Raw genomic sequence first — 113,609 nt, forward strand, 5'->3', positions numbered from 1 at the left:
GCCTCAGGTGTATCTGGGGAACTCCGCCGACCCGGTTTCTCAAGCGGCGGATGGGCGAGTCGCCCTGCCGGTTCACGCCCGGGGGGTGCGGTCGGCGGGGCTCGTGGCGGATCCCTTCTTGGGCTTGGCCGGCCAGATCGTGTAGGTGATCGGCCACAGCGACCAGATCGCCAGGACGACGCCGAGGCGGGTGAGCCAGCCGCTGAGCTGCTCGGTGCGGTCCGCGTCGCCGACGATGGCGATCATCAGCAGGAGGATGCCGCAGGACAGGGCCGTCGCGACGACCGCCTTGACGAACTCGCGCCACTCGTAGGCGGCCCGCGCCCGGCCGTGTTTGGGCTTCTCCCCAGGCGGGGGTCCGCCGGCGAAGCGGTGCGCGAACCGCTCGTCCGCCCAGCGGATCATGCTGTGGCCGAACGCGACCGAGTAGCCGACGTAGGCGGCGGACAGGCCGTGGCCGAAGCCCGCGGTCGCTCCGCCGCGCAGGTCGACCACCGTGACGGTCAGCAGGACGACGTCCACCAGCGGGACGCACATCAGGAGCGCCGCGCCGGTGCGGCGCAGGCGCAGCGGGTACCGGGCGACGAGCCCGGCGGCGAGGACGACCCAGAAGCCGATCTCGCAACCGGCGATGACCGCGATGAGCATGCCTCCATGGTCGGGCGGGCGGGACGCCCCGCGCCTCCTCTGGGCTGAGGTTTCCCGGGTCGTCCGAAGGATGTACGGCGGCCGTCACCAGGTCGGACGCGGGCACCCGGGCGGAGGTGCTGAGATGGGGGTGTGCCCCCGCTCCGCAGACTCACCACCCGCCAGGACGTGCTCATCGCGCTCGCGGGGCTGGCGGGCGGCCTCCTCATGATCGGGGTGCACGGTTACACGACGTGGGAGCAGGACTGGAACCCGGCGCGCGAGTGGCGGTTCCTCCCGCTCCTCGGGTTGTTCCCGGCGCTGCTGCTGCGGCGGCGCGCGCCGCTGACGGCGCTGGCGCTCGCCACGCCGTTCAACTTCGCCGACGTGCTGATGGGCCCGAGCTTCGCCACGGCGGTGATCTACGGGGACGTGCTGTACGCGGCGAGCCTGTACGGGCGGCGGCGGACGGCGGAGTGGCTGCTCGCGACGACGTGCGCGGCGACGCTGGTGGTCGCGGTCGGGTCCGGGATCGCGCTCGGCCAGGTGTCGCTCGGGGTGCTGGGCGGCGCGCTCGCCGGGGTGACGTGGATGGCGCCGGTGCTGACCGCGATGGCCGTCCGCGAGCACCGGTTCAAGGCCGAGGCCGAGCGGGAGCGCGCCGAGCAGGTGGCGCGGCTGGCGGAGCTGGACCGGCGGGCCGCGGTCGGCGCCGAGCGGGCCCGGATGGCGCGGGAGCTGCACGACGTGATCGCCAACCATCTGAGCGCCGTCGCGCTGCACTCCTCGGCGGTGCTGAAGGTGCGCGACCTCGACCGGGACGGCATCGACCGGGCGATGGAGGTCATCCGGGAGAACAGCGTCCAGGGGCTCGCGGAGATGCGCCGGATGATCGGGCTGCTGCGCGACGGCGGCGACGAGGAGGACCCGCCCGCCGCACCCCGGCTCGCCGAGCTCGGGCCCCTCGTCGCGCGGACGGCGCGTCCGGACCTGTCGGCCCGGCTGGAGGTGGCGGGGGAGGCGCCGGAGCTGCCCGCGGCGGTCGAGCTGGCCGCCTACCGGATCGTCCAGGAGTCGCTGACCAACGCGCTCAAGCACGCGGGCCCCGGGCGGGCCGACGTCCGGGTCGAGTACGGGCGGCGGCGCGTGGTGATCGACGTGGTGAGCCCGCTCGGGCGGGACGGGTCGCGCCTGCCGGGCTCGGGCAGCGGGCTGATCGGGATGCGGGAGCGGGCCGCGATGCTGGCCGGGGAGTTCGCCGCCGGGCCCGACGCGGGCCGCTGGCGGGTCCACGCCGAGCTGCCGCTTGACCAGGAGAGGACGACATGATCGAGGTGCTGGTCGCCGACGACCAGGCGGCGGTGCGGGCGGGCCTGGTCCTCATCCTCGGCGCGGCGCCCGACCTGCGGGTCGTCGGCGAGGCCGCCGACGGGCGCCGCGCGGTCGAGCTGGCCCGCGAGCTGCGCCCCGACGTGGTGCTCATGGACGTCCGGATGCCCGTCCTGGACGGGATCGGCGCGACCCGGGAGATCGCCGGGATCGCGGACGTGCTGGTGCTGACCACCTTCGACCTGGACGAGTACGTCTTCGGCGCGCTGCGGGCAGGCGCCGCCGGGTTCCTGCTGAAGGACGTCGACGCCGACCGGCTGGTGGAGGCGGTGCGGACCGTCGCGGCCGGGGAGGGGATCATCGCGCCGAAGGTGACCCGCAGGCTGATCGGGGCGTTCGCGGCGCGCCCGGCGGCGCCGCCCGGGGCGCCCGGCCTCGACGGCCTCACCCCGCGCGAGTGGGAGGTGTTCCGCTGCCTCGGCGAGGGGCTGTCGAACGGGGAGATCGCGCGGCGGCTCGACATGGCGGAGACCACCACCAAGACCCACGTCAGCCGCATCCTGGGCAAGCTGGGGCTGCGCAGCCGGGTCCAGGCGGCCATCCTCGCGCAGGAGACGGCCGCCGCGGGCCGCGCCCGCCCGGGCGGCGCTCCCATCCCGCCCGGGCTCCTGTGACGCCTCCTCGTCGATCTCAGCGATCTTCAGGGCCGCCGGGCGTCACGGGGACAGGCCGCGGATCAGGTCGGCGACGCGGACGATGCCGAGGCAGCGCCCGACCTCGTCCACCACGACGAGGTCGTCGTAGACCCGCTCGTCCTCCCGCCCGGCCGCGCGCAGCGCCGCCACCGCCGGGACCGTGCGCGGCACCGGACGCGGCGGATCGGCCAGCCGCGCGGCGGGCCGGTGGGCGTGCAGGGCGTGCCCGTAGGCGCCCGACAGCCGCAGCAGGAACCGCGTCCGGTCGACCGTGGACCGGGGCCGCTGCCGCTCGTCCACCAGGACGACGCTGGTGATGCCGGTCTCGGCGTTCAGCGCGGTCAGCACCTCCTGGGCGGTCGCGGTGTGCGGCAGCGTCACCGCCGGGAGCGTGAACTCCGAGACGCGCGGCCCGAGCCCGAGGCCCGGGTCGGGCGGCGCCGGGTCCTCGCGGGCCGCGACGGGGACCGTGATCGGCATCCCCGGCCGCCACTCCGGCGGGGCCAGCGCGGGCCCCTGGACGAGCCGGACCCCCAGCTCGCGCAGGTGCACCACCTGGTCCTGCGTCGCGAGGCCGGGCGCGAGGACGTGCGTGCCGAGCCGGTGCGCCAGCTCGACGAGGCTCGCCACCAGCGCCGAGCGCCGGGGTTCGGTCAGCGATCTGCGGGCCAGCTCCGGATCGAGCTTGAGCAGGTAGGACGCGCCGTCCACGAGCAGGTCGAGCGGCGCGTGCCCGGCGCCGAGGCCCGCCAGGCCGACGAGGTAGCCGGCCCGCCGCAGCCCGGTCAGGGCGGCGGCGACCGTCGGACGCTGCGCCGGCGGGAAACCGCCCGCGACGCAGATGATGAACTCCTGGGGACGCCGTCCCGTCTCCCCGAGCCCGTGGTGCAGCTCGCCGAGGAATGCGTCTCCGTGGGTCAGGGTCTCGGCCCGCAGGCCGATCTGCAGCGGAAGGGGGGTGCCCAGGTCCGCTGTCGCTCGGGCCGCCTCCACCGCGCGCCGCACGTCCTCCGCGGCGGGGTCGACCCGCGGCGGAGGACCGGACGCGGCGGGCGGACCCGCATGCGTTTCCACGGCGACGACGGTGCCGGTGCCGAGATCGACCACCGGATGGAACACCGCGCGCGCCGGGAGCAGGACATCAACGGCTGACACAGCCGCATCATGTCGCCCTCACCACGCCGAATCGGCGGTTGTCAGGAGAAGTTAACGCATAATTCGCCGGACATCATCGCAGGTCGTGGCATGGATCACCGGCGGGAACCGGGTCGTGTCCGGCCGTGTGCGCCATGTGGCGGCCCTCGATGGCGTGCGCGCCCCGGAGAATGTGCTATAGGAGCGTTCCAAGCGGCGCGTGCGAGGGGCGGTGCGAGGGGCGGTGCGACGGACGGGCGACGGACGGGCGACGCACGGCCGACGGACGGCTGGCGCACGCCCGGCGCACGGCGCCCGCCCGGCTACAGCCCGCGCCCGCCCGCGAGGGCCGACAGCAGGTAGGTGCCGCCCGCGAGCGCGGCGAGCCAGGCGTAGGGGGCGATGTCGGCGCCGCGCAGCGCCTGGACGACCAGCGCCGCCACCACCGCGACCGTCACCACGTCGCCGGTCATCGCGGCGGCGCGCAGGTGGGCGCGGGCCCGGTGGCCCGAGCCGAAGCCCTCGCCGAGCGGCAGCGCGGGCTCGTTGCGGCGGTAGGCGAGGTAGCCCGCGTACCCGGTGAGCGCGGCGAGCGCGGTCAGGGCCGTCCCGCTCCGCCCGTCGGCGGCCAGCACGGCTCCGACCACCACCCCCGCTGCCAGGACGAGCCCGGGTACGGCCCACCGGCTGAGGCTGCGGCGTTCGGGAGCGATCCACATGGTGACCATCCTCCCCGAAACGCCGCCGACGCGGACCGGCAACGCGCCGGTGCGCGCGGCCCCGGTGCCGGTATGTTCTCCGTCCGTGGCGCACTTTCGAATGAACGGCTCGAAAATGCTCGCCGTCGACCTCGCCGGGGAGACGGTCCGGGCACTGAACGGCTCCATGGTCGCCTACGAGGGCCAGATGGCCTTCAAACGGCAGGGCATGACGGGCGGCGAGGGCCTGCGCGGGGCCCTCAAGCGGAAGATCGCGGGCGAGGGCATGACGCTCATGGAGATCACCGGGCAGGGGACGGTGTACCTGGCGAGCGAGGCGACCGAGGTCACGCTCGTCCAGCTCACGGGCGACACGCTGTTCGTCGAGTCCGAGAGCCTGCTGGCCCTGGACGGGGGCCTGAAGACCGGCGTCCAGTTCATCGGGCTGCGGGGGATGGGCACCGGGCAGGGCCTCGCCACCACCAAGGTCGAGGGGCACGGCACGGTCGCGGTGCTGTCGGACGGCCCGGCGATCGCGCTGGAGGTGACGCCGCAGACGCCGCTGTGCGTCGACCCGCACGCCTACGTCGCCCACCACGGCCAGCTCCAGCAGGACGTCGTCACCGACGTCAACTGGCGGACGGTGATCGGCCAGGGATCGGGGGAGAGCGTGCAGTTCCGCTACCAGGGCCACGGCCTGGTCTACGTCCAGCCCGCCGAGCGCGGCGGAATCTTGGAGATCTGATGCCGGGATACCAGTCGATCAACTCCAAGATGCTCCAGGTGCCGATCGGCCCGGGGCAGGAGGTCTACAGCAGGCGCGGCGCGATGCTCGCCTACACCGGGCCGGTGGCGTTCGCGCCGTCCACCACGGCGGGGCAGGGCATCGGCGGCACGCTCGGCCGCGCCGTCGCCGGCGAGCGGACCGCGATGATGCACGTCACCGGGCAGGGCAGCGTCATGTTCGGGCACGGCGGCCTGCACGTCGCGGTCGTCGAGCTGAACGGCGCCGACACCCTCTACGTCGAGGCCGACCGGCTGCTGGTGCACGACGCGTCCCTCCAGGTGGGGACGATGTTCATGGGCGAGCAGGGCGGCGTGCGCGGCGTGATCCGGGGCGCGGTCACCGGGCAGGGGCTGTTCACCACGACGCTCACCGGGCACGGCGCGTGCGGGCTGCTGTCGCACGGCGGCGTGATGGAGCTGCCGATCACTCCGCAGCGGCCCGTCCACGTCGACCCGCAGGCGTACGTGGCGCACCGCGGCCAGGTGCAGAACAAGCTCACCACGGCGGTCGGGCTGCGCGACCTGATCGGACGCGGCTCCGGCGAGGGCTTCCAGCTGGAGCTGAGCGGCTCCGGCGTCGTCTACGTCCAGGCCAGCGAGAGGAAGATCTGACCGTGAGCACGTTCGGCACGCAGACCTGGAACCCCGGGACGCTCCCGGTCAACGACAACGTCAACCCCTACGCCTTCAGCGTCGACCTCAACGGGCAGTGGTTCGCGCAGAAGGGCAAGATGATCGCCTACTACGGGCAGATCAGGTTCGAGGCGCTGTCGGCGGGGCCGCTGGACTCCCTGGTCGCCCACACCTTCAACTCCCCGCTGTACGCGCAGGACTGGATCGTCGCGCAGGGGCAGGGCAAGCTCCTCCTGGCCGACCGGGGGTTCGACGTGAACTCCTTCGACCTCGACAACGGGAACCTCACCGTCCGCGCGGGCAACCTGCTGGCGTTCGAGCCGGGCCTGGAGCTCAAGCAGTCGATCATCCCGGGCTTCCTCACCCTCATCGGGACGGGGCGGTTCGTCGCGGCCTCCAACGGGCCCGTCCACTTCGTCGAGCCGCCGATCCGCGTCGACCCGCAGGCGCTGCTCGGCTGGGCGGACTGCCCGTCCCCCTGCCACCACTACGACCACTCCTACATGCGCGGGGCTTTCGGCGCCGCACGGATGATCTTCGGGGTGGGCGGGTCGTCGGGCGAGGAGCACCAGTTCGACTTCACCGGCGAGGGCACGGTGCTGATGCAGTCCTCGGAGGCCGTGATGAACGAGGACGTGCTGCTGCGCGACCTGGAGGGCCAGATCGGCCTGGTCGGCACGTCCGGGCTCCAGCGGCTCCAGCACACGATCACCCAGCGGCTCTCGTCCGAGCGCCAGGGCTGACCCCGCCGCCGGAACCGGCCACCGCGCCGCAACTGGCCGGAGCCGGTCACCTCCCCGCGACGGCCCCCGCGCAGGCAGCCGTACCGGCCGCCGTGTACGTGGCGCCCGCCCGCTCACGAGCCGTCACCCGCGAAGCGGGCGTGGCCGGGCGTCCCAGGGCGTCGCGTACACTGGGCGGATGGTTTCGCTCCCGAGCTGACAGGCCGTCGAGGCGCGCCCCGGTCACCCCGACCGCGGCGCGCCGTTTCGTGCGCCTGTCCATCGAGCCGTCCGTCAGGGGAGCCCTGTCACTGTGATCATCGCGAACGACATCGAGCTGCGCGCCGGATCCCGGCTGCTGATCGAGGCCGCCACCTTCCGGGTCAACCCCGGCGACCGGGTGGGCTTCGTCGGCCGCAACGGCGCCGGCAAGACCACCCTCACCAAGGTGCTGGCGGGGGAGGCGCTGCCCGCGCAGGGCGGCGTGACGTCCTCGGGCACCATCGGCTACCTCCCGCAGGACCCGCGCGGCGTCGACCTGGAGGAGATGGCCCGCGACCGCATCCTGTCCGCCCGCGGCCTGGACGAGGTGATCCGCGACCTGCGGGCCGCCGAGGAGGCGATGGCCACCGCCTCCGACGCCGGGCGTGACCGCGCCGTCCGCCGGTACGGGCGGCTGGAGGAGCGGCTGCACGTCCTCGGCGGCTACGCGGCCGAGGCCGAGGCCGCCTCGATCGCCTCCAGCCTGGGCCTGCCCGACCGGGTCATGACCCAGCCGCTCGGGACGCTGTCGGGCGGCCAGCGGCGCCGCGTCGAGCTGGCCCGCATCCTGTTCTCCGGCGCCGACACCCTCCTGCTGGACGAGCCGACCAACCACCTGGACGCCGACTCGATCGTGTGGCTGCGCGACTTCCTGAAGTCCCACCAGGGCGGCCTGGTCGTCATCAGCCACGACGTGGACCTGCTGGACGCCGTCGTCAACCGGGTCTTCCACCTGGACGCCAACCGCAGCGTGATCGACATCTACAACGTCGGCTGGAAGAAGTACCTCGACCAGCGCGAGACCGACGAGCGGCGCCGCAAGCGCGAGACGGCCAACGCCCAGCGGCAGGCGTCCGCGCTGCTCTCGCAGGCCGACAAGATGCGCGCCAAGGCCACCAAGGCCAAGGCGGCCCAGCAGATGGACCGGCGCGCGAGGCAGCTCCTCGCGGGCGTGGAGGGCGAGCGGCAGGCCGACAAGGTCGCCAAGATCCGCTTTCCGGATCCGGCGCCGTGCGGCCGGACTCCGCTCACCGCGGAGGGTTTGTCGAAATCGTACGGATCTTTGGAGATTTTCACCGACGTGGACCTGGCCATCGACCGGGGCAGCCGCGTCGTCGTGCTGGGCCTGAACGGCGCGGGCAAGACGACCCTGCTGCGCATGCTGGCCGGGGTCGACAAGCCCGACACCGGCGCGGTCGTGGCCGGGCACGGGCTGCGCATCGGCTACTACGCACAGGAGCACGAGACGCTGGAGGTCGAGCGCTCGGTGCTGGAGAACATGCAGTCGGCCGCGCCCGGGATGGCGCCGGTCGAGGTCCGCAAGATCCTCGGCTCGTTCCTGTTCTCCGGCGACGACGTGGACAAGCCCGCGGGCGTGCTGTCGGGCGGCGAGAAGACCCGGCTGGCACTGGCGATGCTGGTGGTCTCCAGCGCGAACGTCCTGCTGCTGGACGAGCCCACCAACAACCTCGATCCGGCCAGCCGCGCGGAGATCCTGGCGGCGCTGCGGACCTTCGCCGGAGCGATCGTACTGGTGACCCACGACGAGGGCGCCGTCGACGCGCTGCGGCCGGAAAGAGTGATTTTGCTGCCGGATGGTGTCGAAGACATCTGGAGTGACGAGTTTGCTGATCTGGTGGCACTTGCGTGACCTGCGGACGCCCTTCAGCAGATCTTTTCTGGCCGAGTGGGTAGCCGAACGCGCGGGAATGACTGATCATGGCGGGGGATAACGCAGCGGTCACCACATCACTACGGGAGGTACTCGTGGCCGAGACCCTCAAGAAGGGCACCCGCGTGACCGGTGCCGAGCGCGACAAGCTGGCGGCGGACCTCAAGAAGAGGTACGACTCCGGCGAGAGCATCCGCGCCCTGGCAGCCGCCACCGGCCGCTCGTATGGGTTCATCCACCGGATTCTGACCGAGTCCGGAGTCAACCTGCGCGGTCGCGGCGGTGCGACCCGGGGCAAGAAGTCCTGAACGGACACCGACCCCCGGATGAGCGCACCGCCTGACCCGCCGCCGCGGCCGGCCGAGTAGGGTTCGGCCGCGGCGTAGGACAGGTTCGGGCCCGCCCCACTGGACGGCGGGGTGGGCCCGACGCGCCTCCCTGCGCCGTGATCGCGGGCCTCGTGCCCGCGTCGTCACAGGTCACAGCGGAGGGAGCGCGATGACGGACGCGAGCGCGCAGCCAGGACCGGAACCGGCCAACGCACCGGGACCGGGCCTGCGCGAGCCCGGTTCGGACGAGCCCAGCCTCGACGGGGCCGGACTCGGCGGGACCCCTCCGAGCGGGGCGGCTCTCGCCGAGGCCGGCCTTCGGCTGGAGGTCGACGGCGCCGTCGCGACCGTCACGCTGAACCGCCCCGAGCGGCGCAACGCGATGACCTTCGCGATGTGGCGGGGCCTGGCCGCCATCGGCCGGTCGCTGCCGGACGCGGTGCGCGTGGTCGTGCTGAAGGGTGCGGGGCCCTCGTTCTCCGCGGGCATCGACCTCACCCAGTTCTCCGAGCACGGCTTCCCCGACGGCGCCGACGCCGAGGCCACCGACCGGTTCATCGCGGAGCTTCAGGACGCCTACACCTGGCCGCGGCGGCCCGAGATCGTCACGATCGCCGCCGTGCACGGCCACGCGATCGGCGGCGGCTTCCAGCTCGCCCTGGCCTGCGACCTGCGCGTGATCGCCGACGACACCGCCTTCTGCATGAAGGAGCCCGCGCTCGGGCTCGTCCCCGACCTGACCGGCACCAAGCCGCTCGTCGAGGCCGTCGGCCTGCCCCGCGCGCTCGAACTGTGCCTGACCGCCCGCACCGTCCACGCCGAGGAGGCCGCGCGGCTCGGCCTGGCCGAGACGCTCGTCCCGCGCGGCGCGCTCGACGGGGCCGTCGCCGACCTGGTCGCCGCCCTGCTCGCGGTGGACGCGGGCGCCGCCGTCGCCACCAAGCGCCTGCTCCGGCAGGCGCCCGCGAACACCCTCGAACAGCAGTGCGCCGCCGAGCGCCGGGAGCAGATCGGCCGCTTCCGCGCCCTGTTCGCCGCCCGCTGACGCGCGGCGGCCCGTGAGCCAGGCGGGCCGGTGCCGTCGCGAACACGACGGCACCGGCCCGCAGGCGCTGGGACGGGTCTACTGGAGGGACTCGCGGCCTCCCCGCGCGAGCGGCAGCAGGACCTTGCTGGTGCCCGGGGTGAGCGTGACCTTGGTGCCCGCCGGGTAGCGCAGCGTGTAGTCGTAGTCGGTGGACAGGACGATCACGCCGAGGCGGTGGCCCGCCTTGACGACGTAGTCGGTCGGCTGGAAGTCCCAGCGGAAGTCGTAGGCCTTGCCGGGCGTGATCGGCTCGGTGCGGCTCGGGCTGTGCCGGTTCCGCGCGTCCAGCCAGCCCCGAGTGATGATCTTGTAGGGGGCGGTCTCGGTGTACAGCTTCTGCCGGGTGGTGCAGCCGTCGTCGCCCGCGACGCCCTGGCCGAAGCAGACGCGCTCACCGGTGTCGAGGCGGCCGCCGGTCGGCCGGGCGTCGGTGCCGTAGTCGACCAGCAGCGCCGTCAGGTACGGCGACCTCCCGTCCAGCGAGGCGCGGACCGACATCTCGGGGGTCCCGTTGACGCGCAGCGGCGCCGTGAGCGCCGGGGTCAGGTAGGCGAGCCGGTTCGGGTCGGCCTTGTCCTCGTTGACCAGCAGCTCCTCGGCGGTCCTGGTCCTGCCCGCGTCCACCAGCGACTGGTCGGCGCCCTGCCGGGGGCGCAGCGCGAGCGTGCCCGGCTGCCCCGCGTCGCCCGCGTTGAGGCTCAGCGGGACGGTGCGGGTGCCGGGGACGGGCCAGTCCTTGGCCGTCTCCCACTGCCCGGGGGCGCGCTCGACGTCGACGCGCGGCTCCTTGTCGATGCCGTTGCGGATGCCGTAGAGGTACCGGTCGAACCAGTGGTGCGTCTGGCGCAGCCACTCCTCCAGGCGCCAGCGGAACGGCGTCGCGTGGTTGGCCTGGTGCAGCCAGAGCTTGCGCGGCACCCCCGCCTGCTTCAGCGCGTTCCACCACTGGACGGAGTTCTTGACCTTGACGTTCCAGTCGTTCAGCCCGTGCACGACCATGACGGCCGCGCGGACCTTCCTGGCCTGCCCGACGTAGTCGCGCTCGGCCCAGACCTTGCCGTAGTCGCCGGTCTCGCGGTCCTGCTTCGCCTCGATGTCGTCGATGATCTTCGCGCAGACCTCGGGGTTCTGCCGGGTCAGCACCGCCTTGGCGAGGACGTCGAGGTCCTCGCCCTGGTAGCCGCCGGGCGCGAGCACGCCGCCGTTGGCGCGGTAGTAGTCGTACCAGCTGGAGATGCCCGCGATCGGCACGATCGCCTTCAGGCCCTGCACGCCGGTCGCCGCCGCCATGTTCGGCAGCGTCCCGTTGTAGGACTGGCCGATCATGCCGACGTTCCCGGTCGACCAGCCGGCCTTCACCGGCGTGCCGTCGGGCGCGAAGCCCTTGGCGCGGCCGTTCAGCCAGTCCACCGCCGCCTTGGCGCCCGCCTGCTCGCTGCGGTCGCCGGAGGTCGGGCAGCCGGTGGAGCCGCCCGTCCCGATGCTGTCGAGGTTCGCGATGGCGTAGCCGCGCGGCAGGAAGTAGTTGTCGTAGATGCCGGGGAAGATGCCGGCGAGGTCGCGCCGGCTCGGCGCCAGCGCCCTGCCCTGCGCGTCGCCGATGTCGACCGGGTGGTTGTCGACGTTGTGGGTGCCGGCCCAGTACGGGCTGGCCTCCAGGATCGTCGGGACCTTCAGCCCGGCGGTGTCGGTCTCCTTCGGCCGCATGATCCGCATCTGGACGCGGTCGCGGACGCCGTCCTCGTCGCTGTCGACGGTCGTCTCGATGTTGACGGTCTGGGTGACCGCGTCCGCGCGGGAGAAGACCGGCTGGGTCTCGCCGCCGCTCACCGTCAGGCGAGGGACGGTCTCGGGGGCGCGCGCCGGCCTCGTGGGCGCGGCGGCGCCCGCCGGGAGCGCGGTGGTGGCGAGCAGCGCGGCGGTGAGGGTGATCACGCCGGCGCCGCCTCGCGGGAAGCGTCGTCTCACTGGTGGGCTCCTGGGGGGATGTGAGCCTGAAAAGTTGTCGATCACATCTACTACCGGACCGGCGGGAAGTCCATAAGATCGCCCGTTATTGGACGTTGTGGACGCGCCCGGTCAGGGGATGGTTACGCCGTGAGCGGAGCCGGGAAGCGCCGTGGGGCACGGCGTGTTGTGCACAGCGGACACTGAGATGCTTACTTGATTACGTACTTGTTCCGCCCACGGGTCCACAGCGGGCGGGCAGCGACCCCTCGGAGGCGCATGTGGGGATGCCGGGAACGCCGGGCAACGGCTGGCAGGTGATGGCCTCGTTCCGCCGGGACGGCTCGGTCACCCAGCAGAAGCTCAAGCCCGGGACCGTCAGGCGGATCGCGGGCTACGCGCGCCCGTACGTCCGCGAGCTGGTGCTGTTCCTCGCGCTGAACACGGTCGCCGCGGTGATCGTCGTCGCCAACCCGCTGCTGCTCAAGTCGATCATCGACCGCGGCATCATCCCGGGCGACGACGACGTGGTGGTGTGGCTCGCCCTCGCGGTCGGCGGACTCGCGCTGCTGGAGGCGGTGCTCGGGCTGGCGCAGCGCTGGTACTCGGCGCGCATCGGCGAGGGCCTGATCTACGACCTGCGCACGCAGGTGTTCGGGCACGTCCAGCGCCAGCCCGTCGCGTTCTTCATGCGCGCCCAGACCGGCTCGCTGGTCAGCCGCCTCAACAACGACGTCATCGGCGCGCAGCGGGCCCTCACCACGACGCTGTCGTCGGTGGTGTCGAACGTGATCAGCCTGATCCTCGTCCTCGTGACGATGCTGATCCTGTCCTGGCAGGTGACACTGATCGCGCTGCTGCTGCTCCCGGTCTTCGTGCTGCCCGCCAAGTGGGTCGGGCGGCGGCTGTCGCGGATCAGCCGCGAGCAGATGGTGCTGGACGCCGAGATGAGCTCGCTGATGACCGAGCGGTTCAACGTGGCGGGCGCGATGCTCGCCAAGCTGTACGGGCGCCCGGTCGAGGAGGAGGAGAACTTCTCCCAGCGGGCCGCGCGGGTCCGCGACATCGGGATCGTCGCGGCGATGTACGGCCGCGTGTTCTTCACCGCGCTGACGCTGGTCGCCGCGCTCGCCACCGCGATGGTCTACGGCGTCGGCGGCGTGCTCGTCGTGGACGGCGGCTTCGAACTCGGCACGCTGGTCGCCCTCGCCACGCTGCTGACCCGCATGTACGGCCCGCTGACCGCGCTGTCCAACGTCCACGTGGACGTGATGACCGCCCTCGTCAGCTTCGACCGGGTGTTCGAGGTGCTCGACCTCAAGCCGCTGATCCGCGACCGCGAGGACGCCCGCGCGCTGGAGGCGTCCCGAGGGCCCGCGACGACCGGGAAGGCGGCCGCCCCGGCCGCCCCGGCCGCCCCGGCGATCGAGTTCGACCACGTCCGGTTCGCCTACCCCTCGGCCGAGGAGGTGTCGCTGGCCTCGCTGGAGTCGATCGCGCGGACCGACACCGCGCCCGCCCGCGAGGTCCTGCACGACGTGCACTTCACGGCCGCCCCCGGGCAGCTCGTCGCGCTGGTCGGCCCGTCGGGCGCGGGCAAGTCGACGATCACGCACCTGGTCTCGCGGCTGTACGACGTCTCGGACGGCGCCGTCCGGATCGGCGGCGCCGACGTGCGCGACGTCACGCTCGACTCGCTGCGCGCGGAGATCGGCGTGGTCAGCCAGGACGCGCACCTGTTCCACGACACGATCCGCGAGAACATGCGCTACGCCCGGCCGGAGGCCACCGACGAGGAGATCCTCGCCGCGCTCGGGTCGGCGCAGATCGGTGGCCTCGTCACCGCGATGCCCGAGGGCCTGGACACGGTCGTCGGCGACCGCGGCTACCGCCTGTCGGGCGGGGAGAAGCAGCGGCTGGCGATCGCGCGGCTGCTGCTGAAGGCGCCGTCGGTGGTCGTGCTGGACGAGGCGACCGCGCACCTGGACTCCGAGTCCGAGGCGGCCGTCCAGCGGGCGCTGAAGACGGCCCTCGCCGGGCGCACGTCGCTGGTGATCGCGCACCGGCTGTCCACGATCCGCGAGGCCGACCAGATCCTCGTGATCGACGACGGGCGGGTCGCCGAGCGCGGGCGGCACGAGGAGCTGCTGCTGCGCGGCGGCCTGTACGCCGAGCTGTACCGCACGCAGTTCGCCCGCCAGCGCGACGGCGAGGGCCTGGACGCCCCCTCCGGCGACGGCGAGGCGAGCGGCACTCAGACGTCGGCGGTGAGCCGGTAGCCGAGCCTGCGCAGCTCCGTCCCGGCGACCTTCTCGACCTGGGCGAGCTGCCGGGGCGACAGCCGCTCCCGCCACGACCCGACGCCGTGCTCGTCCACGCCGCGCGCGTCCCTCGCCCCGGCCCGCACGAGGCCGGTCAGGACCGTCCTGGAGATCGCCGTGTCCAGGTACTCCGACAGGTCGGCGGCGACGCGGCGCGGCCGGGCGACCAGCTCCTCGTACCGGACGGTGTGCAGCTGCTCCTCCGGGACCTGCTGCCGCAGCCGTGCGCTGAGCCGCACCGAGCCGCGCCAGCGCAGCGCGCACTTGACGGCCGGCGCCGCGCTCGGCCAGCGGCGGCGCTCGGTGTGGTCCTCCACGCCGAGGAACGGGTTGGGGAACACCGCGTCGAGGTTGGCCAGGCCCGGCTTGAACCAGGCGAGGCAGCGCTCGTCGCCGAGCATGTCGGCGACCGCGTCCCGGCCGTCCCGGATCACCTGCACGAGCTGGGCGTCGGGGAAGGCGTCCAGCAGCACGTCGGCGCTGTAGATCAGGTCGGGGGAGGCGTCGGCGAACCGCGCGATGCCGGCCGCGGCCACGCACGGCTCGGAAGCCTCCCCGTCGGGGACGCGCGGCGGCAGCCCCGCCAGCTCACGGCACTCGGCCGAGCACTCCGCGCAGGCCCGCGCGGACACCTGCCACGCCTCGGCGTAGGCGTCGCGGAGCACCCGCGCCGCTCCCTGGCCACGCTCCGTCGCGATCGCCGGCCGCCGCGCGAAGGCGTAGGTGACCCGCAGGACCCCGGGGCGGCCCGTGGTCAGGTGGAACCCGGCGGACCGTTTCACCGCACGGGCCAGCAGGTCCGCACCGCAATGGGGTGCGCCCAGGACGAAGACCGGGCGGCGGACCTTGGTGCCGTTGATCACAAGGATGTGCGGCGTCGACCTCATACCCGAACAAGTTTGGCATCTTTCGGCGGCGGTCGGACCGTGACGCTCCGTGCGACCTGTCCGAATCCCGGGTCGCGGAAGGCCCCCGGAACGCGAGATGATCTGTTGGCGGGTCGTGACCGGCCGCCCCTTCCGCTGGCGTCCGGATCCTGACAAGCTCTATCCGTCGCGGTGCGAGGAGGGATCGGGTTGATGAGCGGGGGCGCCCGCGCTGAGGCGGCCGACGGGTCGTCCGGCGAGCCCGCCGCCGGGTTGCCCGGCGGCCGGTCGAGCGCGTCCGACCTCCGCCGGTACAGGGGGTTGCGGCCCGGTGACCGGATCGCGGTCGTCGCGCCGAGCGGTCCCGCGGACCCGGCGCGGCTGGAGGCGGGCTGCGCCGTCCTGCGCGACCTCGGCCTTGACGTCGTGGTCGGCAAGCACGCCCTCGACCGAGTCAACCTCGGCGCGCCCGGCCCCCTCCGCGACGACTGGCACCGGCTCGCGGGCGGCGACGCCGACCGCGCCGCCGACCTGGAGGCCGCCTGGTGCGACCCGCGCGTCCGCGCGGTGGTCTGCGCGCGCGGCGGGTACGGCGCCACCCGCGTCCTCGACCACCTCGACTGGCACGCGCTGGCGGCCGCCGCGCGCGAGGCCGAGCGCGCCGGGACGGGGCCCAAGATCCTGCACGGCTCCAGCGACATCACCGCGCTGCACGTCGCGTTCGGCGCGCGCCTCGGCGTCACGACCTCCTTCGGCCCCATGCCCGCCGGCCGCGTCGCCGACCTCGCCGCCGCGTCCCACCTCGCCGACGCCCCCCGACCCGCCGACGCGAACCGAACCGATCCCGCGGCCCCGACCAGGGACGCGAGCCATCCGAGGGACGCGGGCCAGTCCAGGGACGCGGGCCAGTCCAGGGACGCGGGCCAGTCCAGGGACGCGGACCAGCCCAGGGACGCGGACCAGCCCAGGAACGCGGACCAGCCCAGGAACGCGGACCAGCCCAGGAACGCGGACCAGCCCAGGAACGCGGACCAGCCCAGGAACGCGGACCAGCCCAGGAACGCGGACCAGCCCAGGAACGCGGACCAGCCCAGGAACGCGGGCCGCACCGACCACCCGGCTCAGGCCGGGGACGCGGGTCGGGCCGGTAGCGCGAGCGGGGCCGAGGGCGCGGAGCGCACACCGGGGGCGGACGCCGCCGATGTCGAGACGTTCGAGGGGCTGCGCGCCGCGCTGTTCCGCGAGGACCAGAGCCCGCTGACCGGCACCCACGCGCTGTGCGAGGGGTTCGCCGAGGGGCCGCTGACAGGAGGCACGCTCACGCTGCTCACCGCGCTGCTCGGCACGCCCTACGCCCCGCCCCCGGCGGCGGGGCGCGTCGTCCTGCTGGAGGACGTCTCCGAGGCGCCCTACCGGATCGACCGGATGCTCGTCCAACTGCTCCAGGCGGGCTGGTTCGACGGCGCGGCGGGGGTGGTCCTCGGCTCGTGGGAACGGTCCGGCGACCCCGCCGAGCTGGACGCCGTGTTCGCCGCCAGGCTCGGCCCGCTCGGCGTGCCGGTGCTCGCCGGGGCGCCGGTCGGGCACGGCCCGCGCCAGCGCACGCTGGAGCTCGGCGCCCCCGTCCGGCTGGACGCCGGCGCGTTGACCCTGCGAGCGCCCGGAGGTGCGCGATGAGCGGCCGGCACGCCCGCCCGGACCCCTGGGACGACGGGACCCTCGAATCGCTGGTGGTGCTGGTCGGCGAGAGCCTCGGCTACGCCTGCCGCCGCGCGCCCGGCGACGTCATGCTGCTCCAGGGCGCCTACCAGCTCCCGGTCCGCATGCGCGACCTGCGGCAGCTCGCGCGGCTGGTGCCCCGCGACGACTGGCCCGCGCTGGTGTCCGACCAGGTCACCACCATCGTCACCGCGATGGAGGAGCCGCTCGACCTGTCCGACTTCGACCTCGCCCAGCACCTGCTGCGCACCCGCATCTACCCGGCCGAGGACGACAACGGCCAGCTCGCCTCCCGCCCGTTCGCGCCCGGCCTGATCGAGGCCGTGGTCGTCGACACCCCGACCAGCGTGCGGACGCTGTCCGCGCACGAGATGCACGGCTGGCCGGTCTCCGGCGACGCGCTGTTCATGCTCGGCCGCGACAACGTGCGCGGCGACGGGGCGCTCCAGCACGACGAGCAGGACCTCGGCGGCATCCGCGTGTCGGTCCTGCATGGCTGGACTTTCTACACCGCGACCCACCTGGCGTGGCTGGAGGAGTACCTGCCGATCGGGCCGTCGGGCGCGCTGGTCATCGCCCCGAACCGGGGCCTGATCGTGGCGCACCCGCTGCGGATCGCCGAGCCCTCGCCCCGGGCCCGCTACCGCGCCGCCGCGGCCGCCGCGCGCGAGCTCCAGGCGCAGGCCCACCGCGCCTACGAGGAGGGCCCCGGCTCGATCAGCCCGAACCTGTACTGGTGGCGGGCGGGCGCGCTGCGGCCGCTGGAGACCCGGTACGAGGGCGGCGCGCTGGTGCTGCCCGAGGAGCTGACCTCCGTCCTCGCCGCCCACACCGCCGAACGCTGACCGCCGATGCGGGTGGTCGTCGCGCCTGACTCCTTCAAGGGCAGCCTGACCGCCCGGGACGCCTGCGCCGCGATCGCGGCGGGCGTCCGCCGGGCCGCGCCCGCCGCGCGGGTCCGCGCGGTGCCGATGGCCGACGGCGGTGAGGGCACGCTCGACTGCTTCCTCGGCGCGCGCGGCGGCAGGCGGGTCGAGGTCGCGGCGACCGACCCGCTCGGCCGTCCGGTCACGGCCCGCTACGGGCTGTCGGGCGACGGGACGTCGGCGGTCGTGGAACTGGCCGCCGCGTCCGGGCTGCCGCTGGTCGAGGACGTCCCGCCCGACCCGCTGGGCGCCGCGACCACCGGCACCGGCGCGCTGGTCGCCGACGCGGTCCGGCGCGGCGCCCGCGAGGTGCTCGTGTGCGTCGGCGGCAGCGCCAGCACCGACGGCGGCGCCGGGCTGCTGAGCGCGCTCGGCTTCCGCTTCCTGGACGCCTCGGGCGCCGAGCTCCCGCCGGGCGGCGCGGCGCTGGCCCGGCTGGCCGCGATCGACGACGCGGACGTGCCCGCCGAGGTCCGCGCCACCCGCTTCCGTGTGGCCTGCGACGTCACGAACCCGCTGACCGGGCCGTCCGGCGCCGCCGCCGTGTTCGGCCCGCAGAAGGGCGCGGCGCCCGCGCAGGTCCGCGAACTGGACGCGGCGCTCACCCGGTTCGCCGACGTCCTCGCGGACCGCTACGGCGTCCGCGTCCACGACCTGCCCGGCGCGGGCGCGGCCGGCGGCGCCTGCGGCGGCCTGGCGGGGGCCCTGGGCGCCGAGCCCGCACCCGGCGCGGCGCTGGTCGCCGCGGCCGTCGGGCTGCCCGCCGCGCTCGCCGGCGCCGATCTGGTGATCACCGGTGAGGGGCGGGTGGACGGGCAGTCCGCGTCCGGCAAGGTCGTCTCCGCCGTCGCCGCGCTCGCCCGGGAGCGCGGCGTGCGGGCCGTCGCGCTGGCCGGGGGAGTCGCGGGCCCGCTCGATGGGCTGCACGCCCTCGGCCTCACCGCCGCCTTCAGCCTCGCCGACGGCCCCCGCGCGCTGGACGAGCTGAGGTCGGAGGCCGCGCCGCTGCTATCCGCCCTGGCGGACCAGGTGGTCCGCCTCGTCCTCTAGCCCGCTCGGTTCCGGCTCGGGCCCGGTGACGGTCAGCGCCGGCAGGAAGACGTGGGCGAGCGGGCCGATCGTGACCGCGTACAGGACCGTTCCGAGGCCGACCGTGCCGCCCAGCAGCCATCCCGCCGCCAGCACGCTCACCTCGATGCCGGTGCGGACCACGCGGATGGAGTGGCCCCGCGCCGCGATGCCGGTCATCAGGCCGTCGCGCGGGCCGGGCCCGAGGCCCGCGCCGATGTAGCAGCCGGTGGCGAACCCGCCCGCGAGGACGGCGGCCACCAGGTACGTCCAGCGCGCGGCGAGCGCGCTCGGATCGGGCAGCAGCCACAGGAACAGGTCGGCGAAGACGCCGACGAGGACGGCGTTGCTGACCGTGCCGAGGCCGGGGCGCTGCCGCAGCGGGATCCAGGCGAGCATCACCAGCGCGCCCGCGATGACGATCCACGCGCCCATCGAGAGCCCGACGCGCCGGGACAGGCCCTGGTGCAGGACGTCCCACGGGGCGTTGCCGAGGTCTGACCTCACCTGGAGGGCGATCCCGAGCCCGTACAAGGCCAATCCAGCGTAGAGCTGGACCAACCTGCGTGCCATCAAGGCCATTGTCGCGCTCCAGAGTCATGTTTGGCTGAGGTTTGACCATCATCGCCTACAGTGGCCTGGAAGTTCCAGGGCCATTATGCGAATGTGGTTCATATGAGGTGGTTCGTATGAGCACGCGTTACGTGAGCGGACCGCACCTGGCCCGGCTCCTCGGCGACGTCCCGCGCGAGCGGCCCGTCTACGCGGCGCTCGCGGGCGCGGTCCGCGGCCTGATCCAGGACGGGCGGCTCGCGCCCCGCACGCGCCTGCCCGCCGAACGCGACCTGGCCGCCGCGCTCGGCGTCAGCCGCACCACCGTCACCGCCGCCTACGACCGGCTCCGCGACGAGGGCCACGTCGCGAGCCGGCAGGGCGCGGGGAGCTGGACGGCGCTGCCCCCGGTCCGGTGGTCGGCGCGTCCGACCGGGGAGGCGGCGCCCGCCGCGGGCAAGCGGTTCGGCCGGGCCTACCCCGTCCCGGAGACCGCCGGGTTCATCGACCTCGGCTGCGCCACCCCCGGGGCCCCGGCGATCTTCGAGGAGGCCGTCGCCGCCGCCGTCGCCGAGCTGCCCCGCCACAGCGCGGGCCCCGGCTACGAGCCCGCCGGGCTCGCGAGCCTGCGCGAGGTCGTCGCCGCCGGGTACGCGGCGCGCGGCGTCCCCACCCGTCCCGACCAGATCGTCGTCACCACGGGCGCGCAGCACGCGTTCACGCTGCTCACGCACTCGCTGGCGGAGCCGGGCGACGCGGTGATGGTGGAGCGGCCGACCTACCCGCACGCGCTCGGCGCGCTGCGCGGGCGCGGCGTCCGGCTCGTCCCGGTCGGGGTGAACGAGGGCTGGGACATGGAGCTGGTCGCGGGCGGCATGCGGCAGGCCGCCGTCCGGATGGCCTACATGATCCCCGACTTCCAGAACCCGACCGGGCGCCTGATGCCGGCCGCCGAGCGGGAGGCGCTGGTCGGCGCCGCGCGCCGCGCCGACGCGTTCCTGGTGGCCGACGAGACCTTCGCCGACCTCGCGCTCGACCCGGACGCGCCGCGTGAGCCGCCGCTCGCCGCGTTCGACACCGGCGGCCGGGTGATCAGCGTCGGATCGGCGTCCAAGCTGCTGTGGGGCGGGCTGCGCATCGGCTGGATCCGCACGACCGCGCCGCTGGCGCGCCGCCTGACGCTCGCCCGCGAGCCGTTCGACATGGCGAGCCCCGTGCTCGACCAGTTGATCGTCCAAGAGCTGCTGCTGCGGCTGGAGGAGGTCCGCGCCGACCGCGCCGCGACCCTGCTGCCCAGCCGCGACGCCCTCGCGGAGGCGCTCCGCGCGACGCTGCCGGGCTGGGAGTTCCGGCTGCCGGACGGCGGCATGTGCCTGTGGGCGCGGCTCGGCGCCCCGGTCGCGACGCGGCTCGCCGAGGCGGCCGAGCGGGCGGGCGTGCGGGTGGCGCCCGGCCCGGTGTTCGGCGTGGACGGCGTGCTGGAGGACTACGTCCGGCTGCCCTACGTGCTGCCGCCGGGCACGCTGCGCCTCGCGGTCGAGCGGCTCGCGCACGCCTTCCAGGAGGTGCGGGAGGCCCCCGCCGCCCGCCCCGTCACCGCCTACGTCTGAGCCGCTCAAGGGGCACGGAAGGTCTCAACGACCTCAGCCACCGCGCGGGCGCGTTAGCTGAGCGGTGGGGCCGACGCCGGAGGCGAGGCCCCACCGCGAAGATCGCGAAGCGATTCCGCGCCCGCAAAGGCACGGTCACCGCCCGAGCCGCCAGGCGAGGGTGGTGGGCCGGGACTTCAAACTAAGGAGCGCGCTGGATGTAGTCGACCAGGTGCTCGCGCTCGCTCTGCAACTCGTCGATCGCGCTCTTGACGACGTCGCCGATGCTGACGATCCCGGCGAGCCGCCCGTCCACCACGACGGGCACGTGCCGGAACCGGTGCTCGGTCATCGTGCGGCGCAGGTCCTCGACCTTGTCGCCGGGGTCGCAGCTGCGGACCTCCGAGGTCATGATCTCGGTGACCGGGTGGTCGAGCAGCGCCGCGCCGCGGTCGTGCAGCCGCCGCACCACGTCGCGCTCGGAGACGATGCCGGTGATGGTCGTGCCGTCGGGCGAGACGACCGCCGCCCCGATGTTGTGCTCGGCCAGGACGGCGAGCAACTGCCGAACGGTGGCCTCGGGCCGCACCGTGGCCACCGTGTCTCCCTTCCGCCGCAGGATGTCGCGAATCCGCATGCCTCACGCTCCGCTGCCGGTCCGGACCCGTGGCGCGACGGCCGCCGGGGGCCGGTCGCCGGGCTTCCTCCTGCCAAGGTCGCATGTTCCGGCCGTGGGGAAAACCCCGCGGCGGTAAACCCTTCCGACCTGTTGACCCGGACTAAACCCCCATAGGGGGAGCTACTGGGGCATTTATCCAAACATCGGATCACGTGAGGAGTCGGCGGAGCCCCTCCAGACCGGGGGTGAGCAGGAGGCGCCCGGCGGGCCGGTCGTGGGCGAGGGCCGCGCGCGCCGCGTTGGCGCCGCACGCGCCGTGCACGCCGCCGCCCGGGTGCGCCGCCGCCGACGCCAGGAACAGGCCCGCGACCGGCGTCTCGGCGCGTCCGAGGCCGGGGACGGGGCGCAGGACGAACTGCTGGTGCGCCAGCCCCGTGCCCCCGTTGAGCGCGCCGTTCGGCAGGTTGGCGTCGTGCTCGGAGAACATCGGCGGCGCGATGATCCGCCGCGCGGTGACGCGGTCGCGGAATCCGGGCGCGAGGCGTTCGACCACCGACTCCAGCCGGTCGGCCATCGCCACCCGCTCCCGCTCGTCCCAGGCGCCGGTGATCCCGTCGGGGCCGGCGTCGCCGCCGACCTCGTGCGGGACGTGGGTGTAGGCCCACACCGACTCCGTCCCGGCGGGGGAGCGGGCGGGGTCGGCGGTCGTCATTTGGCCGAGCAGCGCGAACGGCTCGGACGGCACGTGCCCGCTCGCGAGCTGCGCGCTGTAGCCGGTCAGCGCGTCCATGCCGGGGGACAGGTGCACGGTGCCCGCGCGTGCCGTGCCGTCCGACGCCCAGGGGATCGGGCCGGACAGCGCCCAGTCGACCTTGAACGTCGCGTTGTCCCAGTGGAAGCGCCGCATGTCCTCGCGCAGCGGGCCGGGCAGGTCGGACCAGCCGACGAGCCCGCCGTAGAGCGCGGGCGCCGACACGTCCGCCAGCACCGCCCGCCTGGCCCGCACCGCCTCGCCGGAGGCCGTCCGGACACCGAGGGCGCGCCCGTTCCGCACGACGACCGAGGTGACCGGGGTGTCGCAGCGGAGCCGCCCGCCGCGCGACTCCAGCCGCCGGACGAGCGCGGCGGTCAGCTCGCCCGCGCCGCCCTCCGGCACCGGCCAGCCGTACCGCTGCCCGAGCATCGCCAGCAGCCACCCGTAGGCCGCGCCGCCCGTCGTCTCGGGGAAGGCGTCGGTGTGCAGCGCCGACCCGGCGAGCAGCAGCGGCCCGCCCGGACCGGCGAACTCCTGCTCGCCGAGCGTGCGCACCGGCGCCAGCAGCGTCCGCAGGACGCGCAGCCCGCCCGCCCGCCGCGCGGCGGCGGCCAGCGGCAGCGCCGCGCGGACCGGCGGGAACGGGCCGAACAGCGCCGCCAGCAGCTCCTCGCCGACCTTCTCCCACATCTCGTACAGGCGCAGCCACGCCGCGCCGTCGCCCGCGCCGAGCGCGTCCAGGCTCGCGGCGGTGGCCTGGGGGTCGCGCTCCAGGACGGCTGAGCGCCCGTCCGGCAGCGGGTGCGCGAGCACGGCGGGGGCGTGCCGCCACCGCAGGCCGTGCTCCTGGAGGCGCAGCGCCCGCATCACCGGGGACGCGACGCCGAGCGGGTAGAAGGCGCTGCACAGGTCGCTGACGTAGTCGGGGTGGACGCCCCGGTCGCTGCGCACCGCCCCGCCCGGGTCGGGTTGCGCCTCCAGCACCTCCACGTCCCAGCCCGCGTCGGCCAGGAGGTTCGCCGCGACCAGCCCGTTGGGCCCGGCTCCGATCACCACCGCGTCCGCCATGCCGATCACCCTAGGCGGTCGGGTGGCCGCGTTCAGCGGATGATGCGCTCGGCGCCCGAATAGACGTTCATCGTGTCGCCGCGCAGGAACCCGACGAGCGTCATGCCCGTGTCGGACGCCAGGTCCACCGCCAGCGACGACGGCGCCGACACGGCCGCCAGCACCGGGATCCCCGCCTGCGCCGCCTTCTGGGTCAGCTCGAAGGACGCCCGGCCGCTGACCATCAGCACGTGCCCGGTGAGCGGCAGCAGCCCCGCGCGCAGCGCCCACCCGACGACCTTGTCGACCGCGTTGTGCCGCCCGACGTCCTCCCGGACCGCCAGCAGCGTCCCGGCGGCGTCGAACAGGCCCGCCGCGTGCAGGCCGCCCGTCCGGTCGAACACGCGCTGCGCCTCGCGCAGCCGCTCCGGCAGCGCCGCCAGCACCCCCGGGGTCAGCCGCACCGGGTCGTCCGCCACCTCGTAGGGGCGGTCGGCGCGCAGCGCCTCGATGCTGGACTTCCCGCAGACCCCGCACGCGCTGGTCGTGGCGAACGCGCGCGTCATCGAGTCGTCGGGCGCGGGCACGTCCGGCGCCAGCGCCACGTCGAGGGTGTTCTGCTCCTCGGTGTCGGCGCAGTAGCGCATCGCGGTCAGGTCCGCCGCGTCCGCGATGACGCCCTCGGCCGCCAGGAACCCCGCGACGAGGTCGAAGTCGTGCCCGGGGGTCCGCATCGTGATCGTGAGCGGTTTGCCCGCCACACGGATCTCCAGAGGCTCCTCGACCGCGAGTGTGTCGGGCCGCCGCGCGCCCGTTCCTGTGGTGCTCAGCCTCAGCACGGGCCTGCGCACGGTGATCCGCCCCATGACCGTGACGTTACCCCCGGAACGGGAGAGTAACGAACAAGTCCCCTGGCCGGACGCGGAGGAGAGGCGGCCGCGGAGGGTCAGTCGGGGACGCCCCGGGGACGCGGCGTCCGCCACCCGTACCGAATCGCCAGCAGCCGCAGCCCGGTCGCCAGCACCGCCGCGCCCGCCGTGACGGCCCCGCCGTGCAGGTCCGCCGTGTACGCGACGGCCATCACCGCCGCCCCCAGCATCGCCGGGAGCGCGTAGAGCTGCCGGTCGTAGAGCACCGAGGGGATCTGCCCGCCCAGCATGTCCCGCAGGACGCCGCCACCGACCGCCGTGACCACGCCGAGCAGCACCGAGTGCAGCGGCGACAGCCCGTGCTCCAGCGCCTTCAGCGTCCCGGTGGCGCAGAACAGCCCGAGCCCCGCCGCGTCGAACAGCAGCACCGCCGGAAGCAGCCGGGTGACCTGCGGATGCCAGAAGAACACCAGCGCGGACGCGGCGAGCGGCACCAGCACGTACCCGAGGCTCGTGAACGCGGCGGGCGGCACCGCCCCGATCAGCAGGTCCCGCAGGATCCCGCCGCCGAGCGCGGTGATCTCCGCGAGCACCACCATGCCGACGACGTCCAGCCGCTGCCGCACGGCCGCGAGGCCCCCGGACACGGCGAACACGAAGATCCCCGCCAGGTCCAGGACCTCCGGTACCCCCGGACCCGCCATCAGGCCCCTCTCCGTGCCGTGCCGCTTCCGTACCGTGCCGCTTCCGTGCCGCCGCCGTGCCGGTGCCCCTCAGTCCCGCCGGTCGGTGCGGTCGATGTTCCAGTTGGCCACCACCGCCGCGAACGGCGGGATCACCATCGCCACGACCGACATCGCGACCGCCGCCCCGGGCGAGAACCGCCGGACGACCGCCCAGGCGAGGACGAACAGCGTGAGGCACACCGCCATCATGATCCCGTAGGCGATCCTGCGCCGTCTCATCCCCTCACGCTACGCCCGCGTGATGATCACCACGTATGATGATCCCGGCTGGTGGCGGAGGCGTACGGGAATCGAACCCGCCGTCCCGGGGTCCCCGGGACCATCGATTTTGAAGATCGTGAAGGCCACCAGGCGCTCTCCCGCCTCCGCGGGTGATCCTAGCCGCCATCAGGACCGGTCCCGGGGTGACGGCGCACGCACCGTCCGTTTCTTGATCATTTGAGATGATTGTGCGTTAAATTTCCGGGTGACCCGCATCGTCCCGCCCGCCCGCCTCACCCAGTACGCCCACGGCGGCGGTGGCGCCAGTACCATCCCCCCGGGCGAGCTGGAGCGCGTGGTGGCCGGGCTCACCGGCGGCGGGCCCGCGGCCGACCTGCTGGACGGCACGGGGGCCGACGACGCGGCCGTGCTCCGCGCCGGCGGGCGCGTGCTCGTGTCGTCCGCCTGCTTCTTCCCGCCCGTGCTCGACGACGCCTACGACTGGGGACGCGTCGCCGCCGCGAGCGCGCTCTCGGGCGTCTACGCGGTCGGCGGGGTCCCGCTGATGGCGCTGAACCTGCTCGGCTGGCCGCGCGACGCGCTCCCGATGGAGCTGGCCCGCGAGGCCGTGCGCGGCGGGCGCGACGTCGCGGAGCGCGCGGGCTGCCCGGTCGCGCCCGGGCACGGCATCGACGACCCCGAACCCAAGTACGGCCTGGCCGTGACCGGCACCGCCGACCCGGACCGCCCGCTGCGGCTCGACACGGGCCGCGCCGGGGTCCCGCTGTCGCTCACCAAGCCGCTCGGGCTCGGCGTGCTCGCCGCCCGGCACAAGGCGACCGGCGAGGTGTTCGCGCACGCGGTCGAGACGATGACCGAGCTGAACGCCGACGCGGCGCTGGCGGCGCTGGAGCGCGGCGTCCGCTGCGCCACCGGCGTCGCGGGGCACGGGCTGCTCGGCCACCTCTACAAGCTCGCGCGGGCCAGCGGCGTCACCGCGGTCGTCGACGCGAAGGCGGTGCGGTACCTGGACGGTGCGCGCGAAGCCGTCCGGGACGGGTTCGTGCCCGGCGGCACCCGCCGCAACCTGGCCTGGGTGACCCCGCACACCGACTTCGGCCGGATCGGCGAGGAGGAGCGGCTGCTGCTCGCCGACGCGCAGACCTCCGGCGGGCTGCTGGTCGCGGGCGAGGTGCCCGGCGCGCCGGTGATCGGGGAGCTGGTCGCGCAGGGCCGCCGCGCGCTCCGCGTCCGCTGACCCGCACGGGCGTTCCCGCAGGTCGTGTCGGTGATCGCGGAGCGGGTAGGGCTCGGACGGGGGAAGGAGCGGACATGACCATCGGGGGGAGCCTCGCCGCCGTCGTCCTGGGCGCGGCCGTGGGCGTGCTCGGACGGCTGATCGCGCCGGGGCGGCCGACGATGCCGGTCTGGCTCATGATCGCGGTCGGCGTCGTCGCGGCGTTCGCGGGGACGGGACTGTCCCACCTGGTCGGGCTGGAGAGCGGCGGCTGGGACTACTGGGAGACGCTCTTCCAGATCGCGCTCGCCGCCGTGGGCGTGTACCTGGTCGCGATGTTCTGGCCGACGTCCGGCACCCGCTGACCGGGCCCTCCGCACGCCCTCCCAGCGCCCTCCCCGCGCTACTCCCGGGCGTCGGAGGGGCGCAGGACGGCGCGCAGGCCCTCCAGCACGGCCGGGTCCTCGATCGTGGAGGGGACGCTCACCTCCTGCCCGTCGGCGAGGCCGCGCATCACCCCCCGCAGGATCTTGCCCGACCGCGTCTTCGGCAGCGCGGGCACGACCGCGACCTCCCGGAGCGCGGCGACGGGCCCGACCTGCTCGCGCACCATCCGCACCAGCTCGGCCGACAGCTCCCCGGGCTCGGCGAGCACGCCGCTCCTCAGCACGACCAGGCCGCGCGGCACCTGCCCCTTCAGCGCGTCCCGCACGCCGATCACCGCGCACTCGGCGACCGCCGGGTGCGCCGCGATGACCTCCTCCATCGTGCCGGTCGACAGCCGGTGCCCGGCCACGTTGATCACGTCGTCGGTGCGGCCCATGACCCACACGTAGCCGTCCTCGTCGACGTGGCCGCCGTCGCCGGTCAGGTAGTGGCCGGGGTGCCGGGTGAGGTAGGACTCGACGAAGCGCTCGTCGTCCTGCCACAGCGTCGGCAGCGTGCCGGGCGGCAGCGGCAGCCGCAGCGCGATGTCGCCGTCGACGCCGGGCGGGAGGGGCGTGCCGTCGTCGCCGAGGACGCGCACGTCGTAGCCGGGGACGGGCAGGGACGGCGACCCCGCCTTGATCGGCATCGGCTCCAGCCCGCGCGGGTTCGCCACGATCGGCCAGCCGGTCTCGGTCTGCCACCAGTGGTCGACGACGGGCCGGTCGAGCACGCGGGAGGCCCACCGGTAGGTGTCGGGGTCCAGGCGCTCCCCGGCGAGGAACAGGGTCTCCAGCGCCGACAGGTCGTGCCCGGCGAGCAGGGCGCCCTCCGGGTCCTCCTTCTTGATCGCGCGGATGGCGGTGGGCGCCGCGAACAGCGCCTTCACGCGGTGCTGCGCGGCGACGCGCCAGAACGCGCCGGCGTCGGGCGTGCCCACCGGCTTGCCCTCGTACAGGACGGTCGTGCAGCCCGTGAGCAGGGGCGCGTACACGATGTAGGAGTGGCCGACGACCCAGCCGACGTCGGACGCCGCCCAGAACACGTCGCCCGGCCCCATGCCGTAGACGTTCTCCATCGACCAGCGCAGCGCGACCGCGTGCCCGCCGTTGTCGCGGACCACGCCCTTCGGCCGCCCGGTCGTCCCGGAGGTGTAGAGGATGTAGAGCGGGTCGGTCGCGGCGACCGGGACGCACTCGGCGGGCTCGGCCTCGGCGACCGCCTCGTCCCACTCGACGTCGCGCGGGCGGACGAGGTCGGCGTGCAGCTGCTCGCGCTGGCGGATCACGCACCGTTCCACCTTGTGCTTGGCCAGCTCCAGGGCCTGGTCGAGCAGCGGCTTGTAGGCCACGACCCGGTCGCCCTCGATGCCGCAGGACGCCGACACGACCGCCTTCGGCCGGGCGTCGTCGATCCGGGCGGCCAGCTCGCGCGCCGCGAACCCGCCGAACACCACCGAGTGGACGGCGCCGAGCCGGGCGCAGGCCAGCATCGCCACGACCGCCTCGGGCACCATCGGCAGGTAGATGACGACGCGGTCGCCCCGGTCGACGCCCTGCTTGCGCAGCGCCCCGGCGAACCGGGCGACCAGGCCGGTCAGCTCCCGGAAGGTGTAGGAGCGGACCGTGCCGGTGACGGGGCTGTCGTAGATGAGGGCGGGCCGGTCGCCGCGCCCCTCCTCCACGTGCCGGTCCAGGGCGTTGTCGCAGGTGTTCAGCTCGCCGCCGGTGAACCAGCGGTAGAACGGGGGCGCGCCGTCGTCCAGTACGCGGTCGGGCGGGACGAGCCAGCGGACGTCCCGCGCGGCCAGCCCCCAGAAACGGGTCGGATCGGCGATGCTGCGTTCGTACGCGGCCGCGTAGGCGCCCATTTCGTCCTCCCGGTGCGGTCCCCTGGCCCCAATCCGCGTTTTCGGGGCGCACACCTATAGGGCATGGCGCGGGTGCCGTTCGTCAAGGCCCCGCGCCGCCACGATCCGTCGCGGCCCGGCCCCGGGCGAGGTCAGCCGCCCGTCCGGTGGGGGTGCCGCAGCCCGTGCGCGACGGCGACCAGCGCGGCCAGCGCGGCGCCCGCCGCGACGATCCAGAAGCACAGCTCGTAGGCGCCGAGCGTCGGCACGTCGGTGCCCGCGAGCACCCGCCCGGCCAGGATCGAGGCGGTGACCGCGCCCGCGACGCTGCCGCCGGTGGTGCGGACGAGCGAGTTGATCCCGCTGGCGATGCCGCTCTGGCTCATCGGGACGTGCTGGACGGCGAGCGTCCCGAGCGCCGCGTAGGCGATCCCGAACCCGACGCCCTGGATGGCGCTGAAGGCGAGCATGTCCCACGAGTGGGAGTTGGACAGCGCGAGCCACAGGTAGCTCAGCCCGGCGAACGCCGACCCGATCGCGAGCGTGTGGGCGGGGCCGATCCGCGCGGAGATCCGGCCGGCGAGGGCGGAGAAGACGAGCATGGTGACGGTGCTCGGCAGCATGTAGAGCCCGACGTCCAGCACCGACCCGTCCAGGCCGTACCCGGTTCTCGCGGACGGCGACTGCACGAACCCCGAGATCAGCGTGAACGCGGCGAACATCGAGAAGCCGAGCAGCGCCGAGGCGAGGTTGGCCGACAGCGACCGCGGCCCGACCAGCAGGCCCAGCCGGACGAGCGGGTCGCGCACCCGCAGCTCCACCGCCGTCCACACGGCGCACAGCGCGGCCGCCGCGCCGAACAGCCCGAGGACGCCCGCCGACGTCCAGCCCCAGGCGTTGCCCTGGCTGATCGCGAGCAGCAGGCAGACCAGCCACGCGGCGAGGAGGGCGGCGCCCGCGATGTCGGGCCGCCCGCCCGCGCGGGCCCCGACGTCGCGCGCGGTGGCCCCGATGAGCACCAGCGCGGCGGCGCCCAGCCCGGCCGCGATCCAGAACACCGGGTGGTGGTTCGACGTGCGGTCCGCGATGAGCCCGGTCACGATCATGCCGATGCTGCCGCCGACGCCCATCGTGGCGCTGACGATGCCGATCGCGGTGGTGATCCGCGCCACCGGGAAGGTGTCCCTGATCATGCCGATCGCGAGCGGGATCAGCGCGGACGAGACGCCCTGCAGCGCGCGCCCGGCGATGAGGACGGCCAGCGAGCCCGACAGCGCGCAGATCACCGAGCCCGCGACGAGCAGGGCGAGCGTGAGCAGCACCATCCGCTTCTTGCCGTACATGTCGCCGAACCGCGACAGCAGCGGGGTCGCGACCGCCCCGGCCAGCAGCGAGGCGGTGAACACCCACGTCACGTCGGTGACCGACGCGTCGAAGTGCCGCATGAGCTGGGGGAGCAGCGGGATCACCAGCGTCTGCTGCACCGAGACCACCATCCCGGCGACGGCCAGCGCCAGCAGCGTGAGGCCGGTGTGCGCGGGCCGGACGTCCTGGCCGGGCGGCGCGGCGGTCGTGGTGGGAACGCCGGTCATGGGGAACCTCCAAGCGGATCGGCGCGGGGTGCGGGTGGGCACGCGCCAACTATACTTACTTAAGTTAAGTAATCGCATCGTAGGATGAGTCACATGCCGTCATCGGTCCCCAGGGGCAGCGCGGGGGGCTCCGCGAGCGACTCCGCGAACGAATCCGCGAAGGACATCGTCGAGATCGAGCGGGCGCTCACCCGCGTCGCGCACATGCTCACCCGCACCCGCCAGCACGACCGCTTCGTCGCCGAGGCCGGGGTGCCGGTCGAGCGGGCCGCCGTCCCGCTGCTGCGGACGCTCGCCGAGGCGGACGCGCCGATGCGGCCGAGCGAGCTGGCGGCCCGGCTCGCCGTCGAGGCGCCGCACGTCACCCGACAGATCCAGCGGCTGGAGCGGGTGGGCTACGTGCGCCGGGTGCCCGACCCCGGCGACGGGCGCGCCTACCGCGTCGAGCTGAGCGACGCGGGGCTGGAGGCGTTCGAGTGCATCCGCGCGGCCGGGCGGCGGTGGGTGGCGGGCGCGCTCGCGGAGTGGTCGCCGGGCGAGCGCGAGCAGCTCGCCGGTCTCGTCCACCGGATGCTGGACGACTTCGAGGCCCACCGCGACCGGCTCGACGCGGCGGCGGCCCGCCGGACGGGCTGACCTGGGCGGTCGCCGGCGCCGCGCCCGGCCGCCCGCCGCACGGTGAGATGTGTCATCTCACCGTGCGGTCCCGATCCGCTTTCGCTACCGCCCCCGCCGTCCTTAGGGTTACCTTCCGTGGACCTTCCCGCGGACCCTCGTCCGCGCAATCCCCGCGCCGCCCTCCCGCCCCGTCCGGCACGGCGCCGATGCACCTAGCCGTCACCGCCGGGCACGCCGGGCACGGAAAGTCGGCTCTCGTGCGCGCGCTCACCGCCCGCGACCCCGCCGGGCCCGGCAGCGCCGGTGCCGGGCCGCCCGCGGGCGGCCGGATCGGGTTCATCGACGTCCCGGGCGGGGAACGGTCCGTCCCGGCCGTGATCGCCGGGGCCGCGACGGTGCCCGCCGTGCTGTTCGCCGTCGCCGCCGACGAGGGCTGGACGGCGCAGTCGGCCGAGCACCTGGCCGCGCTCGACGCGCTCGGCGTCCGGCACGGCGTGCTCGCCGTCACCCGCTCCGACCTGGCCGACCCGAGGCTCGTGCTGCGGCAGGCCCGCGAGCGCCTCGCCGGGACCGCGCTCGGCGGCGTCGAGGCCGTCGCGGTCAGCGCCGTCACCGGCGCCGGGCTGGACGAGCTGGCCGCCGCCCTCGACCGGCTCGCCGCGCGGCTGCCCGTCCCCGACCCGGACGCGCCGGTGCGGCTGTGGGCCGACCACGCCGACAGCGACGGCGGCCTGACCGTCGTCACCGGCACGCTCGGCGGCGGGACGGTCCGGCCCGGGGACGAGCTGGTCCTGCTGCCCTCCGGCGGCCGCGCCCGCGTCGAGGCGGTCGAGAGCGGCGGCGGGCCCCGCGCCCGGCCCTTCGCGCCCTCCGCGCGGGCGCGCGGGTTCGCCCGCGTCACGCTGTCCCTGCGCGGCGGCGCCCCGGGGCCCGCCGTGACCGCCGCCGTCGCCCCCGGCCGCTGGACCCTCACCGCCTGCGTCGACGTCCGCACCCGCTTCGGTGAGGCGTCCGGGCGGCTCGCCCGGCAGATGATCCTGCACCTCGGGTCGGCGGCCGTCCCGGTGCGGCTGCGGCCGCTCGGCCCCGACACCGCCCGCCTGACGCTGAACGCGCGCCTCGCGCTGCACGTCGGCGACACCGGGCTGCTGCGCGACCCCGCCCGCCGCACCGTCGCGGGGGTGAGCGTGCTGGACGTCCGCCCGCCGCCGCTCGTCCGGCGCGGGGACGCGGCGGCGCGGGCGCGGGAGCTGGCGTCCTGGCCGGACCGCCCCGGCGGCGCGGTGATTCTGGCCCGGCACGGCGTGCTCCGCCGGTCCGAGCTGGAGCCGATGGGCTGCGCGCCGCCGCCGGACGCCGTCGTGCCCGACGACGGCTGGCTCGCCGACCCCGGCCACTGGGCGTCGCTGCGCGAGCGCCTCGGCGAGGAGGTGGCCCGGCACGCCACCGAGCGGCCGCGGGCGCCGGGCGTGCCGCTGGAGACCGTCCGGCTGCGGCTGGGGCTGCCGTCCCGGCGGCTGGCCGCCGCGCTGGTCCGGCCGCCGCTGCGGCTGGAGGGCGGGCGCGTCCACGGCCCCGCCGCCCCGGCCCGGAGCGCCATGCCGCCCGGCATCGCTGCGGCCGTGGAGCGGCTGCGCGCCGAGCTGTCCCGGGCGCCGTTCGACGCGCCCGCCGCCGAGCGGCTCGCCGAGCTGGGCCTGACCGGCGGCGCGCTCGCCGCGGCCGAGCGGGCGGGCGCCGTGCTGCGCCTCGGGGACGGCGTCGTCCTGCTGCCGGGCGCCGACCGGGAGGCGCTGCGGATCCTGTCCGCGCTGCCGCAGCCGTTCACGCCCGGCCAGGCCGGGGACGCCCTGGCGACGAGCCGCCGTGTGGCGGTCGCGCTGCTGCGCCACCTCGACCACCTGGGGTTCACCGAGCGCCGGCGCTCCTGACCGCCGCCCCGCCGGACGCCTTTTTTCGAATGCCGAGGGTATTCAGCGGAAAAACCCTTTGAAACGCGCCCCTGATTTCTGGCCTTATATACCTCGGTTCGGTCACCCGTCAGAAGGAGAAGGCATGCCGTACCAGACTCTGAAGGGCGGCCGCGTTCCGATCCGGATGTGGACCGACCCCGGCACCGTCGAGGATCTCGCCCTCGACCAGCTCCGCAACGTCTCCGCCCTGCCCTGGGTGGAAGGGCTCGCGGTGATGCCCGACGTCCACTACGGAAAGGGCGCGACGGTCGGTTCCGTCATCGCCATGCGCGACGCGGTCTCCCCGGCGGCGGTCGGCGTCGACATCGGCTGCGGAATGACCGCCGCGAAGTCCTCGCTCACCGTCGAGGACATGCCGGACGACCTTTCGGGCCTCCGCCACCGCCTGGAGCGGGCGATCCCGGTCGGGCGCGGCTCGCACAAGCAGGCGGTGGACCCCTCGGGGCTGCCGAACCTGAAGGAGCGCGGCTGGTACGACTTCTGGAAGGCGTTCGAGGACCTGCACCCGGCGGTCCGCGCCCGCCTCGGCCGCGCCCGCCAGCAGATGGGCACGCTCGGCGGCGGCAACCACTTCCTGGAGCTGTGCGCGGACGACGACGGCGCGGTCTGGCTCGTCCTGCACTCGGGGTCCCGCAACATCGGCAACGAGCTGGCCGAGCACCACATCGAGGCCGCCCGCAAGCTCCCGCACAACCAGGACCTGCCGGACAACGACCTCGCGGTGTTCCTCACCGGCACCGCGAAGATGGACGCCTACCGGCACGACCTGTTCTGGGCGCAGGAGTACGCGCGCCGCAACCGCGCGGTCATGATGGCGCTCGCGCAGGGCGTCGTGACCCGCCGGTTCGGCGACAACCGCTGCAAGTGGGACGAGGTCATCTCCTGCCACCACAACTACGTGGCGGAGGAGACCTACGACGGCGCCGAGCTGCTCGTCACCCGCAAGGGCGCGATCCGCGCGGGCGCGGGGGACCTCGGCATCATCCCCGGCTCGATGGCGACCGGCACCTACATCGTGCGCGGCCTCGGCAACGAGACCGCCTACAACTCGGCCTCGCACGGCGCGGGCCGCCTGATGAGCCGCAACAAGGCCCGCAAGAACTTCACGGTGGAGGACGTGATCGAGCAGACGAAGGGCGTCGAGTGCCGCAAGGACGGCGGCGTCATCGACGAGATCCCGGGCGCCTACAAGGACCTGGAGACGGTGATGGCGGCGCAGTCCGACCTGGTCGAGGTCGTCGCCCACCTGCGCCAGCTGATCTGCGTGAAGGGCTGACCGTGCCCGGGGCGGGGAGGCGGCGGCAGCGGCCGGGGAACGCGGCCGCCGCCGCGGACGGGATGGAGCCGCACCGCCGGACGGTGCGGCTCGGCGGCGCCTGGGCCACGGACGCCTTCCCGACGGGCACGGCCGTCACACCCGCCCGCGCGGAGGCCCTGCGCGCCGAACCGGCCCGGAAGGCCGGCCCTGGCCCGCCCTGACCTGGCGCTAGGCGGGCGGGGGCCGCAGCACGTAGCCGACGCCCCGGACGGTGTGGATGAGCTTCGGCTCGCCCGCGTCGACCTTGCGGCGCAGGTAGCCGATGTAGGACTCGACGATGCTCGCGTCGCCGCCGAAGTCGTACTCCCACACCCGTCCGAGGATCTGCGGCTTGGACAGGACCCGCCCCGCGTTCTCCATCAGGTAGCGCAGCAGCCGGAACTCGGTGGGCGACAGCCGCACCGGCGCCCCGCCCCGCAGCACCTGGTGGGACGCCGGGTCCAGGCTCAGGTCGGCGACGGTGAGCAGCCCCTCGGGCCCGCCGCTGCGGCGCAGCACGGCGCGGATACGCGCGATCAGCTCCTCCAGGTCGAAGGGCTTGGTGACGTAGTCGTCGCCCCCGGCCGTGAGCCCCCTGACCTTGTCGGACGGGGCGTCCCGCGCGGTGAGGAACAGCACCGGCAGCGGGCCGCCCCGCTCGCGCAGCCGCGCGATGACCGAGAAGCCGTCGAGGTCGGGGAGCATCACGTCCAGCAGCACGAGGTCGGGCCGCTCGCGCGCCGCCGCGGCCACCGCCTCCTCGCCGGTGGCCGCGGAGGTCACGGCGAACCCCGCGAACCGCAGGCTCGCCGCCAGCAGCTCGCGGATGGTCGGCTCGTCGTCCACCACGAGAAGCCGCGCGCTCTCCTCCATGATCCTGAGACTAGGGCGTGTGCCGGCCCGCCGGGACCGGCGCCGGGCGGTCGGCGGGCGGCGCGTCGCCGTGGCCGGGCCACCAGGCGCGGTGCCCGATGAGCGCGGTCAGCCCCGGCGTGACGAACAGCGCCATGACGAACGCGGCGACCGCGATCCCGAACGAGATCGCGAAGCCGACCTCGACGAGGACCTGGTTGCCCGCGAGCATCAGCGCGGCGAACGACCCGGTGAGGATCAGCCCGGCGGCGCCGATCGTGGGCCCGGTGTGCCGGATCGCGGCGGCCAGCGCGGGCCGCGGCGCGGCGCCCTCCCTGGCCTCCTCCCGCAGCCGCGCCATGATCAGGATGTTGTAGTCGGTGCCGAGCGCGACGACGAACATGTACATGATCAGCGGCAGGTGGAACAGCAGGCCCGGTTTCCCTCCGACCTGCTGGAACAGCAGCGCCGACGCGCCGAGCGTCGCGCCGAAGCCGAGCCCGACGGAGGCGAGCAGGTACCAGGGCGCGACGAGGCTGCGCAGCAGCAGCGCCAGCACCACGAAGATCAGCGCGGCGGCGGCCGGGAACACGATCGAGTAGTCCCGGTTCATCGCGGAGCGGATGTCGACGAACACCGCCGTGCTGCCGCCGACCAGCGCGTCGGTCCCCTCGGGGGCGGCCTGGCGGGCGGTGCGGCGCAGCGGGCCCCGCACGGTGTCCAGCGCGCGGGCGGACTCGGGCGCCGAGGACAACACGACCGCGAACCCGGCCGTCCCGCCGTCTGGGCTGACCTGCGGCGGCGCGACCTCGCCGACGCCCTCCACGGCCTTCAGCCGGTCGCCGAACCGGGTGAGCGCCGCCCGGTCGAGCTTGCGGCCGGTCAGGTAGACGTGGGTCGGGTCGGTCGCCCCGGCGGGCAGGCCCTTCTGGAGGTCCTGGAGCGCGACCCGCGACTCCGCCGAGGACGGCAGCGCCCCGGCCGCGAGGTCGAAGTCGGGCCTGAACCCGAACGACCCCACGGCGAGGACGGCGAGGATCCCCCCGGCGACCGACGCGTACAGCGCGGGACGCCGCGCCAGCGACGCGCCGACCCGCGCGAACCGCGCGGCCTCCGGCTCCCGCCGCCACGCCTTGGAGGGCCAGAACACCTTCGTGCCCAGCAGGGAGACCACGGCAGGGACGAGCGTCAGGCCGCCCAGCAGCGTGACGGTGACGGCGATCGCCAGCGACGGCCCCCAGGAGCGGAACAGCGACAGCGTCGACAGCGTCATCGCCAGGAACGCGATGATCACCACCCCGGCGGCCGAGGTGATCGCCTCGCCGACCCGGGTGAGCGCGCCGACCATCGCGGTCTTCGGGTCGTCGCCCGCGCGCAGCCGCTCGCGGTAGCGGAACATCAGGAACAGGATGTAGTCGGTGCCGACGCCGAACAGCACCACGATGAGCAGCTGCGAGGCCGAGGAGTCCGCCCGCAGCCCGAGCGCCCGCACGGTCGCGGCGATCAGCCCGTTGGCGACCTGCGACAGCACGGCCAGCACGACGATCGGCAGCAGCGCGGTCACCGGGCTCCGGAAGATCGCCAGCAGCAGGACCAGGATCAGCACCAGCGTGGCGAGCATGACGAGCAGGTCGGCGTCGCCGCTGGACTCCCGGTCGTCCAGCGTGGCGGACGCGGCGCCGGTCGTCCGCGCCCGCAGCCCCGTGCCCGCGGTGAGCCGCTTCAGCTCGCCGCGCAGCGCGTGCGCCGCGTCCGCCGCCTCGGGGGTCTCGGTGCCGACGTCCGACGGCATCCGGACGGCGATCGTCTGCACGAGCCGGTTCGGCGACGGCGGCCCCGGCACCAGCTCGGCGACGTCCTTGAGGTGCGCGTCCCGCGCCGACCGCGCGATCCCGGCGACCCGCGCCGAGTCGGCGGCCGTCAGCGGGCGCCCGTCGGCGCGGCCGACGACCACGACCGCCGCCGGTGTGAAGGTGTCGGGGAACGCCGCGTCCTGCACCTTCTGCGCCCTGACCGACTCGTAGTGGCCGGGCAGGAAGTCGCTCTCGTCGTTGCTGGTCGGCAGGCCGGGGGACAGGGCGATCACGGCGACCGCCGCCACGACCCACACCGCGATCACGCGCCAGGGGTGCCCCACCACCATCCGGCCGAGCCTGGCGAACACGCGCGGGTCCGCCGATGTCGAGTCAGCACCCTCTCGGGGTCTCCTGGTGAATTTCACGCGGCCAGGCTGGCGCGGGGTTCCGGCAGGTCCCTGGGAGCGGCGGGGGCGGCGGCTGGGAGCCGGCCGGACCCGCGCGGCCCCGCCCGGACGCGGTGCGTGATCGGCGCCGGTCACGGCCGGGCCGAGGACGGGGAGCGCCCGGGGACTCCCAGGCGGCTCCCAGAGGATTCACGGGTTCCGCTCAGCCGCCCAGCACGCGGTCGATGAACGCGGTGACGTCCGCGAGGACCTCGTCGCGGTTGGTCTCGTTGAACACCTCGTGGCGGGCGCCCGGGTAAAGCCGCTCGGTGAGGCCCGGACCGCGGACGGCCTCCACGCCGACCCGGCTGTCCTCCGGGCGGACGAGCCGGTCCGCCTCCCCGTGCACGTACAGGACGGGGAGCGCGCCCAGCGAGCCGTGCTCGTTGACGCGGCGCAGCGCCGCGTCCAGCGCCTGGACGGTGCGCTTCCTGAACGGGCCGTGCCATACGAGCGGGTCCGCGGAGTAGGCCAGGCCGACCGCCGGGTCCCGCGAGAGCGTGGCGGTGTCGATCGGGTCGGTGGGCATCTCCTCCAGCGGCAGCAGCTCCTCCACCACGTGCCAGCGGCCCAGCACCGGCCCCGACAGCGCCAGCAGGGCCAGCCCCGCCCCGTGCAGCTGGGCGTACCGGGCGGCGACCAGGCCGCCCATCGAGTGGCCGATCATCACGACCGGCAGCCCGGGATGGTCGCCGCGCGCCGCCTCCACCACCGTGTGGACGTCGGCGACGACGTCCTCGTAGTCCTCGACCAGGACCCGCTCGCCCGCCGACAGCCCGTGCCCCATGTGGTCGGGCCCGCACACCGTGGCGCCGTGCCGCACCAGGACGTCGGCGACGTGCCCGTAGCGCCCGAGGTGCTCGCCGTAGCCGTGCACGAGGACGGCGACGTACCTCGGCTCCGGGGCCGCCCAGACGCGCGCCGTGACGGCGCCTCTCGTCCCCGCGAACTCCCATGTCGTCGGCGTGACCATCCGTGACCTCCCGTGTCCATCGCGTACCGGGTCGAAACCGTCTCCCGTGATGACGCGGATCGTCAACCGCCGCAATAGGCTGGAATGACCGACCACAATCGCCGGCGGCCCGCTGCCCGGGCCGTCCAGCAGCAGGAAAGGGGCGCCCGTGCTGGTCGACACCTTCGGCCGAACCGCGACGGACCTACGGGTCTCCCTCACCGACCGGTGCAACCTTCGGTGCTCGTACTGCATGCCGCCGGAGGGGCTGGACTGGCTGCCCAAGCCGGAGCTGCTCACCGACGAGGAGGTGCTGCGGCTCGTCCGGCTCGGCGTCACCGAACTCGGGATCACCGAGGTCCGCTACACCGGCGGGGAGCCGCTGCTGCGGCGCGGCCTCACCGAGATCGTGCGGCGGACGGCCGCGCTCGCGCCGCGCCCGCAGGTCTCGCTGACCACCAACGGCATCGGCCTGGACCGGCTGGCGGCGCCGCTCGCCGACGCCGGGCTCGACCGGGTGAACGTCTCGCTCGACACCCTCGACCCGGCGACGTTCAAGCGGCTCGCGCACCGCGACCGGCTCGGCGACGTCCTGGCCGGGCTCGCGGCGGCGCGCGCGGCCGGGCTCACGCCGGTGAAGATCAACGCGGTGCTGATGCGGGGGGTCAACGACCACGAGGCGGTCCCGCTGCTGCGGTTCTGCCTTGAGCACGGCTACCGGCTCCGCTTCATCGAGCAGATGCCGCTGGACGCCCAGCACGGCTGGACCCGCGAGAACATGATCACCGCGGAGGAGATCCTCGACCGGCTCTCCGCCGAGTTCGACCTCGTACCCGGGGACGCGCACGCGCGCGGCAGCGCCCCCGCCGAGGCGTTCACCGTCGACGGCGGGCCCGCGCAGGTGGGCGTGATCGGCTCGGTGACCCGCCCGTTCTGCGGCGCCTGCGACCGGGTCCGGCTCACCGCCGACGGGCAGGTCCGCAACTGCCTGTTCGCCACCGAGGAGTCCAACCTGCGCGACGCCATGCGCGGCGGCGCCACCGACGAGGAACTCCTGGAGCGCTGGCGCGCGGCGGTGCGCGCCAAGCGCGCCGGGCACGGCATCGACGACCCGTCCTTCCTCCAGCCGTCGCGTCCGATGTCGGCGATCGGCGGCTGAGCGGCCCCGCGGCCTTCCGAACGGAGCGTGACGATGGGCGAGGGGCCGGTGTTCGACGCGGTCGTGCTGGCCGGGGGCCGGGCGCGGCGGTTCGGCGGCGACAAACCGGGCGCGGCCGTCGGCGGGCGGGCGCTCATCGAGTGGGTGGCCGCCGCCGCGTCGGGCGCGTCCCGGCTGGTCGTGGTCGGCCCGCCGCGCGGCGTGCTGGCCGAGGCCGTCCACGTGCGGGAGGACCCGCCGGGCGCGGGGCCGGTCCCCGCGCTGCGGGCCGGGCTCGCCGAGGTCAGCGCGCCGTGGGTCGCGCTGCTGGCCGCCGACCTGCCGTTCCTGCGTCCCGCGCACCTCGCCGCGCTGCTGGACGCGGCGCGGGCCCGCCCCGGCGCCGTCCTCGTGGACGAGGACGGCCGCGAGCAGTGGCTCGCGGGCTGCTGGCGGACCGCCGCCCTCCGCGACGCCCTCGCCGGGTACACGGGCGCGTCCCTGCGCGGCGTCCTCGGGCCGTTGGAACCGGCCGGGGTCGCGCTGCCCGCCGGGGCCCGCCCGCCGTGGTACGACTGCGACACCCCGGAGCAACTCGCCCGCGCCGAGCGCCTCGCGCGGCGCGACGGGCGTTGACCGTGCGAGAGTGGGCACCGCGGAGGACGGCACCGCGAACGACGGCACCGCGAACGACGGACAGGGGGACGCATGTCGGTACTGGAGGAGTGGCTGGAGGCGGCCTGCGGGGAGCTCGGCCTGGAGCGCGGCGACATCGACCGTGACCTGGTGCTCGACCTGGCCCGCGACGTCGCCCACGGCGTGGCGCGGCCGGGCGCGCCGCTCACCGCCTACCTGCTGGGCCTCGCGGTCGGGCGCGGCGCCCCCGCCCGGGACGCCGCCGCCCGCCTCACCGAGCTCGCCGAGGGCTGGCAGAAGGCGGAACCGCCCCCGCCCGCCGATCCGGCCCCGCCCGCCGATCCGGCCTCCGCCGCCCCCGCTGCCGCCGCCGCCGTCCTCGACGAGACCTAGCCCTCGGGGAGGTTCCGGTCGGCGACCGGGACGACGTCGCGCAGGAAGTCGCGGCGGCCCAGGAACGCCGACAGGCTCTCGCGGTGCTCGTCGCAGGCCAGCCAGATCTTCCGCCGGTCCGGCGTGTGGATCTTCGGGTTGTTCCAGCGCAGCGCCCAGACGGCGTCGGCGCGGCAGCCCTTGGCGGAGCACTGGAGTTCGTCGGGGCCGGTCTCCGGCGCGGAATCGGTCATACCGCAACTCTGGCATGGCGACACCGCGCGTTTGACGGCGCGATCTTCGGAAAGGACGGGCTCGTGCGCACCGGGACCCCGGCCGCCGCCGGGGACGGCCCGGGCGCGCGGCGCCGCTGGCAGGCGCTGTCGGTGTGCCTGGTCGCCGCGTTCATGACCCTGCTGGACGTCAGCATCGTCAACGTCGCGCTGCCCTCGATCCGGGAGGGCCTGGACGCGTCCGAGGCGGGCCTCCAGTGGATCCTGTCGGGGTACGCGCTGACGTTCGGGCTCGTCCTCGTGCCCGCCGGGCGGCTCGGCGACGCGCGCAGCAGGCGCGCGGTGTTCATGTCGGGGCTGGCGCTGTTCACCGCCTCCAGCGCCCTCGCCGGGATCGCGCCCGGCATCGGCTGGCTGGTCGGCGCGCGGCTCGCCCAGGGCGTCGCGGGCGGCATCCTGAACCCGCAGGTCGCCGGGCTCATCCAGCAGCTGTTCCAGGGCGCCGAGCGGGGCAAGGCGTTCGGCGCGCTCGGCTCGGTCATCGGGATCGCGACCGCCACCGGCCCGCTGCTCGGCGGCGCGCTGATCGCGCTGGCCGGGGCCGACAACGGCTGGCGCTGGGTGTTCTACGTCAACGTCCCGGTCGGCCTGCTCGCGCTGCCGCTGGCGTGGCGGCTGCTGCCCGAGCCGATCTACGGGGAGCAGCGCGGGCTCGACCCGCCGGGGGTGCTGCTGCTGGGCTCGGGCGTGCTGTGCGTGCTGCTGCCGTTCGTCCAGAACCAGGAGTGGCACGGGCCCGCCAAGTGGCTGCTGCTGCCCGCCGCCGCCGCGCTGATCGCCGCGTTCGTGACGTGGGAGCGGCGGACGCGGACGCCGATGGTCGACCTCGGCATGTTCCGGCGCCGCTCCTACGCGCTCGGCGCCGCGATCGCGCTGCTGTACTTCGCCGGGTTCACCGCCGTGTTCTTCATCTTCACCCTGTACCTGCAGAACGGCCTGCACTACAGCGCGCTGGAGGCGGGCCTGGCGATCACGCCGTTCGCGGTGGGGTCGGGCGTCGCGGCCTCGGTCGGCGGACGGGTGGTGCACAGGTACGGACGGCCGCTCGTCGCCGCCGGGCTCGGCCTGGTCGCGGTCGGGCTGGTCGCCGCGTGGGTCGCGGTCGAGCTGGAGCCCGGACGCGGCGTCGCGCTCGCGACCGCGGTGCCGCTGCTGCTCGCGGGCACCGGGAGCGGGCTGGTGATCGCGCCCAACCAGACGATCACGCTGTCGGAGATCCCCTACACCGAGGGCGGCAGCGCCGCCGGGGTGCTCCAGACCGGCCAGCGCGTCGGCACCGCGACCGGGATCGCCGCCGTCGGTTCGGTGTTCTTCGCGTCGGTCTCCGGGAGCCGCGGCGACTGGGCAGCCGCGTTCCGGCAGGGCCTCATCGTCATCCTGGCGTTCGTCCTGGCGGCGCTGGCCGCCGCCGTCGCCGACCTCGTGATCTCCAGCCGGCGGGGACGTCCGGCGGAGGGCGGCGAGGCGGCCGGGGCCGTCAGCGGCGGCTCCGCCGGCGAAGGATCCGCAGGCTGAGCACGAGCGCCCCCGCGGCCCCGGCGGCGGACCCGGCGAGGACGCGGTTCTGCCGCCGGATGCGGGACGGGATCTCCGCGTAGGGCATGGTGGAGAACGACACCAGCTCGTACCGGGAGACGTAGCGGCCCGCGAGGCGCCGCTCCAGCGCGTGCGTCGCGGCCTGCTTGGCCCGGTAGACCGGCGAGGACACCCGGTCGCGCATCTCGACGAAGTTGTCCAGCGCCATCTCGGCGATCGCGTCGGTGTTGGCCTTGCGGCGCTCCTGGTAGAGCGACAGCGCGCGCGGCCAGTGCCCGTCGGTCTCGGTCAGGCACCGGTCGATCTCGATGCAGTCCTCGAACGCGCAGTTGGCGCCCTGCCCGAAGAACGGGACGATCGCGTGCGCCGCGTCCCCGAGCAGCGCGACGATCGCGCCGTCGCCGTAGCGCACCCACGGCCAGCACCGGACGGTGACGAGCGACCCGACGGGGTTGCGCCCGTAGTCCTCGACGAGCCCCGGCATCAGCTTCGCGACGTCCGGGTAGTGCTCGGCGAAGTACGCGGCGACCCGGTCGGGGGTGTCCAGGACGTCGAAGTCCGACTTCGGCCAGAACAGCGTGCAGGTGAAGGACCGGTCGAGGTTGGGCAGCGCGATCATCATGGACGTGCCGCGCGGCCAGATGTGCAGCGCGTCCGGGTCCAGCGCGAACCCGCCGTCGCGCGGCGGGACCGTCAGCTCCTTGTAGCCGTGCTCCAGGAAGTCGGTGTCGCCGTCGGGCCGCAGCGACGCGCGGACGGCGCTGTAGGCCCCGTCCCCGGCGAGGACGACGTCGGCGGGCTCGGTGCTGGAGCGGCCCGCCGGGTCCTCCAGGAGCAGCGCGCCCGCCTTGGTGTCCACGCCCGTGACGCGCCGGGAGAAGACGAGCCGGACGCCGGGCGTGGCCTCGGCGGTCTCCAGCAGCGACCGGTTCAGCTCGGCGCGGCCGATCGAGTTGATGGCGCGCCCGCCGTCGGCGCTGTAGGGCTGGAAGTTCGGCTCGCCGCCGCGCGGGTGCACCATGCGGCCGTGCATGGGCAGCGCCTGCTTCAGCGCGTGGTCGCGCAGCCCGACCTGCTCCAGCGCCGCCAGGCCGCGGGCCGAGATCGCGAGGTTGATGGAGCGGCCCTGCTCGGCGCCCGCGACGCGCGGGTCGGGGCGCCGCTCGTACACCGTCACCTCGATGCCGCGCCGGCCGAGCAGCACGGCGAGCAGGCAGCCCGCGAGGCCCGCGCCGACGACGGCGACCCGTCCGCCGCCCCCGGCGCCGCCGCCGGCGGCCTCGTCATCAGGCGCCATGGACGGGGACCTCCTCGGTCTGCGAGCGGACCTCCCACAGGTCGGGGAAGGCGGGCGCGAACAGGGTGGAGCGCAGGTAGTCGGCGCCCGCCGAGCCGCCGGTGCCGATCTTGGCGCCGATCGTCCGCTCGACCATCTTCAGGTGCCGGTACCGCCACTCCTGGATGCCCTCGTCCACGTCGACGAGCGCCTCGCACACCTCGGCCGCCGGTCCGCTCTCGTCGGCGTAGACCGCGAGCAGGATCTTCTGGACGCCCGCGTCCGGCTCCCACCCGCCCGAGACGTCCCGGTCGAGGGCCTCGGGCGGGACGGGATGGCCGCGACCGGCCAGGTAGCGCAGCAGCGAGTCGAACAGCGACGGGCGCGCGACCGCGGCCTGGAGGCGCTCGTCGTCGCGCAGGTCGGAGGCGGGGAAGGCGCGGCGCCCGAGGACGGCCTCCAGCTCGCGGAACTGCTCGCTCTGGAAGCCGCTGGAGGTCCCGAGCGCGTCGCGGAAGGACGCGAACTGCCGGGGCGTCATGGTCTCCAGCACGTCCAGCTGGCCGACGACGGTTTTGAGGATCTTGGCGATGCGGCGGGCGGTGTGCAGCGACCCGGCGCTGTTGCCCTCCTCCAGCCTGCGCTGGAGCAGGGCCGCCTCGTGCAGGATCTGCTTGAACCACAGCTCGTAGACCTGATGGATGATCACGAACAGCATCTCGTCGTGCGCGCCGGTCCTCGGCTCCTGGCATGACAGCAGCCGGTCGAGTCGCAGATAGCCGCCGTACGTCGTCGTCGGCGAATCCGCCATTGCCGCCTCCTCGCGCCTTCCGGGGTGTGATTCGCAGCATATTTGATCTACCGGTCATCCGGCCCGAGGGGCGGGCATGAGTCACAAATCCGGCATCTCGGGCGTCAGGGCTCCTCGACCTCGCCCGTGGCGGCGCGGACGGCGCGCAGCGCCGCGGTGATCTCGACGGCCCGCGCGGCGGGCAGCCCGGCGATGCCGAACCCGGACTCGTTGAGCGCGGCGGTGGCCTCCTCCGCCAGCTCGCGCCCGGCGCCGGTGATGGTGGCGAGGACGACGCGGCGGTCGGCGGGCGAGGGGCCGCGGCCGACCAGGCCGCGCTGCTCCAGGCGCCCGATCACGTTGGTCACCGACGCGGGGTGCACCATGAGCCGGTCGCCCATCTTGCCCATCGGGAGGGTGCCGGTGCGCGTGAAGGCGAGCAGGCGCAGCGCCTCGTAGGCGGCGAACGTGAGGCCGTAGGGCTTGAGGACGGCCTCGACGCGGCTCAGCAGCAGCTGCTGCGCGCGCATCACCGAGGTCACGGCGGCCATGTGGTCGGCGTGCTCGGGCCAGCGGAGGCTCCACTGGCGGTGGGCCTCGGCGATGGGATCGGGGGTGGCGGGCATCGCATGAGCGTATGTGTCCTTGACCTGATCGCGCACGGAAACTATTTTAACTTCCAAATATTGGATGTCCAAGGGTTGAGGTGGAGACGGTGACGGGGCAGCTCCACGTGCCGGAGCATCCGGTGCGGTTCGTGACGGCGGCGGCGCTGTTCGACGGGCACGACGCGGCGATCAACATCATGCGGCGGATCCTCCAGGCGCAGGGCGCCGAGGTCGTGCACCTCGGGCACGACCGCTCGGTGCGCGAGGTCGTCGACGCCGTCCTGGAGGAGGACGCGCAGGGCGTCGCGATCAGCTCCTACCAGGGCGGGCACGTCGAGTACTTCGAGTTCCTCGCGCGGAGCCTGAAGGAGGCCGGCGCCGGGCACGTGCGGGTGTTCGGCGGGGGCGGCGGCGTGATCGTGCACGAGGAGATCGCGCGGCTGTCGGCCGCCGGGGTGCGGATCTTCTCGCCCGAGGACGGCCAGCGCCTCGGCCTGCCCGGGATGATCAACGAGCTGGTCCGCGACTGCGACGTCGACCTGGCCGCCGAGCCCGCCGCCGCGGACGGGGTCGTCGCCGGGGACCGGCGCGCCCTCGCCCGCGCGATCACCTGCCTCCAGGCCGGGAAGCTGCCGGAGGCCGACCGGGCGCTGCTCGCCGAGGCCGCCGGGAAGCGGCGCGTGCCCGTGCTCGGCATCACCGGGACGGGCGGCTCCGGCAAGTCCTCGCTCACCGACGAGCTGGTGCGGCGGCTGCGCGTCGACCAGCAGGACAAGGTCCGCGTCGCGGTGCTCGCCGTCGACCCGACCCGGCGGCGCGGCGGCGGCGCGCTGCTCGGCGACCGCATCCGGATGAACTCCCTCGACGGCGACCACGTGTTCTTCCGCTCGCTCGCCACGCGCGGCGCGCGGGAGCTGCCCGGCGGCATCGAGGACATCGTCACCGCGTGCAAGGCCGCCGGGTACGACCTCGTGGTCCTGGAGACCCCCGGCATCGGGCAGGGCGACGCCGCGATCGTCCCGCTGGTGGACGTGTCGCTGTATGTGATGACGCCGGAGTTCGGCGCCGCGTCCCAGCTGGAGAAGATCGACATGCTCGACTTCGCCGACGTGGTCGCGATCAACAAGTTCGAGCGGCGCGGCGCGGCCGACGCGCTGCGGGACGTCTCGCGGCAGCTCGTCCGCAACCGGGAGGCGTTCGGGCAGCGGCCCGACGACATGCCGGTCTTCGGCACGAGCGCCGCCACGTTCAACGACGACGGCGTCACCGCGCTCTACCAGCACCTGGGCGGGCTCCTCGGCGAGCACGGGCTCCGCCTGGAGCCCGGGACGCTGCCCGAGGCGGAGACGAAGGTGTCCACCGGCGCCGCGACGATCATCCCGCCCGCGCGCGTCCGGTACCTGTCCGACATCGCCGAGACCGTGCACGGCTACCACGCGGCGACGCGTCGGCAGGTCGAGGCGGTCCGGCGCGTCCAGCGGCTGGACGAGGTGCGCGCGGAGCTGACCGACGCCACCGAGGTCGAGGCGCTGCTGGAGCGGGCCCGCGGGGACGTCGACCCCGCGAACGCCGAGCTGGTCGAGGGCTGGCCCGCCGTCGTGGAGTCCTACTCGGGCGAGGAGCAGGTCGTCCGGATCCGCGACCGGGAGCTGCGCACGCCGCTGGCCCGCGAGTCCCTGTCGGGCAGCCGGATCCCGCGCGTCGCGCTGCCCCGCTACACCGACCACGGCGAGCTGCTGCGGTTCCTGCGCTCGGAGAACCTGCCGGGGAGGTTCCCGTTCACCGCCGGGGTGTTCCCGTTCAAGCGCGACAACGAGGACCCGGCGCGGATGTTCGCGGGGGAGGGCGACCCGTTCCGCACCAACCGGCGCTTCAAGCTGCTGTCGGAGGGGCAGCCCGCGACCCGGCTGTCCACCGCGTTCGACTCGGTCACGCTGTACGGGCGCGACCCGGGCGAGCGCCCCGACGTGTACGGCAAGGTCGGCACGTCCGGGGTGTCGATCGCGACGCTGGACGACATGAAGGCGCTCTACGACGGGTTCGACCTGTCCTCGCCGACCACGTCGGTGTCGATGACGATCAACGGGCCCGCGCCGACGATCCTGGCGTTCTTCCTCAACACCGCCATCGACCAGGGCATGGACGCCTTCCGCGAGGAGCACGGCCGCGAGCCGTCCGAGGAGGAGGCGGCGGGGGTGCGCGCGCGGGTGCTGGCCACCGTGCGCGGTACCGTCCAGGCCGACATCCTCAAGGAGGACCAGGGGCAGAACACCTGCATCTTCTCCACCGAGTTCTCGCTGCGGATGATGGGCGACATCCAGGAGTGGTTCATCGCCAACTCCGTCCGCAACTTCTACTCGGTGTCCATCTCCGGCTACCACATCGCCGAGGCGGGCGCGAACCCCATCAGCCAGCTCGCGTTCACGCTGGCGAACGGGTTCACCTACGTCGAGTCCTACCTGGCGCGCGGCATGGACGTGAACGACTTCGCGCCGAACCTGTCGTTCTTCTTCTCCAACGGCATGGACCCCGAGTACAACGTCCTCGGACGCGTCGCCCGCCGCATCTGGGCCGTCGCCATGCGCGACCGGTACGGCGCCGACGAGCGCAGCCAGAAGCTCAAGTACCACGTGCAGACGTCGGGGCGGTCCCTGCACGCGCAGGAGATGCACTTCAACGACATCCGCACGACGCTCCAGGCGCTCATCGCGATCTACGACAACTGCAACAGCCTGCACACCAACGCCTACGACGAGGCCGTCACCACCCCGACCGCCGAGTCCGTCCGCCGGGCCCTGGCGATCCAGCTCATCATCAACCGCGAGTGGGGCCTCGCGATGAACGAGAACCCGCTCCAGGGGTCGTTCGTCATCGACGAGCTGACCGACCTCGTCGAGGAGGCGGTGCTCGCCGAGTTCGACCGGATCAGCGAGCGCGGCGGCGTGCTCGGCGCGATGGAGACCGGCTACCAGCGCGGCCGCATCCAGGACGAGTCGATGCTGTACGAGCAGCGCAAGCACGACGGCTCGCTGCCGATCGTCGGCGTCAACACCTTCCGCGGCCCGGACGCCGACTCCGGCACCCCGGTGTCGATCGAGCTGGCGCGCGCCACCGACGAGGAGAAGCGCTCGCAGCTCGACCGGGTCCGGGCCTACCAGGCCGCGCACCGCGAGGAGGCCGAGTCGGCGCTGGCCGCGCTCAAGGACGCGGCGCGCTCGGGCGGGAACGTGTTCGCGGTCCTGGTCGACGCGGCCCGGGTGTGCAGCCTCCAGCAGATCACCGACGCGTTCTTCGAGGTCGGCGGCCAGTACCGCCGCAACGTATGACGCGTTCCGGTGGGCCGGGCACCGACGACACCGGCGCGGCCGTTCCCCTGCCCGAGCGGGTGCGCCGGGTCGTCTCGCTCGTCCCGTCCCTGACCGAGACGGTCGCGGTGAGCGCGCCCGGCCTGCTCGCCGGGGCCACCGACTGGTGCACCCACCCGGCCGGCCTGGACGTGCCGCGCGTCGGCGGGACGAAGAGCCCCGACCTGGGGAAGGTCGCCGCGCTGCGGCCCGACGTCGTCCTCGGCAACACCGAGGAGAACCGGCCCGGCGACGTCGAGGCGCTGCGCGCGTCCGGCGTCCCCGTCTGGATGACCGAGATCCGCACCGTGGACGAGGCGCTCCCCTCCCTGCGCCGCATGCTGGCCGGGGCGTGCCGCGTCCCGGCGCCCGCGTGGCTGGAGGAGGCCGAGCGCGTCTGGGCGCGGGTCGCGCCCGGCGCGCCGCGCGCGGCGGTCGTTCCGGTGTGGCGGCGGCCGTGGATGGTCGTCGGCCGCGACACCTTCACCGGCGACGTCCTGTCCCGGCTGGGCGTCGCGAACGTCTACGCCGGGCACCCCGAGCGCTACCCGAAGGTCCCGCTGGAGGAGCTGAACGCGGCGGGCGCGGACCTGGTCGTCCTGCCCGACGAGCCCTACCGCTTCACCGCGGCCGACGGCCCGGAGTCCTTCCCCGGCCTGGACGCCGCGCTCGTCGACGGCCGCCACCTCACCTGGTACGGGCCCTCGCTGGTGGACGCGCCGTCCGTGCTGGCGCGGCAGCTGGCCGAGGCCCGCCGCTACTGATCCCCGGGTACTGATCCCCGGGTACTGATCCCCGGGCCGCTCAGACCTGGAGGTCCTTGGCGATGATCGTCTTGAGCACCTCGCTGGTGCCGCCGTAGATCCGCGAGACGCGGGCGTCGGCGTACAGCCGCGCGATCGGGTACTCCAGGATGTAGCCGTAGCCGCCGTGGAGCTGGAGGCACTTGTCGACCACGCGCGCCTGCACCTCGGTGCAGAACAGCTTGGCGACGGCCGCGTCGGCGGGGGTCAGCTCCCCGGCGTCCAGCGCCTCGATCGCGCGGTCCACCAGCGACCGCGCCGCCTCCACCTCGGTGGCGCACTCGGCGAGGACGAACCGGGTGTTCTGGAACGAGGAGACGGGCTTGCCGAAGACCGTCCGGTCCCGCACGTACGCGCGGGCGAAGCCCACCGCCGCGGCGGCGGAGGCGTAGGAGGTCGTGGCGATGCCGAGCCGCTCCTCCGCCAGGTTGTGGGTGAGGTACTCGAACCCGCGCCCCTCCTCGCCGAGCAGGTCCCCGGCGGGCACCCGCACGTCGGTGAACGACAGCTCCGCCGTGTCGGAGCTGCGGAGCCCGATCTTCTCCAGCTTGCGCCCGACCGCGTACCCCTCGCTGCGGGCGTCGACCGCGAGGATCGACAGGCCCGCGCGCCGGTCGCCGGCCGGGGCGGCGGAGGTGCGGGCCACCACCAGCACCCGGTCGGCCAGCACCCCGCCGGTGATGAAGGTCTTGGCGCCGTTCAGCACGTAGTGGTCGCCGTCGCGCCGCGCGGTGGTGCGCATCCCGGCGAGGTCGGAGCCGGTGCCGGGCTCGGTCATCGCGATGGCCGTCATCATCTCGCCGGCCGCGAACGGCGGCAGCCAGCGCTCCTTCTGCTCCCGCGTCGCGTACTTGAGCAGGTAGGGCAGCACCAGGTTGACGTGGACGACGTAGCCGCCGAAGCCCACCCCCGCGCGGGCGCACTCCTCGGCGACCACGGCCTGGTACTTGAAGCTGGTCTCGCCCGCGCCGCCGTACTCCTCGGGCACCTGGATGCCGAGGATCCCGAGCTCGCCGAGCCGGTTGTAGAACTCGCGCGGCGGGTGGCCCGCCTCCTCCCAGGAGCCGAACACCGGTGCGACCTCGGCGGCGACGAAGCCGCGGATCATCTTCCGGAACGCCTCGTGATCCTCGTTGAACAGGGTGCGGCGCACGCTGTGCCCCTTCCGGACGCCGACGGGCGGAACTCGCGAATCGCCAAGCTAGCTCGAATCCCGTTCTAGTAGCAACCGCCCAAGGCATGATGACGTGCGCGGATATGGCGGGGGATGTCCTGGAAGCGAACCCGGCGTCCGGTCCGGAGGTCGCGCGGCGACCCGCACGGCTCCCCGCCGGAAAAGTTCGACCGGGCGGATTTCGGCTCGTGGCCGAACCAGGCCAGCTTTGGGCCTGGGCAACGCGGCGAAAATGTGCTCACCGGCCGTGGCGTCCTTCAAGGGCGGCCCGCGCACCGGTCAAGGGGGAGCCCCCGGACATGAAAAGCGGCGCCGGGTGGATACGGGGGCAATCCACCCGGCGCCGCATCATCGGTGTTCCGACGGGGGCCCGGAACACCGGCACGGGCGCTCCGACGGGGGACCAGAGCGCCGGTACAAATCGTACACCGAAACCCCCCGCGGTTAGTCAAGAGAATGTCACGACCCGATTTCCGGTCGCTGTCCGGAAATCGGCTTCTGTGCGCGGCTCCCAGGGTCCTCCTGGGACTCTCCGGAGGGCTCCTCGAAGTGCGGGGAGGCGGTCGGCTCCCGGCCGCCGTTCGCCACGATCACGCTGACGTAGGGCAGGAACAGGGCTCCGGCCACGAGGATCCCGACAGCCCACAGCGGGGCGCCGGCCATCGCCGCGACGACCGCGCCGACGAAGCAGCTCGTCCGGATGCCCATGGACACGAGGTAGCGCCGCTGCCGGTGCCCGATGTCCTCCGACATGGGGCGCGGCGCGTCGGTCACCGTGTAGACCTCGGGCCTACGGCGGGGGTTCACCTTCACATTTCCACGGTAAGCCCAAGGAGTCCGCCGGGCGACAGCAGGTCGCCCCCGGCATTTCCCAGGGAACCGCTGATGTCTGGAGGCACGGGATGACCGACCGCACATACCGGGTGACCGAGATCGTGGGGACCTCGCCGGAGTCCGTCGAGGCCGCGATCCGCAACGGGATCAGGCGGGCCGCGCGCACGCTGCGGCACCTGGACTGGTTCGAGGTGACGCAGGTCCGGGGCCAGATCGAGGAGGGGGAGGTCGCCCACTACCAGGTCGGCCTGAAGGTCGGATTCCGCCTGGAGGACGACTGAGAATCCCCCGAAACGCTGACAGTGCGCCTGACAGGTCCAGGGGGCGCTGTCGAGGCCCCGGGCCCCCGCCCGGGGCGCCGGGCCGCCCACGGGCGAATCAGAGCGCCTCGGGGGCGGCCCGGGAGACGGCGCGGGGCCGCCCGGAGAGGGACTCCGGGCGGCCCCGGCCGCTCGTGATCGCCGGAGGCGCCCTCAGGACGCCTGGGAGACCGTCGACATGTTGAAGTCGCCGATCCGCACCGGCGGCATCGCGGCGCGGGTGAAGTAGTCCGACCACTCGCGGGGCAGCGTCGGCGCCGTGCGGCCGACCTCGGCCAGCCGCGACAGCAGGTCGACCGGGCTCTCGTTGAACCGGAAGTTGTTCACCGCCCCGACGACCTCGCCGCCCTCGACGAGGTACACGCCGTCGCGGGTGAGGCCGGTCAGCAGCAGCCGCTGCGGATCGACCTCGCGGATGTACCACAGGCAGGTCAGCAGCAGCCCGCGCTCGGTGCGGGCGATCATGTCCTCCAGCGCGGCGCCGCCCTCGGGCCCCGCCATCACGAGGTTGTCGATCGACGGCGTGAGCGGCAGCCCGGTCCGCCGGGCGGAGTGGCGGGTCTGGGCGAGCGAGGCGAGCTCGCCGTCCCGGATCCAGTCGGTGGCGGCCAGCGGCAGGCCGTTGTCGAACACCGACGACTCGCGGCTGGAGGCGTGCGCGACGACGAACGGCGCGCACTCCAGGCCCGGCGCCGCCGGGTCGCTGGACAGCGTCACCGGCAGGTTCGCCAGCCGCTCGCCGACGCGGGTGCCGCCGCCGGGGGCGCTGAACACCGTCCGGCCGTCCTCGGCGTCGTGCGCGCCCGCCGACCAGTACAGGTAGACCATCAGGTCGGCGACGGCGCTCGGCGGCAGGATCGTCTCGTACCGCCCGGCGGGCAGGTCCACGCGCCGCTCGCCCCAGCCGAGCCGCCGCGCGAGCCCCTCGGCCATGCCGGGGACGTCCACGTCGGTGAAGTCGCGCGTCGGGACCCCGGCCCAGGCCGAGCCGCCCGCGCCCTTGGCGTTCAGCTCCAGCAGCCCGGTCGGCTGGTCGTGGCGCAGCCGGAGCCCGGCCGAGCTGCCGACGAACGTCGAGGTCATGACGTGGTTGGCGAACCCGTACAGCCGCCGGTCGGCCGCCTGCGCCCGCGCGAACGCCTCGCCGAGCGCGGGCGCGACGCCCTCGAACACCCCGATGCCGGTTTCGGCGGGGGCCTCGTCCCAGTCCGCGCTCGCGCCGTCGGCGACCAGCGGCGCCGCGTCCTCGGCGGGCTCGTTGCCCGCGGCGTCGGCCTCGGCGGCGCGCACCAGGTCCTCGACGCCGTCGGGGCCGACGGCGGCGCGCGACACCACGCCCGCCGCGACCCCGCCGCCGGTGCTCCGCAGCGCGATCACCGTGAGGCGGCTGGAGCGCGTGACGCCGTTGGTCGTGAGGGTGTTGCCCGCCCACCGCAGATTGGCGGTGGCGGATTCGTCGGCGATCACCACGCAGTCGTCGGCGCGGGACAGCGCCAGGGCCCGTTCGACGGCCTCCTGCGGCCCCATCGTGCTCACTGGCCGGCCTCCTTCAGCGCGTTGAGGATGTTGACGCCGCGGAACAGCGCCGCGGGGCAGCCGTGGCTGACCGGCGCGACCTGCCCCGGCTGGCCCTTGCCGCAGTTGAACGCGCCGCCGAGCACATAGGTCTGCGGGCCGCCGACCGCCTCCATCGAGTTCCAGAAGTCGGTGGTGGTGGCCTGGTAGGCGACGTCGCGGAGCTGCCCCGCCAGGCGCCCGTTCTCGATCCGGTAGAAGCGCTGCCCGGTGAACTGGAAGTTGTACCGCTGCATGTCGATCGACCAGCTCTTGTCGCCGACGATGTAGACGCCCCGGTCCACACCGGAGATCAGCTCGTCGGTGGAGGGGCCGTCCTCGGCGGGCCGCAGCGACACGTTCGCCATCCGCTGGATCGGCATGCTGGACGCCGAGTCGGCGAACGCGCACCCGTTGGAGCGGTCGGCGCCGGTCAGCCGCGCGATGCGCCGGTCGGTCTGGTAGCCGGTGAACAGCCCGCCCGACACGATGTCGAACGCCTGCGTCTCCACGCCCTCGTCGTCGTAGCCGATCGTCGCGAGGCCGTGCTCGGCGGTGCGGTCGCCGGTGATGTTCATGACCTCCGACCCGTATTGCAGGCTGCCCAGCTTGTCGGGGGTCGCGAACGAGGTGCCCGCGTAGGCGGCCTCGTACCCGAGCGCGCGGTCCAGCTCGGTGGCGTGCCCGATCGACTCGTGGATCGTCAGCCACAGGTTGGACGGGTCGATCACGACGTCGTAGGCGCCCGCCTCGACCGACGGCGCCGCGAGCTTCTCCGCGAGCAGCTCCGGGATGCGCTCAAGCTCGCCGTCCCAGTCCCAGTGGGCGCCGGTCAGCCACTCCCACCCGTACCCGGCGGGCGGGGCGAGCGTCCGCATCGTGTCGAAGCGGCCCTCGGAGATCCCGACGGCGTTGACCACCGGGTGCAGCCGGACCCGCTGCTGGGTGGTCACGGTGCCCGCGAGGTCGGCGAAGAACTTGTTCTCCTTCACCTGGAGCAGCGTCGCGTCGACGTGGTCGACGCGGTCGTCGGACAGCAGCCGGCGGCTCCAGCCCGCCAGCAGCGCGACCTTGTCGGCGGTGGGGACCGCGAACGGGTCGGTCTCGTAGGAGGACACCCACGTCCGCTCCCCGTGGACGGGCTCGGGCGCCAGCTCGATGGGCTCGCGGTTGACGGCACGGGCGACGGCGGCGACCTCGACGGCCTGGGCCGCGACGCGGGCGGCCCCTTCGGGGGTGAGGTCGATGCCGGCGGCGAAGCCCCAGGTGCCGTCCTTGACGACCCGGACCGACAGCCCCACGTCGTCGGCGTCCAGCGCGGTCTCCAGGGCGGCGTCGGCGAGCCGGAGGGTCTGGCTGCGGATGCGCTCCAGCCGGAAGTCGGCGTGCTCGGCGCCGAGCTCGCGGGCCCGGCTCAGGGCCGCGTCGGCCAGCGCGCGCAGCGGCAGCGCGGTGAAGGCGGGATCGATGTCATGCACCCTCAGCAACCTACCCCGCCGGCCTCCGCGGCGGCTTCGCGGCGGCCTTCGCGGCGGCCCGAACAAAGCCGGGTCAGCGGATCTTGTCGGGTCGGCACATCCTCTTCCCCCCGGGGGCCCGCTAGTGTCCAGGCTGCCGCCCCGGGACAATCGGCTCGGGGTGGTCGCGGACGGCGGTCGAGACCGGCCGCGGGGCCGGGGCGGGGGCGCGCCGCTCCGGCCCGTCCCGTCCCCTCGCCGGGGAGTTCCACCACTGCGCAACGAGAGGGTCGTGATGAGTCGCTCTGTCCTCGTGACCGGCGGTAACCGGGGCATCGGCCTGGCCGTCGCCCGCGAGCTGGCCGCCGCGGGCGACGCGGTCGCCGTCACCTACCGGTCCGGCGAGCCTCCCGAGGGGCTGTTCGGCGTCCGCTGCGACGTCACCAGCGCCGAGGACGTGGACGCCGCGTTCGCCAAGGTCGAGGCGGAGCAGGGCCCGGTCGAGGTGCTCGTCGCCAACGCGGGGATCACCAAGGACACCCTCCTGGCCATCATGAGCGAGGAGTCGTTCACCTCGGTCCTGGACACCAATCTCACCGGCGCTTTCCGCGTCGCCAAGCGCGGCGTGAAGGGCATGATGCGCAAGCGCACCGGCCGGATCGTGCTGGTGTCGTCGGTGGTCGGGCTCATGGGCTCGCCGGGGCAGACGAACTACGCCGCCTCCAAGGCGGGCCTGGTCGGGTTCGCCCGGTCCCTGGCCCGCGAGATCGGCTCCCGCAACATCACGGTGAACGTGGTCGCGCCGGGGTTCGTCGACACCGACATGACGGCGGTGCTGACCGAGGACCAGCAGAAGGCGATCACGGCGTCGATCCCGCTCGGCCGCATCGCGCGGCCCGAGGAGGTCGCCAAGGCCGTGCGGTTCGTCGCGAGCGAGGACGCCGCCTACATCACCGGGGCCGTGATCCCGGTCGACGGCGGCCTGGGAATGGGGCACTAGAGGTCATGGGAATTCTCGAAGGCAAGCGGATCCTGGTCACGGGCGTCCTGACCGACAAGTCGATCGGCTTCCACATCGCGCGGGTCGCGCAGGAGCAGGGCGCCGAGGTGGCGCTCACCGCCTACCCGCGCCCGACCCTCACCCAGCGCACCGCCAAGCGGCTGCCGTCGGGCCCCGACGCGCCGCCGCCGGTGCTGGAGCTGGACGTGACCAGCGCCGAGCAGCTCGACGGCCTGGCCGACGGCCTGCGCGGGCACGGCTTCGAACACCTCGACGGCATCGTCCACGCGATCGCGTTCGCGCCGCAGAACGCGCTCGGCGGCAACTTCCTCGACACGCCGTGGGAGGACGTGGCGACCGCCGTCCACGCCTCGACGTACTCGCTGAAGTCGCTGACGATGGCGTGCCTGCCGCTGATGAAGGACGGCGGCTCTGTCGTCGGCCTGGACTTCGACGCCACCAAGGCGTGGCCGGTGTACGACTGGATGGGCGTCGCCAAGGCCGGGCTGGAGTCCTGCTCCCGCTACCTGGCCAAGTACCTCGGCCCGCAGGGCATCCGCGTCAACCTCGTCGCGGCCGGGCCGCTCGCCACGATGGCGGCCAAGAGCATCCCCGGGTTCGAGGGCATGACGGACATGTGGCCGAAGAACGCCCCGCTCGGCTGGGACGTCAAGGACAGCGAGCCCACCGCCCGCGCCTGCGTCGCGCTGCTGTCGGACTGGTTCCCGGCGACCACGGGCGAGATCGTCCATGTGGACGGCGGCATCCACGCCCTCGCCGCCGCGTCCCAGTAGCGTTCCCCGCTTCGAGCCGGGCCCCTTCGCGGGGGCCCGGCTCTCGAAGCCTGGCGCTCAGCCCATCATCAGGCGGGCCAGCCGGGTGCGCCGCGCGGGCGCCGCGACGTCCCGCACGGCGCGGGCGAGCGCGGGCCCGGCCGCCTGCACGACCGACAGGTGCCGCCGCGCCAGCCCGAACGCCGTGGCCACCACCGGACGCGACAGGCCCTCGCCCGACATCACCGCCACCACCGCCGGACGCGGCGTCCCGCGCCCGAGCGCGACCGGCACCGCCCAGCCGTGCCGCAGCCGCGCCGCCTCCGCCGGGGACAGCGTGGCCATGCCGCCGGGGAACTCCACGTCGAGCCCGTGCGCGCCGCCGCCGAGCACCACGCCCGTCTCGCCCACGGCCGCCTGGGGGAGCGGCGCGGCGACCACGACCCGGTCGCCGGGGTCCATCCCCGCGAACTTGCCCGGGCCCGGGTTCAGCCGGGCCTTCAGCGCCGCGTTGAGCGCGGTCGCGCCCGTCTCGCCGCCGGCGGCGGGCGTGACGACCTGGACGTCCTCCAGCGGGATGCCGAGCGCGCGCGGGATCGAGTCGGTCACGAGCTGGACGGCGCGGTGCACCGCCTCCCCGGGGTCGGCGGCGGGCACCACGACGACCTCGCGGCCCGGCGCGTCCACCGCGACCAGCTCACCGCCCCGCACGGCGGCGGTCAGCGCGCCGAGCGGGTCGCCGGGGGGCGGGGCGTCCAGCGTCACGACCGGGACGGCCTCGGACGCCTCCAGGTCCTCCAGCGGGCGGCCGGGACCGGCGGGCGGCGCGTCGCCCTCCCGCGCGCACAGGACCAGGTGGGTGCCGTCGGCGCACGCCTCGGCCAGCACCGCGCACAGCTCGACGTCGAGCCCGGCGGCGGCCGTGACGAGGACCAGGTCCAGGTCGAACGGATTCTGCTCGCCGCGCCCGTAGACGACCGCGCCCGGCGCGGCGGAGGCGTCCGCGCGCGGCTCCAGCAGCCGGTGCAGGCTCGTGACCGGCGGCCCGCCGCCCTCCCCGCCGGGGAGGTCGCGGGCCAGGTCGGCGGCGGCGCGGTCGGTGGGGGCGACGACGGCGGCGCGGACGCCCCGGGCCGCGGCGGCCGAGGCGATCTCCAGCGCGGCGCGCTCCAGCGCGCCGGGCGCCCCGCGCAGGATGCTGACTCCGGTGCGCAGCGCGGCGGTGAGCGCGAGCGAGCGGTCCTCGGGCAGGCCCGAGCGCAGCTCCCGGACGGCCGCGTCGTCCAGCAGCGGCGCCGCCGTGAGCGTCAGCCGCCGCAGCCCCTCGGCCGCCGCCTCCTCGGCGAGCGCCCACCGCGCCGGGCCGAGCGTCTCCTCCGGCTCGGGCGGGTCGGCCTCCTCGACGGAGTCCTCGTCGAACTCGGGCTCCTCGGTGAGCGCCAGCACCTCCGCCTCGTCCAGCGCGGCCTCGACCGCCGCGCGCGGTTCCGGGACGCCGATCCGCTGGAGCGCGGCCGCCACGTCCGCCGCCGGGGTGACCGTGTGCCCCTCGCGGGCCGCCTCGGTCAGCAGGTGCAGGACCAGCGCGCGGCCCCGCCTCGGGTCGTCCGGGCGCGCGCCCTCGCCCAGCAGCCGCCGGGCGAAGTGGTCGGCCTGCGCGGGCGCGACGCCGGGGACGCGCAGCAGCCGCCACGGGTCGGCGCGCAGCGCGGCGGCGGCGCCGGGCCCGAGCCGGGCGGCGGCGCGGCCCGCGAGCGGCGCGGGGGCGCCCGCCTCCGCGAACAGCTCGGCGAGCGCGGCGGCCCCCTCCTTCGCGTCCGGCGCGGCCTGGGCCGCGGTCGCGTCGGGCGGCGGCGCCGGGCGGGCCTTGGCCTGCGCCCCGGCGGCCTCCGCGGCGCGCAGCGCCTCGGCGGCGCGCGCGGCCCGCTCGGCGGGGGTGGGGGAGTGGTCGGTGTGGGGATCGGTCACGGGCTTCCCGTCGCGGCTTCTCGGGGTTGGCGATGGACGGTCCCGAGCGTGCCACGGACGTCCCGGATGGTCACGGGCACACTCCGTCCATCCGCGCCGCCGGTCACGCGGGCACCGTCACGAATGGGCGGGGGACATGTCGGAGACGTCGTCCAGGGCCCCGCGGATCTCGCCCGGGAGCGTGAGGTCCTCGCTCTCCAGGATCGCGCCGAGCTGCGCGGCGGTCCTGGCGCCCACGATCGGCGCGGCGACGCCGGGGCGGTCCCGGACCCAGGCGAGCGCCACGCTGAGCGGGGACACGCCGAGGCCCTCGGCGGCGGTCACCACCGACTCCACGATCCGGGCGCACTCCTCGTCGAGGTAGGGCTGGACGAACTCGAAGAAGTGCGGCGCGGCCGCCCGGGACCCGGCGGGGATGCCGGTGCGGTACTTGCCGGTGAGCACGCCCCGCCCGAGCGGCGAGTAGGGCAGCAGGCCCGCGCCCGCGTCCAGCACGGCGGGGACGACCTCCCGCTCGATGTCGCGGCGCAGCAGCGAGTACTCCAGCTGGGCCGACACCACGGGCGCGCGGCCGGGCCAGGCCCGCTGCCACGCGGCGGCCTTGGACACCTGCCAGCCCGCGTAGTTCGACACGCCGACGTAGCGGGCGCGGCCGGAGGCGACCGCCTCGTCCAGCGCCGACAGGGTCTCCTCCAGGGGCGTCGCGGGGTCGTACACGTGGAGCTGCCACAGGTCGACGTGCTCCAGGTCCATCCGGTCGAGCGAGGCGTCCAGCGCGCGGAGCAGGTGCCGGCGCGACCCGTCGTAGCGGCCGTTGGGCCTGATCGCGGCCTTGGTGGCGACGACGAGTCCGTCCCGGTCGACGAACTCGCGCAGCAGGTGGCCGAGGATCCGCTCGCTGTCGCCGTCGCTGTAGACGTCGGCGGTGTCGACGAACGTGCCGCCGGCGTCGACGAACGCGACGAGCTGCTCCGCCGCCTCGTCGGGCTCGGTGTCCTGCCCCCAGGTCATGGTGCCGAGGCCCAGCCGGGACACCAGCAGCCCGCTCCGCCCGAGGTGACGCTCCTTCATAGGCGGTCAATGTAGCGGTCATCGCGGACGTCCCTCCCGTCCGTCACCGGTCGTGATCGTCCGCACACGGCCACCCGGAGGGTGGCGGGAAGATGGCCGGGAAACATCCGGGAGCTGGCCCATAGGTGACGGGAGGCCGCGTCCGCGCAGGTGAGGGGGCTCATATAGGCGGGTTCGCCGTGGCTTGCCCATCCCTCCCGCCGACGCCCGCTACCCTTCCAGGGGGATCGGTCGCCGTGGCCCATCTCGCACTCTGGGAGGGACGCGCCGCCAGTGAACGTCGTGGAAGCGACCGTGCTCGGAATCGTCCAGGGGCTCACCGAGTTCCTGCCGATCTCCAGCTCCGGTCACCTGTTGATCGTGCCCAAGCTGATGCGCTGGGACGACCCGGGCGCGCCCTTCACGGCGGTCATCCAGCTCGGCACCATGGCCGCCGTCATCATCTACTTCTGGCGCGACCTCGTCCGCATCCTCACCACCTGGACCAAGAGCCTGTGGACCCCCGAGCTGCGCCCCCACCAGGACGCGCGGATGGGCTGGTACATCGGCCTCGGCACCATCCCCATCGCGGTGTGCGGCCTCGCGTTCAAGGACTTCATCGAGGGGCCCTCCCGCAACCTGTGGATCAACTCGACGTCGCTGATCCTGATGGGCCTGCTGCTGATGGTGTCGGAGTGGGCGGGCATCAAGAAGCGCGAGGTCGCCGACCTCAACATGCGCGACGGCCTGCTGATCGGCGCGTTCCAGTGCCTGTCGCTGATCCCCGGCTCCTCGCGCTCGGGCTCCACGATGACCGGCGCGCTGTTCCTCGGCTACACCCGTGAGGCCGCCGCCCGCTACTCCTTCCTGCTGTCGATCCCCGCCGTCGTCCTGTCGGGGCTGTTCGAGCTGCGCAAGGCCTTCGACGGATCGCTCCAGATCGTGCCGACGATCGTCGCCACCATCGTGTCGTTCGTCGTCGGGTACGCCTGCATCGCGTGGCTGCTGAAGTTCCTCACCCGCCACTCGATGATGGTGTTCGTCTACTACCGGGTGGCCCTCGGCGGCGCCCTGCTGGGCCTCCTGGCCGCCGGCACCATCACCGCGACCTGACCCGGCGCCGGCTCCGGCCGCTATCGCGGTGCCCGCGATGTGTTCGGGCGGGCGCACCGGGCCCGCGGAGGCACCGTCGCGGCATGGGACCCGGACGAGCCGCGCAGGCCCCGGATCACACCGACGCCCGCCGAAGCCGCGCCCCGACCGACGCCCCGGTTGAGCTTGGGACCGTCCGCCAGCGCCCGGTGGTGCCCCCCGGACTACCCGGATGTTCAACGGACAATGCCCGGTGTCCCGGGGTCGCGCCCCCGGGCTAGCTTGCCCGCATGTCCAAGGTTCAGGCCCTGGCTACGGCACTGATCAGGGCGGTGGCCACCGGCGCCCCGACCGCGCCCCCGCACGGGCCATCGTCGACGGCGAATCCTCGCCGCCACCAAAGGAGAGGGCAGGCATGAAACTGAAGAGGACGCTGACTGTCGGAGCGGTCGCGGCGGCATGCGCGGCAGGGACCACGGTCGGCACCACCGGCATCGCGAACGCCGACTGGCGCGACTGCCCCGACGGCTCCGTCTGTGTCTGGGAGCACTCCAACTACAACGGACGTTTCCTGTCCGGCGGGACCACGGTGTCCAACGTCGGATCCGCCATCAACGACAAGACGACTTCCCTCTGGAACCGCACTGGCACGGTCGTCTGCTTCTTCGAACACACGAACTCCAGTGGACGCGCCGTCTACGTGACCGGCCCCGGCGACTCGTCCCCCAACATCGGCAACAGCGCCAACGACAAGATCTCCTCGTGGGGACCCTGTAACTGAACCGGCAAGGCCACAGGGGCGGCTCCGCCCCTGTGGCCTCCACCGGCGGCCGCGGGGATGACCGGGGCCGGTCAGAACATGGCGTGAACGGGCCAGGGAAAGCGGCCCGCCTGGCCGGCCCCTCCCGGATCCGGATGTTCCGGTTGCTGGCCCTCAACCCAGGGCCCCAGGTCTCCACCGCCGCGCTCCCGGAATCGAAGGGCGGCGGCTGCTGGAACGGCTCGCCGAGGCGCACCCGATCGAGCCCGGCGACCCGTATGGCCGGTGGCGGATGCACGACCTGGTCGGCCAGTACGCCGCCACCCTGGGCGAACGGCACGCGGGCATCGACCAGCGCGACCAGGACCTGCGGCGACTCCTGCACTACATCGGCACCGCTCGGGCTGCGGACGCCCGTCTGGACCCCACGGTCACCGATCCGCTCCCCAACGGGCAGGGGGACGGGTTCGCCACCCGTGAGCAGTCGCCGGCTTGGCTCGACGCCGAGCTGCCCAACCTCATGGCGGCGGCACACACCGCCGCCGCCAACGGCCACCCCGCCATCGCCAACTCCCTGGCCCTCGTCCCGGCCAGGCTCCTGGGCCGGCGGCGGCTGTTCAACGACTGGCTCACCCTGGCCACCCTTGCCCGCGACACCGCGACCCGCGCCGCGGACCGAGCCTCTGAAGGCCAGGCGCTGGGCAATCTGGGGCTAGTGCTGTTGCAGGTGGGGCGGTTCGGTGATGCCATCGCATGCCGTGGCCGTGGCGCGTGATCGAGGTGGGTCAGAGCCAGCCGCTCTTGTGGAGGCGGCGGTACAAGAAGGCGCTGATGGAAACGATCACTAGGATGACCAGCGGATACCCGAAGGACCATTTGAGTTCGGGCATGTGGGTGAAGTTCATCCCGTAGATCCCCGCGATGGCCGTCGGCACCGCGATGATCGCCGCCCACGCCGAGATCTTGCGCATGTCCTCGTTCTGCTGCTTGCCGAGCAGCGCCAGATGCGCGGTGAGCACGCTGTTGAGCAGTTCGTTGTGCGCGTCGACCTGGCCGTCCACCATCAGCAGGTGGTCGAGGACGTCGCGGAAGTACTCGCGGGTGCTGCCGCACTCGCTGACGCGCCCCCGCACGATCTCCTGGAGGACGGGGATCAGCGGGTCCTCGGCGGTGCGGAACTCCAGCACCTCCCGCTTGAGCGAGTAGACGTCCTCGGTGACGTCCCGCGCGGACGGGTCGAACACCGCCTTCTCCAGCCCGATGATGTCGACCTCGACCTCGTGCACGACGAGGCCGTACCGGTCGACGACCTCGTCGCACACCGCGTACAGCACGGAGGCCGCGCCGTGCTTGAGCAGCTCGGGGGAGTCCTCCAGGTGCCTGCGGACCGGCCCCAGCGGGTTGCCCGCGCCGTGCCGGACCGTCACGACGACGTCCTTCTCCAGGAACACCATGATCTCGCCGACCTCGATGTCGGAGGTCTCGTCGATGTAGGAGAGGGTCTTCAGCACCACGAACAGCGTGTCGCCGTAGCGTTCCATCTTCGGCCGCTGGTGCGCCGTCACGGCGTCCTCGGCGGCGAGCGGGTGCAGATGGAGCTCCTCCTTGACGAGCTCGAACTCGGCCTCGTCCGGCTCGAAGAGGCCGATCCACACGAAGCACTCGCCCTGGCTGCGCGCGAGGTCGAAGGCGTCGCTGATGTCGCCGTCGATGTCGGTGCGCGTTCCGCCGGCGTAGATGGCCTTGTCCACGATCACGCGTCGCATTCTCCCGCATCCGCGCCGCACTCGGGAAACCCGGACGCGATCACCACGGGGCCCGGCATCTCCTAGAGTGCTGGATGTGACGACCCTTCTCCTGGTTAGACACGGCCTGACCACCATGACCGGGCCCCTGCTCGCCGGGTGGACCCCCGGCGTCCACCTCGACGAGCGCGGCCGCGCCCAGGTGGCGGCGCTCGCCGCGCGGCTGGAGCCCGTCCCGCTGGCCGCGGTCGTGTCCAGCCCGCTGGAGCGCTGCGTGGAGACCGCCGAGGCCGTCGCCGCCGGCCGGCCCGGCCCCGCCGGGAAGGTCGAGACGGACGAGCGGCTCGGCGAGGTCCGCTACGGCGACTGGACGGGCCGTCCCCTCAAGGAGCTGGCCGAGGAGCCGCTGTGGCGGGTCGTCCAGACCCACCCGAGCGCCGTGCGCTTCCCCGGCGAGGCGGGGGAGGCGATGGCGGACGCGCAGCACCGCGCCGTCGCCGCCGTCCGCGGGTGGAACGCGCGGATCGCCGCCGAGCACGGCGAGGACGCCGTCTACGCCATGTGCAGCCACGGCGACATCATCAAGGCGATCGTCGCCGACGCGCTCGGCCTCCACCTCGACCAGTTCCAGCGGATCCAGGCCGACCCCGCGTCCCTCACCGCGATCCGCTACACCGAGCTGAGGCCGTTCGTCGTCCGGGTCAACGACACCGGGGGCGACGTCGCCGCGCTGCTGCCCCCGCCGCCCGGTGAGGGCGCCGCGGGGTCGAGTGACGCGGCCGTCGGCGGCGGCGCGTAGGGTCGTTGCCATGCCCGTCATCTCCTACGACCCGCCGGACAGGTTCGTCGCCGGCGCCGTCGGCCGGCCTGGGGACCGCGCCTTCTACCTCCAGGCCCGCTCCGGCCGCCGCGTCACCAGCGTCGGCCTGGAGAAGTTCCAGGTGACGCTGCTCGCCGAGCGGCTGGAGGAGCTGCTCGACGAGGTGCTGCGCCGCAGCGGCGGGGACGCGCCCGTCCCGGCCGTCACCCCGTCGGAGCTGCGCGACGACGGCCCCCTCGACCAGCCCGTCGAGGAGGAGTTCAAGGTGGGCACGATGGCCCTCGCCTGGGACCCCGACGACGAGCAGGTCGTGATCGAGGCGCAGGAGGTCACCGAGGGCGAGGACGAGGACGCCGAGGTCGGCGACGACGACCCCGCGATCGCGGTGCTGCGCGTGCGGATCAGCGCCGCCCAGGCCCGCGCGTTCGCCGAACGCGCGCTGAAGGTCGTCGCGGCGGGGCGTCCCCCCTGCCCGCTGTGCGGGCTGCCGCTCGACACCGAGGGGCACGTCTGCCCGCGCCAGAACGGATACCTCGGCTGATATGGCGCCCTACCCGATCATGCGCTGGATCACGGACGCGCCGCCCGGGAGAATGAGCGCATGACACAGTCCTCCCGGGACCGGGCCCCCGCCGGCGACGGTCCCGCCGGGCAGCCGGTGTCCCCCCTGGACGTCCCCGCCGCCGAGAGCCTCCTGCTCGCCGGGCGCCTGTCGGTCGAGGGACGGCTCGTCCAGGCCTCCAACGCCACCCTCTACTGCTCCATCGAGCACGAGGGCCGCGCCGCCCACTGCGTCTACAAGCCCGTCGCGGGGGAGCGCCCGCTCTGGGACTTCCCCGACGGCACGCTCGCCGAGCGCGAGGTCGCGGCCTACGAGGTCTCCAAGGCGATGGGCTGGGGCACCGTCCCGCCGACCGTCCACCGCGACGGCCCCTACGGGCCCGGCATGGTCCAGCTGTGGGTCGAGCCCGACCCCGACATCGACCTCGTCGCGCTGTCGCGCACCGAGGACGACCCGGTCCGCCGCATGGCGGTGTTCGACGCCGTCGTCAACAACGCCGACCGCAAGATCGGCCACCTGCTGCCGCCCGGCGACGGCCGCGTCTACGGCTGCGACCACGGCGTGTGCTTCTCCGTCGAGTACAAACTCCGCACCGTCCTGTGGCAGTGGCGCGGCAAGCCGCTCACGCCCGAGGCGCTGGAGGCCCTCGGCCGCGTCGAGCGGGCGCTGCGCGACGGCCCGCTCACCGCGCGGCTGGCGGAGCTGCTCACCGCCGAGGAGGTCGACGCCACCCGGCGCCGCGTCGAGCTGATGCTCAAGCACCGCATCCACCCCTACCCCCCCGAGGACTGGCCCGCCATCCCCTGGCCGCCGCTGTAGCCCCCGCCGTGGGCGCACCCCGGGCGCGGGACGGAACGGGCTTGGTGCTCCAATGGGGGACATGTGCACGGCGGTCGTGAGTTTTGAGCCCTCCTCGCCCGTTCCCGTCCTGCTGGTGGGCGTGCGTGACGAGTTCGTTGCCCGCTCTTGGGAGCCGCCGGACCGGTACTGGGACGACCGACCCGGCCTCGTCGGCGGGCGCGACCTGCGCGCCGGGGGGACGTGGCTCGCGGTGGACCCGGATGCGCGGCGCGTCGCGACGGTCCTGAACGGGCGGGGCCGCATGGCGCCGCCCGACGGCCGTGCCACGCGCGGCGGGCTGCCGCTGCGGATGGCCGCCGACGGCAAGCTCGGCGAGCTCGACCTCCCGGCGTTCGACCCCTTCTACCTGGTGTGCGCCGAGACCGACCGGGTGCGGCTGTGGACCTGGAACGGCGAGACGCTGGTGGAACGTTCCCTCACGCCCGGCCTCCACATGATCGTCAACAGCGGGCTGGAGGGCGAGGGCCGGCTGGAGGGGCAGACCGAGGACGCCTACATGGAGGCCCGGCTCGCGCACTTCCGGCCCCGGTTCGCCGCCGCGCCGCGTCCCGTCCCGGGGGAGGGGCCGGTGGCGGAGGCGTGGGGCGCGTGGTTCGCGCTCGTCGCCGGGGACGGCGTCGCGCGCACGGACCGCAGGGCGCTGCTCCCGCTCCTGGACCTCGGCGACGGACGCGTGTGGGGGACCACCTCGGTCAGCCTCACGGCGCTGTCCGCGCGGGGCGTGCGGTACGACTTCTCCGCCGTGCCCGGCGACGCCGCGTCCTGGAACCGCGTGCTCTGACCCGTCGTCCGGCGCCTTCTCCGGCCTGTTCTGATACGTTCTGACGTGCGCTGATGCGTTCTGGAGCGCCCGGGGACACCGGCCGGTATCGGCGTTCGGGCACGCCCGCGTGACGGTCGGTGCTAGCTTGACTACCTATCGCGATCTTCGGTTGCGGGGGAGTCCGGGATGGCTTGGGGGCGCGCGGCGGCGGGTTCGGCGGCGGGCGCGGCGGTCGCCGTTCCGCACGGCGGGTCACGGCGGGTGCGGGGCCGGTCCCCGGCCCAGCTCGCGTGGGCGCGCTTCCGCCGCGACCGGGCCGCCGTCGCCGCGCTGGCCCTGATCGGGCTCATCACCCTGTTCGCGGTGCTGGCGCCGCTGTGGGCCCGCTGGAGCGGCCACCCCTACGGCGCGACGTTCCCGGAGACCGGACTGGACGCGAACGGGCAGCCGCGCGGGCCCGGCGCGGAGTTCTGGCTCGGCGCCGACCAGCTCGGCCGGGACGTGTTCGTCCGCGCCGCCTACGGCGCGCGGATCTCGCTGCTCGTCGGCGTCCTCGCGGCGCTGCTCGCCTCGGTGGCGGGGACGTTCGCGGGGATGCTCGCGGGCTATGTCGGCGGCGTCCTCGACACGCTGCTGGCGCGGCTGATGGACATGACGCTCGCGCTGCCCTACCTGCTGGTCGCGATCACGCTGGCGACGACGTTCCAGATCTCCTCGGTCGGCGCGAGCCTGACGATGACCGTGCTGGTGATCGCGTTCTTCTCGTTCGCGGCGTTCGGCCGGGTCATCCGGGGCCAGGTGCTGTCGCTGCGGCGCGCGGAGTTCATCGAGGCGGCCCGCTCGCTCGGCGCGTCCGACGCCCGGATCATGATCGTGGACGTGCTGCCGAACCTCGCCGCGCAGATCACGGTGCTGACCTCGCTGCTGGTCCCCGCCTCGATCGTGTTCGAGGCGACGCTGTCCTTCCTCGGCGTCGGGGTCCGGCCGCCGATGCCGAGCTGGGGGTCGATGCTCGGCGAGGGCGGCGAGGTGTTCCAGACCGCGTGGTGGCTGCTGGCGGTGCCCGGCGTCCTGCTGCTGCTGACCACGCTGTCGTTCAACCTGGTCGGCGAGGGCGTCCGCGACGCCCTCGACCCGCGCGCTGAGCGGTCCCCCGTCCGGCGGGGGGAGCTGCGGCGGTGACGCGGTTCCTCCTCCGCCGCCTGCTGTACGCGGTGATCGTGCTGTGGCTCGTCTCCACGCTGGTGTTCGTGTTCCTGCACGTGTCGCCGATCCCGGTGGAGCGGGTGATCGGCGGCCCGCGCGCGACCGCCGACACGCTGGCCCAGATCCGCCGCAACCTCGGGCTGGACCAGCCCGTCCTCGTCCAGTACTGGCGGTTCCTGCGGCGGCTGGCCGGGGGGGACCTCGGCGACTCCTACGTCAACGGCGTCCCGGTGGCGCGGCTGATCGGCGACCGGCTGCCGACGACGCTGTGGCTCGTGCTCGGCGCGGGGCTCCTGGCATGCGGGGGCGGCGTCGTCGCGGGCGTGCTCAGCGCGACCCGGGCGCGGAGCCTGTGGGACCGCGCGGCGACGGTGCTGGTGCTGCTCGGGCTGTCCACGCCGCCGTTCGTGATGGCGCTGGCGCTGCTGTACCTGTTCGCCGGCGGGATCGGCGGGGGCTCCGGCCCCTTCGAGGCGGGCCCGCCGCTCCAGGAGCACTTCCTGCGGCGGATGGTCCTGCCGTGGGTCGCGCTCGCGTTCCTGATGGTCGCCGCCTACACGCGCCTCACGCGCGGGGCGCTGCTGGACGTCCTCGGCGAGGACTACGTCCGCACGGCGAAGGCCAAGGGGCTGACGCGGCGGCGGGTGGTCTACCGGCACGGGCTGCGCGCGGCGCTGACGCCGGTCGTCACCCAGCTCGGCGTCGACCTCGGCGCGCTGGTCGGCTCCACGATCGTCACCGAGAAGGTGTTCGGCCTCCAGGGCGTCGGCCAGCTCGTCTACCAGTCGATCGCGCTCGGCGACACCCCGGTGATCATCGGGGTGACGCTGGTGGTGACGCTGTTCGTGACGCTCGCCAACCTCGCCGTGGACGTCGGGTACTCGCTCCTGGACCCGCGCGTCCGGTCGGGCTGACCCGTCGCGGCGCCCTGACCGGCGGGTCCGCCGATCGAGCGGACACACCGGGGCAGTAGGGGTGATCTCGGAGTAATCCCGTCGACCGCGCATGGATAAGCTTTCGGTATGCGATCGTGGCACGCCTCCGATGTCCCTCATCTCTCCGACGCGGGGCTGCCCGCCGCGACGCGGCCGCTGCGCCTGCACGACACGGGGACGGGTACGGCGCGCCCGGTGGAGCCCGGCGCCACCGCCCGCATGTACGTGTGCGGCATCACCCCCTACGACGCGACGCACATCGGCCACGCCAACACCTATCTCGCCTTCGACCTCGTGAACCGGGTGTGGCGCGACCTCGGCCACCGCGTCCACTACGTCCAGAACACGACGGACGTGGACGACCCGCTGCTGGAACGTGCCCAGCAGACCGGGGAGGACTGGCGGGCGCTCGCCGACCGGGAGATCGAGCTGTTCCGCGCCGACATGGCTGCGCTGCGCGTGCTGCCGCCCGACCAGTACATCGGCGCGGTCGAGGCGATCCCGATGATCGTCGAGATGATCGAGAAGCTGCGCGCCAAGGACGCCGCCTACGAGGTCGGCGGCGACATCTACTTCCCCGTCGGCGCCGACCCCGACTTCGGGGCGGTCAGCCGCCTGAGCCGCGCGGAGATGGCGCCGCTGTTCGCCGAGCGCGGCGGCGACCCGGACCGGCCCGGCAAGCGCGACCCGCTCGACCCTCTGCTGTGGATGGCGCGGCGCCCCGGCGAGCCCGGCTGGGAGTCGCCGTTCGGGGAGGGCCGCCCCGGCTGGCACGTGGAGTGCTCGGCGATCTCGGTGGAGTACCTCGGGATGGCGTTCGACGTGGAGGGCGGCGGCTCGGACCTGGCGTTCCCGCACCACGAGATGAGCGCCTCGCACGCGCAGGTCGCGACCGGCGAGCGCCCGCACGCCCACTCCTACGTCCACGCGGGCATGGTCGGGCTGGACGGCGAGAAGATGTCCAAGTCGCGCGGCAACCTGGTGTTCGTGTCGGCGCTCCGGGAGGCGGGCACCGACCCGATGGCGATCCGGCTGGCGCTGCTGGCCCACCACTACCGCTCCGACTGGGAGTGGACGCGCGCCGAGCTGGACGCGGCGTCCGCCCGCCTCGCGCGCTGGCGCGCCGCCGCGGCGCTCCCGGCGGCCCCGGACGCGGCGCCCGTCGCGGCCGCCGTGCGCGCCGCCCTGGCCGACGACCTCGACGCCCCGGCCGCGCTGGCGGCCGTGGACGCCTGGGCCGACGCGGCCCTCGGCGCGGGCGGGGGGTCCGCGTCGGCGCCCGCCCAGGTCGGCGCGGTGGCGGACGCCCTGCTCGGCGTCGCACTCTGACCCTCGCCCCGGCACGGAGCAGTCCCGGTCCGCGGGCGTGCCGGAACTGCTCGCCCGCGTCCCCATGCTCCTTCCGTCCGGTCCCGGTCGGATCACCGGCCGTTCAGAGCAGGCCCGCCAGCCGGTAGAGGACCAGCGACCCGGCGACGGCGACGTTCAGGCTGCTCCCGCCCCCCACCATCGGGATCTCCACGGCGAGGTCGAGCAGGTCCAGCGCCTCGCCGGGGATCCCGTGCCGCTCGTGGCCGAGGACGGCGACGGTCCTCACCCGCGCCGGGGGCAGGTCGGCGAGCCGGACCGCCTCGTCGGCGAGTTCGACGCCGACGACGCGGGAACCGGCCTCCCGCCGCCGCTCCAGCCAGCCGAGCGGCTCGTTCACCCAGTGCACGCAGGACGGGCGGCGGAGGGTGTTGCCGCGTTCGAGCGCGTCCGGCACCCAGGGGAGGCGGGGGACGGCGAGGCAGGCGCCGACGGCGTCGCAGGTGCGCAGCAGCGTCCCGAGGTTCGCGCCGTGCAGCGGCCACAGCGGCGCGGCGATGAGGTGGTCCCAGCAGGAGTGCGCGCGGGGCCTGCGCTGCCGCCGCAGCTCGCGGGGGCGCCTGACCCGGATCGCGGGCGACGCGCCGCCGCGGGTCACCGCCTGCGGGCGGTGCCGCCCTCCACACGTCGGAGAATCGCCGTCGAGGCCATGCTCGTGCGCAGTTCGCGGCCTGCGCGGGCCATCACCGGGGATGTCGGGTGATCAGTCTAACCATGCCGGCTATCCGGGGTCGCGGCGGCGGAGGTAGCGCTCGAACTCGCGGGCGATCGCGTCGCCGCTCGCCTCGGGCAGCTCGGTGGCGTCCTTCTGCTCCTCCAGCGTGCGGACGTACTCGGCGACCTCGGAGTCCTCCTCGGCGAGCTCGTTGACGCCGTTCTCCCAGGCCCGCGCCTCCTCGGGCAGCTCGCCGAGGGGGACGGTGACGTCCAGCAGGTCCTCCACGCGGCGCAGCAGCGCCAGCGTCGCCTTGGGGGAGGGGGGCTGCGCCACGTAGTGGGGGACCGCCGCCCACAGCGACACGGTGTCGAGGTCGGCCTTGGCGCACGCGTCCTGCAGGACGCCGAGGATCCCGGTGGGGCCCTCGTAGCGGGCGGGTTCCAGGTGCAGGGTGTTGACCAGGCCCGCCTCGGACGCGGCGCCGGTGACCGGCACCGGACGGGTGTGGGGGGCGTCGGCGAGCAGCGCGCCCAGCAGGACGACGTTGCGGATGTCCAGCTCCAGCATCAGCCCGACCAGCTCCCGGCAGAACGAGCGCCAGCGCATGTTCGGCTCGATGCCGTGCACGAGCACCACGTCGCGGCCGTTGGGGAGCCGCGCCCAAGAGATGCGGGTGGTGGGCCAGGTGATGCCGCGGGTCTCACCGTCGATCATCTCGACGATCGGCCGGGTGACCTGGAAGTCGTAGTAGTCGTCGGGATCGAGTTCGGCGATCGGGACGGCCTCCCATGTGGACTCCAGGTGCTGGATCACCCCGCTCGCGGCCTCGCCGGCGTCGTTCCACCCCTCAAAAGCGGCCACGAGCACCGGATCGACGAGTTCCGGAACGCTTTCGAGCTCGACCACGCGCTGCCTCCTTCCGACGTCGGTACAGCGTCACCGCGGGGGCCGTCATTCCCGGGGCCGGGGGTCCCGCTCATGATCGGTGGCTGTCAGCCTACGTCCTGACAGTGACCTACCCCACCCTTCCGGGGCCAGACCCCGCGCCTGTACGCCGGAGGCGGAACCCGGGTCACGATCGTGTCACCCGCCGCCGGTGGTCCGCGTCACCTGCCGCCGGTCGTGTGGACGATCAGGACGTCGCACGGCGCGCGGTGCGACAGGCTCGCCGGGACCGAGCCGAGGATGCGTCCGGCGAGGGTGCCCAGCCCCCGGTTGCCGACCACCACGAGGTCCGCCGTGCGCTCCCTGGCCAGGCGCGAGATCACCTCGACGGCCTCGCCCGCGACGGCGGCCTGGTCGATGTCGGTGGCGCCCGCGGCGACGGCCCGCCCGCGCGCGGCGCGGAGCGCGTCGTCGGCGGGGGTGGAGCCCTGCACCTTGTAGGCGAGGTCGCCGAGCTGCTCGGCGGCGCTCGCCCGCTCCCGCTCGGACATCGGGGCGTAGGCGGTGGCGAGCAGCAGCGTGGCGCCGGTGGCGGCGGCCAGCTCCGCCGCGCGGTCGACGGCGCCGAACGAGGAGTCCGAGCCGTCGGTGCCGACCAGAATGACGCGGTAACCGCTCATGCCGCTCCCTCTCATCTCCAGGGGGCCTCCCGTCGCCGGGGGCCTACCCGTTGGTAGCTTCCGGGCACCGTACCGGTCCGGTGGCCCTTCCGTCACCGTTCGCGGTCGGCGCGGACGCCTCCCGGCCATCTCCTCGTCCGGTCATCCAGGTACTTTCAACACATAAGCACCGTTCAACGCAGAGGGAGCACCGTGACCCGTGGGGGGCCTCAGGCCGTCCTGTTCGACATGGACGGCCTACTGATCGATTCCGAGCGCGTCTGGTTCGAGGTCGAGTCGGAGGTGATGGCCTGGCTCGGCGGGACGTGGACCCCGGCGCACCAGGAGCGGCTGGTCGGCGGCTCGCTCGCCATCGCCGTCGACTACATGCTGGAGCTGACGGGGTCGCCGGAGCCGCGCGCGGAGATCGGGCGGCGGATGCTGGACGGCATGGTCGAGCGGCTCAGCGCCGCCGTCCCGCTGATGCCCGGCGCCAAGGAGCTGCTGACCGGGCTGCGCGAGGCGGGCGTGGCCACCGCGCTGGTGTCCTCCAGCCACCGCCGGCTCATCGAGCCGGTGCTGGACGCCGTCGGCCGCGAGTACTTCGCGCTGAGCGTGGCGGGCGACGAGGTGTCGCGCACCAAGCCCGATCCCGAGCCCTACCTGACGGCCGCCGCCCGGCTCCGCGCGGAGCCGCGCCGGTGCGTGGTCCTGGAGGACTCCCCGAACGGCGTCGCGGCGGCCGAGGCGGCGGGCTGCGTGACGGTCGCGGTGCCCAGCGTCCTGCCGATCCCGCCCGCGCCGGGCCGCACCGTGGTCGGGTCCCTGCGCGAGCTGACCCCCGAGCGCCTGTCGTCCCTGGTGGGCTGACCGGTCGGCGGCCCGGCCCCGCGCCTCACTCCCGGGTCCCGGGTCCGGGGCCGGGACGCCGCCCGCCGTTCCATCGCCGTGTCACGCGCAGGTATGAGGACGCGGCGCCGGAACCGTCCGGCAGGAGGAGCGCAAACGGCCGCCGGCATGTGACGATGAAGGGAAGGACGCGGGGAATGCGAGGCAGAGATGAGTGACGCGGCCATCTTCGCGATCAGCCTGGGAGTGACCGTACTCGGGCTCGTCATCAGTTGGGGGCTCTACGGCCGGCGCGGGGCCGGCGCCGCGCTGCGCGGCGCCGCGTGGTCGCTGGTGCCGCTCGCCGCGGCCATGACCGGCGTCACCGAGTTCTTCGTCGACCTGGCCTTCAGCCCGGTGAAGTGGGCGGGGGTGGCGCTGACCGGCGTGGCCGTCCTGCTGTACCTGACGTCCGGCGTGATGCTCGGCCGCCGGGCCGACGGCGAGGAGAGGTCCGCCGCCGGCGGCGGCGGGCGCAAGGCCGCCAAGCGGAAGGGGAAGGCCCCCAAGGGCGAGGTCGGCCAGGCCGCCGCGGGCGACCCCGACCTCCTGGAGATCGAGCAGATCCTCAAGAACCGGGGCATCCAGTAGCGTCCCCGGCCCCCGCAGGGGGTTCAGGGGGCCGCGATCGTGCGGCCGAGCGAGGTGAGCGCGTGCCGGACGTGGCGCCCGTGCCGGACGCTCGTGATCAGCCCGGCGCGACGCAGGATCTTGGCGTGCTCGGAGGTCACCGAGACGCTCATCCCGATGCGCACGGCCAGCTCGGAGGTGCCGCACGGCTCCGGCAGCGCCCGCAGGATCCCGGCCCGGGTCTGCCCGACCAGCCCCGCGAGCGCGTCCTCGTCGTCGCCGCCCACGCGCGCGGACGGCTTCGGGCGGGTCTCGGGGGCCGCGTAGGCGACCAGCACCGTCCCGTCGCTCAGGCCGCGCACGAGCGGGTCGCCGTCCCAGAACGCCAGCGGCAGCAGCACCAGCCCGCCGCCGCCCGGCGTGATCTCCGCGTCCGCGGCGCCGCGCACCTCCACCGCGCCGCCCCGCCAGCGCACCAGCGGGCTCAGCCGGTCGATCGCGGACGCGGCGCCGTGGTGCAGCAGCGTCTCCCCGAAGCGCGCGGCCTCGGCGTCGAACGCGGCGAGCACGCCGCTCCAGTGGGGGAGCAGGCACGCGACGAAGCAGGACTCCAGCGCCCGCACCAGGCGGTCCGCCGCGCCGGGGCGCCCCGCGGTGAGGGCCCGCAGCCACTCGGAGTCGCGCCCGTCCCGCAGCACCGGCTCCAGCTCGCGGGCGGCGCCGCGGGCCAGGGCGTCGCGCACGTCCCCGAGCGCCGCGGGCAGGTCGGGCTCGATCGGCGCGACGAACGCGGGCCCCGGCCCGGTCGAGGGGATCAGGTCGAGCAGCGGGCGCGCGGAGGAGGGGAAGCGGTCGATGGCGCGCCGGGCCCCGGCGCCCACCCGCCCCGCGCGCCGTGTCGCCTTCCACACGCGGACACCCGCGTAGACCTCCATGAGCGGAGCCGGAGCCCGGGCGAAGCGCATGCGGGCCACATCGTCGATATTCACCTTCAGCCGGAGCATTCGGATCCCCCGTCGCCCTCTGGATTGGCGGTTCGTCGATTTCACCCGAGCCGATTCCGGGCCGGAACGGCACCGGCGCCCGGGCGCGGCGGTGCCGGGCTCACCCCGTCGAGGAAAAGCACCCACGAGATCGGTTACGGGCGATGGAAAGCAGCGGTGTGAATCGTTCCTGGCAAGGGTCACGCTGGGTGGCCATGGCCGTCTCCCTCGGCGGGAGCGGCCATGGAAGGGACCACCGGCGATCGGCGAGCGGCGTCGCCCCGCCCCCGCAGAAGCGACCTGACGCTCTGTGATGAGTTATTCCGATAACACGCTGGAAGCCGCGGAGCGGCGGCCTGAACTGGGCACCTCTGCACGATAGAAAATGCGAACGAAGGCCATCAATGTGATGCGAATCACATGAAATTCCGCGCCGAATTCCCGCTGGGCCCGTGGGTGGCCTCCGTTTTCGGACCCGCGCTCGAATGACGGGGCGTGGGGAAACAAACCGCCCGGTGCCCGGTCAGGGCGTCCGCCCCCGGGCCCAGGGGTGAGACGGCGTCTCGTCGCGCGGCGGACGTCCTCCGCTCCGCGCCCCCGGGGCGGAGGCGCCTCCGGAACGGGTTACGGTGGGGGCGGCAGAAGATGATCAGTGACGGAACGTGGTCGCCGGGGACGTGTCCCCGGAGCGGGCCGACGGGGCCCGGAGGCGGACCCGCGCGCCGTCCGGAGGAAGTCGGGAAGGGAGGGGACGCCGCGCCGGAGCGGCCCGCCGATCACGGGGGTCCGAAACCGGGCGCGGGGCCGCCCGCGCGTGCGAACGCGGGTGCGGCCGGCCGCCGGAGGGAGCGCCGGGGCCCGAGTGGCGAGAGTGGCGGGAGAGCGCGGCCGGGACGGCCGCGAGTCTGACCGCCCGTCATGTCGGACCGCGTGACCTGCGGAGGTTCGATCTCGGAACGGACTCGGTACGGTAAAGCTTGCCGGTCTAGACCGGGTTCGGGTTGCCGTCAGGGGTGCCGGTGAACGTACTATTCGGGCGATTTGTCCGGAGTGATGCGTGGACACGTGTGCCCCAGATGACGACGAGATCACAAGTCAGATACGGGTACTGGCGAAGGTCGCCTCACGGATGGACAGTCGTGCCCGAAGGACTACGTTTCCCTTCAGCAAACGCGGCGTAACGGGCACGGAGGCAGCGGACGATCTTCGCGGCCTCCCGGGCGCGTGCGCCGGTGGCAGTGTGGCCCGAAGGGGTAGGAGGTACGGAGCGTGACCGCACCGATCGAGGTTTCCGGAGCGGAGGGCGAGGCCCAGCCGGAGGCCGTCCTTGCGGGCGTCGACCGCAAGGCGATCCAGGGTCGTTCCCTCGGCCAGATCGCCTGGATGCGGCTCAAGCGCGACAAGGTCGCCATCAGCGGCGGGATCGTCGTGCTGTTCCTGATCGTGTTGTCGCTTCCGGGCGTCACCGGCCTGGTCGTCGGCTGGCTCGGCAGCCCCCCCAACGAGTTCCACCAGAACCTGGTGGACGCGACGCTGGGCGGCCCCACCAAGCCGTGGGGCGGCATGAGCGGCGACCACATCTTCGGCGTCGAGCCCATCAACGGGCGCGACCTTTTCAGCCGCGTCCTGTACGGGGCGCGGGTCTCCCTGCTCATCGGCGTGCTCGCCACGCTGGTGTCGGTCGTGATCGGCACCGTGATGGGCATCACCGCGGGCTACTTCGGCGGGTGGGTCGACACCCTGATCGCCCGCACGATGGACGTCTTCCTGGCCTTCCCCCTGGTGCTGTTCGCGATCTCGCTGGTGGGCGTGATCCCCCCGGGCCTGTGGGGGTTGGAAGGCAACAACCTGCGGATCGCGATCCTGGTGTTCATCATCGGGTTCTTCAACTGGCCCTACATCGGCCGGATCATCCGCGGGCAGACCTTGTCGCTGCGCGAGCGCGAGTTCGTCGACGCCGCGCGCAGCATGGGCGCGCGCAACTCCTACATCCTGTTCAAGGAGATCCTGCCCAACCTGGTCGCGCCGATCCTGGTGTACTCCACCCTGCTGATCCCGACCAACATCCTCTTCGAGGCCGCGCTGTCGTTCCTCGGTGTCGGCATCAACCCGCCCGACCCCTCGTGGGGCGGGATGCTGTCGCAGGCCACCGAGCTGTACTCGGTCGCCCCTCACTTCGTGATCGTCCCCGGTCTCGCCATCTTCGTCACCGTCCTGGCCTTCAACCTGCTCGGCGACGGTCTGCGCGACGCCCTGGACCCACGGGCCCGATGACCCCGGCGAACGTCCGGTATTAGCGAAAGGGAACTGATGAAATCTCCCAAGGTGGTGACCAGTACGGCGGCGGGGATCGTCGTCCTGGGCCTCGGGCTGTCGGCCTGTGGCGGCGGTGACGACGACGGAGGCGGCGGCGGCAACGGCGCCAAGTTCGACGCCGGCTCCACGGCGGTCGTCAACGTCTCCGACCACAAGGGCGGCGTGCTGAAGTTCGCGCAGCCGGACGACTTCGAGTCGCTGGACCCCGCGAACATCTACTACGCCTACGGGCTGAACTTCGTCCGGATCTTCTCCCGGTCGCTGATGACCTACAACTCCAAGCCGGGTCTTGAGGGCTCCAAGATGGTCCCCGACCTCGCGGAGGCGCCGGGCACCGCGTCCAACGGCAGCAAGACCTGGACGTACAAGCTCAAGCGCGGCGTCAAGTACGAGGACGGCACCGAGGTCAAGGCCAAGGACATCAAGTACGCGGTCGCGCGCACCTTCGACCGCAGCGTCCTGCACAACGGCCCCTCCTACTTCCCGCAGCTGCTGGACGTCGGCGGCAAGTACGACGGCCCGTTCAAGGACAAGAACCTCGACAACTTCAAGGGCGTCTCCACGCCCGACGACTACACCGTCGTGTTCAACCTGAAGTCCGCCTTCAGCGAGTTCGACCAGGTCGTCGGCTTCTCCGGGCAGACCGCTCCGGTCCCGGCCGCCAAGGACACCGGCGTCCGCTACGGCATGCACCCGGTCTCGACCGGCCCGTACAAGCTGCAGGGCGACTACACGCCGAAGAAGGGCGGCACCTGGGTCCGCAACACCAACTGGGACCCGGCGACCGACCCGAACCGCAAGCAGCTGCCCGACAAGATCGAGGTCCAGTCGGGGCTGAAGGCCGAGGAGATCGACAGCCGCCTGCAGGCCGGCACCGTCCAGATCGACCTCCCCGGCTCGGGTGTGCAGGCCGCCGCGCGGCAGCAGATCCTGACCAACCCCAAGCTCAAGGCGAACTCCGACAACCCGCTCGCCGGCTTCCACTGGTACATCCCGCTCAACACCAAGAACATCCCGAACATCGAGTGCCGCAAGGCGATCGTGTACGCGGCCGACCGCTCGGCGATGTACCGGGCCTACGGCGGTGAGGTCGGCGGCCAGGTCTCGACCTCCATCCAGCCGCCGGCGGTCCAGGGCCGCGAGAAGGGCACCGACTTCTACACGAAGGCGGACCCGACCTACACCGGCGACCAGGCGCAGGCCAAGGCCTCGCTCGCCAAGTGCGGCAAGCCGGGCGGCTTCTCCACGAACATGATCTTCCGGAGCGACCGGCCGAAGGAGAAGGCGACCGCCGAGGCGCTCCAGCAGTCCCTCGCCAAGGTCAACATCAAGCTCAACCTCAAGGGCTACCCGTCGGGCACCTACACCAATGAGCAGCTCGGCGCGCCGAAGTTCATGGCCAAGGAGAAGATCGGCCTCGGGACCTACGGCTGGGCCCCGGACTGGAACACCGGCTACGGCTACCTCCAGCCCGTCTCCGACGTCGACGCGATCGTCCCCACCGGCAACGCCAACGCCGAGGAGCTGGACGACCCGCAGGTCAACAAGATGTGGGACGACGTCGTCGCGGTCCAGGACCCGGCGCAGCGTGCGAAGATCTACAACCAGATCGACGCGCGGATCCGTGAGCAGGCCGCGATCCTGCCGAACGTGTACGCCAAGTCGCTGCTCTACCGCCCGACGAACCTGACGAACGTCTACTTCCACGCGGGCTACGGCATGTACGACTACGCCAACCTCGGCGTCACCGGCTGAGCGCACGGTTCCCGAGCTACCTGAGAGAAGGCAGGTGAAGGCATAGGGCGGTCGCCGGGGGGATCCCCCGGCGACCGCCTGGGCCGGAGACTGTGGTCGCATTCATTGTTCGCCGCCTGTTCGGCGCGGTGGGGTTGCTCCTCATCATCAGCGCGGTGACGTTCGCCATCTTCTTCCTTGTGCCCCGCGCCGCCGGTGTCACCACCGACGACATCGCGGGCCGCTTCGCCGGCAAACAGCCGGACGCGGCGACCCTCGCGGCCATCAAGGACCGGTTCGGGCTCGATGACCCGGTCCCGGTGCAGTACGGGAAGTTCATCAAGGCGATCGTCGTCGGCGACACCTACGACACGGGCACCGAGAAGATCGACTGCCCGGCGCCGTGCCTCGGCTACTCCTTCCGCACCAACCAGTCGGTGACCGACCAGCTCGTGGACCGCGCGCCGGTCACGTTCATGATCACCGCGGGTGCGGCCGTGCTGTGGCTGGTGGCGGGGGTGTCGATCGGCATCCTGTCCGCGCTGCGCCGAGGGACGATCTTCGACCGGGCGGCGATGGGGGTGGCCCTCGCGGGCGTGTCCCTGCCGATCTTCTTTACGGGCCTGCTGTCGCTGGCGTTCATCGTCCACCGGTGGGAGATCCTGCCCGCGGTGAACTACAGCGGGCCGAGCGACAACCCGTTCAACCTGCTGCTGCCATGGATCTGCCTGGCGTTCCTTTACGCGGCGATGTACGCGCGGCTGACGCGAGCGGGCATGCTGGAGACGATGAACGAGGACTTCATCCGCACGGCCCGCGCCAAGGGGCTGCCGGAGAAGACGGTGGTGCTCAAGCACGGCCTGCGCGCCTCGCTGACGCCGATCATGACGGTGTTCGGCCTGGACGTCGGGCTGGTGCTCGGCGGCGCGATCATCACGGAGAAGACGTTCTCGATTCCCGGCCTCGGCCAGCTCGCGCTGGACGGGGTGAACCAGAGCGACCTGCCGGTCGTGCTCGGTGCCACGATGACCGCGGCGCTGTTCATCGTGCTCGCCAACCTCGTCGTGGACATCCTGTACGGCGTCATCGACCCGAGGGTGAGGCACAACTGATGGCACGCAAGCGACAGGCCGAGCTGGTGAACGACACCGGCGAGACCGCCGCCGGGCGCGGCGCGCCCACCGCGTTCCTTGAGGTGCGCGACCTGAAGATCCACTTCCCGACCGACGACGGCCTGGTGAAGTCGGTGGACGGGTTGTCGTTCAAGCTGGAGCGGGGCAGCACGCTCGGGATCGTGGGCGAGTCCGGCTCGGGCAAGAGCGTGACCAGCCTCGGGATCCTCGGGCTCCACAACCGGGGCAACGCGAACGTCTCCGGCGAGATCTGGCTGGACGGGACGGAGCTGGTCGGCGCGTCCCAGAACGAGGTCCGCCGGCTGCGCGGCCGGAAGATGTCGATGATCTTCCAGGACCCGCTGTCGTCGATGCACCCGTTCTACACGGTGGGCAAGCAGATCATCGAGGCCTACCGGGTGCACAACGACGTGTCCAAGCAGGTGGCGCGCAAGCACGCCATCGACATGCTCGGACGGGTCGGGATCCCCAAGCCCGACCAGCGGGTGGACGACTACCCGCACCAGTTCTCGGGCGGCATGCGGCAGCGCGCGATGATCGCGATGGCGCTGTCGTGCGACCCGGAGCTGCTGATCGCCGACGAGCCCACGACCGCGCTGGACGTGACGGTGCAGGCGCAGATCCTGGACCTGATCCGGGACCTGCAGCAGGAGTTCAACTCCGCGATCATCATGATCACCCACGACCTGGGGGTGGTCGCCGAGCTGTCGGACGACATCCTCGTGATGTACGCGGGCCGCTGCGCCGAGTACGCCTCGGTGGAGGACGCCTTCCACCGCCCGCTGCACCCCTACACGTGGGGGCTGCTCGGGTCGATGCCGCGGCTGGACCGCGAGCGCAGCGAGCGGCTGATGCCGATCAAGGGGACGCCGCCGAGCCTGATCAACGTCCCGGAGGGGTGCGCGTTCAACCCGCGCTGCGCCTACTGTGACCTGACGGGCGGCAAGAGCACGACCGAGCGGCCCGAGCTGCTGGAGGTCGAGCCGGGCCACAAGGCGGCCTGCCATCTCTCGCTGGAGAAGCGGCGGGAGATCTGGGACTCCGAGATCCGGCCGAAGCTGTGACGAGCACGGGTGGGAACGAGACTGTGAGCACTGAGAAGACCGCGGCGGACACCCCGGTGGAGACCGCCGAGCAGGGGCCCGGCGCCGCGTCCGGCACGGCTCCGTCCCTGGCCAAGGAGGCGCGTCCGGCGCGCGACGGCGAGCCGCTGCTGGAGGTGGACAACCTCGGCAAGCACTTCCCGGTCACGGCGGGGCTGCTGCGCCGGCAGGTCGCGGCGGTGAAGGCCGTCGACGGCGTGTCGTTCTCGGTCCGCAAGGGCGAGACGCTGGGGCTGGTGGGCGAGTCGGGCTGCGGGAAGTCCACCACCGGCCGGATGATCATGCGGTTGCTGGACCCGAGCTTCGGGAAGATCACCTTCGAGGGCGAGGACATCACGAAGATGTCCCAGGGGCGGCTGCGGCCGCTCCGCCGCGACCTCCAGATGATCTTCCAGGACCCGTACTCGTCGCTGAACCCGCGCAAGACGGTCGGCGCGATCGTCGGGGCGCCGTTCCGGCTGCAGAACATCGAGGCCAAGCAGGGCGTGAAGAAGGCCGTCCAGGAGATCCTGGAGCTGGTCGGGCTGAACCCCGAGCACTACAACCGGTACCCGCACGAGTTCTCCGGCGGGCAGCGGCAGCGCATCGGCATCGCCCGCACGCTCGCGCTGAAGCCGAAGCTGATCGTCGCGGACGAGCCGGTGTCGGCGCTGGACGTGTCGGTGCAGGCGCAGGTGGTGAACCTGCTGGAGGACCTGCAGGACGAGCTCGACCTCACCTACGTGGTGATCGCGCACGACCTGTCGGTGGTGCGGCACATCTCCGACCGGGTCGCGGTCATGTACCTCGGCAAGATCGTCGAGCTGGCGGACCGCGCGGACCTGTACGAGCGCCCGATGCACCCCTACACCAACGCGCTGCTGTCGGCGGTGCCGATCCCCGACCCGAGCGAGCGGGGCGACCGGCAGCGGATCCGGCTGCAGGGCGACGTCCCGAGCCCGCTGGACCCGCCGCCCGCGTGCCGGTTCCACACGCGCTGCTGGAAGGCGCAGGACATCTGCAAGCAGGTGGAGCCGCCGCTGGTGGAGCTGAGCCCGGGGCACCAGGCCGCGTGCCACTTCCCGGAGAACACGACGGTGAGCGCGACCGACGAGGTCGCCCGCGCCGCGGTCGCCCCGGCGGCCGGCGCCGCGCCGGCGGAGGAGTCCGCTCCCGAGGCCTGACCCGTTCACCTCGCGCGAGGACCCGGCCCTTCCGGGCCGGGTCCTCGGCTGTTCAGGGGGTGCGGGCGAGCGCGTCGCCGAGGGGCGTGCGGTGGTAGAGGACGGCGCGTCCGGCGCGGGCGCGGTCGGCGAGCCCGGCGCGGCGCAGGACGGCGAGGTGGTCGCCGACGGCCCCGGGCGCGACGCCGAGGGCGCGGGCGAGCTGGGTGGTCCCGGCGGGCTCGTCGAGGGCGATCAGGATCCGGGCGCGGGTGCGGCCGAGCAGCGCGGCGAGCGCGCCGGGCGCGGCGGGCGGCGCGGGCTCCCACAGCGCCGAGATGCCGCGTGCCGGATAGATGAGGGTGTAGGGCCAGGGCGCCTCGGTGTGCGCGGCGATGCCGGGCCAGACGAACACCGACGGGATCAGCAGCAGGCCGGTCCCGCCGAGCGGCACGGTCTCCTCGGGCCGCAGGCCGAGCAGGTCGATGCCGCGCTCCCGCCAGCGGACGCGGGGGTGCAGGTCGCGGAGGGCGGCCTCCCAGCCGCCGCCGCTGAGCCGCCCGGCGCGGTGCAGGACGTCGCGCTCGCAGATGGCGCGCAGCCGCGGCCACTCGGGGGCCAGCAGCGCCCGCCAGGCGGCCTCCAGCGCGTCGGCGACGGCGAGGTGGGCGTCGGGGCGGGCCAGGACGGCGCGGGCCCGCTCCCCGGCGCCGGGGCGCAGCCGCAGCGCGTGCGCGATCTCGCGGCGGGCGACGTCCGGCGGGGTGGCGCGGACGGCGGCCAGGTCGTCCTCGACCGTCTGCGCGAGGCCGCGCGGCGGGGGAGCGACGAACGCGGCGCCGTACCGGGCCGTCTGGAGGGCGAGGACGGCGTCCAGGTCGGTCGCGGCGCGCAGCGCGTCCAGCCCGGGGCGCAGCCGCTCGGCCCACGCGCCGGGCAGGGCCCGCTCGCCCAGGCCGGTGAGGGCGCGCAGCAGCCCGTCCAGCTCGAACAGCGGCGACAGCGCGAACCGGCTGTGCAGCAGGTCGTCGGCGGTCGCCTCCAGGCGGATCATGACCCGACCTTACGCCAGGGGACGTAAACGTCGCGGCGCCGGCGGCGGGCGGCGAGGGTGGCCGGGTGACAGGGGACGTGGATGACGAGGGCCGCGCCGGACACCGCGCCGGATACCGGGACGCGCTGGCGGAGCCGCGGTTCCGGGTGCTGTTCGGGACGCGGACGCTGGCGATCGCGGCGGACACGCTGCGGATGATCGCACTGTCGGTGCTGGTGTACGGCCGGACGGGGTCGCCGCTGCTCGCGGCGGTCGCCTACGGCATCGGGTTCCTGCCGCAGCTGGTGGGCGGGGCGCTGCTCGGGTCCCTCGCCGACCGGCTCCGGCCGCGCGGGCTGATCGCGGGCGCCTACGCGCTGGAGGCGGGCGCGGCGCTGGCGCTGGGCCTGCTGGAGATGCCGGTGGCGGCGGCGCTGGCGCTGGTGGCGGTGGTGGCGTGCGCGACGCCGGTGTTCGCGGGCGCCTCGAACCGGCTGGTCGCCGAGGTGCTGGACGGCGACGCCTACGTGCTGGGCCGGTCGCTGATGACGATGGCCTCGGCGGCGGCGCAGCTGCTCGGGCTGGCGTTCGGCGGCCTCGCGGTCGCCGCCGCCGGAGCCCGGCACGCGCTGCTGGTCGCGGCGGCCGCGCACCTGGCGGCGGCGCTGCTGGTGCGGCTCCGGCTGCCCGACCTGCCTCCCCCGCCGGGGGCCGGGGGAGGGTCGGTGGTGGGGGAGAGCTGGGCGGGGAACCGGCGGCTGCTCGCGGACCCGGCGGTGCGGGCGCTGCTGCTGGCGCAGTGGCTGCCGCCCGCGTTCGTGGCGGGCGCCGAGGGCCTCCTCGTCCCCTACGCAGGCGTCCGCGGGTACGGGGACGCGGCGGCGGGGGCGCTGCTGGCGTGCTCGGCGGCGGGGATGCTGCTGGGCAACCTCGCCGGGGGGCGGCTGCTCGGCCCGGCGGCGCGGGAGCGGCTCGCGGTGCCGCTGATGGCGCTGTTCGGGCTGCCGCTGCTGCCGCTCGCCCTGCCGCTGCCGCTGGCGGCCGCGGCGGCGCTGGTGCTGCTGTGCGGGTGCGGCTTCGCCTACGAGCTGGGCGTCCAGCGGCCGTTCGTGGACGCGCTGCCCGAGGACGGGCGGGGGCAGGCGTTCGGGCTGCTGTCGACGGGCCTGATGACGTTGCAGGGCGTCGGCCCGGTGGCGCTGGGCGCGCTGGCGGAGGTCCTGACGGTGGGGCAGGCCCTGGCCTGCGCGGGCGCCGCGACGTCGCTGACGGCCCTGTGCCTGCGCGGCCCGCTGCGGCGGGCCGCGGGCGTGCCGTCCGCGCCCGTCCCGGCGGAGGCCGCCTGACCGTGCCCCGGAAAAGGGGGAACGCCCCGTCCGCTGTGTGGGCCGTACGGGGCGTTCCGGCGCGGGTCCGCGGGGAGGTGCGGGCCCGCGCCTGGGAGGAGGGTCCCTACTCGGTGGAGATGGCCTTCAGGACGTCCATCCGCCCGGCCCGCCACGCCGGCCACAGCGCGGCGAGCACGCCGATGACGGCGGCGACGACGAGGTAGGCGACCAGGGTGCCGAAGGGGATGGACAGCTCGCTGAGGCCCTTGTCCTTCAGCGCGTTCTGCAGCGCAGCCCCGAACGACACGCCGATGCCCATGCCGAGCAGCGCGCCGAACACCGCGATGACGATGGACTCCAACCGGATCATCCGGCGCAGCTGCCGCCGGCTGATGCCGATGGCGCGCAGCAGCCCGATCTCCCGGGTCCGCTCGATCACCGACAGCGCCAGCGTGTTGATCACGCCGACCGCCGCGATGATCACGGACATGGCGAGCAGGATCGACAGGAACGTCACGATGAAGTCGACCTGCTTGCGGGCGTCCTTCTTCAGCGACGCCTGGTCGGACACCTTCAGGTTCGGGTGGTCCTTCAGCGTCGTCTCCAGCGCCGCCTTCGTCCCCGCGTCCGTGCTGGCCGCGTCGACCAGCAGGGCGTCGGCGGACGGCTTGGCGGTGTGGGCCAGGTAGACGGGCAGCGCGATGACCTTGCCGCCGATCAGGTCGCTCTTGGCGTAGACGCCGGCGACGGTGAGCCGCTGGGTCTTCCCGTCGGTGAACTGCGCGGACACCGTCGAGCCGACCTTCCAGCCCTCGTCCTTCGCGGTGCCCTCGTCCACCATCATCCCGGCGGCGCCGAGGTCGGTGCCGCCCGAGACGATCTTCAGCCGCGCGGCGCTCGCGATCGCGGCGACGTCACCGGCCATGTAGGTGGTGCCGTCCCCGGCGATCTTCGCCTTGCCCTCGTAGGTCACCGACGCCGACTGGACGCCGGGGGTGGCCTTGACCTTCGGCAGGACGCCGGGGTCGATGCCGCCGCCGCCCTGCGGCTGGACGAGGTAGTCGGCGCCGAACTGCCGGTCGATCTGCGCGTCCACCGACTTGCGCATCGAGGCGCCCATCACGTTCACCATCGTGATCAGCGCGAGGCCGATCATGAGGGCGGCGGCGGTCGCGGCGGTGCGCCGCGGGTTGCGCAGCGCGTTCTGCTGCGCGAGCCGCCCGGGGGTGCCCATCACCTTCGCGAACGGCGCCGCCAGGACCCGCACCACCGGGACGCTGATCACCGGCGCGAGCATCGCGACGCCGATGAACACCCCGAACGCGCCGCCGCCGACCAGCGCCACCGCGCTGCCGCCGCCGCCGCTGAGCCCGGTCCCGATCAGGCCCGCGCCGACCAGCGTGAGCAGCGACCCGAGCGCGACCCGGATGCGCAGCGACCGCTGCGGCAGCGCGACGTCGTCGCGCATCGCCGCGACCGGCGGGATCTTCGCGGCGCGCCGCGCCGGGAAGTACGCCGACACGACGGTGACGACGATCCCGACCACGTACGACCAGATCACGGGGCTGGCGGTGAAGGTGAGCCCGCCGCCCATCCCCGACGCCGCCTGGAGCGCGGCGGCCAGGCCCGCGCCCGCGGCGAGGCCGAAGGTGGACCCGACGAACCCGACCGCGACGGCCTCGCCGATCACGGCCCGCGTCACCTGCGGGCGGGCCGCGCCGATGGCGCGCAGCAGCGCCAGCTCCCGGGTCCGCTGCGCGACCAGCATCGAGAACGTGTTGAAGATGATGAACGCCCCGACGAAGATCGAGATCAGCGCGAACACCAGCAGGAACGTGCGGAAGAAGTTCAGCATCGAGGCGATGTCGCTCTTGGTCTCCTCGCGCAGCTCGGTGCCGGTGACGGCCTCCATGCCCTCCGGCAGCGCCTTGGCGACCCGCGACTTCAGCTCCGCCTGCGACGGCCCCGACGAGGCCATCTCGATGTCGGAGAAGAAGCCGGGCTTCAGCAGCATCCGCTGCGCGGTCGGGGTGTCGAACGCGGTGACGGTCGCGCCCATCAGGTCACCGGTGTCGATCAGCCCGACGACCGTCATCCGGGCCGGCTGGCCCGAGGTGACGATCCGCGCGGTGGAGCCCACCGCGATCTTGCCCTTGGACGCGGTGTCGGCGTCGATGACGACCTCGTGCGGCCCCCGCGGCGCCCGGCCCGTCTTCAGATCGTAGGAGCCCTTGGGGTTCCAGTTGGTGCCGAGCTGCGGCGGGCCCTCCCCGCTCTGGCCGACGACCTTCCCGTCGGCGCCGACCACGGCGGCGTACCCGGTGACGTTGCCGAACGGGTCCTTCACCCCGTCGACGTTCTGGACGGCCTTCAGCACGGCGGCGGGCACGGGCTGCGCCGCGGACCCGTCGTCGTCGCCGTCGACCACCTTCTTGGCCCGCACGTCCACCGCGACGTTCGTGCCGATGCGGCTGAACAGGTCGTCGAACCGCTTGTTCATCGTGTCGGTGAACATCAGCGTGCCCGCCACGAACGCCACGCCGAGGATCACCGCGACGGCCGTGAGGACCAGCCTGATCTTGTGCGCCGCGAGGTTGCGGAGCGTGACCTTGCCCATCATCGCGCCGAGACCCCCGGCTCCTGCCCGCCCGGGAAGCCGGAGGCGCCCGCGGGGACGCCCGCGCCGGCGCGCGGCCCCGACTCGAAGCCCTTCATGCGCTCCAGGACGCGGTCGGCCGTCGGCTGCGTCATCGTGTCGACGATCTGCCCGTCGGTGAGGAACAGCACCTGGTCGGCGTACGCGGCGGCGGAGGGATCGTGGGTGACCATCACGATCGTCTGGCCCATCCGCCGCACCGAGTCGCGCAGGAAGCCCAGCACCTCGGCGCCCGAGCGCGAGTCCAGGTTCCCGGTCGGCTCGTCCGCGAAGATGATCTCGGGCCGGGCGGCGAGGGCGCGGGCGCACGCCACACGCTGCTGCTGGCCGCCCGACAGCTCCGTCGGCCGGTGCTTCAACCGGGGCCGCAGCCCCACCGTGTCGATCACGGCGTCCAGCCACTGCCGGTCGGGCTTGCGTCCGGCGATGTCCATCGGCAGCGTGATGTTCTCCAGCGCGGTCAGCGTCGGGACGAGGTTGAACGCCTGGAAGATGAAACCGATCTTGTCGCGGCGGAGGCGGGTGAGCTGCTTGTCGCGCAGCCGCGTCAGCTCGGTGTCGCCGATGTAGACCTCCCCGGAGTCCACCGAGTCCAGCCCTGCCATGCAGTGCATCAGCGTCGACTTGCCGGACCCGGACGGGCCCATGATCGCGGTGAAGCGGCCGCGGGGGATTCCGACGGTCACGCTGTCGAGGGCGACGACCTGCGCGTCGCCCTTCCCGTACACCTTCGCGATCTGGTGCGCCCGTGCGGCGAATTCGCCCGCCCCGGGCGCGGCGTGCGCGTCAGCGGTCGATGGGGCGGTGTTCGTCACGAGAAACTCCCCTGTCTCGGGTGGAGAAACGGAAATGCGATTAAGGGTGCGGGTCGCGCCCGATCCCCCGGCGGCCCGTCCTAAGAAACAGTAGGAGTCGGGCGGCCTCGTGAGATGCACCCCAGGAATGGACTTACCGCTCCATCCCCGGCATGAGAGGTCCTCCACCCGGTCGTCCTCCCGGAGTAGGAACCCCTGGTCAAAGGAGGGGGTCTCATTCAGGGCCGCCTCAGGGGAGAACGGGGAGAACGCCGCCGGCCGGCCCTCCTTCCAGGGAGGACCGGCCGGTGTGACGTCAGGGTCGGGGTCGGGGTCGGATCTGCCCGTCGGGGACGGTTCCGCCGTCGGGGTCAGCTCTGCCCGGGGCGGCTCATTCCCGTCTCGTAGGCGTACACGACCGCCTGCACCCGGTCGCGCAGCCCCAGCTTCGCCAGGACGTTGCCCACGTGCGTCTTCACGGTCGTCTCGCTCACCACCAGCTCCGCCGCGATCTCCGCGTTCGACTGGCCCCGCGCCACATGCGAGAGCACCTCGCGCTCGCGCTCGGTGAGGGTGTCCAGCCCCGGCGGGGGAGAGGAGTCCCGCACCGCGGGCAGCCGCGTCGCGAACTTGTCCAGCAGCCGCCGCGTCACCGACGGCGCCACGATCGCGTCGCCCGCCGCGACGATCCGGATCGCCTGCACGAGGTCCTCGGGCGGGGAGTCCTTCAGCAGGAACCCGCTCGCGCCCGCCCGCACCGCCTCGATCACGTACTCGTCCAGGTCGAACGTCGTGAGGATCAGCACCTTCGGGTCGTGCGAGGCGGCGCCCTCCCGGATGATCCGCCGGGTCGCCTCGATCCCGTCCACGCCCGGCATCCGGATGTCCATCAGCACCACGTCGGGCAGCAGCGACCGCGTCATCTCCACCGCCGCCGCGCCGTCCCCGGCCTCGCCGACGACCGCGATGTCGGCCTCGGCCTCCAGGATCAGCCGGAAACCCGTCCGCAGCAGCGGCTGGTCATCGACGAGCAGCACCCGCACCGTGCTCATCGGCACATCCCGTTCGCGTCCATCGTCCCCGCTCCTCGCCTCACGCCGATCGCACCGCTCGTCCTCAACCTATGCCTCCAAGGGGAAACGTGCCCGCACACCGAACCCGCCGCCGACCCGCGGACCGATCCGCAGCTCGCCGCCGTACAGCGCGACCCGCTCGTACATCCCGACCAGCCCGTGCCCGGGGTTGTCCCCATTGTCAGCCATGATCGTCGCCGTGCCGTGCCCGTCGTCCTCGATCTCGACGGTCAGGTCGTCGTCGGTGTAGTAGAGCCGCACCCAGGCCCGCGCCTGCGAGCCCGCGTGCTTGAGCGTATTCGTCAGCGCCTCCTGGATGAGCCGGAACGCCGCCACGTCCACCCCCGGCGAGGGGGTCCGCGCCTCGCCCTCGATCCACAGCTGCACCGACAGGCCCGTCTCCCGGACGTGGTCCAGCAGCTCCCCGAGGTCGCCGAGGCCCGGCTGCGGCGCCAGCTCCCGGCCCGCCTGCTCGGCGTCCCGGTCGGTGCGCAGCACCCCGACGATCCGCCGCATCTCGCTCAGCGCCGTCCGCCCGACCTCCTCGATCGTCGACATCGCCTCCCGGGCGCTGTCGGCGTCCCGGTCGATGATCCGCCGCGCCGCCCCCGCCTGCACCGTCATCACGCTCACATGGTGGGCGACCACGTCGTGCAGCTCCCGCGCGATCCGTGAGCGCTCCTCGATCCGCGCCGCCCGCGCGTCGGTGCCCCGGGCCCGCTCCAGCCGCGCCGCCCGGTCCTCCAGCTCGGTGAAGTAGGCCCGCCGCATCCGCAGGTTCCGGCCCAGCACCCACACCCCGCCGACCAGCGCCAGATCGGTGATCAGCACCACCGGCGAGATGTCGACCGGCATCACCGTCACCGACACCACGAAGTACACGAGCCCGACGAGCCCGCCGAGGGCGCTGTGCGCCAGCCCCCGGTGCGCCGCGACGCTGTACACCGCGATCAGGAACGCCACCACGTCCGGCACCGACGGCGGATAGTCGCGCAGCACCATGAACGAGTCGCCCGCGACCACGAACATCAGCACCGACAGCGGATAGCGCTGCCGGAACGTCAGCGCGAGCGCCACCATCCCCACCAGCAGCCCGTTCACGACGTCGGGCGAGCGGAACTGCTCGTAGCCCTCCCCGTGCGGCAGGTCCTCCACGTACAGCTGCGGCAGCCCCACCAGCAGCAGGCCGAGCGCCAGCAGCGCGTCGGCCGCCAGCGGGCGCGACTGCAGCCAGGCACGGCAGGTACGAAGACCACGGATACGGGGTGACACGACTCTCACCCTAGGAGGTCGTACCAGGTCGTGACCCCTCCTGTGCGGGGATCTGTCGTCCTCCCCAAGGAGGACGCGCGGCACGGCCCCGATACGACCCCCAACCCCGCGCCGGTCAGCGACCGCGGCCGCCGCGCCGCGTCCGGCGTTCAGGCGCCGTTCAGGTTCGGCGGGGCCCCGCCACTGCCTTTGGTCAAGATCCCTGATCAAGCGCTTGGTCGCCGGGCGCCCGGCCCCGCGCGGCCCGCCGTGCAGCGGCATGGTGCCCGCTTCATCCCGGTTCATTGGGAAGCGTCGGCCCTGCTCCTCCAGGAGGAGATCGCCGGGCGCGCCGGAGACGGGGCTCGGCTCAGGGGTTCGCCTCGGAGGTACGGGTCAGAGGTCGTCGCGTTCCCGCGCGGCGGACTCCAGATCGGCCGGGGACGGGCGGTCGACCGGCTTCACCGGCAGCGGCGGGGGAGTGCCCCCGAACTGCGGGCACCGCTCCCTGTGGTCGCACCAGTCGCACAGCCGGCTCGTCCGCGGCCGCCACTCACCGGTGTCCATGGCCCGGCGGATCGCCTCCCACAGCGCCTCCACCTTCCGCTGCGTGGCCCGCAGGTCGGCCTCGTCGGGCTCGTAGCGCAGCACCTCGCCGTTCCCCAGGTACATCAGCTGCAACAGGCGCGGCACCCGCCCCTGGAGCCGCCACAGCACCAGCGCGTAGAACTTCATCTGGAACAGCGCCCGCGCCTCGAAGTCGGCCCGGGGGGCCGTCCCCGTCTTGTAGTCCACGATCCGCACGTCGCCGCTCGGCGCCACGTCCACCCGGTCGATGTAGCCCCGCAGCTTCAGCCCCGAGTCGAGCACGGTCTCCACGAACAGCTCCCGCTCGGCGGGCTCCAGGCGGCGCGGATCCTCCAGCGTGAAGTACCGTTCCACCATCCGCCGCGCCTGCTCCAGCCACTGAGCCCGCTCGGCCTCGCCGTCCTCGCCCGCGAACAGCTCGGCGAGCTCCGGCTCCTGCTCCAGCAGCCGCTCCCACTGCGGGACGAGCAGCTCCAGCGCCGCCTCCGGCGTCCGACCGCCCGTCGGCAGGTCGTACAGCCGCTCCAGCACCGCGTGCACCAGCGTCCCCCGCGCCGCGGCCGCGCTCGGCCGCTCGGGAAGCTTGTCGATCACCCGGAACCGGTACAGCAGCGGGCAGGTCATGAAGTCGCCCGCGCGGGACGGCGACAGCGACCCGACCACCTGGACGGCGCCCTCCCCGGCGTCCCGCCGAGCGCCTCCGCCCGCGTCCTCGCCGGGGCCCTCACCGGGGCCCTCACCGGTGGGCGCGGCCCCGGAGGGCCGGGCCGCCGGGACATTCGCCTCACTACCCGCCTCGGTGGTCGTCATGGCCAGCAGCGTAGGCGAGAGCCCCGACGAAATCCCGCAACCGGGCCACCGCGGGCCGCCCCGGCCCCGCCTGCCCGTAGCATCGGTGGCGTGACACAGAGCGCGCCACCGACCCAGGGCAGGACGCCCGCCGGCGAGTCCGGCCCCGACGACGACCGGTCCGGCCGTCCCGGCCTGTTCGTGGGCCGTCCGTTCGGCGTGCCCGTCTACGTCTCCCCGAGCTGGTTCCTGGTGGCCGTCCTCGTCACCGTGATGTTCGAGGGGCAGGCCAACGACGTCATCGACCGGCCCGCCAGCTACGCCGTCGCCTTCGCCTACGCGCTGCTGCTGTACGGGTCGGTGTTCGTCCACGAGCTCAGCCACGCCGTCACCGCGCGCGTCCTCGGCCTGCCGGTCCGCTCGGTCACCCTCCACATCCTCGGCGGCGAGACCTCCATCGAGCGCGAGGCGCCCACCCCCGGCCGCGAGTTCCTCATCGCCTTCGCCGGGCCCCTCGTCAACCTCGTCCTGGCCGGGCTCGGCCTCTTCGCCCACGCCGTCCTCACCCTGCCCGACGTCGCGCTCCTCCTCCTGGAGGCCCTCACCTTCGCCAACCTCCTGGTCGGCGTGTTCAACCTGCTGCCCGGCCTGCCCCTGGACGGCGGACGGCTCGTCCGCGCCGCCGTCTGGAAGGCCACCGGCCGCAGCCGCAGCGGCGCCATCGTCGCCGGCTGGATCGGCCGCGGCGTCGCCATCGCCTGCCTCATCACCGGCGCCTTCCTCGCCACCTACCGCACCGACGGCGAGAGCGGGGGCGGCGGCGGCTTCGGCTGGCTCGCGCTCCTGTGGTCGGCGCTCGTCGCCTCCTTCATCTGGGTCGGCGCCACCCAGGCGATCCGCGCCGAACGCGTCCGCGACCGCATCCCCCTGCTGTCGGCCCGCCGCCTCGCCCGCCGCGCCACCCTCGTCACCGCCGACGTGCCCCTCGCCGAGGCCATCCGCCGCGCCCACGAGGACCACGCCGGGGCCCTCGTCATCGTCGACCACGACGGCGTCCCGCGCGGCCTGGTCAGCGAGAAGGCCGTCACCGCCACCCCGCCCCACCGCCGCCCCTGGGTCTCGGCGGGCGACCTGTCCCGCGGCCTCGACGAGGCCCGCACGCTCCCCGCCGACATCACCGGCGAGGCCCTCGTCACCGCCCTGCGCCGCGCCCCCTCCTCCGAGTACCTCCTCGTCGAACCCGACGGCCGCGTCTACGGCGTCCTCGCCGTCTCCGACGTCGACCGCGCCTTCACCGGCGTCTGACCCGCCGCCTCCCCCGACCGGCCTCCCTCCACCGGCCTCCCTCCACCGGCCCCGCCCGACCGGCCCCGCGACCCGGCCCGAGTCGTGTTCGCCCAGCTATAACCTTGACCACCATGAGCGAACCCCAGCCGAGCCCCCCGTCCACCGGCCGCATCCCCCACGGCCCGTTCCGCCCCGGCGACCAGGTTCAGCTCACCGACCCCAAGGGCCGCATCAACACCATCACCCTCCAGCCCGGCAAGCTCTACCACTCCCACAAGGGCTCCGTCCCCCACGACGACATCATCGGCAGCCCCGAGGGCAGCGTCTTCCGCTCCTCCGGCGGCACCGACTACCTCGCCTTCCGGCCGCTGCTCACCGACTTCGCCGTCCGCATGCCGCGCGGCGCCGCCGTCGTCTACCCCAAGGACGCCGCCCAGATCATCGCGATGGCCGACATCTTCCCCGGCGCCCGCGTCGTCGAGGCCGGGGCCGGGTCCGGCGCGCTCTCCTGCTTCCTGCTGCGCGCCGTCGGCGAGCACGGCCACCTGTCGTCCTACGAGCGGCGGCCCGACTTCGCCGACATCGCCCGCGCCAACGTCGAGAAGTTCTTCGGCGGCCCCCACCCCGCCTGGAGCCTCACCGTCGGCTCCCTTGAGGACGCCCTCACCGAGACCGAGGCCGACCGCGTCGTCCTCGACATGCTCGCCCCCTGGGAGACCCTCGACGCCGTCGCCAAGGCCCTCATCCCCGGCGGGCTCGTCTGCGCCTACATCGCCACCACCACCCAGATGTCGCGCGTCGTCGAGGACCTGCGCGCCCACGGCGCCTTCGCCGAGCCCTACGCCTTCGAGACGCTCCTGCGCTCCTGGCACGTCGACGGGCTCGCCGTCCGCCCCGACCACCGCATGGTCGGCCACACCGGCTTCCTGGTGACCGCCCGCCGCCTCGCCGACGGCGTCACCCCGCCCCCGCGCCGCCGCCGCCCCGCCAAGGGCGCCCACCCGGCCCCGCCCGCGACCGACCGCGCCGCCGCGACACGGGCCCCCGCCGAGCCGCCGGCGGACCCCGCCACGCCGGACGGCGACACCGAGTCGTAGATCACATTCCGGGACCGATCGCCCCCGCGGACCGCGTCGCGCTCCGTGACTGGAACGGGCCAAACCACCGCCGCCGACCCGGCCCAGGCCCGCCCCCGCACCCGCGGACGCGCCGACGTCCCACGCCGAGACCAGCGAAATCCCTCAGCCCCGCGGCCCCCGCCCGGCAGCAAGATCGCGCAGGCCACCGCCACCCCCCGCACACATCCGGAACCCCCCGAACGACACGACTACCGAAAGGGCAGGTTACGGAAGCCCTCCAGATAGGTAGGGTCTCAGTAGGTCGTCGGCTCTCTTCGTGAGGAGGTGACGGGGCGTGGCCGCTCGTGACGATGCTGGGGCGCGCAGGGCGCAGCACGACAAGGAGGTCAGGGACCTCCAGACGCAGGTGTCCTTCCTGGAGGAGGAGATCTCCGTGCTGCGCCGCAAGCTCGCGGAATCCCCGCGCCAAGTACGTGTACTTGAAGAACGCCTCCATGAGGCACAGGCCAACCTGGCCGCCGTAACCGGACAGAACGAGCGACTCGTAGCGACCCTCAAAGAGGCTCGCGAACAGATCGTCGCGCTCAAGGAGGAGGTCGACAGGCTCGCGCAACCACCCTCCGGATTCGGAGTCTTCCTTGAGGCCCGCGACGATGGAACGGTCGACATCTTCACCGGCGGACGCAAGCTGCGCGTGAACGTCAGCCCCGCCGTCGAGATCGACGAACTCCAGCGCGGCCAGGAGGTCATGCTCAACGAGGCCCTCAACGTCGTCGAGGCCCTCGCCTTCGAGGAGCAGGGCGAGGTCGTCATGCTCAAGGAGATCTTCGAGGACGGCGAACGCGCCCTCGTCATCGCGCACGCCGACGAGGAACGCGTCATCAAGCTCGCCGAGCCGCTGCGCGGGGTCCCGCTGCGCGCGGGCGACTCGCTCATGCTGGAGACCCGCTCCGGGTACGCCTACGAGAAGATCCACAAGGCCGAGGTCGAGGAACTCGTCCTCGAAGAGGTCCCCGACATCTCCTACGACGAGATCGGCGGCCTCGGATCGCAGATCGAGCTGATCCGCGACGCGGTCGAACTGCCCTACCTGCACGCCGACCTCTTCCGCGAACACCAGCTCAGGCCGCCCAAGGGCGTCCTGCTCTACGGTCCCCCCGGCTGCGGGAAGACCCTCATCGCCAAGGCCGTCGCCAACTCGCTGGCCAAACAGGTCGCCGAGAAGACCGGCCAGGAGGGCAAGAGCTTCTTCCTCAACATCAAGGGCCCCGAACTCCTCAACAAGTACGTCGGCGAGACCGAGCGGCACATCCGCCTCGTCTTCCAGCGGGCCCGGGAGAAGGCGTCCGCCGGAACCCCCGTCATCGTGTTCTTCGACGAGATGGACTCCATCTTCCGCACCCGCGGATCCGGGGTCTCCTCCGACGTAGAGAACACCATCGTCCCGCAGCTGCTCAGCGAGATCGACGGGGTCGAGGGCCTGGAGAACGTCATCGTCATCGGCGCCTCCAACCGCGAGGACATGATCGACCCCGCGATCCTGCGGCCCGGACGGCTCGACGTGAAGATCAAGATCGAGCGGCCCGACGCCGAGGCGGCCAAGGACATCTTCTCCAAGTACATCCTCACCGGCCTCCCGCTGCACCCCGACGACGTCAAGGAGCACGGCGGCTCCGAGGACGTCACCGTCGAGGCGATGATCCAGCGGGTCGTCGAGCGGATGTACACCGAGAGCGACGAGAACCGCTTCCTGGAGGTCACCTACGCCAACGGTGACAAGGAGGTCCTGTTCTTCAAGGACTTCAACTCCGGGGCGATGATCCAGAACATCGTCGACCGCGCGAAGAAGATGGCCATCAAGCAGTTCCTCGACACCGGCCAGAAGGGCATGCGGGTCAACCACCTCCTCGCCGCCTGCGTCGACGAGTTCAGCGAGAACGAGGACCTCCCCAACACCACCAACCCCGACGACTGGGCCCGCATCTCCGGCAAGAAGGGGGAGCGGATCGTCTACATCCGCACCCTCGTCTCCGGGACCAAGGGCGCCGAGGCCGGCCGGTCCATCGACACCGTCGCCAACACCGGCCAGTACCTCTGACCCACCGACGGCACAGCACCGACAGCGACACGCGCGGCGGCCACCCCACCCGGGGAGGCCGCCGCGCCCTTATCACCGGAGACGACCCCATCACCCCGCCACACCACACCCGCCCGCGCCCCCACGCCCGGCACGCCGACCGCCCCCGGCGCACCGCCCCCGGCCCGACACCCGCCCCGCCGGAGGAGCCCCATGGCTCCACCCCCGCCGCCCCGATAGGCTCGACGATATGAGTGTTCGGCGCGTGATGGGCATCGAGACCGAGTACGGCATCTCCGTACCCGGCCAACCAGGGGCCAACGCGATGGTGACCTCCTCCCAGGTCGTCAACGCCTACCTCGCGGCGTCCGCCGCGCGCGCCCGCAGAGCCCGATGGGACTTCGAGGAGGAGAACCCCCTCCGCGACGCGCGCGGCTTCGACCTCGCCCGCGAGGTCGCCGACCCCACCCAGCTCACCGACGAGGACCTCGGCCTCGCCAACGTCATCCTCACCAACGGCGCGCGGCTCTACGTCGACCACGCCCACCCCGAGTACTCCGCACCCGAGTGCACCAACCCCCTCGACGCCGTCATCTGGGACAAAGCGGGCGAACGCGTCATGGCCGACGCCGCCGCCCGCGCCGCCCTCGTCCCCGGCACCCACCCCATCCAGCTCTACAAGAACAACACCGACAACAAGGGCGCCTCCTACGGCTGCCATGAGAACTACCTCATGAAGCGCGAGACGCCCTTCGCCGACATCGTCCGCCACCTCACCCCCTTCTTCGTCTCCCGCCAGGTCGTCTGCGGCGCCGGCCGCGTCGGCATCGGCGTCGACGGACGCGGCGACGGCTTCCAGATCAGCCAGCGCGCCGACTTCTTCGAGGTCGAGGTCGGCCTGGAGACCACGCTCAAGCGCCCCATCATCAACACCCGCGACGAACCCCACGCCGACCCCGAGAAGTACCGGCGGCTGCACGTGATCATCGGCGACGCCAACATGGCCGAGGTCTCCACCTACCTCAAGCTCGGCACCACCGCGCTCGTCCTCGCCATGATCGAGGACGGGTTCCTCACCGTCGACCTGTCCGTCGACATGCCGGTCGCCGCGCTGCGGGCCGTCTCCCACGACCCGTCCTGCAAGCACCTGCTCACCCTGCGGGACGGCCGCAAGATGACCGCCGTCCAGCTCCAGATGGAATACCTGGAGCAGTCCCGCAAATACGTCGAGGACCGCTTCGGCGCCGACGTCGACGACATGACCAACGACGTCCTCGACCGCTGGGAATCGGTCCTGCACCGCCTCGGCGACGACCCCATGCAGCTCTCCCGCGAACTCGACTGGGTCGCCAAGCTCGAACTCCTGGAGGGCTACCGCAGCCGCGACGGCCTGGACTGGTCGCACCCGCGCCTCCAGCTCGTCGACCTCCAGTACACCGACATCCGCCCCGACAAGGGCCTGTACAACCGCCTGGTCGCCCGCGACCGCATCGAACGCGTCGTCACCGAGGCCCAGGTCGAATCCGCCATCGAGGACCCGCCCGAGGACACCCGCGCCTACTTCCGCGGCCGCTGCCTGCGCCAGTACGCCGAGTCCGTCGCCGCCGCCTCCTGGGACTCCGTCATCTTCGACGTCCCCGGCCGCGAGTCCCTCCAGCGCGTCCCCACCCTGGAGCCGCTGCGCGGCACCAAGCAGCACGTGGGCGCCCTCCTGGACAGCTGCCGCACCGCCGCGGACCTCGTGGCCACCCTGACCGGCCAGAGCTGACTCAGGGCCTCCTCCGGACGTCCCGGCCCCCGCACGCCGCCAGGCGCGCGGGGGCCGCCGCCTACCGGCCACCCTTTGGATAGCGTCACTATCGAAGTCGAACTAGCGTCCTGACCTGCGGTTACGCTCGCTGTCTCGGTTTCGTGACCGCTATGCCCGTTTCATTGTCCGGTGGACGGGCGATAACCGGATCAGGCCCGGCACCCTCGTGGCGCGCGGCGGATCCACGGGTCCGCTGAGCGCCGAAGATCGGAGATAGGGTTGGGGGTACCGGCAGAGCGGAGGTACGGAATGGCCACGAAGGACACCGGCGGTCAGAAGCAGACCACCCGGCGCACGGAAGAGGTCGAGGAGACCGAGGCCACGACGACCGAGGACGTCCAGGAGCGCAACGAAAAACTCACCGACGACGTCGACGCAATTCTCGATGAAATTGACGAAGTTCTCGAAGAAAATGCGGAGGAGTTTGTCCGTGCTTATATTCAAAAAGGCGGACAATAGGCATTATGTCCGAATGAATCGGACATAATGCCTGGCTCCTCATATCCCTTCAAACTTAATTCGCGGTCCTCGTCGTAAAGGGCTGCCAAAGGCGTGGGTAGGGCGGTAAAGTCCTGCCCATGTCTCATAAGCGATGCCGAGATTGTGGTCGAACAAAGACGGCCGCAGAGTTCACGAAACAAAAGGCGTCTCCCGACGGCCTGGCGCCCTACTGCAAAGAGTGCTTCGCCCTCCGGCGTGCGGCCTCGTACAGGAAGCGGCGGGCGCGCGAGGGTAGGAGCGTCAGGCCCTTCAAGCTGTACGACACGGTTCCGGAGGGCATGAAGTACTGTCCGCGGTGCGAAAAAGTGCAACCGGTCGACGCGTTCGGAAAGAACCGCGCGGCCGCGTCCGGTCTGACGACCTACTGCCGTCCTTGCCACAACAAAGTGATGGCCGAGCAGAGGGACCGTTTGTACGGCGGCGGGCGCAACTACCAGTTGAGGTTGCGCTACGGCCTCAGCGCGGAGCGGGTGGATCAGATGATCGCCGGGCAGGGCGGGGTCTGCGTGATCTGCCTTCGCGCCGAGGCGAAGCACGTCGACCACAACCATCTCACGGGCGTCGTCCGGGGCATCCTGTGCTTCAGGTGCAACGGCGCACTCGGCCAGTTCCACGAAGACCCGCGCTGCCTGGGTGATGCCGCGGAGTATCTGGAATACCGAGGCTCCCACGCGCGGCGACTGGAGATCGTCCTCGGCAAGACCGTCTACGAGGGGCGTGCCCGCCTGGACGGAGCCTCTTGGCCGAGGCGGCGGCAGGTGCCCGGTTCGGCCCGGGAGGGCCACCTCATTCGGAAGTACGGCCTCGACGAGAAGGACGTTCAGCGGCTTCTCGGGCTTCAGGGCGGGTTGTGCGCCGTCTGCTGGGACGTCCCGGCCGAGCATGTCGACCATGACCACGCGACCGGCGCCGTGCGCGGCATGGCGTGCGGCGGCTGCAACACCGGAATGGGTCAACTGGACGACGATCCGGTCTCGCTCCGCCGCGCGGCGGACTACCTGCTGGGCCGGTTGGTGACGAGCGTCCCCGCGGCGGGCGGGGGAACGCGCCTGTCGTTCACGGTTCCGGACGTCGATCCGGCGACCGTGCCCCTGGACGGCTGGGCGTCGCACCGCGAGGCGGACGGGCGGCATCGCTCCCGCGTGTGGAGGGTCGATGACGATCACGAGGGCCCGACGTGGCTCACGCTGGGGCTGGAGCGGCTCCTGGGCTCCTACAAGGCGATGGCCGAGGAGCGCATGGCCTCACGGTGACGTCCGCGCCCGCCCTGTCTCCCGGGACTCCCGGCGGTGTTCGGGTTCGCCGTGGGCTGATCGGCCGGGGAGGCCGTGGCATGCGGTGGACGAGGGTTGAACAGTAGGGTCGTGTTGTCCGCGCCGGTGGGGTTGAGGGAATCCGGCGCCATGACGGAGGAAGGGAGTCGCGTGGCGGCCCACGATTCGCAGACCGGGCGCCTGCCGGGGTTGTTCTCCAGCCCGGGCACGTCCTCGTTCACGGAGTTCCTGGGGGCGTACTCTCCGGAGACGCTGCCCGGCAGAGGGACCCTTCCGGCGTCGTCGCCGGGGGACGATATCCCGCATGGCACGACGATCGTCGCGGTGGGCTTTCCCGGCGGGGTGGTGATGGCGGGGGACCGGCGCGCGACGGCGGGGAACGTGATCGCGCAGCGCGACATCGAGAAGGTGTTCCGCGCGGACGAGTTCTCGGCGATCGCGATCGCGGGCACGGCGGGCATCGGCATCGAGATGGTGCGGTTGTTCCAGGTGGAGCTGGAGCACTACGAGAAGCGTGAGGGCCGGACGCTGTCGGTGGAGGGGAAGGCGAACCGGCTGGCGACGATGGTGCGGCAGAACCTGGGGATGGCGATGCAGGGGCTGGCGGTGGTGCCGCTGTTCGCCGGTTACGACGAGGAGCGCGACACGGGGCGGATCTTCTCCTACGACCCGGCGGGCGGCCGGTACGAGGAGCGGGACTTCTACTCGATCGGGTCGGGGTCGGTGTTCGCACGGGGTTCGCTGAAGAAGCTGTACCGGTCGGATCTGTCGGTGGACGACGCGGCGCTGGTGTGCGTCCAGGCGCTGTACGACGCGGCCGATGACGACTCGGCGACGGGCGGTCCGGACCTGGCGCGGGGGATCTTCCCGGTGGTCGCGGCGGTGACGTCGGACGGGTACCGCCGTCTCGCCGATGACGAGGTGGGCGCGGTGGCGCGGTCCGTGGTCGAGGAACGTTACGACTCGCCGGGCGGGCCGACCGCCCCGCTGCGATAGAAGGGATCCTGTCCGGTGTCCATGCCGTTCTACGTGTCGCCCGAGCAGCAGATGAAGGACAAGGCGGACTATGCGCGGAAGGGTATTTCGCGCGGCCGCAGTGTCGTGGTGCTGCAGTACGACGATGGCATCCTGTTCGTGGCGGACAATCCGTCGCGGGCGTTGCACAAGATCAGTGAGATCTACGACCGGATCGCGTTCGCGGCGGTGGGGAAGTACAACGAGTTCGAGAACCTGCGGTTGGGCGGTGTCCGCTACGCCGACATCAACGGGTACCAGTACGACCGCCGGGACGTGACGGCGCGGGGTCTGGCGAACGTGTACGCGCAGTCGCTGGGGACGATCTTCACGGAGACCAACAAGCCGTACGAGGTTGAGTTGGTGGTGGCGGAGGTCGGCGCGGACGCCGACACCGACCAGATCTACCGGTTGACCTTCGACGGGTCGGTCGCCGACGAGCACGGGTACGTGGCGATGGGCGGCCAGGCGGACGCGGTGGCGCAGGCGCTGAAGGACGGGTACGAGGAGGGCGCGTCGCTGGCCGGGGCGCTGCGGGTGGCGGTGCGGGCGCTGGAGGCGCAGGACTCCGAGCGCCGGTTGGAGGCGAAGTCGCTGGAGGTGGCGGTCCTGGACCGCAACCGCGAGCACCGTCTGTTCCGGCGGTTGACGGCGCGCCGGATCGAGGAGCTGCTGGGCGAGGAGGACTCGTCCGCGGCCTCGGACGCGGGCTCCGACGCGGGCTCGGACGCGACCCCGGACTCGCCGAGTAAGGCCGACGAGGACTGACCGGCGGCGGTGCCGAGGGGAGCCTCCCGGGCTCGATCGGCAGGTGGCGGGGCTGCCCGGGGCGGTTCCGTGCGCGGGTGTGGGCCCGTCGCGGCGGGGTGGCCGAGGCCGCCCGGCCCGCGGCGGGTTCTCGCGTTGTGGCGGGTGTTGGAAACGGTGCGCGGGAGAGACTGCCAAGTCGGGGCACGGCCGCATAGGGTCGGGGTGTGGACAGGCGTATTTTCGGGCTTGAGAACGAGTACGGCGTCACCTGCACCTTCCGCGGTCAGCGGCGGTTGTCACCCGATGAGGTGGCGCGCTACCTGTTCCGGCGGGTGGTGTCGTGGGGCCGGAGCAGCAATGTGTTCCTGCGGAACGGCGCGCGGCTTTACCTCGATGTCGGGAGTCACCCGGAGTACGCCACGCCGGAGTGCGACAGCGTCGTGGATCTGGTGACGCACGACAAGGCAGGGGAGCGGATCCTGGAGGGTCTGCTGGTGGACGCGGAGCGGCGGCTCCGTGAGGAGGGCATCGCCGGCGACATCTACCTGTTCAAGAATAACACCGACTCGGCGGGCAACTCGTACGGGTGTCATGAGAACTATCTGGTGGGGCGGCACGGGGAGTTCGGGCGGCTCGCGGACGTCCTGATCCCCTATCTGGTGACCCGGCAGATCATCTGCGGCGCCGGGAAGGTGCTGCAGACGCCCCGGGGCGCGGTGTACTGCGTGTCGCAGCGGGCGGAGCACATCTGGGAGGGCGTGTCGTCGGCGACGACGCGGTCGCGTCCGATCATCAACACCCGCGACGAGCCGCACGCCGACGCCGAGCGGTTCAGAAGGCTGCACGTGATCGTCGGTGACTCGAACATGAGCGAGACGACGATGCTGCTGAAGGTCGGGGCGACCGACCTGGTGCTGCGGATGATCGAGGCGGGCGTGGTGATGCGCGACCTGACGCTGGAGAACCCGATCCGGGCGATCCGGGAGGTCAGCCACGACATGACGGGGCGGCGGAAGGTGCGGCTGGCGAACGGCCGGGAGGCGAGTTCGCTGGAGATCCAGAAGGAGTACTTCGGGAAGGCGCGCGACTTCGTCGACGCCCGGGGCGGGGACGCGACGGCCAAGCGGGTGCTGGAGTTGTGGGAGCGGACGCTGCGGGCGGTGGAGACCGGCGACCTGGACCTGGTGTCGCGGGAGATCGACTGGGTGACGAAGTACAAGGTGATCGAGCGGTACCGGCGCAAGTACGACCTGCCGCTGTCGTCGCCGCGGGTGGCGCAGCTGGATCTGGCCTACCACGACGTGCACCGCGACCGGGGGCTGTACTACCTGCTGGAGAAGCGGGGCTCGGTCGAGCGGGTGTCGCGGGACCTGGACATCTTCGAGGCGAAGTCGGTGCCGCCGCAGACCACGCGGGCGCGGCTGCGCGGCGAGTTCATCCGCAAGGCGCAGGAGAAGCGGCGCGACTTCACCGTGGACTGGGTGCATCTGAAGTTGAACGACCAGGCGCAGCGGACGGTGCTGTGCAAGGACCCGTTCCGGTCGGTGGACGAGCGGGTCGACAAGCTCATCGCGGGGATGTAGCGGCTGGTCGGCGGGTCGTGGCCGACGGTCGGCAACCGGGGGGTCACGTGGGGGTAGGGTGAGCGCGCAGTAGCGCTCGCCGTCCCGTGAAGGACCAGTATGCGTCGTCGTCTCTCCGCCGTGCCCGTGGCCGCCGTGCTGGTCGTCCCGCTGGTGCTCGCCGCCGGGTGTTCGGACGGCGGGGGCGTGCGGGTGACGGTGCGGGGCGATTTCGGGCGGTTGCCGGATGTGTCGTTCCCGAAGGGTTCGCCGGGCGGGTCGCTGGCGGTGAAGCGGTTGTCGGCGGGCCGGGGCGTGGCGGCCCGCGAGGGCGACCTGGTGGTGGCCGACTACGTGGGGTACCGGTGGAGCGGGGGCGGGCGGAGGCTGCTGGCGAGCAGTTTCGCGTCGGGCCGTCCGGAGGCGTTCCCGACGTGGTCGGTGGTGCCGGGGCTGCGGAAGGCGTTCACGGGCGCGCGGGTGGGGTCGCGGGTGGTGGCGTCGATCCCGCCGAAGGACGGTTTCGGTGACCGGGGGAACGCGGCGCGGCAGATCGCCGCGGACGACACGCTCGTGTACGTCCTGGACGTGCGGGGCGTGTACCCGGGGTCGGCGGGCCCGCACGGGAGGCCGGAGGCGCCGCTGCGGGACGCGCGCTTGCCGCAGGTGGCGCCGGGTGGCGGCGCGCCGCGGGTGACGGTTCCGCGGGTGGCGGCGCCGAAGGACCTGCGGGTGCGGACGCTGGTGCGGGGCGACGGTCCGGCGGTCCGCAAGGGCCAGTTGCTGGCGGTGCAGTACGCGGGGTTCTTCTGGCGGGACGGGAGGGCGTTCAGCTCGTCGTGGTCGGCGGGGCATCCGAACGGGTTCATGATCGGGACCGGTCAGGTGATGCGGGGCTGGGACGAGGCGCTGATCGGGCAGCGGGTGGGGAGCCGGATGCTGCTGGTCGTCCCGCCGCGGCTCGGGTACGGGCCGAAGGGCCTGCCGCAGGCGGGTATCCAGGGGTCGGACACGCTGGTCTTCGTCGTCGACGTCCTCGGCGCGCACTGACGCGGGGATCCCGGGCGCCGGGTGGGCGTGCGCCGTGTGGGCGTGCGCCGCTTTCTATGTCACACCCTGGCTGTTCTTAGAATGGAGGGGTGGACGACATCGACACGATCGCGCTGCTGCAGGACGCGATGCGCAGGCGGCTCTACGAGTACGTGGCGGCTCAGGGCCGGGAGGTGGCGCGGAACGAGGCGGCGGAGGCCGTGGGCGTGGGCCGGACGCTGGCGGCGTTCCATCTGGACAAGCTCGCGGAGGCGGGCCTGCTGGAGGTGGCCAGCAGGCGGCTGACGGGCCGGTCGGGGCCGGGCGCGGGGCGTCCGGCGAAGGTGTACCGGCGGGCGGTGGCCGAGCGGGGCGTGTCGGTGCCGCCGCGGGACTACCGGACGGTGGCGGGCCTGCTGGCGGAGGTCGCGGACGCGGCGGGCCTGGACATGGAGGCGCAGGACGCGGCGCGGCGGCTGGGCCGGACGCTGCGCGGCGCGGGCGGGTCGTGCGGGGATCTGGACGCGGTCCGCGAGGTGCTGGCGGCGCGCGGTTACGAGCCGGTGGTGGAGGGGGAGGGCGCCGAGGCGGTGCTGCGCATGCGGAACTGCCCCTTCCACGTGGTCGCGGAGCGGTTCCCGCCGCTGGTGTGCGGGATGAACCTGGCGATGATGGAGGGCCTGGTCGAGGGGTCCGAGGGCGTGGGCGTCCGGATGGACCCGCGTCCGGGGTGGTGCTGCGTGGCGGCCGACCACTCTAAAAACAATCGCGATTGACATAGAGATGGGGGCGTGGTGAGGTGGGCCCATGACCGATGACGCCCGTACCTCCGAGCCCTCCGCCGCCCTCCCGAGCGAACCGGCCCGCCACCACATCGCCCAGTTCAACGTCGGGACCATCAGGTTCCCGCTGGACGAACCGGAGATGGCGGACTTCGTCGCGCAACTGGAGCCGGTCAACGCCCTCGCCGACGGCACGCCCGGATTCGTGTGGCGGCTCGTCGAGGAGGGCGAGGGCGACGCGACCCGCATGCGCCCGGCGGGTGCCGACGTGGTCGTGAACTACTCGGTGTGGGAGAGCATGGAGGCGCTGTGGGACTTCGTCTACCGCAGCCCGCACCTGGACACGATGCGGCGCCGCAGGGAGTGGTTCCAGCGCCACATGGAGTCCCACCTCGTCATGTGGTGGATCCCCGCCGGGTACATCCCGACCGTGGAGGAGGCCCTAGAGCGCCTTGCCCTGCTCCGCGAGCACGGCCCGTCGCCCCGCGCGTTCACGTTCAGCACGTCCTACACGGCGGCGGAGGCCGAGGCGCTCCGGACGGCCCCGTCCCTAGGGCGATAGCCCAGGGGCGCGGTGGGTCATTCGCCGATCTTCTTGCTGTAGAGGGTGATCGTGGTGTCGGGGGCGACGCGCTCGCCCGGGGCCGGGGACTGGCGGACGACGACCCAGTTCCGGTCCCACAGCAGGAGCCGCCCCCGCCCGGTCGCGTCCTTCTCGCGGAGCATGTGGAGCCCGGCCGCCTGCATCTCGTTCTGCGCGGTCTGGTGGTTGTGCCCGACGACGCGGGGGACCCGGATGAGCTGGGGCGCCCTCGGCTTGGCCGTCGTCGGCTTGGCCGTCGTCGGCGGCTGGGCCGTCGGGGGCGTCGGCCTGGGCGTCCCGGCCGCGCGTGAGGCCGTGGTGGGCGCGGCGGTCGCGCTCTCGCTCGGCTTCGCCGAGCCCGCCGAGCCCGCCGAGCCCGCTGAGCCCGCGGGGTCGGCGGTGCCGCAGGCGGTGAGGACGGCGGCGGCGAGCAGGCCGGCGGTGATGACGGTGCAGCGCATGGTGTCCGTTCACTGGCTGGTGTCCCCGGCGCGGGGCGGCCGGGGCGGCTCGTACGGAGGGCGCTGGTGGGACGTGCCGCGTGCACGCGGCGTTCACCTGCCGGAGCGTTCTGTCACGATCCGGCCATCCGCCGCCGGCGGCGGGCGGGTCAGGCGAGGAGGGCGGCGGTGTGGCGGCCCGCCGCGGCGGCGGTGAGGAAGTAGGGGAGGTCCTCGTCCAGGCGGCGGCCCATGGTGGACAGGCGGACGCCCCACTCCTTCTCGGCGGCGCGCAGGATCTCGTGCAGGCCGTCCACCGGGACGGGGACGAGGGTGTGGCGCTCGCCCAGGGGCGCGGCGTCCGCCGCGACACGGGCGCCGAACGGGCCGCCGAGCTCGGGGACGGGGACGTCGGCGCGGGCGAGCGCGACGCGGCCGTAGGCGGTGAGGGAGTGGTGGGAGACGCCGACGTGGCGCTCGCGCTTGTCGCCCTCGCTGACCCGCAGCGACGCGACCGGGCGGCCGCGCAGGACCGACGCCGCGTTGACGGCCTCCCCGGCCGACACCCCGGAGAACCCCCAGCGGGTGCCGGTGCCGAGGTTGCCGGGGCCCTGCGCGAGGACGACGGCGTCGGCGCCGAGGACGAGCCGCGCGGCCAGCAGGCCGGTGTGGACGGTGACGGCCTCCAGGTCGCCGCCGAACGCCTGGCCGACGGTGACGGTCGCGGCGAGCGCGCCCGCGTCCTTGAGCCGGGCGATCGACATGGAGAACCAGGACGGCAGCGCGCCGCCGTCCGGCATGACGTACACCACGCGGGCGCCGGGGCGGTCGGCGAGGAGCCCGGCGAGGATCGGCGGGAGCGCCGAGTGGAGGTCGGCGACGACGACGGGGGCGCCGCCGAGGGAGTCGGCGTCGCGCAGGACGTCGTGGTGGGGGGAGTCCTGCTCGTCGGCGCCGAGGACGGTGGCCTGGAGCGGGGTGTAGCGGGCCTTGACGAGGTGGCCCGGGCCGGACGGGTCGGGCGGCAGCCGGTCGGGGATCGCGACGACCATCGCGTAGCCGCCGGTGCCGAGGCCCATCGCCAGCGCGGTGGTGTTGAGCAGGACGGTGTCGCCGGGCTCGGGGCGTCCGACGAGGGCGGGGTAGGCGAGCGCCCGGCGGGGGCCGTCGCCCGCGACGTCGACGTCCAGTTCGACCGCGCCCGGCCATTCGCGGCGGACGCCCTGCACGGTTCCTCTGCGCCATCGGATCACACCGCAGACCGTAGCGGAGCCGGACCCGTCCGGCGCCGGATCGGCGGAGGTCACCGGAGGGGCTCCGGAGGAGGTAGCGTCGTTGGTTCCGCTCGGGCCGCACATGCCCGCCATGTCGTCCAACTCCCCCAGGAGGCGGGCGCGGTTCCGGTAGCGTGTCCGGCGGGGAAGGGGGTCGTTATGTCACGGCGCAAGACCGAGCGTCTGTTGAACCTGGTGGTGTGCCTGCTCGCGACGCGGCGTTACCTGACGGCCGAGCAGATCCGCCGGGCGGTGCCCGGCTATCCCGACTCCGACGAGGCGTTCAAGCGGATGTTCGAGCGCGACAAGGAGGAGCTGCGCGAGCTCGGCGTGCCGCTGGAGGTCGGCAGCGACCAGGGGGGCGGCGGCGGTGAGGAGATCGGCTACCGGATCCCGCCGCAGGCCTACGAGCTGCCCGACATCCACCTCACCTCCGACGAGGCGGCGGTGCTGGGGATCGCCGCGCGGGTGTGGCAGCGCGCGAGCATGGCCGAGGCCGCGTCCGGCGCGCTGCTGAAGCTGCGGGCGGCGGGGGTGGAGACCGACGTGACGACCGCCGTCGGGATCGAGCCCCGCGTCAACACCGGCGACCCGGCGTTCCCGGCGCTGTGGGAGGCGGTCCGCGACGGCCGACCGGTCGCGTTCGACTACCAGGGCATCGGCCGGACTTCGGTGGCGCGGCGGCACCTGGAGCCGTGGGGCGTGGTGAGCCGCCGGGGCCGCTGGTACGCGGTCGGGTTCGACCGCGACCGCGAGGAGCAGCGGGTGTTCCGGCTGAGCCGCATCGTCGGCGACGTCGTCGGCGACGGCGCGCCCGGCACCGTCACCGTCCCCGACGGCGTGGACGTGCGGCGCATCGCCTTCGACTGGGGCGACCCGGTCAGCGACCCGCGCCCGGCGACCGTGCGGCTGCGCGCGGGCGCCGCGCAGGGGCCGCGCCGGTGGGCGCGGGACGTGCGGGCCGTCGACGGCGGCGCGTGGGACGAGGCGACGCTGATGTTCCAGGACGTGGAGCGGTTCGCGCCCTACCTGGTGCGGTTCGCCGACGACGTCGTCGTGCTCGATCCGCCCGACCTGCGCGACGCGGTGATCCAGCAGCTGAAGTCGGTCCTGGCGGGCAGCGTCCAGGACCCGTGCGGGGACGGCGGCGACATGATGCGGGACGGCTCGGTGAGCGGGCGATGAGCACCGGCACGGCGGCGGGGCGGCCCGCCGCGAACACCTCCACCGACCGCCTCGCGCGGCTGCTGGCGCTCGTCCCCTACGTGGTGAACCGCGACTCGGTCGCGCTCGGCGAGGCCGCCGCCGCGTTCGGGGTGACCGAGAAGCAGCTCATCGACGACCTGAACCTGCTGTGGTGCGTGGAGTTGCGCGCGCCCGACCCCTACTGCCCGATCGACCTGTCCTACGAGGGCGGGGAGATCACCGTCGCCGAGGCCGAGTCGATCGCGCGGCCGCTGCGGCTGAAGGTCGACGAGGCCAGCGCGCTGCTGGTCGCGCTGCGGATGCTGGCGGGGATCCCCGACCTGCACGACCGGGACGCGCTCAGCCGGGTGATCGCCAAGCTGGAGAGCGCGGCGGGCGCCGCCGCCGCCGTCAGCAGCCAGGTCGCGGTGGAGGTCGACGCCCACGGCGCCGCCGCCCCGGACGGCGCCGGCACCCTGCTCGGGCGGCTGCGCGACGCGATCGCCGCCGGCCGCCGCGTCCACCTCACCTACTACGTCCCCGCGCGGGACGAGAACACCGAGCGCGACGTCGACCCGATGCGGGTGCTGGTGGTGGAGGGCACCACCTACCTGGAGGGTTGGTGCCGCCGCGCGGAGGCCGTCCGGCTGTTCAAGCTGGACCGGATCGCGGGGCTCACCGTCCTGGACGTCCCGGCGCACGTCCCCGACGAGGCCGAGCCGATCGACGTGGACGCCGGGCTGTTCCGCCCGTCCCCGCGGGACGTGCGGGTCGCGCTGGAGCTGACCGCCCGGGGCCGCTGGGTCGCCGACTACTACCCGTGCGAGAGCGTCCTGGAACTGGGGGAGGGGCGGCTGCGGGTGGTGCTGCGGACCCCCGACACCCGCTGGGTGCGGGGCCTCGCGCTGCGCCTCGGCGACCAGGGCCGGATCGTGGAGCCCGCGTCGCTGGCGGCGGGCGTCCGCGACGACGCCGCGCGGGCGCTGGCCCTGTACGGCATGGGCTGACGGGGTCGGCTACCGTGACGGAGGTGACTTGGGTTGCGGTGCCGGTGGCGCTCGGATCGGCCGGCCTGGTGGTGCTCGCCTACGCCGCGTTCCGCGTCTACCTGGGCGTACGGCGGTTCGGGCGTGAACTGGAACGCACCAGGCAGCGGCTTGGCCCCAAACAGTCGGCGCTGCGTGGTGAACTGTCCGATCTTCAGGCGGCTCGGATCCCACAACCGCCCGGGGACGGCGTACGATCGTCCTAGCACGACTCCCGGCTGAAGAGGATGTGAACATGGGCAACATCGGGACTCCGGAGCTGCTGATCGTCTTGCTCGTCGTCGTTCTGATCTTCGGATCGGCGAAGCTTCCGCAGCTCGCGCGGTCGCTGGGCAAGTCGGCGCGCATCCTGAAGGCTGAGACCAAGGGCCTGCGCGACGACGACGAGCCCGACACGGCGGCCAAGTCCGACGCCGCGCAGGCGAAGGCGGGCGGTGCGCAGTCGAACGCGGCGCGTGACCGCGCGGCGCAGTTGCGCGAGGAGGCGGCGCGGCTCGAACGCGAGGCCGCGGCGCAGGAGGCGCCCCGGCAGCAGGGCGCGCTGTCGTCCGGGGAGCCGATCCAGGGTGTCCCGGTTTCCGACTACGGCAACCGCAAGACCTCCTGACCTGGCCTTCCTCCCGCTAGCGACCGAACGGACCGGCAAGCCGGTGACGACGTGACCACATTGAAGCGGACCGCGCGCAAGTCCACCCCCGACGGACGCATGCCCCTGATGGAGCATCTCCGTGAGCTGCGCAACCGGTTGATCAAGTCGATCCTCGCGCTGGTGATCGGCGCGATCATCGGCTGGTTGCTGTTCGACCCCGTCTGGGACGTGCTGAAGCAGCCCTACTGCTCGCTGCCGCAGTCCCGGGTGGTCGACAAGGACCAGTGCTCCCTGTTCGTCAACGGGATCTTCTCCTCGTTCTTCCTGAAGCTGAAGATCTCCTGCATCATCGGCGCGGTCATCTCCTCCCCGGTGTGGCTGTACCAGATCTGGGCGTTCGTCGCGCCCGGGCTGTACCAGAAGGAGCGCCGCTGGACCTACACGTTCATGGGCGCCGCGGTCCCGCTGTTCTTCATCGGCTCCGCGCTCGCGTACGTGACCGTGGACAAGGGCCTGGCGATCTTCCTGGGGTTCGTCGCCGACGACGTCAAACCGCTGATCACCGTCGACAGCTATCTCAGCTACGTGCTGACGATGCTGCTGGTGTTCGGGCTGACGTTCGAGCTGCCGCTGTTCGTGGTGATCCTCAACCTGGCCGGTGTGCTCAGCTCGTCCCGGATCCGCAAGTCCCAGCGGGTCGCGATCTTCGGCATCTTCGCGTTCGCGGCCGTCGCCACTCCCAGCGCCGACCCGTTCACGATGCTCGCGCTGGCGCTCCCGACCGTGGTGCTGTTCGAGATCGCGGCGCTCCTGGCGTTCTTCAACGACCGCCGCAAGGCCCGCCGGCCCGACCCCTACGCCGACCTGGCCGACGACGAGGCGTCCCCGCTCGACCTCGACGCCATCGACGCCGAGCTGGAGAAGGGCGACTCCCGCGCCTGACCCCCCGCCGCCTCCGCGCGTCACCCCGCCGGCGACCCACCGCCCGACCGGTCGGGCGGTCTTCCGGGCCACCGGGCCGGTTCCCGATGTCCCCCGGCGGACCCGCGGGTCCGCGCCACAGGAATGTCTCCGGAGTGTGACAGGGGCGTCGCAGGCGCCGCCGCCGGGGCGCACGGGCCGCCGGGACGCCCCCGGCCCCGGATTAGGATTGGGAATCGGGCCGGTCGAAACCGTAGGCTCGGTGCCATGACCACCCCCGACACGACGTCGGCCGGGCAGACCCCGGCGCAGCGGTACGCCGCCTACCGCAGCCGCACCGCCGGGAACGGCCCCGCCCTGCTCGACTTCCGCACCCTGTACGACTTCGAGCTGGACGCGTTCCAGCTTGAGGCGTGCCGGGCGCTGGAAGAGGGCAGCGGCGTCCTGGTCGCCGCGCCCACCGGCTCCGGCAAGACCGTGGTGGGGGAGTTCGCCGTCCACCTCGCGCTCACCGGCGGCACCAAGTGCTTCTACACCACGCCGATCAAGGCGCTGTCGAACCAGAAGTACGCCGACCTCGTCCGCCGCTACGGGCCGGAGAAGGTCGGGCTGCTCACCGGCGACAACAGCGTCAACGGCGAGGCGCCGGTCGTGGTGATGACCACCGAGGTGCTGCGGAACATGCTGTACGCCGGGTCCCCGACCCTCGCGGGCCTGGCGTTCGTGGTGATGGACGAGGTCCACTACCTCGCCGACCGGTTCCGCGGCGCCGTCTGGGAAGAGGTGATCATCCACGTCCCCGACTCGGTGCGGATCGTGGCGCTGTCGGCGACGGTGTCCAACGCCGAGGAGTTCGGCGAGTGGCTGCACGAGGTCCGCGGCGACACCGCCGTGATCGTCGACGAGCACCGGCCCGTCCCGCTGTTCCAGCACATGCTCGTCGGGACGCGGCTGTACGACCTGTTCGTCGACACCGGCAAGGGCAAGGACCGGCAGGCCCGCCTGAACCCGCAGCTCACCCGGATGGCCGTCGAGGAGGTCCGCCGCTCCAAGGTCAACCAGGGCCGGCGCACCGGGCGGCGCCGCGCGCCCCGCCCCCAGCGGTTCCGGCCGCCGCCCCGGCCCGAGGTCATCGAGCGGCTGGAGCGCGCCGGGCTGCTCCCGGCGATCACGTTCATCTTCAGCCGCGCCGGCTGCGACGCGGCCGTCCTGCAGTGCCTGAACGCCGGGATCCGGCTCACCTCCAAGGAGGAGGCCGAGGAGATCCGCGCGCACGCGTCGCTGCGCACCGCCGACATCACCGCCGAGGACCTGCGGATCCTCGGCTACGACGACTTCCTCGCCGCGCTGGAGCGCGGCGTCGCCGCCCACCACGCCGGGATGCTGCCCACCTTCAAGGAGATCGTCGAGGAGCTGTTCACCCGCGGGGTGATCAAGGCGGTGTTCGCGACCGAGACGCTCGCGCTCGGCATCAACATGCCCGCCCGCACCGTGGTGATCGAGAAGCTCGACAAGTGGAACGGGGAGGCGCACGTCGACCTCACCCCGGGCGAGTACACCCAGCTCACCGGGCGCGCCGGGCGGCGCGGCATCGACGTCGAGGGCCACGCCGTCGTGGTGTGGGGGCCGAGCGTGGAGCCCGCGTCGGTCGCCGGGCTCGCCGGCACCCGCACCTACCCGCTGAATTCCAGCTTCCGGCCGTCCTACAACATGGCCGTGAACCTCGTCGGCGCCGTCGGCAACGAGCGCGCCCGGACGCTGCTGGAGGAGTCGTTCGCGCAGTTCCAGGCCGACCGCGCCGTCGTCGGCCTCGCCCGGCAGGTCCACAAGAACGAGGAGGCCCTCGCCGGGTACGCCAAGGCCGCCGAGTGCCACCTCGGCGACTTCATGGAGTACGCGGCGCTGCGCCGGCGCCTGTCGGACCGGGAGTCGGAGATGTCGCGGGAGCGGTCCTCCGCCCGCCGCGCCGAGGCCGCGAAATCCCTGGAGCACCTGCGGCCGGGCGATGTCATCCTCGTGCCGTCCGGGCGGCGGTCGGGGCTCGCGGTCGTGCTGGACCCCGGCGTCGGGCGGCGCTCGGACGGGCCCGCGCCGCTCGTCCTGACCGTGAACCGGTCCGTGCAGCGGCTGTCCATCCAGGACTTCCCCCGCGCCGTGGAGCCCGTCGAGCGGATCCGCATCCCGAAGTCGTTCAGCCCCCGCAACCCGCAGGACCGCCGCGACCTGGCGTCCACGCTGCGGAACAAGGTCCCCGTGGACGTCCGTGAGCGCCGCCGGGGGCGGGACGTGCCCGCCGCCGACGACGCCGAGGTCGCCCGGCTGCGCGCCGAGCTGCGCCGCCACCCCGTGCACGGCTGCGACCAGCGCGAGGACCACGCCCGCTGGGCCGAGCGCTACCACCGGCTCGACCGCGAGACCGAGCAGCTCCGCCGCCGCGTCGAGGGCCGCTCCCAGGTGATCGCCCGCACCTTCGACCGGGTCTGCGCCGTCCTGCAGCAGCTCGGTTACCTGGAGGGCGACTCGGTCACCGACGAGGGCCGCCGCCTCGGCCGCATCTACAACGAGCTGGACCTGCTGACCGCCGAGAGCCTCCGCGAGGGCCTGTGGGAGCACCTCGACCACGCGGGCCTCGCCGCGTGCGTGTCCGCGCTCGTCTACGAGTCGCGGCAGCCCGACGACGCCACCCCGCCCCGCACGCCGCCCGGCCCCGCGCAGGACGCGCTCGCCGCGATGGTGCGGCTCTGGGGCGAGCTGGAGGGCGTCGAGCGCGACAACCGCGTCTCGTTCCTGCGCGAACCCGACCTCGGGTTCGCCTGGACCGCCTACCGGTGGGCCAAGGGCGACGACCTCGACGCGGTGCTGCTGGAGAGCGACCTCACCGCCGGGGACTTCGTCCGCGCCGTCAAGCAGCTCCTCGACCTGCTCGGGCAGGTCGCCGACGCCGCGCCGCCCAACAGCCACATCCGCAAGACCGCCCGCCGCGCGATGGACGCGATGCGGCGCGGCGTCGTCGCCTACTCCTCGGTCGCCTGACACCGCCGCCCGCCGCCCGCCGCCGCCGGTCGCCTGACCTGGGCGGTGGCGTCCGGCGGTGCCTGAAAGAAACGAAACGGCGGCGATTTCTGGCTCTGCCGTGAAATGTCGTATTGCGGGGGAGTCCGGCTGGCACAATGCGGAGCGCCCGACGCCCCCTGAGGGCCGTGGGAGCCGTGCCGTGCCCGCGTGCCGTCCGGTGCCGGCGGCCACCGGTCGGCGCCCATGCGACACGCGAGAAAGGTCCTGACCGTGGCTATCCGCGACAAACTGCGTGCCAACGCGGCCCACGTCCTGCAGCCGGGCGAGAACATCCAGGCGGTGTTCTGCGCCCAGACGACCAGCCAGTACTTCGCCCTGATCTCCTACTGGATCATCCTGTTCGCCAACGCCTACCGCGTCGTGGTCGTCACCGACCGGCGGATCCTGGTGTGCGGGTCGGGGCGGCTGCGGATGACGCCCGTCAAGGAGGTCCTGCGCGAGGTGCCCCGCTACACGCGGATCGGCCCGCCCTCCG

The 113,609-nt window shown here is 73.6% G+C and carries 104 protein-coding genes and 1 tRNA gene (1 of these 105 running past the window's edge); 65 read left to right on the forward strand and 40 right to left on the reverse strand.

The window, feature by feature from the left end:
* Positions 1-72: 72 nt before the first annotated feature.
* Positions 73-648, reverse strand: coding sequence for a hypothetical protein (locus KLI87_RS26855; protein ID WP_156216840.1), 576 nt, complete (start codon positions 646-648; stop codon positions 73-75).
* 132 nt (positions 649-780) lie between these two features.
* On the opposite strand from KLI87_RS26855, the gene KLI87_RS26860 reads away from it, so the two are divergent.
* Together KLI87_RS26860 and KLI87_RS26865 are read left to right on the forward strand one after the other, a co-directional pair.
* On the forward strand, positions 781-1,956 hold the full coding sequence (locus KLI87_RS26860; protein WP_308166195.1) for a histidine kinase: 1,176 nt from the start codon (positions 781-783) through the stop codon (positions 1,954-1,956).
* Positions 1,953-2,630 carry a response regulator transcription factor gene (locus KLI87_RS26865; protein WP_156216839.1) on the forward strand — a complete coding sequence of 226 codons (678 nt, stop codon included), beginning with the start codon at positions 1,953-1,955 and terminating at the stop codon, positions 2,628-2,630. Before KLI87_RS26860 ends, KLI87_RS26865 begins: the two co-directional genes overlap by 4 nt.
* Before the next feature lie 42 nt (positions 2,631-2,672).
* Here the strand turns inward: KLI87_RS26865 and KLI87_RS26870 are convergent, their stop codons facing one another.
* Positions 2,673-3,806, reverse strand: coding sequence for an EAL domain-containing protein (locus KLI87_RS26870; protein WP_156216838.1), 1,134 nt, complete (start codon positions 3,804-3,806; stop codon positions 2,673-2,675).
* Between the two features lie 302 nt (positions 3,807-4,108).
* Positions 4,109-4,504 carry an ABC transporter permease gene (locus KLI87_RS26875; RefSeq protein ID WP_156216837.1) on the reverse strand — a complete coding sequence of 132 codons (396 nt, stop codon included), beginning with the start codon at positions 4,502-4,504 and terminating at the stop codon, positions 4,109-4,111.
* A gap of 85 nt (positions 4,505-4,589) precedes the next feature.
* On the opposite strand from KLI87_RS26875, the gene KLI87_RS26880 reads away from it, so the two are divergent.
* The 6 genes from KLI87_RS26880 to KLI87_RS26905 all read left to right on the forward strand — a co-directional run bounded on the left by KLI87_RS26880 (position 4,590) and on the right by KLI87_RS26905 (position 9,931).
* Positions 4,590-5,228: an AIM24 family protein gene (locus KLI87_RS26880; protein ID WP_242893555.1), complete on the forward strand. Its 639-nt coding sequence runs from the start codon at positions 4,590-4,592 to the stop codon at positions 5,226-5,228.
* Positions 5,228-5,881 carry an AIM24 family protein gene (locus KLI87_RS26885; protein WP_156216836.1) on the forward strand — a complete coding sequence of 218 codons (654 nt, stop codon included), beginning with the start codon at positions 5,228-5,230 and terminating at the stop codon, positions 5,879-5,881. The genes KLI87_RS26880 and KLI87_RS26885 overlap by 1 nt, the downstream gene beginning before the upstream one ends.
* Positions 5,882-5,883: 2 nt before the next feature.
* The gene (locus KLI87_RS26890; protein WP_214619192.1) at positions 5,884-6,645 is read left to right on the forward strand and encodes an AIM24 family protein; all 762 of its coding nucleotides are present in this window, start codon (positions 5,884-5,886) and stop codon (positions 6,643-6,645) included.
* A 292-nt stretch (positions 6,646-6,937) separates the two neighbouring features.
* Positions 6,938-8,536 (forward strand): ABC-F family ATP-binding cassette domain-containing protein, encoded by a 1,599-nt coding sequence (locus KLI87_RS26895; protein ID WP_214619193.1) that lies wholly within the window; start codon positions 6,938-6,940, stop codon positions 8,534-8,536.
* Between the two features lie 116 nt (positions 8,537-8,652).
* Positions 8,653-8,865: a helix-turn-helix domain-containing protein gene (locus KLI87_RS26900; protein ID WP_021596738.1), complete on the forward strand. Its 213-nt coding sequence runs from the start codon at positions 8,653-8,655 to the stop codon at positions 8,863-8,865.
* 190 nt (positions 8,866-9,055) lie between these two features.
* Positions 9,056-9,931, forward strand: a complete 876-nt coding sequence (locus KLI87_RS26905; protein ID WP_214619194.1) for an enoyl-CoA hydratase/isomerase family protein — start codon at positions 9,056-9,058, stop codon at positions 9,929-9,931.
* 78 nt (positions 9,932-10,009) lie between these two features.
* On the opposite strand, the gene KLI87_RS26910 is transcribed toward KLI87_RS26905, so the two are convergent.
* Entirely contained in the window at positions 10,010-11,941 is a 1,932-nt protein-coding gene (locus tag KLI87_RS26910; protein ID WP_308166198.1) for a Xaa-Pro dipeptidyl-peptidase, read from the reverse strand.
* 266 nt (positions 11,942-12,207) lie between these two features.
* Between KLI87_RS26910 and KLI87_RS26915 the strand changes: the two genes are divergently transcribed.
* Entirely contained in the window at positions 12,208-14,199 is a 1,992-nt protein-coding gene (locus KLI87_RS26915; protein ID WP_214619630.1) for an ABC transporter ATP-binding protein, read from the forward strand.
* Here KLI87_RS26915 and KLI87_RS26920 read toward each other — a convergent pair.
* Positions 14,175-15,128, reverse strand: coding sequence for a sulfotransferase (locus KLI87_RS26920; protein ID WP_214619195.1), 954 nt, complete (start codon positions 15,126-15,128; stop codon positions 14,175-14,177). The genes KLI87_RS26915 and KLI87_RS26920 overlap by 25 nt on opposite strands.
* 192 nt (positions 15,129-15,320) lie before the next feature.
* Here KLI87_RS26920 and KLI87_RS40395 point away from each other — a divergent pair, with 192 nt between their 5' ends.
* The 3 genes from KLI87_RS40395 to KLI87_RS26940 are packed head-to-tail and all read left to right on the forward strand — an operon-like array spanning position 15,321 to position 18,802.
* A complete protein-coding gene (locus KLI87_RS40395) occupies positions 15,321-16,784 on the forward strand; it encodes an LD-carboxypeptidase (protein WP_250904290.1) in 1,464 nt (487 codons plus the stop codon).
* The gene (locus KLI87_RS26935) at positions 16,781-17,671 is read left to right on the forward strand and encodes a hypothetical protein (protein WP_214619196.1); all 891 of its coding nucleotides are present in this window, start codon (positions 16,781-16,783) and stop codon (positions 17,669-17,671) included. Before KLI87_RS40395 ends, KLI87_RS26935 begins: the two co-directional genes overlap by 4 nt.
* Positions 17,672-17,677: 6 nt before the next feature.
* Entirely contained in the window at positions 17,678-18,802 is a 1,125-nt protein-coding gene (locus KLI87_RS26940) for a glycerate kinase (RefSeq protein WP_214619197.1), read from the forward strand.
* Here KLI87_RS26940 and KLI87_RS26945 read toward each other — a convergent pair.
* Positions 18,761-19,402 (reverse strand): YitT family protein, encoded by a 642-nt coding sequence (locus KLI87_RS26945; RefSeq protein ID WP_156216828.1) that lies wholly within the window; start codon positions 19,400-19,402, stop codon positions 18,761-18,763. The two genes, KLI87_RS26940 and KLI87_RS26945, sit on opposite strands and share 42 nt — an antisense overlap.
* 107 nt (positions 19,403-19,509) lie before the next feature.
* Between KLI87_RS26945 and KLI87_RS26950 the strand changes: the two genes are divergently transcribed.
* Positions 19,510-20,982: a PLP-dependent aminotransferase family protein gene (locus tag KLI87_RS26950; protein WP_214619198.1), complete on the forward strand. Its 1,473-nt coding sequence runs from the start codon at positions 19,510-19,512 to the stop codon at positions 20,980-20,982.
* A gap of 181 nt (positions 20,983-21,163) precedes the next feature.
* On the opposite strand, the gene KLI87_RS26955 is transcribed toward KLI87_RS26950, so the two are convergent.
* From KLI87_RS26955 to KLI87_RS26980, 6 genes are all read right to left on the reverse strand, one after another.
* On the reverse strand, positions 21,164-21,598 hold the full coding sequence (locus KLI87_RS26955) for a CBS domain-containing protein (protein ID WP_156216827.1): 435 nt from the start codon (positions 21,596-21,598) through the stop codon (positions 21,164-21,166).
* Between the two features lie 190 nt (positions 21,599-21,788).
* Positions 21,789-23,402: an NAD(P)/FAD-dependent oxidoreductase gene (locus KLI87_RS26960; protein WP_214619199.1), complete on the reverse strand. Its 1,614-nt coding sequence runs from the start codon at positions 23,400-23,402 to the stop codon at positions 21,789-21,791.
* Positions 23,403-23,434: 32 nt separating this feature from the next.
* Positions 23,435-24,247, reverse strand: coding sequence for a formate dehydrogenase accessory sulfurtransferase FdhD (fdhD, locus tag KLI87_RS26965; protein ID WP_214619200.1), 813 nt, complete (start codon positions 24,245-24,247; stop codon positions 23,435-23,437).
* Positions 24,248-24,327: 80 nt separating this feature from the next.
* Positions 24,328-24,954 carry a trimeric intracellular cation channel family protein gene (locus tag KLI87_RS26970; RefSeq protein WP_156216824.1) on the reverse strand — a complete coding sequence of 209 codons (627 nt, stop codon included), beginning with the start codon at positions 24,952-24,954 and terminating at the stop codon, positions 24,328-24,330.
* 69 nt (positions 24,955-25,023) lie between these two features.
* Complete coding sequence (locus KLI87_RS26975; protein ID WP_156216823.1) at positions 25,024-25,215, reverse strand: DUF3099 domain-containing protein; 192 nt, start codon at positions 25,213-25,215, stop codon at positions 25,024-25,026.
* Positions 25,216-25,267: 52 nt separating this feature from the next.
* Positions 25,268-25,363, reverse strand: a tRNA-Sec gene (locus tag KLI87_RS26980).
* A gap of 99 nt (positions 25,364-25,462) precedes the next feature.
* Between KLI87_RS26980 and selD the strand changes: the two genes are divergently transcribed.
* Together selD and KLI87_RS26990 are read left to right on the forward strand one after the other, a co-directional pair.
* Positions 25,463-26,455, forward strand: coding sequence for a selenide, water dikinase SelD (gene selD, locus KLI87_RS26985; RefSeq protein ID WP_308166200.1), 993 nt, complete (start codon positions 25,463-25,465; stop codon positions 26,453-26,455).
* A gap of 74 nt (positions 26,456-26,529) precedes the next feature.
* Positions 26,530-26,799: a GlsB/YeaQ/YmgE family stress response membrane protein gene (locus tag KLI87_RS26990; protein WP_156216822.1), complete on the forward strand. Its 270-nt coding sequence runs from the start codon at positions 26,530-26,532 to the stop codon at positions 26,797-26,799.
* A 38-nt stretch (positions 26,800-26,837) separates the two neighbouring features.
* On the opposite strand, the gene KLI87_RS26995 is transcribed toward KLI87_RS26990, so the two are convergent.
* Together KLI87_RS26995 and KLI87_RS27000 are read right to left on the reverse strand one after the other, a co-directional pair.
* Positions 26,838-28,730, reverse strand: a complete 1,893-nt coding sequence (locus KLI87_RS26995; protein WP_214619201.1) for a propionyl-CoA synthetase — start codon at positions 28,728-28,730, stop codon at positions 26,838-26,840.
* Positions 28,731-28,861: 131 nt separating this feature from the next.
* A complete protein-coding gene (locus tag KLI87_RS27000) occupies positions 28,862-30,301 on the reverse strand; it encodes an MFS transporter (protein WP_214619202.1) in 1,440 nt (479 codons plus the stop codon).
* Between the two features lie 93 nt (positions 30,302-30,394).
* Between KLI87_RS27000 and KLI87_RS27005 the strand changes: the two genes are divergently transcribed.
* The 4 genes from KLI87_RS27005 (at position 30,395) to KLI87_RS27020 (ending at position 34,371) form a co-directional block, all read left to right on the forward strand.
* Entirely contained in the window at positions 30,395-30,937 is a 543-nt protein-coding gene (locus KLI87_RS27005; protein ID WP_156216819.1) for a MarR family winged helix-turn-helix transcriptional regulator, read from the forward strand.
* Between the two features lie 188 nt (positions 30,938-31,125).
* On the forward strand, positions 31,126-32,850 hold the full coding sequence (locus KLI87_RS27010; RefSeq protein WP_214619203.1) for a SelB C-terminal domain-containing protein: 1,725 nt from the start codon (positions 31,126-31,128) through the stop codon (positions 32,848-32,850).
* Positions 32,851-32,974: 124 nt separating this feature from the next.
* Positions 32,975-34,168, forward strand: a complete 1,194-nt coding sequence (locus KLI87_RS27015) for an RtcB family protein (protein ID WP_214619204.1) — start codon at positions 32,975-32,977, stop codon at positions 34,166-34,168.
* A gap of 2 nt (positions 34,169-34,170) precedes the next feature.
* Positions 34,171-34,371, forward strand: coding sequence for a hypothetical protein (locus KLI87_RS27020; protein ID WP_214619205.1), 201 nt, complete (start codon positions 34,171-34,173; stop codon positions 34,369-34,371).
* Positions 34,372-34,378: 7 nt separating this feature from the next.
* Here KLI87_RS27020 and KLI87_RS27025 read toward each other — a convergent pair whose 3' ends face one another.
* The 3 genes from KLI87_RS27025 to KLI87_RS27035 form a co-directional block, all read right to left on the reverse strand.
* The gene (locus KLI87_RS27025; protein ID WP_156216816.1) at positions 34,379-35,062 is read right to left on the reverse strand and encodes a response regulator transcription factor; all 684 of its coding nucleotides are present in this window, start codon (positions 35,060-35,062) and stop codon (positions 34,379-34,381) included.
* A gap of 10 nt (positions 35,063-35,072) precedes the next feature.
* A complete protein-coding gene (locus tag KLI87_RS27030; protein ID WP_214619206.1) occupies positions 35,073-37,205 on the reverse strand; it encodes an MMPL family transporter in 2,133 nt (710 codons plus the stop codon).
* 241 nt (positions 37,206-37,446) lie between these two features.
* Entirely contained in the window at positions 37,447-38,256 is an 810-nt protein-coding gene (locus tag KLI87_RS27035; RefSeq protein WP_214619207.1) for an alpha/beta hydrolase, read from the reverse strand.
* Positions 38,257-38,404: 148 nt separating this feature from the next.
* Between KLI87_RS27035 and moaA the strand changes: the two genes are divergently transcribed.
* The 3 genes from moaA (at position 38,405) to KLI87_RS27050 (ending at position 40,402) form a co-directional block, all read left to right on the forward strand.
* Positions 38,405-39,394, forward strand: a complete 990-nt coding sequence (gene moaA, locus KLI87_RS27040; RefSeq protein ID WP_214619208.1) for a GTP 3',8-cyclase MoaA — start codon at positions 38,405-38,407, stop codon at positions 39,392-39,394.
* A gap of 33 nt (positions 39,395-39,427) precedes the next feature.
* On the forward strand, positions 39,428-40,009 hold the full coding sequence (locus KLI87_RS27045) for a molybdenum cofactor guanylyltransferase (RefSeq protein WP_214619209.1): 582 nt from the start codon (positions 39,428-39,430) through the stop codon (positions 40,007-40,009).
* A gap of 72 nt (positions 40,010-40,081) precedes the next feature.
* Entirely contained in the window at positions 40,082-40,402 is a 321-nt protein-coding gene (locus KLI87_RS27050; protein WP_246249740.1) for a DUF6457 domain-containing protein, read from the forward strand.
* On the opposite strand, the gene KLI87_RS27055 is transcribed toward KLI87_RS27050, so the two are convergent.
* A complete protein-coding gene (locus KLI87_RS27055) occupies positions 40,399-40,635 on the reverse strand; it encodes a hypothetical protein (RefSeq protein WP_156216812.1) in 237 nt (78 codons plus the stop codon). The genes KLI87_RS27050 and KLI87_RS27055 overlap by 4 nt on opposite strands.
* Before the next feature lie 63 nt (positions 40,636-40,698).
* Here KLI87_RS27055 and KLI87_RS27060 point away from each other — a divergent pair, with 63 nt between their 5' ends.
* Positions 40,699-42,189, forward strand: coding sequence for an MFS transporter (locus KLI87_RS27060; RefSeq protein ID WP_308166202.1), 1,491 nt, complete (start codon positions 40,699-40,701; stop codon positions 42,187-42,189).
* Here KLI87_RS27060 and KLI87_RS27065 read toward each other — a convergent pair.
* From KLI87_RS27065 to KLI87_RS27075, 3 genes are all read right to left on the reverse strand, one after another.
* A complete protein-coding gene (locus KLI87_RS27065) occupies positions 42,152-43,507 on the reverse strand; it encodes an NAD(P)/FAD-dependent oxidoreductase (protein ID WP_214619210.1) in 1,356 nt (451 codons plus the stop codon). The two genes, KLI87_RS27060 and KLI87_RS27065, sit on opposite strands and share 38 nt — an antisense overlap.
* Positions 43,497-44,297, reverse strand: coding sequence for a tryptophan 2,3-dioxygenase (locus KLI87_RS27070; RefSeq protein WP_214619211.1), 801 nt, complete (start codon positions 44,295-44,297; stop codon positions 43,497-43,499). Before KLI87_RS27070 ends, KLI87_RS27065 begins: the two co-directional genes overlap by 11 nt.
* Positions 44,298-44,401: 104 nt before the next feature.
* The gene (locus tag KLI87_RS27075) at positions 44,402-44,902 is read right to left on the reverse strand and encodes a MarR family transcriptional regulator (protein WP_156216809.1); all 501 of its coding nucleotides are present in this window, start codon (positions 44,900-44,902) and stop codon (positions 44,402-44,404) included.
* Positions 44,903-44,991: 89 nt separating this feature from the next.
* On the opposite strand from KLI87_RS27075, the gene icmF reads away from it, so the two are divergent.
* Together icmF and KLI87_RS27085 are read left to right on the forward strand one after the other, a co-directional pair.
* On the forward strand, positions 44,992-48,210 hold the full coding sequence (icmF, locus tag KLI87_RS27080; RefSeq protein WP_214619212.1) for a fused isobutyryl-CoA mutase/GTPase IcmF: 3,219 nt from the start codon (positions 44,992-44,994) through the stop codon (positions 48,208-48,210).
* Entirely contained in the window at positions 48,207-48,992 is a 786-nt protein-coding gene (locus KLI87_RS27085; protein WP_214619213.1) for a helical backbone metal receptor, read from the forward strand. Before icmF ends, KLI87_RS27085 begins: the two co-directional genes overlap by 4 nt.
* Positions 48,993-49,032: 40 nt before the next feature.
* Here the strand turns inward: KLI87_RS27085 and KLI87_RS27090 are convergent, their stop codons facing one another.
* Positions 49,033-50,184, reverse strand: a complete 1,152-nt coding sequence (locus tag KLI87_RS27090) for an acyl-CoA dehydrogenase family protein (protein WP_214619214.1) — start codon at positions 50,182-50,184, stop codon at positions 49,033-49,035.
* A 480-nt stretch (positions 50,185-50,664) separates the two neighbouring features.
* The gene (locus KLI87_RS41130) at positions 50,665-51,018 is read right to left on the reverse strand and encodes a DUF3099 domain-containing protein (protein WP_214619215.1); all 354 of its coding nucleotides are present in this window, start codon (positions 51,016-51,018) and stop codon (positions 50,665-50,667) included.
* Positions 51,019-51,107: 89 nt separating this feature from the next.
* Here KLI87_RS41130 and KLI87_RS27100 point away from each other — a divergent pair, with 89 nt between their 5' ends.
* Positions 51,108-51,320, forward strand: a complete 213-nt coding sequence (locus KLI87_RS27100) for a dodecin (protein WP_156216806.1) — start codon at positions 51,108-51,110, stop codon at positions 51,318-51,320.
* A gap of 192 nt (positions 51,321-51,512) precedes the next feature.
* Here KLI87_RS27100 and KLI87_RS27105 read toward each other — a convergent pair whose 3' ends face one another.
* The gene (locus tag KLI87_RS27105) at positions 51,513-52,886 is read right to left on the reverse strand and encodes a metallopeptidase TldD-related protein (RefSeq protein WP_156217044.1); all 1,374 of its coding nucleotides are present in this window, start codon (positions 52,884-52,886) and stop codon (positions 51,513-51,515) included.
* A gap of 5 nt (positions 52,887-52,891) precedes the next feature.
* Positions 52,892-54,391 carry a TldD/PmbA family protein gene (locus KLI87_RS27110; protein ID WP_214619216.1) on the reverse strand — a complete coding sequence of 500 codons (1,500 nt, stop codon included), beginning with the start codon at positions 54,389-54,391 and terminating at the stop codon, positions 52,892-52,894.
* Positions 54,392-54,665: 274 nt separating this feature from the next.
* Between KLI87_RS27110 and KLI87_RS27115 the strand changes: the two genes are divergently transcribed.
* Together KLI87_RS27115 and fabI are read left to right on the forward strand one after the other, a co-directional pair.
* Complete coding sequence (locus tag KLI87_RS27115) at positions 54,666-55,370, forward strand: beta-ketoacyl-ACP reductase (RefSeq protein WP_156216805.1); 705 nt, start codon at positions 54,666-54,668, stop codon at positions 55,368-55,370.
* A gap of 5 nt (positions 55,371-55,375) precedes the next feature.
* Complete coding sequence (fabI, locus tag KLI87_RS27120) at positions 55,376-56,164, forward strand: enoyl-ACP reductase FabI (RefSeq protein WP_156216804.1); 789 nt, start codon at positions 55,376-55,378, stop codon at positions 56,162-56,164.
* A 57-nt stretch (positions 56,165-56,221) separates the two neighbouring features.
* Here the strand turns inward: fabI and KLI87_RS27125 are convergent, their stop codons facing one another.
* Positions 56,222-58,111 (reverse strand): ATP-dependent RecD-like DNA helicase, encoded by a 1,890-nt coding sequence (locus tag KLI87_RS27125; protein WP_308166206.1) that lies wholly within the window; start codon positions 58,109-58,111, stop codon positions 56,222-56,224.
* Between the two features lie 117 nt (positions 58,112-58,228).
* Positions 58,229-59,182 carry an aldo/keto reductase gene (locus tag KLI87_RS27130; RefSeq protein WP_156216803.1) on the reverse strand — a complete coding sequence of 318 codons (954 nt, stop codon included), beginning with the start codon at positions 59,180-59,182 and terminating at the stop codon, positions 58,229-58,231.
* A 273-nt stretch (positions 59,183-59,455) separates the two neighbouring features.
* Here KLI87_RS27130 and KLI87_RS27135 point away from each other — a divergent pair, with 273 nt between their 5' ends.
* From KLI87_RS27135 to KLI87_RS27145, 3 genes are all read left to right on the forward strand, one after another.
* Complete coding sequence (locus tag KLI87_RS27135; protein WP_214619217.1) at positions 59,456-60,274, forward strand: undecaprenyl-diphosphate phosphatase; 819 nt, start codon at positions 59,456-59,458, stop codon at positions 60,272-60,274.
* A 394-nt stretch (positions 60,275-60,668) separates the two neighbouring features.
* The gene (locus tag KLI87_RS27140; protein WP_173390764.1) at positions 60,669-61,034 is read left to right on the forward strand and encodes a peptidase inhibitor family I36 protein; all 366 of its coding nucleotides are present in this window, start codon (positions 60,669-60,671) and stop codon (positions 61,032-61,034) included.
* A 271-nt stretch (positions 61,035-61,305) separates the two neighbouring features.
* Entirely contained in the window at positions 61,306-61,788 is a 483-nt protein-coding gene (locus KLI87_RS27145; RefSeq protein WP_214619218.1) for a hypothetical protein, read from the forward strand.
* Between the two features lie 10 nt (positions 61,789-61,798).
* On the opposite strand, the gene KLI87_RS27150 is transcribed toward KLI87_RS27145, so the two are convergent.
* On the reverse strand, positions 61,799-62,770 hold the full coding sequence (locus KLI87_RS27150; protein ID WP_214619219.1) for a magnesium and cobalt transport protein CorA: 972 nt from the start codon (positions 62,768-62,770) through the stop codon (positions 61,799-61,801).
* An 85-nt stretch (positions 62,771-62,855) separates the two neighbouring features.
* On the opposite strand from KLI87_RS27150, the gene KLI87_RS27155 reads away from it, so the two are divergent.
* From KLI87_RS27155 to mshC, 7 genes are all read left to right on the forward strand, one after another.
* Positions 62,856-63,557, forward strand: a complete 702-nt coding sequence (locus KLI87_RS27155) for a histidine phosphatase family protein (protein ID WP_214619220.1) — start codon at positions 62,856-62,858, stop codon at positions 63,555-63,557.
* A 10-nt stretch (positions 63,558-63,567) separates the two neighbouring features.
* On the forward strand, positions 63,568-64,119 hold the full coding sequence (locus tag KLI87_RS27160) for a DUF3090 domain-containing protein (protein ID WP_156216798.1): 552 nt from the start codon (positions 63,568-63,570) through the stop codon (positions 64,117-64,119).
* Positions 64,120-64,179: 60 nt separating this feature from the next.
* Complete coding sequence (locus KLI87_RS27165) at positions 64,180-64,959, forward strand: SCO1664 family protein (RefSeq protein ID WP_173390763.1); 780 nt, start codon at positions 64,180-64,182, stop codon at positions 64,957-64,959.
* 61 nt (positions 64,960-65,020) lie between these two features.
* Positions 65,021-65,782, forward strand: a complete 762-nt coding sequence (locus KLI87_RS27170) for an NRDE family protein (RefSeq protein WP_214619221.1) — start codon at positions 65,021-65,023, stop codon at positions 65,780-65,782.
* Between the two features lie 168 nt (positions 65,783-65,950).
* On the forward strand, positions 65,951-66,946 hold the full coding sequence (locus tag KLI87_RS27175; protein WP_214619222.1) for an ABC transporter permease: 996 nt from the start codon (positions 65,951-65,953) through the stop codon (positions 66,944-66,946).
* Positions 66,943-67,884, forward strand: coding sequence for an ABC transporter permease (locus tag KLI87_RS27180; RefSeq protein ID WP_214619223.1), 942 nt, complete (start codon positions 66,943-66,945; stop codon positions 67,882-67,884). The genes KLI87_RS27175 and KLI87_RS27180 overlap by 4 nt, the downstream gene beginning before the upstream one ends.
* Positions 67,885-67,992: 108 nt before the next feature.
* On the forward strand, positions 67,993-69,234 hold the full coding sequence (mshC, locus tag KLI87_RS27185) for a cysteine--1-D-myo-inosityl 2-amino-2-deoxy-alpha-D-glucopyranoside ligase (RefSeq protein ID WP_214619224.1): 1,242 nt from the start codon (positions 67,993-67,995) through the stop codon (positions 69,232-69,234).
* A 103-nt stretch (positions 69,235-69,337) separates the two neighbouring features.
* On the opposite strand, the gene KLI87_RS27190 is transcribed toward mshC, so the two are convergent.
* The 3 genes from KLI87_RS27190 to KLI87_RS27200 form a co-directional block, all read right to left on the reverse strand.
* Positions 69,338-69,871, reverse strand: a complete 534-nt coding sequence (locus KLI87_RS27190; protein WP_214619225.1) for a TrmH family RNA methyltransferase — start codon at positions 69,869-69,871, stop codon at positions 69,338-69,340.
* A 123-nt stretch (positions 69,872-69,994) separates the two neighbouring features.
* Entirely contained in the window at positions 69,995-70,837 is an 843-nt protein-coding gene (locus KLI87_RS27195; RefSeq protein ID WP_214619226.1) for a PAC2 family protein, read from the reverse strand.
* A gap of 200 nt (positions 70,838-71,037) precedes the next feature.
* On the reverse strand, positions 71,038-71,496 hold the full coding sequence (locus KLI87_RS27200; protein WP_214619227.1) for a universal stress protein: 459 nt from the start codon (positions 71,494-71,496) through the stop codon (positions 71,038-71,040).
* A gap of 192 nt (positions 71,497-71,688) precedes the next feature.
* Between KLI87_RS27200 and KLI87_RS27205 the strand changes: the two genes are divergently transcribed.
* Entirely contained in the window at positions 71,689-72,345 is a 657-nt protein-coding gene (locus KLI87_RS27205) for an HAD family phosphatase (RefSeq protein WP_308166207.1), read from the forward strand.
* A gap of 189 nt (positions 72,346-72,534) precedes the next feature.
* Entirely contained in the window at positions 72,535-72,954 is a 420-nt protein-coding gene (locus KLI87_RS27210) for a hypothetical protein (RefSeq protein ID WP_214619228.1), read from the forward strand.
* A 23-nt stretch (positions 72,955-72,977) separates the two neighbouring features.
* Here the strand turns inward: KLI87_RS27210 and KLI87_RS27215 are convergent, their stop codons facing one another.
* On the reverse strand, positions 72,978-73,898 hold the full coding sequence (locus KLI87_RS27215; RefSeq protein WP_250904292.1) for a helix-turn-helix transcriptional regulator: 921 nt from the start codon (positions 73,896-73,898) through the stop codon (positions 72,978-72,980).
* Positions 73,899-75,185: 1,287 nt separating this feature from the next.
* Between KLI87_RS27215 and KLI87_RS27220 the strand changes: the two genes are divergently transcribed.
* The 5 genes from KLI87_RS27220 (at position 75,186) to KLI87_RS27240 (ending at position 81,365) form a co-directional block, all read left to right on the forward strand.
* Entirely contained in the window at positions 75,186-76,190 is a 1,005-nt protein-coding gene (locus KLI87_RS27220) for an ABC transporter permease (protein WP_214619229.1), read from the forward strand.
* Positions 76,191-76,226: 36 nt separating this feature from the next.
* Complete coding sequence (locus KLI87_RS27225) at positions 76,227-77,987, forward strand: ABC transporter substrate-binding protein (RefSeq protein ID WP_156216791.1); 1,761 nt, start codon at positions 76,227-76,229, stop codon at positions 77,985-77,987.
* 92 nt (positions 77,988-78,079) lie between these two features.
* The gene (locus tag KLI87_RS27230) at positions 78,080-79,078 is read left to right on the forward strand and encodes an ABC transporter permease (RefSeq protein WP_214619230.1); all 999 of its coding nucleotides are present in this window, start codon (positions 78,080-78,082) and stop codon (positions 79,076-79,078) included.
* Positions 79,078-80,163, forward strand: a complete 1,086-nt coding sequence (locus KLI87_RS27235) for an ABC transporter ATP-binding protein (RefSeq protein WP_156216790.1) — start codon at positions 79,078-79,080, stop codon at positions 80,161-80,163. Before KLI87_RS27230 ends, KLI87_RS27235 begins: the two co-directional genes overlap by 1 nt.
* Before the next feature lie 107 nt (positions 80,164-80,270).
* Positions 80,271-81,365, forward strand: a complete 1,095-nt coding sequence (locus tag KLI87_RS27240) for an ABC transporter ATP-binding protein (protein ID WP_156217036.1) — start codon at positions 80,271-80,273, stop codon at positions 81,363-81,365.
* Positions 81,366-81,417: 52 nt separating this feature from the next.
* On the opposite strand, the gene KLI87_RS27245 is transcribed toward KLI87_RS27240, so the two are convergent.
* Positions 81,418-82,398, reverse strand: a complete 981-nt coding sequence (locus tag KLI87_RS27245) for a DUF5937 family protein (protein ID WP_214619231.1) — start codon at positions 82,396-82,398, stop codon at positions 81,418-81,420.
* A gap of 65 nt (positions 82,399-82,463) precedes the next feature.
* On the opposite strand from KLI87_RS27245, the gene KLI87_RS27250 reads away from it, so the two are divergent.
* Positions 82,464-83,723 carry an MFS transporter gene (locus KLI87_RS27250; protein WP_214619232.1) on the forward strand — a complete coding sequence of 420 codons (1,260 nt, stop codon included), beginning with the start codon at positions 82,464-82,466 and terminating at the stop codon, positions 83,721-83,723.
* Positions 83,724-83,829: 106 nt separating this feature from the next.
* Here KLI87_RS27250 and KLI87_RS27255 read toward each other — a convergent pair whose 3' ends face one another.
* The 5 genes from KLI87_RS27255 to KLI87_RS27275 all read right to left on the reverse strand — a co-directional run bounded on the left by KLI87_RS27255 (position 83,830) and on the right by KLI87_RS27275 (position 90,877).
* Positions 83,830-86,325, reverse strand: a complete 2,496-nt coding sequence (locus tag KLI87_RS27255; protein ID WP_246249736.1) for an ABC transporter permease — start codon at positions 86,323-86,325, stop codon at positions 83,830-83,832.
* A complete protein-coding gene (locus KLI87_RS27260; protein ID WP_214619233.1) occupies positions 86,322-87,176 on the reverse strand; it encodes an ABC transporter ATP-binding protein in 855 nt (284 codons plus the stop codon). The genes KLI87_RS27255 and KLI87_RS27260 overlap by 4 nt, the downstream gene beginning before the upstream one ends.
* Before the next feature lie 350 nt (positions 87,177-87,526).
* The gene (locus tag KLI87_RS27265) at positions 87,527-88,207 is read right to left on the reverse strand and encodes a response regulator transcription factor (protein ID WP_156216789.1); all 681 of its coding nucleotides are present in this window, start codon (positions 88,205-88,207) and stop codon (positions 87,527-87,529) included.
* 69 nt (positions 88,208-88,276) lie between these two features.
* The gene (locus KLI87_RS27270) at positions 88,277-89,500 is read right to left on the reverse strand and encodes a sensor histidine kinase (RefSeq protein ID WP_214619234.1); all 1,224 of its coding nucleotides are present in this window, start codon (positions 89,498-89,500) and stop codon (positions 88,277-88,279) included.
* A 375-nt stretch (positions 89,501-89,875) separates the two neighbouring features.
* Positions 89,876-90,877, reverse strand: coding sequence for a PD-(D/E)XK nuclease family protein (locus KLI87_RS27275; protein ID WP_214619235.1), 1,002 nt, complete (start codon positions 90,875-90,877; stop codon positions 89,876-89,878).
* A 90-nt stretch (positions 90,878-90,967) separates the two neighbouring features.
* On the opposite strand from KLI87_RS27275, the gene KLI87_RS27280 reads away from it, so the two are divergent.
* The 12 genes from KLI87_RS27280 (at position 90,968) to KLI87_RS27335 (ending at position 104,583) form a co-directional block, all read left to right on the forward strand.
* A complete protein-coding gene (locus KLI87_RS27280) occupies positions 90,968-92,161 on the forward strand; it encodes a site-2 protease family protein (protein WP_308166209.1) in 1,194 nt (397 codons plus the stop codon).
* Between the two features lie 113 nt (positions 92,162-92,274).
* Entirely contained in the window at positions 92,275-93,240 is a 966-nt protein-coding gene (locus KLI87_RS27285) for a tRNA (adenine-N1)-methyltransferase (protein ID WP_214619236.1), read from the forward strand.
* 316 nt (positions 93,241-93,556) lie between these two features.
* Positions 93,557-95,320, forward strand: coding sequence for a proteasome ATPase (gene arc, locus KLI87_RS27290; RefSeq protein ID WP_214619237.1), 1,764 nt, complete (start codon positions 93,557-93,559; stop codon positions 95,318-95,320).
* Between the two features lie 229 nt (positions 95,321-95,549).
* Positions 95,550-97,067 (forward strand): depupylase/deamidase Dop, encoded by a 1,518-nt coding sequence (gene dop / locus KLI87_RS27295; RefSeq protein ID WP_173390762.1) that lies wholly within the window; start codon positions 95,550-95,552, stop codon positions 97,065-97,067.
* Positions 97,068-97,358: 291 nt separating this feature from the next.
* Positions 97,359-97,568 (forward strand): ubiquitin-like protein Pup, encoded by a 210-nt coding sequence (locus KLI87_RS27300; protein ID WP_214619238.1) that lies wholly within the window; start codon positions 97,359-97,361, stop codon positions 97,566-97,568.
* A gap of 431 nt (positions 97,569-97,999) precedes the next feature.
* A complete protein-coding gene (locus KLI87_RS27305; RefSeq protein ID WP_214619239.1) occupies positions 98,000-98,863 on the forward strand; it encodes an endonuclease VII domain-containing protein in 864 nt (287 codons plus the stop codon).
* A 150-nt stretch (positions 98,864-99,013) separates the two neighbouring features.
* On the forward strand, positions 99,014-99,880 hold the full coding sequence (gene prcB, locus KLI87_RS27310) for a proteasome subunit beta (protein WP_214619240.1): 867 nt from the start codon (positions 99,014-99,016) through the stop codon (positions 99,878-99,880).
* 21 nt (positions 99,881-99,901) lie between these two features.
* Complete coding sequence (gene prcA, locus KLI87_RS27315) at positions 99,902-100,666, forward strand: proteasome subunit alpha (RefSeq protein ID WP_214619635.1); 765 nt, start codon at positions 99,902-99,904, stop codon at positions 100,664-100,666.
* 206 nt (positions 100,667-100,872) lie between these two features.
* On the forward strand, positions 100,873-102,231 hold the full coding sequence (pafA, locus tag KLI87_RS27320; RefSeq protein ID WP_214619241.1) for a Pup--protein ligase: 1,359 nt from the start codon (positions 100,873-100,875) through the stop codon (positions 102,229-102,231).
* 99 nt (positions 102,232-102,330) lie between these two features.
* Complete coding sequence (locus tag KLI87_RS27325) at positions 102,331-103,260, forward strand: FKBP-type peptidyl-prolyl cis-trans isomerase (RefSeq protein WP_214619242.1); 930 nt, start codon at positions 102,331-102,333, stop codon at positions 103,258-103,260.
* Between the two features lie 89 nt (positions 103,261-103,349).
* Positions 103,350-104,015 carry a metalloregulator ArsR/SmtB family transcription factor gene (locus KLI87_RS27330; RefSeq protein ID WP_214619243.1) on the forward strand — a complete coding sequence of 222 codons (666 nt, stop codon included), beginning with the start codon at positions 103,350-103,352 and terminating at the stop codon, positions 104,013-104,015.
* A gap of 31 nt (positions 104,016-104,046) precedes the next feature.
* Positions 104,047-104,583, forward strand: a complete 537-nt coding sequence (locus KLI87_RS27335) for a DUF3291 domain-containing protein (RefSeq protein WP_214619244.1) — start codon at positions 104,047-104,049, stop codon at positions 104,581-104,583.
* Positions 104,584-104,600: 17 nt separating this feature from the next.
* Here the strand turns inward: KLI87_RS27335 and KLI87_RS27340 are convergent, their stop codons facing one another.
* Both KLI87_RS27340 and KLI87_RS27345 read right to left on the reverse strand, forming a co-directional pair.
* Entirely contained in the window at positions 104,601-105,065 is a 465-nt protein-coding gene (locus tag KLI87_RS27340) for a PASTA domain-containing protein (protein ID WP_214619245.1), read from the reverse strand.
* A 149-nt stretch (positions 105,066-105,214) separates the two neighbouring features.
* The gene (locus tag KLI87_RS27345) at positions 105,215-106,297 is read right to left on the reverse strand and encodes a DUF3866 family protein (protein ID WP_214619246.1); all 1,083 of its coding nucleotides are present in this window, start codon (positions 106,295-106,297) and stop codon (positions 105,215-105,217) included.
* Between the two features lie 180 nt (positions 106,298-106,477).
* Between KLI87_RS27345 and KLI87_RS27350 the strand changes: the two genes are divergently transcribed.
* The 7 genes from KLI87_RS27350 to KLI87_RS27380 form a co-directional block, all read left to right on the forward strand.
* Positions 106,478-107,503 carry a YafY family protein gene (locus tag KLI87_RS27350; protein ID WP_214619247.1) on the forward strand — a complete coding sequence of 342 codons (1,026 nt, stop codon included), beginning with the start codon at positions 106,478-106,480 and terminating at the stop codon, positions 107,501-107,503.
* Positions 107,500-108,510: a YafY family protein gene (locus tag KLI87_RS27355; RefSeq protein ID WP_156216780.1), complete on the forward strand. Its 1,011-nt coding sequence runs from the start codon at positions 107,500-107,502 to the stop codon at positions 108,508-108,510. Before KLI87_RS27350 ends, KLI87_RS27355 begins: the two co-directional genes overlap by 4 nt.
* 23 nt (positions 108,511-108,533) lie before the next feature.
* Positions 108,534-108,755 (forward strand): hypothetical protein, encoded by a 222-nt coding sequence (locus KLI87_RS27360; protein WP_308166212.1) that lies wholly within the window; start codon positions 108,534-108,536, stop codon positions 108,753-108,755.
* A gap of 29 nt (positions 108,756-108,784) precedes the next feature.
* Positions 108,785-109,156 carry a Sec-independent protein translocase subunit TatA gene (tatA, locus tag KLI87_RS27365; protein WP_156216779.1) on the forward strand — a complete coding sequence of 124 codons (372 nt, stop codon included), beginning with the start codon at positions 108,785-108,787 and terminating at the stop codon, positions 109,154-109,156.
* Positions 109,157-109,207: 51 nt separating this feature from the next.
* Entirely contained in the window at positions 109,208-110,080 is an 873-nt protein-coding gene (tatC, locus tag KLI87_RS27370) for a twin-arginine translocase subunit TatC (protein WP_308166213.1), read from the forward strand.
* Between the two features lie 246 nt (positions 110,081-110,326).
* Entirely contained in the window at positions 110,327-113,092 is a 2,766-nt protein-coding gene (locus KLI87_RS27375) for an RNA helicase (protein WP_214619249.1), read from the forward strand.
* Positions 113,093-113,344: 252 nt separating this feature from the next.
* On the forward strand, positions 113,345-113,609 hold the 5' portion of the coding sequence (locus tag KLI87_RS27380) for a hypothetical protein (protein WP_156216776.1). It continues 98 nt past the right edge of the window; 265 of the gene's 363 nt are visible here — the first part of the coding sequence; it begins with the start codon at positions 113,345-113,347; the stop codon falls past the right edge of the window.

Source organism: Actinomadura sp. NEAU-AAG7 (assembly GCF_018603865.1).
GTDB classification, from domain to species: domain Bacteria; phylum Actinomycetota; class Actinomycetes; order Streptosporangiales; family Streptosporangiaceae; genus Spirillospora; species Spirillospora litoris.

Excerpts from the sequence above, each read along its gene's own strand:
- KLI87_RS26960 (WP_214619199.1), bottom strand. The coding sequence starts at position 23,402 with ATGGCGGACGCGGTGGTGATCGGAGCCGGGCCCAACGGGCTGGTCGCG.
- KLI87_RS26920 (WP_214619195.1), bottom strand. The coding sequence starts at position 15,128 with ATGAGGTCGACGCCGCACATCCTTGTGATCAACGGCACCAAGGTCCGC.
- KLI87_RS27160 (WP_156216798.1), top strand. The coding sequence starts at position 63,568 with ATGCCCGTCATCTCCTACGACCCGCCGGACAGGTTCGTCGCCGGCGCC.
- prcA (WP_214619635.1), top strand. The coding sequence starts at position 99,902 with ATGCCGTTCTACGTGTCGCCCGAGCAGCAGATGAAGGACAAGGCGGAC.
- KLI87_RS27215 (WP_250904292.1), bottom strand. The coding sequence starts at position 73,898 with ATGCGCTTCGCCCGGGCTCCGGCTCCGCTCATGGAGGTCTACGCGGGT.
- KLI87_RS27325 (WP_214619242.1), top strand. The coding sequence starts at position 102,331 with ATGCGTCGTCGTCTCTCCGCCGTGCCCGTGGCCGCCGTGCTGGTCGTC.
- KLI87_RS27200 (WP_214619227.1), bottom strand. The coding sequence starts at position 71,496 with ATGAGCGGTTACCGCGTCATTCTGGTCGGCACCGACGGCTCGGACTCC.
- KLI87_RS27010 (WP_214619203.1), top strand. The coding sequence starts at position 31,126 with ATGCACCTAGCCGTCACCGCCGGGCACGCCGGGCACGGAAAGTCGGCT.
- KLI87_RS27105 (WP_156217044.1), bottom strand. The coding sequence starts at position 52,886 with ATGGGGCCGCAGGAGGCCGTCGAACGGGCCCTGGCGCTGTCCCGCGCC.
- KLI87_RS27005 (WP_156216819.1), top strand. The coding sequence starts at position 30,395 with ATGCCGTCATCGGTCCCCAGGGGCAGCGCGGGGGGCTCCGCGAGCGAC.
- KLI87_RS27115 (WP_156216805.1), top strand. The coding sequence starts at position 54,666 with ATGAGTCGCTCTGTCCTCGTGACCGGCGGTAACCGGGGCATCGGCCTG.
- KLI87_RS27225 (WP_156216791.1), top strand. The coding sequence starts at position 76,227 with ATGAAATCTCCCAAGGTGGTGACCAGTACGGCGGCGGGGATCGTCGTC.
- tatA (WP_156216779.1), top strand. The coding sequence starts at position 108,785 with ATGGGCAACATCGGGACTCCGGAGCTGCTGATCGTCTTGCTCGTCGTC.
- KLI87_RS27035 (WP_214619207.1), bottom strand. The coding sequence starts at position 38,256 with ATGGTCACGCCGACGACATGGGAGTTCGCGGGGACGAGAGGCGCCGTC.
- KLI87_RS26940 (WP_214619197.1), top strand. The coding sequence starts at position 17,678 with ATGCGGGTGGTCGTCGCGCCTGACTCCTTCAAGGGCAGCCTGACCGCC.
- KLI87_RS27015 (WP_214619204.1), top strand. The coding sequence starts at position 32,975 with ATGCCGTACCAGACTCTGAAGGGCGGCCGCGTTCCGATCCGGATGTGG.
- KLI87_RS27255 (WP_246249736.1), bottom strand. The coding sequence starts at position 86,325 with ATGATGGGCAAGGTCACGCTCCGCAACCTCGCGGCGCACAAGATCAGG.
- KLI87_RS26865 (WP_156216839.1), top strand. The coding sequence starts at position 1,953 with ATGATCGAGGTGCTGGTCGCCGACGACCAGGCGGCGGTGCGGGCGGGC.
- KLI87_RS26885 (WP_156216836.1), top strand. The coding sequence starts at position 5,228 with ATGCCGGGATACCAGTCGATCAACTCCAAGATGCTCCAGGTGCCGATC.
- KLI87_RS26905 (WP_214619194.1), top strand. The coding sequence starts at position 9,056 with ATGACGGACGCGAGCGCGCAGCCAGGACCGGAACCGGCCAACGCACCG.
- KLI87_RS40395 (WP_250904290.1), top strand. The coding sequence starts at position 15,321 with ATGAGCGGGGGCGCCCGCGCTGAGGCGGCCGACGGGTCGTCCGGCGAG.
- fdhD (WP_214619200.1), bottom strand. The coding sequence starts at position 24,247 with ATGGGGCGGATCACCGTGCGCAGGCCCGTGCTGAGGCTGAGCACCACA.
- KLI87_RS26915 (WP_214619630.1), top strand. The coding sequence starts at position 12,208 with ATGCCGGGAACGCCGGGCAACGGCTGGCAGGTGATGGCCTCGTTCCGC.
- KLI87_RS27130 (WP_156216803.1), bottom strand. The coding sequence starts at position 59,182 with ATGAAGGAGCGTCACCTCGGGCGGAGCGGGCTGCTGGTGTCCCGGCTG.
- KLI87_RS27075 (WP_156216809.1), bottom strand. The coding sequence starts at position 44,902 with ATGCCCGCCACCCCCGATCCCATCGCCGAGGCCCACCGCCAGTGGAGC.
- KLI87_RS27085 (WP_214619213.1), top strand. The coding sequence starts at position 48,207 with ATGACGCGTTCCGGTGGGCCGGGCACCGACGACACCGGCGCGGCCGTT.
- KLI87_RS27170 (WP_214619221.1), top strand. The coding sequence starts at position 65,021 with ATGTGCACGGCGGTCGTGAGTTTTGAGCCCTCCTCGCCCGTTCCCGTC.
- KLI87_RS27000 (WP_214619202.1), bottom strand. The coding sequence starts at position 30,301 with ATGACCGGCGTTCCCACCACGACCGCCGCGCCGCCCGGCCAGGACGTC.
- KLI87_RS26995 (WP_214619201.1), bottom strand. The coding sequence starts at position 28,730 with ATGGGCGCCTACGCGGCCGCGTACGAACGCAGCATCGCCGATCCGACC.
- KLI87_RS26990 (WP_156216822.1), top strand. The coding sequence starts at position 26,530 with ATGACCATCGGGGGGAGCCTCGCCGCCGTCGTCCTGGGCGCGGCCGTG.
- KLI87_RS27350 (WP_214619247.1), top strand. The coding sequence starts at position 106,478 with ATGTCACGGCGCAAGACCGAGCGTCTGTTGAACCTGGTGGTGTGCCTG.
- KLI87_RS27285 (WP_214619236.1), top strand. The coding sequence starts at position 92,275 with ATGAGCGAACCCCAGCCGAGCCCCCCGTCCACCGGCCGCATCCCCCAC.
- KLI87_RS27065 (WP_214619210.1), bottom strand. The coding sequence starts at position 43,507 with ATGGCGCCTGATGACGAGGCCGCCGGCGGCGGCGCCGGGGGCGGCGGA.
- KLI87_RS26955 (WP_156216827.1), bottom strand. The coding sequence starts at position 21,598 with ATGCGGATTCGCGACATCCTGCGGCGGAAGGGAGACACGGTGGCCACG.
- KLI87_RS27245 (WP_214619231.1), bottom strand. The coding sequence starts at position 82,398 with ATGATCCGCCTGGAGGCGACCGCCGACGACCTGCTGCACAGCCGGTTC.
- KLI87_RS27335 (WP_214619244.1), top strand. The coding sequence starts at position 104,047 with ATGACCGATGACGCCCGTACCTCCGAGCCCTCCGCCGCCCTCCCGAGC.
- KLI87_RS27275 (WP_214619235.1), bottom strand. The coding sequence starts at position 90,877 with ATGACGACCACCGAGGCGGGTAGTGAGGCGAATGTCCCGGCGGCCCGG.
- KLI87_RS27355 (WP_156216780.1), top strand. The coding sequence starts at position 107,500 with ATGAGCACCGGCACGGCGGCGGGGCGGCCCGCCGCGAACACCTCCACC.
- KLI87_RS26975 (WP_156216823.1), bottom strand. The coding sequence starts at position 25,215 with ATGAGACGGCGCAGGATCGCCTACGGGATCATGATGGCGGTGTGCCTC.
- KLI87_RS26935 (WP_214619196.1), top strand. The coding sequence starts at position 16,781 with ATGAGCGGCCGGCACGCCCGCCCGGACCCCTGGGACGACGGGACCCTC.
- dop (WP_173390762.1), top strand. The coding sequence starts at position 95,550 with ATGAGTGTTCGGCGCGTGATGGGCATCGAGACCGAGTACGGCATCTCC.
- KLI87_RS26875 (WP_156216837.1), bottom strand. The coding sequence starts at position 4,504 with ATGTGGATCGCTCCCGAACGCCGCAGCCTCAGCCGGTGGGCCGTACCC.
- KLI87_RS27305 (WP_214619239.1), top strand. The coding sequence starts at position 98,000 with ATGGCCGAGCAGAGGGACCGTTTGTACGGCGGCGGGCGCAACTACCAG.
- KLI87_RS27140 (WP_173390764.1), top strand. The coding sequence starts at position 60,669 with ATGAAACTGAAGAGGACGCTGACTGTCGGAGCGGTCGCGGCGGCATGC.
- KLI87_RS27025 (WP_156216816.1), bottom strand. The coding sequence starts at position 35,062 with ATGGAGGAGAGCGCGCGGCTTCTCGTGGTGGACGACGAGCCGACCATC.
- KLI87_RS27050 (WP_246249740.1), top strand. The coding sequence starts at position 40,082 with ATGTCGGTACTGGAGGAGTGGCTGGAGGCGGCCTGCGGGGAGCTCGGC.
- KLI87_RS27165 (WP_173390763.1), top strand. The coding sequence starts at position 64,180 with ATGACACAGTCCTCCCGGGACCGGGCCCCCGCCGGCGACGGTCCCGCC.
- KLI87_RS26855 (WP_156216840.1), bottom strand. The coding sequence starts at position 648 with ATGCTCATCGCGGTCATCGCCGGTTGCGAGATCGGCTTCTGGGTCGTC.
- KLI87_RS27055 (WP_156216812.1), bottom strand. The coding sequence starts at position 40,635 with ATGACCGATTCCGCGCCGGAGACCGGCCCCGACGAACTCCAGTGCTCC.
- fabI (WP_156216804.1), top strand. The coding sequence starts at position 55,376 with ATGGGAATTCTCGAAGGCAAGCGGATCCTGGTCACGGGCGTCCTGACC.
- KLI87_RS27210 (WP_214619228.1), top strand. The coding sequence starts at position 72,535 with ATGAGTGACGCGGCCATCTTCGCGATCAGCCTGGGAGTGACCGTACTC.
- KLI87_RS27145 (WP_214619218.1), top strand. The coding sequence starts at position 61,306 with ATGCACGACCTGGTCGGCCAGTACGCCGCCACCCTGGGCGAACGGCAC.
- KLI87_RS27175 (WP_214619222.1), top strand. The coding sequence starts at position 65,951 with ATGGCTTGGGGGCGCGCGGCGGCGGGTTCGGCGGCGGGCGCGGCGGTC.
- KLI87_RS27340 (WP_214619245.1), bottom strand. The coding sequence starts at position 105,065 with ATGCGCTGCACCGTCATCACCGCCGGCCTGCTCGCCGCCGCCGTCCTC.
- KLI87_RS27300 (WP_214619238.1), top strand. The coding sequence starts at position 97,359 with ATGGCCACGAAGGACACCGGCGGTCAGAAGCAGACCACCCGGCGCACG.
- KLI87_RS27235 (WP_156216790.1), top strand. The coding sequence starts at position 79,078 with ATGGCACGCAAGCGACAGGCCGAGCTGGTGAACGACACCGGCGAGACC.
- KLI87_RS26950 (WP_214619198.1), top strand. The coding sequence starts at position 19,510 with ATGAGCACGCGTTACGTGAGCGGACCGCACCTGGCCCGGCTCCTCGGC.
- prcB (WP_214619240.1), top strand. The coding sequence starts at position 99,014 with ATGACGGAGGAAGGGAGTCGCGTGGCGGCCCACGATTCGCAGACCGGG.
- mshC (WP_214619224.1), top strand. The coding sequence starts at position 67,993 with ATGCGATCGTGGCACGCCTCCGATGTCCCTCATCTCTCCGACGCGGGG.
- KLI87_RS26970 (WP_156216824.1), bottom strand. The coding sequence starts at position 24,954 with ATGGCGGGTCCGGGGGTACCGGAGGTCCTGGACCTGGCGGGGATCTTC.
- KLI87_RS27070 (WP_214619211.1), bottom strand. The coding sequence starts at position 44,297 with ATGGCGGATTCGCCGACGACGACGTACGGCGGCTATCTGCGACTCGAC.
- KLI87_RS27100 (WP_156216806.1), top strand. The coding sequence starts at position 51,108 with ATGACCGACCGCACATACCGGGTGACCGAGATCGTGGGGACCTCGCCG.
- KLI87_RS26945 (WP_156216828.1), bottom strand. The coding sequence starts at position 19,402 with ATGGCCTTGATGGCACGCAGGTTGGTCCAGCTCTACGCTGGATTGGCC.
- KLI87_RS27375 (WP_214619249.1), top strand. The coding sequence starts at position 110,327 with ATGACCACCCCCGACACGACGTCGGCCGGGCAGACCCCGGCGCAGCGG.
- KLI87_RS27265 (WP_156216789.1), bottom strand. The coding sequence starts at position 88,207 with ATGAGCACGGTGCGGGTGCTGCTCGTCGATGACCAGCCGCTGCTGCGG.
- KLI87_RS27045 (WP_214619209.1), top strand. The coding sequence starts at position 39,428 with ATGGGCGAGGGGCCGGTGTTCGACGCGGTCGTGCTGGCCGGGGGCCGG.